General features: G+C 40.1%; 103 protein-coding genes, 8 tRNA genes and 2 pseudogenes (1 of these 113 running past the window's edge). 53 read left to right on the top strand and 60 right to left on the bottom strand.

The annotated features are described in order from the left end of the window. The 4 genes from PL9214_RS23225 to PL9214_RS23210 form a co-directional block, all read right to left on the bottom strand. Positions 1 to 292 carry the 5' portion of a hypothetical protein gene (locus PL9214_RS23225; RefSeq protein ID WP_072721370.1) on the bottom strand. It extends 32 nt beyond the left edge of the window, so the window shows 292 of its 324 coding nt (coding positions 1-292); it begins with the start codon at positions 290 to 292; its stop codon lies off the left edge, out of view. Positions 293 to 337: 45 nt separating this feature from the next. Next, entirely contained in the window at positions 338 to 544 is a 207-nt protein-coding gene (locus PL9214_RS23220) for a hypothetical protein (protein WP_072721368.1), read from the bottom strand. A gap of 51 nt (positions 545 to 595) precedes the next feature. After that, complete coding sequence (locus PL9214_RS23215) at positions 596 to 817, bottom strand: hypothetical protein (protein ID WP_139295140.1); 222 nt, start codon at positions 815 to 817, stop codon at positions 596 to 598. A 197-nt stretch (positions 818 to 1,014) separates the two neighbouring features. Beyond that, positions 1,015 to 1,323, bottom strand: a complete 309-nt coding sequence (locus PL9214_RS23210; protein WP_072721365.1) for a hypothetical protein — start codon at positions 1,321 to 1,323, stop codon at positions 1,015 to 1,017. Between the two features lie 660 nt (positions 1,324 to 1,983). On the opposite strand from PL9214_RS23210, the gene PL9214_RS23205 reads away from it, so the two are divergent. Further along, entirely contained in the window at positions 1,984 to 2,718 is a 735-nt protein-coding gene (locus PL9214_RS23205; RefSeq protein WP_072722308.1) for a peptidylprolyl isomerase, read from the top strand. Positions 2,719 to 2,791: 73 nt separating this feature from the next. Here PL9214_RS23205 and PL9214_RS23200 read toward each other — a convergent pair. Then, positions 2,792 to 2,878 (bottom strand) — tRNA-Ser (locus PL9214_RS23200). A gap of 85 nt (positions 2,879 to 2,963) precedes the next feature. On the opposite strand from PL9214_RS23200, the gene PL9214_RS23195 reads away from it, so the two are divergent. From PL9214_RS23195 to PL9214_RS23185, 3 genes are read left to right on the top strand one after another with little or no spacing between them, the layout of a single operon-like run. Next, positions 2,964 to 3,332 (top strand): 2Fe-2S iron-sulfur cluster-binding protein, encoded by a 369-nt coding sequence (locus PL9214_RS23195; RefSeq protein ID WP_072721363.1) that lies wholly within the window; start codon positions 2,964 to 2,966, stop codon positions 3,330 to 3,332. Next, a complete protein-coding gene (locus PL9214_RS23190; RefSeq protein WP_083580154.1) occupies positions 3,262 to 4,005 on the top strand; it encodes a thermonuclease family protein in 744 nt (247 codons plus the stop codon). Before PL9214_RS23195 ends, PL9214_RS23190 begins: the two co-directional genes overlap by 71 nt. A gap of 32 nt (positions 4,006 to 4,037) precedes the next feature. Then, entirely contained in the window at positions 4,038 to 4,859 is an 822-nt protein-coding gene (locus PL9214_RS23185; protein ID WP_072721361.1) for an inositol monophosphatase family protein, read from the top strand. 122 nt (positions 4,860 to 4,981) lie between these two features. On the opposite strand, the gene PL9214_RS23180 is transcribed toward PL9214_RS23185, so the two are convergent. The 5 genes from PL9214_RS23180 to PL9214_RS23160 all read right to left on the bottom strand — a co-directional run bounded on the left by PL9214_RS23180 (position 4,982) and on the right by PL9214_RS23160 (position 8,959). Then, the gene (locus tag PL9214_RS23180; protein WP_083580198.1) at positions 4,982 to 5,962 is read right to left on the bottom strand and encodes an AAA family ATPase; all 981 of its coding nucleotides are present in this window, start codon (positions 5,960 to 5,962) and stop codon (positions 4,982 to 4,984) included. A gap of 26 nt (positions 5,963 to 5,988) precedes the next feature. Next, complete coding sequence (gene pnuC, locus PL9214_RS23175) at positions 5,989 to 6,651, bottom strand: nicotinamide riboside transporter PnuC (protein WP_083580153.1); 663 nt, start codon at positions 6,649 to 6,651, stop codon at positions 5,989 to 5,991. 254 nt (positions 6,652 to 6,905) lie between these two features. After that, positions 6,906 to 7,190 carry a translation initiation factor gene (locus PL9214_RS23170; protein WP_072721358.1) on the bottom strand — a complete coding sequence of 95 codons (285 nt, stop codon included), beginning with the start codon at positions 7,188 to 7,190 and terminating at the stop codon, positions 6,906 to 6,908. Positions 7,191 to 7,253: 63 nt separating this feature from the next. Continuing rightward, positions 7,254 to 7,748, bottom strand: coding sequence for a hypothetical protein (locus PL9214_RS23165; protein ID WP_072721356.1), 495 nt, complete (start codon positions 7,746 to 7,748; stop codon positions 7,254 to 7,256). Positions 7,749 to 8,098: 350 nt separating this feature from the next. Next, positions 8,099 to 8,959 carry an SDR family oxidoreductase gene (locus PL9214_RS23160; RefSeq protein WP_072721355.1) on the bottom strand — a complete coding sequence of 287 codons (861 nt, stop codon included), beginning with the start codon at positions 8,957 to 8,959 and terminating at the stop codon, positions 8,099 to 8,101. A gap of 275 nt (positions 8,960 to 9,234) precedes the next feature. On the opposite strand from PL9214_RS23160, the gene PL9214_RS31540 reads away from it, so the two are divergent. Further along, positions 9,235 to 9,405 (top strand): hypothetical protein, encoded by a 171-nt coding sequence (locus tag PL9214_RS31540; protein ID WP_186440443.1) that lies wholly within the window; start codon positions 9,235 to 9,237, stop codon positions 9,403 to 9,405. 111 nt (positions 9,406 to 9,516) lie between these two features. Continuing rightward, positions 9,517 to 10,098 (top strand): Uma2 family endonuclease, encoded by a 582-nt coding sequence (locus PL9214_RS23155; RefSeq protein ID WP_072721354.1) that lies wholly within the window; start codon positions 9,517 to 9,519, stop codon positions 10,096 to 10,098. 23 nt (positions 10,099 to 10,121) lie between these two features. Here PL9214_RS23155 and PL9214_RS23150 read toward each other — a convergent pair whose 3' ends face one another. Both PL9214_RS23150 and PL9214_RS23145 read right to left on the bottom strand, forming a co-directional pair. Further along, positions 10,122 to 10,697 carry a tetratricopeptide repeat protein gene (locus tag PL9214_RS23150; RefSeq protein WP_083580152.1) on the bottom strand — a complete coding sequence of 192 codons (576 nt, stop codon included), beginning with the start codon at positions 10,695 to 10,697 and terminating at the stop codon, positions 10,122 to 10,124. Between the two features lie 152 nt (positions 10,698 to 10,849). Further along, positions 10,850 to 12,034: a 1-deoxy-D-xylulose-5-phosphate reductoisomerase gene (locus tag PL9214_RS23145; protein ID WP_072721352.1), complete on the bottom strand. Its 1,185-nt coding sequence runs from the start codon at positions 12,032 to 12,034 to the stop codon at positions 10,850 to 10,852. 173 nt (positions 12,035 to 12,207) lie between these two features. On the opposite strand from PL9214_RS23145, the gene PL9214_RS23140 reads away from it, so the two are divergent. After that, complete coding sequence (locus PL9214_RS23140; RefSeq protein WP_245824343.1) at positions 12,208 to 13,803, top strand: DUF2079 domain-containing protein; 1,596 nt, start codon at positions 12,208 to 12,210, stop codon at positions 13,801 to 13,803. 85 nt (positions 13,804 to 13,888) lie between these two features. Here the strand turns inward: PL9214_RS23140 and PL9214_RS23135 are convergent, their stop codons facing one another. From PL9214_RS23135 to PL9214_RS23125, 3 genes are read right to left on the bottom strand one after another with little or no spacing between them, the layout of a single operon-like run. Further along, on the bottom strand, positions 13,889 to 15,067 hold the full coding sequence (locus PL9214_RS23135) for a hybrid sensor histidine kinase/response regulator (RefSeq protein WP_072721349.1): 1,179 nt from the start codon (positions 15,065 to 15,067) through the stop codon (positions 13,889 to 13,891). Positions 15,068 to 15,081: 14 nt separating this feature from the next. Further along, positions 15,082 to 17,844, bottom strand: coding sequence for a hybrid sensor histidine kinase/response regulator (locus PL9214_RS23130; protein ID WP_072721348.1), 2,763 nt, complete (start codon positions 17,842 to 17,844; stop codon positions 15,082 to 15,084). A 38-nt stretch (positions 17,845 to 17,882) separates the two neighbouring features. Further along, complete coding sequence (locus tag PL9214_RS23125) at positions 17,883 to 19,916, bottom strand: GAF domain-containing protein (protein WP_072721346.1); 2,034 nt, start codon at positions 19,914 to 19,916, stop codon at positions 17,883 to 17,885. Between the two features lie 229 nt (positions 19,917 to 20,145). Here PL9214_RS23125 and PL9214_RS23120 point away from each other — a divergent pair, with 229 nt between their 5' ends. Continuing rightward, entirely contained in the window at positions 20,146 to 20,892 is a 747-nt protein-coding gene (locus PL9214_RS23120) for a pantothenate kinase (protein ID WP_072721344.1), read from the top strand. Here the strand turns inward: PL9214_RS23120 and PL9214_RS23115 are convergent. From PL9214_RS23115 to aat, 3 genes are all read right to left on the bottom strand, one after another. Continuing rightward, entirely contained in the window at positions 20,795 to 21,694 is a 900-nt protein-coding gene (locus tag PL9214_RS23115; RefSeq protein WP_072721343.1) for an alpha/beta fold hydrolase, read from the bottom strand. The two genes, PL9214_RS23120 and PL9214_RS23115, sit on opposite strands and share 98 nt — an antisense overlap. A 27-nt stretch (positions 21,695 to 21,721) precedes the next feature. Further along, a complete protein-coding gene (locus tag PL9214_RS23110) occupies positions 21,722 to 22,189 on the bottom strand; it encodes an NUDIX domain-containing protein (protein WP_072721341.1) in 468 nt (155 codons plus the stop codon). 377 nt (positions 22,190 to 22,566) lie between these two features. Continuing rightward, the gene (gene aat / locus PL9214_RS23105) at positions 22,567 to 23,142 is read right to left on the bottom strand and encodes a leucyl/phenylalanyl-tRNA--protein transferase (RefSeq protein ID WP_072721339.1); all 576 of its coding nucleotides are present in this window, start codon (positions 23,140 to 23,142) and stop codon (positions 22,567 to 22,569) included. Between the two features lie 55 nt (positions 23,143 to 23,197). On the opposite strand from aat, the gene PL9214_RS23100 reads away from it, so the two are divergent. Both PL9214_RS23100 and PL9214_RS23095 read left to right on the top strand, forming a co-directional pair. Beyond that, positions 23,198 to 23,617: a hypothetical protein gene (locus tag PL9214_RS23100; RefSeq protein WP_072721337.1), complete on the top strand. Its 420-nt coding sequence runs from the start codon at positions 23,198 to 23,200 to the stop codon at positions 23,615 to 23,617. A gap of 49 nt (positions 23,618 to 23,666) precedes the next feature. Further along, positions 23,667 to 23,993 (top strand): annotated as a pseudogene (locus tag PL9214_RS23095) (DUF8822 family protein); the annotation flags it as partial. 70 nt (positions 23,994 to 24,063) lie between these two features. On the opposite strand, the gene rpsN reads toward PL9214_RS23095, so the two are convergent. The 3 genes from rpsN to rseP are packed head-to-tail and all read right to left on the bottom strand — an operon-like array spanning position 24,064 to position 26,200. Continuing rightward, positions 24,064 to 24,366, bottom strand: a complete 303-nt coding sequence (rpsN, locus tag PL9214_RS23090; protein ID WP_072721335.1) for a 30S ribosomal protein S14 — start codon at positions 24,364 to 24,366, stop codon at positions 24,064 to 24,066. Positions 24,367 to 24,403: 37 nt separating this feature from the next. Then, positions 24,404 to 25,087, bottom strand: a complete 684-nt coding sequence (gene nth, locus PL9214_RS23085) for an endonuclease III (RefSeq protein WP_072721333.1) — start codon at positions 25,085 to 25,087, stop codon at positions 24,404 to 24,406. A gap of 9 nt (positions 25,088 to 25,096) precedes the next feature. Beyond that, complete coding sequence (gene rseP, locus PL9214_RS23080; protein ID WP_072721331.1) at positions 25,097 to 26,200, bottom strand: RIP metalloprotease RseP; 1,104 nt, start codon at positions 26,198 to 26,200, stop codon at positions 25,097 to 25,099. A 229-nt stretch (positions 26,201 to 26,429) separates the two neighbouring features. On the opposite strand from rseP, the gene gcvT reads away from it, so the two are divergent. Beyond that, positions 26,430 to 27,551, top strand: coding sequence for a glycine cleavage system aminomethyltransferase GcvT (gcvT, locus tag PL9214_RS23075; RefSeq protein WP_072721329.1), 1,122 nt, complete (start codon positions 26,430 to 26,432; stop codon positions 27,549 to 27,551). A 109-nt stretch (positions 27,552 to 27,660) separates the two neighbouring features. On the opposite strand, the gene mrdA is transcribed toward gcvT, so the two are convergent. After that, positions 27,661 to 29,502, bottom strand: coding sequence for a penicillin-binding protein 2 (gene mrdA / locus PL9214_RS23070; RefSeq protein WP_072721327.1), 1,842 nt, complete (start codon positions 29,500 to 29,502; stop codon positions 27,661 to 27,663). Between the two features lie 605 nt (positions 29,503 to 30,107). Here mrdA and cysE (PL9214_RS23065) point away from each other — a divergent pair. After that, positions 30,108 to 30,923, top strand: coding sequence for a serine O-acetyltransferase (cysE, locus tag PL9214_RS23065; protein ID WP_072721326.1), 816 nt, complete (start codon positions 30,108 to 30,110; stop codon positions 30,921 to 30,923). 202 nt (positions 30,924 to 31,125) lie between these two features. Here the strand turns inward: cysE (PL9214_RS23065) and PL9214_RS23060 are convergent, their stop codons facing one another. The 5 genes from PL9214_RS23060 to PL9214_RS23040 all read right to left on the bottom strand — a co-directional run bounded on the left by PL9214_RS23060 (position 31,126) and on the right by PL9214_RS23040 (position 39,199). Then, on the bottom strand, positions 31,126 to 35,391 hold the full coding sequence (locus tag PL9214_RS23060) for a response regulator (RefSeq protein ID WP_072721325.1): 4,266 nt from the start codon (positions 35,389 to 35,391) through the stop codon (positions 31,126 to 31,128). A 337-nt stretch (positions 35,392 to 35,728) separates the two neighbouring features. Then, on the bottom strand, positions 35,729 to 36,166 hold the full coding sequence (locus PL9214_RS23055; RefSeq protein WP_072721323.1) for a DUF4079 domain-containing protein: 438 nt from the start codon (positions 36,164 to 36,166) through the stop codon (positions 35,729 to 35,731). 283 nt (positions 36,167 to 36,449) lie between these two features. After that, positions 36,450 to 36,902: an SRPBCC family protein gene (locus PL9214_RS23050; RefSeq protein ID WP_072721321.1), complete on the bottom strand. Its 453-nt coding sequence runs from the start codon at positions 36,900 to 36,902 to the stop codon at positions 36,450 to 36,452. 122 nt (positions 36,903 to 37,024) lie between these two features. Then, positions 37,025 to 38,491: a 9,9'-di-cis-zeta-carotene desaturase gene (gene zds / locus PL9214_RS23045; RefSeq protein ID WP_072721320.1), complete on the bottom strand. Its 1,467-nt coding sequence runs from the start codon at positions 38,489 to 38,491 to the stop codon at positions 37,025 to 37,027. Between the two features lie 72 nt (positions 38,492 to 38,563). Further along, the gene (locus PL9214_RS23040; RefSeq protein ID WP_072721318.1) at positions 38,564 to 39,199 is read right to left on the bottom strand and encodes a TMEM165/GDT1 family protein; all 636 of its coding nucleotides are present in this window, start codon (positions 39,197 to 39,199) and stop codon (positions 38,564 to 38,566) included. Between the two features lie 529 nt (positions 39,200 to 39,728). Here PL9214_RS23040 and malQ point away from each other — a divergent pair. After that, positions 39,729 to 41,240 carry a 4-alpha-glucanotransferase gene (malQ, locus tag PL9214_RS23030; RefSeq protein WP_072721314.1) on the top strand — a complete coding sequence of 504 codons (1,512 nt, stop codon included), beginning with the start codon at positions 39,729 to 39,731 and terminating at the stop codon, positions 41,238 to 41,240. Positions 41,241 to 41,277: 37 nt separating this feature from the next. On the opposite strand, the gene PL9214_RS23025 is transcribed toward malQ, so the two are convergent. Both PL9214_RS23025 and PL9214_RS23020 read right to left on the bottom strand, forming a co-directional pair. Next, positions 41,278 to 42,180, bottom strand: coding sequence for a helix-turn-helix domain-containing protein (locus PL9214_RS23025; protein ID WP_072722304.1), 903 nt, complete (start codon positions 42,178 to 42,180; stop codon positions 41,278 to 41,280). Positions 42,181 to 42,186: 6 nt separating this feature from the next. Continuing rightward, a complete protein-coding gene (locus PL9214_RS23020; RefSeq protein ID WP_072721313.1) occupies positions 42,187 to 42,981 on the bottom strand; it encodes a pseudouridine synthase in 795 nt (264 codons plus the stop codon). A gap of 151 nt (positions 42,982 to 43,132) precedes the next feature. On the opposite strand from PL9214_RS23020, the gene PL9214_RS23015 reads away from it, so the two are divergent. Continuing rightward, a complete protein-coding gene (locus tag PL9214_RS23015) occupies positions 43,133 to 43,903 on the top strand; it encodes an LmeA family phospholipid-binding protein (protein WP_083580151.1) in 771 nt (256 codons plus the stop codon). Between the two features lie 71 nt (positions 43,904 to 43,974). On the opposite strand, the gene PL9214_RS23010 is transcribed toward PL9214_RS23015, so the two are convergent. The 4 genes from PL9214_RS23010 to PL9214_RS22995 form a co-directional block, all read right to left on the bottom strand. Then, the gene (locus PL9214_RS23010; protein WP_072721312.1) at positions 43,975 to 44,520 is read right to left on the bottom strand and encodes a DUF456 domain-containing protein; all 546 of its coding nucleotides are present in this window, start codon (positions 44,518 to 44,520) and stop codon (positions 43,975 to 43,977) included. Between the two features lie 31 nt (positions 44,521 to 44,551). Then, entirely contained in the window at positions 44,552 to 45,397 is an 846-nt protein-coding gene (locus tag PL9214_RS23005) for a M48 family metallopeptidase (protein WP_072721311.1), read from the bottom strand. 222 nt (positions 45,398 to 45,619) lie between these two features. After that, positions 45,620 to 46,585, bottom strand: coding sequence for a heme o synthase (locus PL9214_RS23000; RefSeq protein WP_072721310.1), 966 nt, complete (start codon positions 46,583 to 46,585; stop codon positions 45,620 to 45,622). 215 nt (positions 46,586 to 46,800) lie between these two features. Next, the gene (locus tag PL9214_RS22995; protein WP_072721309.1) at positions 46,801 to 47,739 is read right to left on the bottom strand and encodes a COX15/CtaA family protein; all 939 of its coding nucleotides are present in this window, start codon (positions 47,737 to 47,739) and stop codon (positions 46,801 to 46,803) included. 360 nt (positions 47,740 to 48,099) lie between these two features. Here PL9214_RS22995 and PL9214_RS22990 point away from each other — a divergent pair, with 360 nt between their 5' ends. The 9 genes from PL9214_RS22990 (at position 48,100) to PL9214_RS22950 (ending at position 60,800) form a co-directional block, all read left to right on the top strand. Then, complete coding sequence (locus PL9214_RS22990) at positions 48,100 to 49,080, top strand: cytochrome c oxidase subunit II (RefSeq protein ID WP_072721308.1); 981 nt, start codon at positions 48,100 to 48,102, stop codon at positions 49,078 to 49,080. A gap of 175 nt (positions 49,081 to 49,255) precedes the next feature. Continuing rightward, on the top strand, positions 49,256 to 51,028 hold the full coding sequence (gene ctaD / locus PL9214_RS22985) for a cytochrome c oxidase subunit I (RefSeq protein ID WP_072721307.1): 1,773 nt from the start codon (positions 49,256 to 49,258) through the stop codon (positions 51,026 to 51,028). A 78-nt stretch (positions 51,029 to 51,106) separates the two neighbouring features. After that, complete coding sequence (locus tag PL9214_RS22980) at positions 51,107 to 51,730, top strand: cytochrome c oxidase subunit 3 (protein WP_072721306.1); 624 nt, start codon at positions 51,107 to 51,109, stop codon at positions 51,728 to 51,730. 131 nt (positions 51,731 to 51,861) lie between these two features. Beyond that, entirely contained in the window at positions 51,862 to 53,166 is a 1,305-nt protein-coding gene (locus tag PL9214_RS22975) for a hypothetical protein (RefSeq protein WP_245824342.1), read from the top strand. Between the two features lie 302 nt (positions 53,167 to 53,468). After that, positions 53,469 to 58,319, top strand: coding sequence for a WD40 domain-containing protein (locus tag PL9214_RS22970; RefSeq protein WP_072721304.1), 4,851 nt, complete (start codon positions 53,469 to 53,471; stop codon positions 58,317 to 58,319). 47 nt (positions 58,320 to 58,366) lie between these two features. Then, a complete protein-coding gene (locus PL9214_RS22965) occupies positions 58,367 to 58,798 on the top strand; it encodes an NUDIX hydrolase (RefSeq protein WP_072721303.1) in 432 nt (143 codons plus the stop codon). Between the two features lie 141 nt (positions 58,799 to 58,939). After that, positions 58,940 to 59,548, top strand: coding sequence for a type IV pilin-like G/H family protein (locus tag PL9214_RS22960; RefSeq protein WP_072721302.1), 609 nt, complete (start codon positions 58,940 to 58,942; stop codon positions 59,546 to 59,548). 6 nt (positions 59,549 to 59,554) lie between these two features. Then, the gene (locus tag PL9214_RS22955) at positions 59,555 to 60,328 is read left to right on the top strand and encodes a sterol desaturase family protein (protein ID WP_072721301.1); all 774 of its coding nucleotides are present in this window, start codon (positions 59,555 to 59,557) and stop codon (positions 60,326 to 60,328) included. Further along, the gene (locus tag PL9214_RS22950; protein ID WP_072721299.1) at positions 60,318 to 60,800 is read left to right on the top strand and encodes a rhodanese-like domain-containing protein; all 483 of its coding nucleotides are present in this window, start codon (positions 60,318 to 60,320) and stop codon (positions 60,798 to 60,800) included. The genes PL9214_RS22955 and PL9214_RS22950 overlap by 11 nt, the downstream gene beginning before the upstream one ends. 19 nt (positions 60,801 to 60,819) lie before the next feature. On the opposite strand, the gene PL9214_RS22945 is transcribed toward PL9214_RS22950, so the two are convergent. From PL9214_RS22945 to cysE (PL9214_RS22905), 9 genes are all read right to left on the bottom strand, one after another. Continuing rightward, the gene (locus PL9214_RS22945) at positions 60,820 to 61,023 is read right to left on the bottom strand and encodes a hypothetical protein (RefSeq protein ID WP_072721298.1); all 204 of its coding nucleotides are present in this window, start codon (positions 61,021 to 61,023) and stop codon (positions 60,820 to 60,822) included. A 126-nt stretch (positions 61,024 to 61,149) separates the two neighbouring features. Beyond that, positions 61,150 to 61,476 carry a hypothetical protein gene (locus PL9214_RS22940; RefSeq protein WP_072721296.1) on the bottom strand — a complete coding sequence of 109 codons (327 nt, stop codon included), beginning with the start codon at positions 61,474 to 61,476 and terminating at the stop codon, positions 61,150 to 61,152. Between the two features lie 376 nt (positions 61,477 to 61,852). Continuing rightward, the gene (locus tag PL9214_RS22935; protein WP_072721294.1) at positions 61,853 to 63,439 is read right to left on the bottom strand and encodes a helix-turn-helix domain-containing protein; all 1,587 of its coding nucleotides are present in this window, start codon (positions 63,437 to 63,439) and stop codon (positions 61,853 to 61,855) included. A 509-nt stretch (positions 63,440 to 63,948) separates the two neighbouring features. Next, a complete protein-coding gene (gene fdxB, locus PL9214_RS22930) occupies positions 63,949 to 64,245 on the bottom strand; it encodes a ferredoxin III, nif-specific (RefSeq protein WP_072721292.1) in 297 nt (98 codons plus the stop codon). A gap of 278 nt (positions 64,246 to 64,523) precedes the next feature. Beyond that, positions 64,524 to 64,952, bottom strand: a complete 429-nt coding sequence (locus tag PL9214_RS22925) for an ArsC/Spx/MgsR family protein (RefSeq protein WP_072721290.1) — start codon at positions 64,950 to 64,952, stop codon at positions 64,524 to 64,526. Between the two features lie 172 nt (positions 64,953 to 65,124). Then, positions 65,125 to 65,328 carry a putative nitrogen fixation protein NifT gene (gene nifT, locus PL9214_RS22920; protein ID WP_072721289.1) on the bottom strand — a complete coding sequence of 68 codons (204 nt, stop codon included), beginning with the start codon at positions 65,326 to 65,328 and terminating at the stop codon, positions 65,125 to 65,127. Beyond that, a complete protein-coding gene (locus PL9214_RS22915) occupies positions 65,325 to 65,591 on the bottom strand; it encodes a nitrogen fixation protein NifZ (protein WP_072721287.1) in 267 nt (88 codons plus the stop codon). Before PL9214_RS22915 ends, nifT begins: the two co-directional genes overlap by 4 nt. Next, positions 65,591 to 66,712 carry a homocitrate synthase gene (nifV, locus tag PL9214_RS22910; protein ID WP_072721284.1) on the bottom strand — a complete coding sequence of 374 codons (1,122 nt, stop codon included), beginning with the start codon at positions 66,710 to 66,712 and terminating at the stop codon, positions 65,591 to 65,593. Before nifV ends, PL9214_RS22915 begins: the two co-directional genes overlap by 1 nt. Positions 66,713 to 67,045: 333 nt before the next feature. Further along, complete coding sequence (gene cysE, locus PL9214_RS22905; RefSeq protein ID WP_222425287.1) at positions 67,046 to 67,717, bottom strand: serine O-acetyltransferase; 672 nt, start codon at positions 67,715 to 67,717, stop codon at positions 67,046 to 67,048. A 980-nt stretch (positions 67,718 to 68,697) separates the two neighbouring features. Here cysE (PL9214_RS22905) and nifB point away from each other — a divergent pair. The 17 genes from nifB to PL9214_RS22820 all read left to right on the top strand — a co-directional run bounded on the left by nifB (position 68,698) and on the right by PL9214_RS22820 (position 83,610). Continuing rightward, entirely contained in the window at positions 68,698 to 70,173 is a 1,476-nt protein-coding gene (gene nifB / locus PL9214_RS22900; protein WP_072721282.1) for a nitrogenase cofactor biosynthesis protein NifB, read from the top strand. A gap of 41 nt (positions 70,174 to 70,214) precedes the next feature. Beyond that, complete coding sequence (gene nifS, locus PL9214_RS22895) at positions 70,215 to 71,420, top strand: cysteine desulfurase NifS (protein ID WP_072721280.1); 1,206 nt, start codon at positions 70,215 to 70,217, stop codon at positions 71,418 to 71,420. Positions 71,421 to 71,503: 83 nt separating this feature from the next. Further along, positions 71,504 to 72,385: a Fe-S cluster assembly protein NifU gene (gene nifU / locus PL9214_RS22890; RefSeq protein ID WP_072721278.1), complete on the top strand. Its 882-nt coding sequence runs from the start codon at positions 71,504 to 71,506 to the stop codon at positions 72,383 to 72,385. A 173-nt stretch (positions 72,386 to 72,558) separates the two neighbouring features. Further along, positions 72,559 to 73,437 (top strand): nitrogenase iron protein, encoded by an 879-nt coding sequence (gene nifH / locus PL9214_RS22885; protein WP_186440468.1) that lies wholly within the window; start codon positions 72,559 to 72,561, stop codon positions 73,435 to 73,437. 124 nt (positions 73,438 to 73,561) lie between these two features. Continuing rightward, positions 73,562 to 75,097: a nitrogenase molybdenum-iron protein alpha chain gene (nifD, locus tag PL9214_RS22880; protein ID WP_072721275.1), complete on the top strand. Its 1,536-nt coding sequence runs from the start codon at positions 73,562 to 73,564 to the stop codon at positions 75,095 to 75,097. Positions 75,098 to 75,193: 96 nt separating this feature from the next. Beyond that, a complete protein-coding gene (gene nifK, locus PL9214_RS22875; RefSeq protein ID WP_072721273.1) occupies positions 75,194 to 76,729 on the top strand; it encodes a nitrogenase molybdenum-iron protein subunit beta in 1,536 nt (511 codons plus the stop codon). A gap of 86 nt (positions 76,730 to 76,815) precedes the next feature. Beyond that, a complete protein-coding gene (locus PL9214_RS22870; protein WP_072721271.1) occupies positions 76,816 to 77,091 on the top strand; it encodes a Mo-dependent nitrogenase C-terminal domain-containing protein in 276 nt (91 codons plus the stop codon). Between the two features lie 72 nt (positions 77,092 to 77,163). After that, the gene (gene nifE, locus PL9214_RS22865) at positions 77,164 to 78,549 is read left to right on the top strand and encodes a nitrogenase iron-molybdenum cofactor biosynthesis protein NifE (protein ID WP_072721269.1); all 1,386 of its coding nucleotides are present in this window, start codon (positions 77,164 to 77,166) and stop codon (positions 78,547 to 78,549) included. Between the two features lie 45 nt (positions 78,550 to 78,594). Continuing rightward, positions 78,595 to 79,920 carry a nitrogenase iron-molybdenum cofactor biosynthesis protein NifN gene (gene nifN / locus PL9214_RS22860; protein ID WP_072721268.1) on the top strand — a complete coding sequence of 442 codons (1,326 nt, stop codon included), beginning with the start codon at positions 78,595 to 78,597 and terminating at the stop codon, positions 79,918 to 79,920. Positions 79,921 to 79,946: 26 nt separating this feature from the next. Further along, positions 79,947 to 80,348 carry a nitrogen fixation protein NifX gene (gene nifX, locus PL9214_RS22855; protein WP_072721266.1) on the top strand — a complete coding sequence of 134 codons (402 nt, stop codon included), beginning with the start codon at positions 79,947 to 79,949 and terminating at the stop codon, positions 80,346 to 80,348. A 156-nt stretch (positions 80,349 to 80,504) separates the two neighbouring features. Beyond that, entirely contained in the window at positions 80,505 to 80,963 is a 459-nt protein-coding gene (locus PL9214_RS22850) for a NifX-associated nitrogen fixation protein (RefSeq protein ID WP_072721265.1), read from the top strand. Between the two features lie 151 nt (positions 80,964 to 81,114). Continuing rightward, on the top strand, positions 81,115 to 81,327 hold the full coding sequence (locus PL9214_RS22845) for a CCE_0567 family metalloprotein (protein WP_072721263.1): 213 nt from the start codon (positions 81,115 to 81,117) through the stop codon (positions 81,325 to 81,327). A gap of 24 nt (positions 81,328 to 81,351) precedes the next feature. Beyond that, positions 81,352 to 81,669 (top strand): nitrogenase-stabilizing/protective protein NifW, encoded by a 318-nt coding sequence (nifW, locus tag PL9214_RS22840; RefSeq protein WP_072721262.1) that lies wholly within the window; start codon positions 81,352 to 81,354, stop codon positions 81,667 to 81,669. 11 nt (positions 81,670 to 81,680) lie between these two features. Next, the gene (locus tag PL9214_RS22835; protein WP_072721260.1) at positions 81,681 to 82,427 is read left to right on the top strand and encodes a HesA/MoeB/ThiF family protein; all 747 of its coding nucleotides are present in this window, start codon (positions 81,681 to 81,683) and stop codon (positions 82,425 to 82,427) included. Positions 82,428 to 82,460: 33 nt separating this feature from the next. After that, entirely contained in the window at positions 82,461 to 82,832 is a 372-nt protein-coding gene (locus tag PL9214_RS22830; protein WP_072721258.1) for a HesB/IscA family protein, read from the top strand. Positions 82,833 to 82,871: 39 nt separating this feature from the next. Next, the gene (locus PL9214_RS22825) at positions 82,872 to 83,174 is read left to right on the top strand and encodes a 2Fe-2S iron-sulfur cluster-binding protein (protein WP_072721257.1); all 303 of its coding nucleotides are present in this window, start codon (positions 82,872 to 82,874) and stop codon (positions 83,172 to 83,174) included. Positions 83,175 to 83,268: 94 nt separating this feature from the next. Continuing rightward, positions 83,269 to 83,610: a hypothetical protein gene (locus PL9214_RS22820; RefSeq protein WP_072721255.1), complete on the top strand. Its 342-nt coding sequence runs from the start codon at positions 83,269 to 83,271 to the stop codon at positions 83,608 to 83,610. A gap of 59 nt (positions 83,611 to 83,669) precedes the next feature. Here the strand turns inward: PL9214_RS22820 and PL9214_RS22815 are convergent, their stop codons facing one another. Then, positions 83,670 to 83,879: a TOBE domain-containing protein gene (locus PL9214_RS22815; RefSeq protein ID WP_072721254.1), complete on the bottom strand. Its 210-nt coding sequence runs from the start codon at positions 83,877 to 83,879 to the stop codon at positions 83,670 to 83,672. Between the two features lie 362 nt (positions 83,880 to 84,241). Here PL9214_RS22815 and modA point away from each other — a divergent pair, with 362 nt between their 5' ends. The 3 genes from modA to PL9214_RS22800 all read left to right on the top strand — a co-directional run bounded on the left by modA (position 84,242) and on the right by PL9214_RS22800 (position 88,062). Then, entirely contained in the window at positions 84,242 to 85,039 is a 798-nt protein-coding gene (modA, locus tag PL9214_RS22810; RefSeq protein WP_072721252.1) for a molybdate ABC transporter substrate-binding protein, read from the top strand. A gap of 18 nt (positions 85,040 to 85,057) precedes the next feature. Next, entirely contained in the window at positions 85,058 to 86,896 is a 1,839-nt protein-coding gene (modB, locus tag PL9214_RS22805) for a molybdate ABC transporter permease subunit (protein ID WP_072721251.1), read from the top strand. A 566-nt stretch (positions 86,897 to 87,462) separates the two neighbouring features. Then, complete coding sequence (locus tag PL9214_RS22800; RefSeq protein WP_072722301.1) at positions 87,463 to 88,062, top strand: CBS domain-containing protein; 600 nt, start codon at positions 87,463 to 87,465, stop codon at positions 88,060 to 88,062. A gap of 228 nt (positions 88,063 to 88,290) precedes the next feature. Here PL9214_RS22800 and PL9214_RS22795 read toward each other — a convergent pair whose 3' ends face one another. Genes PL9214_RS22795 through PL9214_RS22775 form a run of 5 tightly spaced genes read right to left on the bottom strand, consistent with a single transcriptional unit; the run spans position 88,291 to position 92,677 of the window. Next, positions 88,291 to 89,334: a sulfate/molybdate ABC transporter ATP-binding protein gene (locus PL9214_RS22795; protein ID WP_072721249.1), complete on the bottom strand. Its 1,044-nt coding sequence runs from the start codon at positions 89,332 to 89,334 to the stop codon at positions 88,291 to 88,293. 47 nt (positions 89,335 to 89,381) lie between these two features. Beyond that, on the bottom strand, positions 89,382 to 90,221 hold the full coding sequence (cysW, locus tag PL9214_RS22790; RefSeq protein WP_072721248.1) for a sulfate ABC transporter permease subunit CysW: 840 nt from the start codon (positions 90,219 to 90,221) through the stop codon (positions 89,382 to 89,384). Between the two features lie 51 nt (positions 90,222 to 90,272). Beyond that, the gene (cysT, locus tag PL9214_RS22785) at positions 90,273 to 91,145 is read right to left on the bottom strand and encodes a sulfate ABC transporter permease subunit CysT (RefSeq protein WP_072721246.1); all 873 of its coding nucleotides are present in this window, start codon (positions 91,143 to 91,145) and stop codon (positions 90,273 to 90,275) included. 32 nt (positions 91,146 to 91,177) lie between these two features. After that, positions 91,178 to 91,504 (bottom strand): NIL domain-containing protein, encoded by a 327-nt coding sequence (locus PL9214_RS22780; protein ID WP_083580148.1) that lies wholly within the window; start codon positions 91,502 to 91,504, stop codon positions 91,178 to 91,180. A 60-nt stretch (positions 91,505 to 91,564) separates the two neighbouring features. Next, complete coding sequence (locus tag PL9214_RS22775; RefSeq protein ID WP_072721244.1) at positions 91,565 to 92,677, bottom strand: sulfate ABC transporter substrate-binding protein; 1,113 nt, start codon at positions 92,675 to 92,677, stop codon at positions 91,565 to 91,567. A gap of 322 nt (positions 92,678 to 92,999) precedes the next feature. On the opposite strand from PL9214_RS22775, the gene PL9214_RS22770 reads away from it, so the two are divergent. From PL9214_RS22770 to PL9214_RS22755, 4 genes are all read left to right on the top strand, one after another. After that, on the top strand, positions 93,000 to 93,788 hold the full coding sequence (locus PL9214_RS22770) for a cyclic nucleotide-binding domain-containing protein (RefSeq protein WP_072721242.1): 789 nt from the start codon (positions 93,000 to 93,002) through the stop codon (positions 93,786 to 93,788). A 146-nt stretch (positions 93,789 to 93,934) separates the two neighbouring features. Then, the gene (locus PL9214_RS22765) at positions 93,935 to 94,933 is read left to right on the top strand and encodes a hypothetical protein (protein WP_072721241.1); all 999 of its coding nucleotides are present in this window, start codon (positions 93,935 to 93,937) and stop codon (positions 94,931 to 94,933) included. A gap of 44 nt (positions 94,934 to 94,977) precedes the next feature. Then, positions 94,978 to 95,562 (top strand): endonuclease dU, encoded by a 585-nt coding sequence (locus tag PL9214_RS22760; protein WP_072721239.1) that lies wholly within the window; start codon positions 94,978 to 94,980, stop codon positions 95,560 to 95,562. 179 nt (positions 95,563 to 95,741) lie between these two features. Continuing rightward, on the top strand, positions 95,742 to 99,854 hold the full coding sequence (locus PL9214_RS22755) for a diguanylate cyclase domain-containing protein (protein WP_072721238.1): 4,113 nt from the start codon (positions 95,742 to 95,744) through the stop codon (positions 99,852 to 99,854). A 19-nt stretch (positions 99,855 to 99,873) separates the two neighbouring features. Here PL9214_RS22755 and PL9214_RS22750 read toward each other — a convergent pair whose 3' ends face one another. Beyond that, positions 99,874 to 101,235 carry a serine/threonine protein kinase gene (locus PL9214_RS22750; RefSeq protein WP_072721236.1) on the bottom strand — a complete coding sequence of 454 codons (1,362 nt, stop codon included), beginning with the start codon at positions 101,233 to 101,235 and terminating at the stop codon, positions 99,874 to 99,876. Between the two features lie 90 nt (positions 101,236 to 101,325). On the opposite strand from PL9214_RS22750, the gene PL9214_RS22745 reads away from it, so the two are divergent. The 5 genes from PL9214_RS22745 (at position 101,326) to PL9214_RS32795 (ending at position 112,176) form a co-directional block, all read left to right on the top strand. Further along, complete coding sequence (locus PL9214_RS22745) at positions 101,326 to 101,481, top strand: PCP reductase family protein (RefSeq protein WP_042156555.1); 156 nt, start codon at positions 101,326 to 101,328, stop codon at positions 101,479 to 101,481. 14 nt (positions 101,482 to 101,495) lie between these two features. Beyond that, positions 101,496 to 102,245: an HAD family hydrolase gene (locus PL9214_RS22740; RefSeq protein ID WP_072721234.1), complete on the top strand. Its 750-nt coding sequence runs from the start codon at positions 101,496 to 101,498 to the stop codon at positions 102,243 to 102,245. 215 nt (positions 102,246 to 102,460) lie between these two features. After that, entirely contained in the window at positions 102,461 to 103,426 is a 966-nt protein-coding gene (locus PL9214_RS22735; RefSeq protein WP_072721232.1) for a DUF4347 domain-containing protein, read from the top strand. Then, the gene (locus PL9214_RS22730) at positions 103,326 to 111,260 is read left to right on the top strand and encodes a Calx-beta domain-containing protein (protein ID WP_186440441.1); all 7,935 of its coding nucleotides are present in this window, start codon (positions 103,326 to 103,328) and stop codon (positions 111,258 to 111,260) included. Before PL9214_RS22735 ends, PL9214_RS22730 begins: the two co-directional genes overlap by 101 nt. Further along, positions 111,163 to 112,176, top strand: a complete 1,014-nt coding sequence (locus PL9214_RS32795) for a calcium-binding protein (protein WP_072721228.1) — start codon at positions 111,163 to 111,165, stop codon at positions 112,174 to 112,176. Before PL9214_RS22730 ends, PL9214_RS32795 begins: the two co-directional genes overlap by 98 nt. A gap of 24 nt (positions 112,177 to 112,200) precedes the next feature. On the opposite strand, the gene PL9214_RS22720 is transcribed toward PL9214_RS32795, so the two are convergent. From PL9214_RS22720 to PL9214_RS31525, 11 genes are all read right to left on the bottom strand, one after another. Beyond that, entirely contained in the window at positions 112,201 to 112,629 is a 429-nt protein-coding gene (locus PL9214_RS22720) for a hypothetical protein (protein ID WP_072721227.1), read from the bottom strand. A gap of 152 nt (positions 112,630 to 112,781) precedes the next feature. Further along, positions 112,782 to 112,991, bottom strand: a complete 210-nt coding sequence (locus tag PL9214_RS32940; RefSeq protein ID WP_306341369.1) for a hypothetical protein — start codon at positions 112,989 to 112,991, stop codon at positions 112,782 to 112,784. Between the two features lie 355 nt (positions 112,992 to 113,346). Then, positions 113,347 to 114,081, bottom strand: a complete 735-nt coding sequence (locus tag PL9214_RS22710) for a hypothetical protein (RefSeq protein ID WP_072721225.1) — start codon at positions 114,079 to 114,081, stop codon at positions 113,347 to 113,349. 123 nt (positions 114,082 to 114,204) lie between these two features. Further along, entirely contained in the window at positions 114,205 to 114,405 is a 201-nt protein-coding gene (locus PL9214_RS22705) for a hypothetical protein (RefSeq protein WP_072721224.1), read from the bottom strand. A gap of 28 nt (positions 114,406 to 114,433) precedes the next feature. Then, positions 114,434 to 114,507 (bottom strand) — tRNA-Ala (locus tag PL9214_RS22700). 5 nt (positions 114,508 to 114,512) lie between these two features. Then, a tRNA-Arg gene (locus tag PL9214_RS22695) sits at positions 114,513 to 114,588 on the bottom strand. A gap of 14 nt (positions 114,589 to 114,602) precedes the next feature. After that, a tRNA-Lys gene (locus PL9214_RS22690) sits at positions 114,603 to 114,675 on the bottom strand. A gap of 82 nt (positions 114,676 to 114,757) precedes the next feature. Next, positions 114,758 to 114,835 (bottom strand) — tRNA-Ile (locus PL9214_RS31530). 1 nt (position 114,836) lies between these two features. Beyond that, positions 114,837 to 114,919 (bottom strand) — tRNA-Leu (locus tag PL9214_RS22685). Positions 114,920 to 114,961: 42 nt separating this feature from the next. Beyond that, positions 114,962 to 115,034: transfer RNA gene (locus tag PL9214_RS22680), tRNA-Gln, on the bottom strand. Position 115,035: 1 nt separating this feature from the next. Continuing rightward, positions 115,036 to 115,111: transfer RNA gene (locus PL9214_RS31525), tRNA-Gln, on the bottom strand. Between the two features lie 6 nt (positions 115,112 to 115,117). Between PL9214_RS31525 and PL9214_RS22675 the strand changes: the two are divergent. After that, a pseudogene (locus tag PL9214_RS22675) lies at positions 115,118 to 115,343 on the top strand (tetratricopeptide repeat protein); the annotation flags it as partial.

Genomic DNA, 115,343 nt, shown 5'->3' with positions numbered 1-115,343 from the left:
GAGCCTCAAAAGCATAGTTTTCTCCCGATCCAGAACGAACTTTTATCTTGACTTTATCAAAGCCTAGGTAGTAAACATCAACATCAGCTAGAGGATTTGTGCCCACAGCAATGGCTGTTCCTGTTCCTGTTGCTTTTGTCACTTTACCTTTATTTGTAACCTCAACATCTGTAATGGCTAACGTGCTTCCATTCTCGACTGATACAGAGGCATTGACTGCTAATAAAGCTCCTCCTAAAATTAACTCGTTTTCAGAAATCTTTTCAAAGTAGGATAAATCTGAAATCATCATAATTTTTTGTTTAAATTAATTGGATGTGACGGTTCCGCGATTAAGCTAACTGCTAGAAACTGAAATGGAAGCCGACCCCGAAATCGAGGATGAACTACTTTTAGAAGAGCCATCACGAGAAATTTTGACCATGACTGATTGACTAATTTTCCCTTGCTCGTCGCCAGAGGTACTGACCATACTTTGGACTTGCGCGATTATCTTTCCATCAGGGGAAGCTATTCTGTGGCTAAAAAATTTGGTGTGTTTCATATAGATTAATCTTTGATTGCATTTATTAAACCTGGGTTAAATCTCTATTCTTTAACTCACTGAAGCTATTGAACAGGCAGAAGCGATGGCACAAGTATTACTACCAGATGCTATAGAGGTAACTCTAGCATAACTGACAGCCAAGGAGCCATAAGGACGAGTGATTGCCAAATTATTAAAAACACCACCAGTATAGGTTGAACTACCAAAGGCGGCTGCCGAAAATCCAGAAATTGCTAAAGCACCACTACCATCTAAATAAATAGCAGTCATTTCTGGTATAGAGTCCAAATAATCGAGATCGGAAATTATCATATTTTTTTATCTTCTAACTTGATGACTTTTTAACAGAAGGGGAGCCTATCAAAATAATCTCTAAGAGTTAAGTAAAGGTGGACAACTCTTAGAGATTATTCTGCACTTTATATATTTAAGAATTGCCAAATAGACAACTCTTAAATTTAAAATGACTAGGGCGCTGCAAGAGCAATAACGCTGATGGATTGCTGGCTAGAAAAAGGAGTGACTACCTGAGAAAATGTGGTTTGTGTATTAGTAGAGGAACCAAAAGCTTGGTTGTCACCACCAATACTAGCTGAATTACCTGTAACGCCTGATGCGACTCCGTAAAGTCCTCCAACTAAGATACCAGATCCAGTAAGGCTGGTACCACTAATTTGGTAAGAGTTGTTAAACCCAAAAGTAGGGGTATACGAAAAAGTACCGCCAACGACATCTTGAGTAGCATCTTCCAAGTAGTTCAGATCAGAAATAATCATTGTCTTTCTCCGTTTTCAAGCGAGTTTATTTTGGTTTTTCTGTTACCTAATTTAGCTTGCTTCATGGTGTCTATGTTGCCATTTTGGCAGAATCTTTTTTCGGTAACTATTTTGTTTTTCTGTGATCAATTTATCAAAAGTAACAATGCTTGCCTTGCCATTTTGGCAGAATCTTTTTCTGTTTTGGCTGAAAAACTTTGTTTCCTTCGATGTTCTTAATATAGTCGGGCTTTTTCCACCTGTGTTGCCATTTTGGCAAATTAATTTTGGCGGGTGCGAAAACCTAGAAACTAGCCTAATCCCATATTATATAGAATCAAAAAAATCATGCTTTTTTACTTTCCCCCAAAAATCATGAGAATTTTATCTCTCAAACAAACTGCCATTTTGGCAACAACAATCTTGAGCACTGAGTTACAATCTGAATTTGATTGACTCGGCTTTAACAATTAGTAAAAATACTTAATCTGAAAGTTATTGAATTTTCAGATTTTTACCACATCAACTTATTTCCTTTAAAGGCAATGAGAAACATTACCCTGAATTCTAAGGATATTTTCGCTCAATGGACAAACAAAATTAACGTCAGCCAATTTAACGGTAATTTATAACAGTCTGCTCATGTTAAGTTAAAAAGAGTTGGGATTTCCACAAATGATTATGGTGCAACTTTCCAAGGATTTACTTGATAATGAAGAAATTATTAGCTTCCTGAAACAAAACCTAGAATTCAAGGAAGTTTATCAGAAAATATTGTCTCAAAAAGTTATTAATCAAGTTGCTGAGGAAAGAGGTATTATTGTGACGGCTGAAGAAATTCAAAACCAAGCTAACCAACAACGTTATGCCAAACGCTTAGAAAAAGCGGCGGATACCTTAGCTTGGTTAGCTGACCAAATGATCACATCCGATGACTGGGAAGCGGGAATTCGAGAACGTCTTTTAGCGCAAAAATTAGCAGAATCTTTATTTACTAAAGACGTTGAAAAATACTTTATTCAAAATCGCTTAAATTTTGAGCAAGTTTCCTTATATCAAATTATTGTTCCCTATGAACGCTTGGCTAGAGAGTTATTTTATCAGATAGAAGAAGAAGAAATTAGTTTCTATCATGCCGCCCATTTATATGATATTGAACCCGGACGTCGTGAACGCTGCGGATATGAAGGTCAACTCTATCGTTGGGGATTAAAAGCGGATTTTGCCGCTATTGTATTTGCTGCTACCCCTGGAGAAATATTAAGTCCTGTCAAAACTGACCAAGGTTATCATCTAATCTTAGTTGAAGAGTTTATTCAAGCTGAACTGACCATTGAACGAACTCAAGAGATTATTCAAAAACTGTTTAAAGATTGGTTAGCGAGTGAGTTAAATTATCGGCTTTATAATGCTTAAAATTTAGCTCTCCTGAATTCTGATACAAACAGAGACGCAGTTGATCAACAAGCTGCGTCTTTAGAATTTAAAACGGAGAGGGAGGGATTCGAACCCTCGTTAGAGTCACCCCTAAACGACATTTCCAGTGTCGCGCCTTCAACCGCTCGGCCACCTCTCCAGGGGGAAATATTTCGTTTTTACCCACAAAAATATATATTATCATAAGTTCTGGAAAGTCAACACTCTCTCAAAAAATTTTTTTTATGTCCCGTTCCCACCGAATAGAAATTCATTATCGCCAGACGGGTGAACGCTATTATGTCAATGTTCCCGAAGATCGCTATATTCTGCAAAGTGCCGAAAATCAGGGGGTAGATTTGCCCTTTTCCTGTCGCAATGGCGCCTGTACGACCTGTGCGGTGCGGGTGGTTTCTGGCCAGTTGCACCAGTCGGAAGCGTTGGGACTCACCCCAGAGTTACAGAAACAGGGGTATGCGTTATTGTGCGTCAGTTATCCCCGTTCAGATTTAGTTGTGGAAACCCAAGACGAGGATGAAGTATATGAACTTCAATTCGGCCGTTACTTTGGTAAAGGCAAAGTTAAAACCGGATTACCCTTGGACGAAGATTAATTTACTCAAATTGAGAAAATCTGAATATCAATTCAACTTCCTCAGCTTTTTTAACTGGGAAAGTCAAGGTAGGTTAATTGATTTCAGGTTTCCAGTAAAAGGGTATGGTGGACTATTATTGGGAATTTTGCTGTTTTTAACCAGTTGTTCTCAACCTGACCTTCCTAAAGGGATCTTTACTAAAGTTGAACGAGTGATTAGTGGTCAAAGTCTGGAAATTCTCGATAAAACGGGTAAAATTCCGGTGTTGCAACAAGTTCGGTTAGCAGGAATTACTGCACCTGACTTGAAACAAGACCCTTGGGGGGTTAATGCTAAACAATACTTAAAACAACTGTGTGAGGGTAAAAAAATTCTCCTAGAAGCAGATTTAAACAAGAAAGATCGCTATGGTCGCATCTCCGGCTATATTTGGTTAAATCAAACGTTGGTGAATGAAGAATTAGTGAAAAGTGGATTTGTCTTAGCAGAAATTTCATCCGTTTATCGCTCTGTTACCTCAAATTTTCAGACTCAGTATCGTCAACGGTTAAACTATGCTCAAGAATATGCTCGACTCATGGGAAATGGCATTTGGAACCCGGAAAAACCCATGCGTTTAACTCCAACTGAATTTCGACAACAACAACCCCAGAGTCATTCTAATAATCCTGAGTTGCTGAATATTAACTGAAACCGGAAACCTACAAACTAATCCTTAATAATATGAGTACAAACGAATTACAGTTTTTTTTAGATCTAGCGACTTTAGCGGCTCAGGCGGGGGGTGCAGTTTTAAAAACTTATTTAGGGAATTTAGAAGATATTCAAGAAAAAGGACGGTCTGGGGATTTAGTTACGGAAGCGGATAAAGCTTCGGAAGCCGCAATTTTATCGGTGTTAGAACGTTATGTCCCTGACCATGGCATTTTAACAGAAGAATCTGGAAAATTAGGAGATCTAACCAGTCCTTACCTGTGGGCTATTGATCCGTTAGATGGAACGACAAATTTTGCCCATCAATATCCGTTTTTTTCGGTTTCCATTGGGTTATTAATTGAGGGTATTCCTCAAGTGGGGGCAATCTATGATCCGTTTCATGATGAATTATTTCAAGCCGCCAAAGGATTAGGCGCAACTTGCAATAATCGTTTAATCCATGTTTCTAAAAGTGATACTTTAGCTAACAGTTTATTAGTCACTGGCTTTGCCTATGACCGTCGAGAAACGGCGGATAATAATTATGCGGAATTTGCCTATTTAACCCATTTAACTCAAGGGGTTCGTCGTAGTGGTGCGGCTTCAATTGATTTAGCTCATACCGCCTGTGGACGCTTAGATGGCTATTGGGAACGGGGTTTATCTCCTTGGGATATGGCGGCTGGAATTGTATTAGTAGAAGAAGCCGGAGGGAAAGTAACGGCTTATGATAGCAGTGCTTTTGAAATGCGTTCGGGTCGAATTTTAGCGACTAATGGTTATTTGCATGAACGTTTAAGTCAAGCGTTAGTAGAAACCCCACCGTTATCGAGTTGGAAGGATAAATAAGTTTGTAGGGGCGAGGTAACCTCGCCCCTACGCCTGAAATTGATTTCAAGGCTTTTAGCGCGATTTTTGACACTGATGGGGCGTGCCTTACCCCTACCCAAGGATTTAGTAAAATTAGTTCTTTACATCTTCAAAATGGGGAAGTTTGGTAATGTATTAATAATAGCGATCGCATCCGCTAAACGCTTCTGGGGAGAACCCCCAAGACTCACCCAAAATTTCCCCAGTTTTGTTAATTGTTCCCTAAACCATTGGTGCATTTCCATTCGCAAATGTTCACTTTCTCTCGTGCCATCTTGAACAAACTCAAAATCCGGTTCTGTGAGTAAATATAACGCATAATTTCGGTGCTGGGCTATTGTTTCTAATTCCAGGTTATAAAACCCTAAATATCGTCGATGCCAAATATGGGTTGCTAAAGGATCAGTATCACAAATAATCCGTTGATTAGCTTGTAAAGCCAGGGCATCTTCCATCAGAATTTGAGTTTGAGCAATGTGTAAAAATTCATGACTTTGCCATTGTTCAGACTGGGAAATATATTGCCGTCCTTCCCAATAGTTGCGACCATATTCAGGAACCCAAACGGTTTGATAATATTCAGCTAAAGCTTGAGCAAGGGTTGTGGTTCCACTTGATTCTACTCCTAACACACAAATGCGTTGAGCAAAATCAGCTTTTGCAGGGGGAGTTAACATTAACCAATGCCGGGCTAAATCTTCCCGCAATTGAGTTCCTGAAATCGAAAATTGTTGACGATCTAAATCAATTGTGATCGGAATAGCCCCCATTGCTTTCGCCCAAGGTTCACCATAAAGTTCTGAAGTAAAGGCAAAATCTGGCTGACGACCTTCTAACAATTCTAACGCTTTTAACGCCCAAGGTTCAGGAGCTTCGGGTAAATCATCTAATACTTCTATGACCTCAACATCGGGGTGCATTTGCCTAATCCAATTAGCTCTAATTGCGCCTGAAATTGTTTCATTGGGTTTATAACCGACTAAAACAACCAAATGATTAACTTGGGTTTTAGCACTCTGAATTAAATAATCATGTCCGAGATGAAATGGATAAAACTTGCCAACCGTGATTCCTAGGGTCATGATAGTTTTGATTTGAACAATAAGGGTTAAATTTTGGATTGAGATTGCTGTTTATAAAGCGCTTTAAAATGATATAATCCTGAAATTGCCATCCCTAAAAATACCGCATATAATCCACTGGTTAAGTATAATCCCCGTGAAGCATATAAGGGAACATAAATCACATCAACCGCAATCCATAAATACCAACTTTCCACATAGCGTTCCATTAAATACAGTTGAGCGATCGCACTTCCAACAGTTGTTAACGCATCCCAAAATGGTGCCGCTCCTTGAATGGCAATTAATACAGTTCGTAATCCCCAAACACTGGGAATAAATGCGATTGCACTAACAATAAACTGGGATTTCGGCAGATGACTAATGGGTTTTTCCGTTTGATGTTCTCCTCCTTTTAACCAAATTAAGATGCCTTGAATACTGGTAATCAAATAAAAGATTTGAATTCCTACATCTGCATAGAGTTTAACTTGATAAAATATTATCGCATAAGTCACAACTCCAACTAACCCAATCCACCAACCTAAAGGATTATTTCGTGCTAATAATCCCACACTCCAGGCGGAAGTGACAACCGCAACAGCTTCTAATAAACTAAGTTGCACGCTCCAAATCGGCTGTAAAGGTAAGATTAAAATTAATACTGTTCCGATAACAGCAAAAACAAGCATTATTCCATTTTTATTCATGGTTTTTTAGGGATCGGGATTAGTTCACAAACTGAGTCAAGTTCTTGAATCTAATTTGTAAACCATGATAATTTTATCAGAATTAATATTAATTCTTCATCCATAAAAAAAATCGTCCTAATTATTCATCAAACGGACGATTGTAAACCTTCGTAGAGATAATCTAGCCTGACTCAAGGTAACAAATGAGGGTAAATTTAATCCTCTATTTGAAGAAAGATTTACCCTTCACAGAAACCGCCGATCAAGCTTTACTAAGCCCAACGATTTTCCTCATCGGCGGGATCACCATAGGGATCTTCGCTGGCGGGACGAACATTGCCAAACTGTCCATATTGCCCATAATCGGCGGGATCACCGTAGGGATCTTCGCTGGCTGGGCGAACATTGCCAAATTGTCCAAATTGTCCCTGATCAGCCGGATCACCATAGGGATCTTCACTAGCGGGATAGACTCGCCGATTTTCATCGTCATTGTATTGCTGCTCATCGGGATTTAAGAAAGAGTCAGCCATTTTTCGTAAAAAACCATCAACCATGATTTTGTTCCTTTTTCTATGAATTGAATTGGCGAAAAAATTGTTAATGAAGCGATCGCTTTTTTAACGCGCAGAGGCAGGATTCTGGACAACATCATTGATATCTAAACCTGAAGTTCTGCCGTTATATCCCTTAAAATCTTCATAGGCACGGGCTTCTTCTTCAGGAACCTGAATTCCTTCCGGCGGAGGAGTAACCCAATGGGCTCGACCTTCTGCATCTCGATAATAAACACGACCATTTTTAGATAAATAATGTTTACCTTGTGGCCCGTTTTCTGGTCGATTTTTATGTTGGTTATAGATGTAGTAAAGAGCCGCCGCCCCGACTAAAATAGCCACTTTTTGACCATTAGATAATCCCGGTCTCGCTTGAGATTGTCGTGAAGGTGGAGGCGCAACAGTTCCCCCCCTGGTATCGTCCACCGGAGGCGGAGGACTATTATAACTTTGAGAACCGCCACAAGCATTTAAAAAGGGAACCATCAACAACCCAGACATTAATAACGCCATAGGTTGTGAAAATTTGTGACGTTTTGGGGGGGATAGTGTTTGCATTGCGCCTCCTATTTTTCAAGGGAAACAGGATAAAGGATAAAAACAGTTTTTTGATTGGTGCTGTTGTTAACTGTTTTAAAATTCAGGCTAAAAAATTTAAAACAAAAACAACCTTCTCTAACCAAACAGCCCAGAGTTTACGCGCTGTTTCTATTTTTTAATTTTGGATGAAATGATTCCCTTAAACATCTGACTATAGAAATAAAAGCAAAAACAATATTGAACCAGAAGGACTATATAGAACGGTGTGTACTCCTGTCAGCTAGATCAATCACAAAAACCCGGTAACGTTCACGAAACCGGGTCTTTAATGTTCACTGTCTTAGAAGAGATTGAAAACAAATCAATGCTTATCCATTGACCACTTCACCGCCGTTGGGATGCAGCACTTGTCCGGTCATATAAGAGGCATCTTTTGAAGCTAAAAATACATAACAGGGGGCAACTTCCGCCGGTTGACCGACCCGTTGCATGGGGACTTGTTGACCGAAGGTGGCGACTTTATCTTCAGGGAAAGTTGCCGGAATTAAAGGAGTCCAAATCGGGCCAGGAGCAACGGCATTCACCCGAATATTTTTCTCAACTAAATTTTGAGAAAGGGCGCGAGTAAAAGCAACAATAGCTCCTTTTGTTGAGGAATAATCGACTAAAGTGGGATTGCCTTGATAAGCTGTAACTGAGGTGGTATTGATAATAACGCTACCTGGATGCAGGTGATTAATGGCAGCTTTTGAAAGATAGAACATTGAAAAAATATTTGTGCGGAAGGTACGTTCTAACTGTTCTGCACTAATATCTTGGAAGTTTTCTTGAGGATGTTGTTCGGCTGCATTATTGACTAAAATATCCAGGTGTCCGAACTCTTCGGCGGTTTGTTTAACGGCTTCCCGACAGAAATCTTCATCCCCAATATCACCCTGAATTAATAAACAACGCCGACCTTCTTGTTCGACGAGTTTTTTTGTTTCTTCTGCGTCTTCTGTTTCGTTTAAATAAATAATAGCAACATCAGCACCTTCTTTAGCGTAGAGAACGGCAACAGACCGCCCAATTCCACTATCACCACCCGTAATTAAAGCGGCTTTATCTTTGAGTTTATTACTTCCTTGATAGTCGGGGTCAACTATTAAGGGAGCGGGATTCATTTCCGTTTGCAATCCAGGTTGTTGATTTTGATGCTGGGGGGGTCTTTCTTGTTGTTGAGTTGGCATAATTAGATTCTTCAAAGATGAGGTTTACACCAGAAATTAGAATTCTTTTCTCTGTTAAAAACAGTAGGAATTTTAACTGTGTTTCTTCCTCTGTCAGAAGTTATAAATTAATGTAAATTATAAAAATATAACGATTTTAACGATGAAATTGCTAAAATAGGAGTAGAACAAGCAATTGAAACCGATGAGGAGACAGCGACTATTTGGATAAATCAACAACTTGAAAAATTAGGAATCAATCTAAAAACTACCACTTAAACCATTTTAGAGTAGCAATGAAAGCAGTTAAAGTCATGGCAATCATTAATGATCAAGGACAACTAACCTTAGATCATCCTCTCCTAACAGATAAAAATAGTCGTGTAGAAGTTATTGTTCTAATTCCAGAACAGACAGATCTAAATGATAAATCTCAACAGGCGACAGACAGTAAAGAGGATGTCTAAACAACTCCTATAAATTGCTAAAATAGGAGTAGAACAAGGAATTGAAACCGATGAAGAGATAGCGACTATTTGGATCAATCAACAACTTAAACGATTAGGAGTCAACCTGCTATGATTGCTCAAACTGAGACAAAAACCTACACCCCTGAAGAATATTTAGAACTTGAAATTGCCTCAGAAACCCGCAATGAATATCGTAATGGAGAAATTATTCCGATGACTGGTGGAACACCCGACCATAACGAAATTGCAGGAAACCTTTACACTTTGCTCAAATTTGCCTTAAGAGGTCAATCTTATCGCATTTTTATCACGGATCAACGCCTTTGGATTCCAGAGGTTAGCCTCTATACTTATCCTGATGTGATGGTACTTCAAAAGCCCTTAGAACTGCAAACTGGACGCAAAGATACGGTATTAAATCCTTGCTTTATTGCGGAAGTTCTATCTAAATCGACCCAAAACTATGATCGCAGTGAAAAATTTGCTTCTTATCGCACCCTTCCCATTTTCCAAGAATATCTGCTCATCGATCAATATCGAATTCATGTCGAACATTATGTTAAAACTGCTGTCAATCAATGGATTTTTTCAGAATACGACGATCCCAATATTACCCTATCTTTTAGTAACTTTGAAACGCAAATTTTAATCGCCGATCTCTATGAAGATATCGACTTCAACAATCAATAATAAAAAAGGATAAAATTATGATTTTAACTCAAATGTTTAAGACGTTCAACAGCCTCTAAAGCTTTTAAATAGTAAGCTATATTTTCTGCGCCTTTAAATAAACTAGCTGCTTTCTCCAAATCACCAATAGCTTCTTGTATATTTCCGAGATCTCGATGGGTTAATCCTCGATTATAGTAGGCTTCAGCATTATTTTCATCATAATTTATTGCTTGATTATAACTAGATAAGGCTAACGAATCTTTTCCTAGTTTGCTTAAAATATTGCCTCGGTTATAATAAGCTGTAGGATTTTTGGGATCGATTTCAATCGCTTTGTCATAATCTTGGATGGCTTTTTCAAGATTCCCTAACTTCAAATAACAAACTCCTCGACTAATATAAGTTTCTGTACTATTCGGTTTAATTTTTAAAACCATATTAAAGTTTTCCATTGCTCCTTTATAGTCTCTTTTTCTTGTTTTATTTAATCCTTGATTATGAATTTCTTTGATATTATTTTTATCTAATGTTTGCATTTTTTCCTGTAAAACAAAATATTCTTCTGGAGTCAATGTTTCTATAATTTGTATGAGAGCATCAATGAGTTTATTATTCATAATATTTAAAACCTAAAAATGAGTTAAATTCCAAAAAACACCTAAATTCCTTTGTAGTAGGGGTGAGCAGCGGCTCACCCCTACAGTTTTTGGAACTCAGGCAATTTATAAAACGGATTCAGATTTAACCTAACTACCCCTTTACCTAAAACTTAAACCGCAACTTTTTGAGCGAGTTTTTCAGAAGCTACAATTACTTCTTGTCTTGCCCAACGATCTGCCTCTATAATATCTTCTAAAGTTGGATCTTGACGATTATTAATCCGATGGCGATCGCAAGTTAATTCAATCACACGAGGAATATCTAAAAACTCAATTTTTTCTTCTAAAAATAAAGCAACCGCCTGTTCATTAGCTGCATTTAAAACCGCAGGCATCGAACCCCCAGACCTTCCTGCCGCATAAGCTAAAGACATACAAGGATATTTTTTATCATCCGGTGCTTTAAAGGTTAAACTTCCCGCTTTTACTAAATCCAAACGTTCCCAATTTGTATAAATTCGTTCCGGCCAAGACATCGCATATAATATCGGTAAACGCATATCCGGCCACCCCAATTGCGCTAAAACGGAAGTATCTTGTAACTCAATTAATGAGTGAATAATACTTTGAGGATGAATCACAATTTCAATATCATTATAATCCAATCCAAATAAGAAATGGGCTTCAATGACTTCTAAGCCTTTATTCATCATTGTTGCTGAATCAACGGTGATTTTTTTGCCCATTGACCAGTTAGGATGGGTAATCGCATCCGCCACTTTCACGTCTTTTAATTTCTCTACAGGCCAATCTCGAAATGCACCCCCAGAAGCGGTTAAAATAATTTTCCTTAATCCTCCTTTAGGTACTCCTTGTAAACATTGAAAAATTGCTGAATGTTCGGAGTCGGCGGGTAATAATTTAACCCCATGTTTTTCGATTAAAGGATTGACAACCGGCCCTCCAGCAATTAAAGTTTCTTTATTAGCCAGGGCGATATCTTTTCCGGCTTCAATGGCGGCAATGGTGGGTAATAATCCCGCACAACCGACAATTCCGGTGACAACGGCTTCCGAGTCTCCATAACGAGCAACTTCGATGATTCCCTCCTCTCCCGCCAGCAAAATCGGCTGAGGATTGACATCGGCGATACGCGCTTTTAAATCGGGTAATTGGTCAGGATCTGAAATCGCAACAATTTGAGGGTGAAACGTGCGAATTTGTTGGGCTAACAGGTTGATATTGCGTCCGGCGGCGAGTCCGACAATCCGAAACTGTTCGGGAGATTCTGCTACAATGTCTAAGGTTTGAGTCCCGATGGAACCTGTAGAACCCAAAAGTGTAATTGCTTTCATCTTTTCTTAAGAAGTATTTGATATAACCATAGTACGATGCTTGATCCCCATTGCTGAACTCCGCTTCAAATCAAGTTTGAATCGCCGTCGATGAGTTAAAAGATTGAAGTTGTAATCAATATTCTACTGTTCAGAAGATTCACACTCAGGTAGACTAAATTTCGGTGTGAATCATGAATAAAATGCAAACCTACCCCGACCTTCCCGAACCTTCAACGTCAATTCAGACAAAGGGCTTATTTTCCCTTTCGATCTGGAAAATTATGGCGATTGGTACAATTATTCTGTTTTTGTATAGCAGTTTGCGTCATTTTTTATTTCAATCGACGGCTTATGATTTAGGAATTTATGATCAAATTATATACTTAATGAGCCAAGGAAGTCAACCTATTTCTTCCTTTTTAGGGTTCCATTTTTTAGGGGATCATGGGGCATTAGCCATTTATCCGTTAGTCTTTTTATACAAGCTATATCCAACGGTTTATTGGTTATTTTTAGTTCAGGCAATTTGCTTGGCTTCCGGGGCTGGAATTACTTGGAAATTAGCGCGTTCATCGGGATTAAATCAACAATTAGCGTTAGCGGTTGCCATTGCTTATTTACTGTATCCTGAAATTTTTAATATTAATTTATTTGATTTTCACCCTGATGTTTTAGCAGTTCCGGCAATTTTTGGGGCAATTTTAGCGGCTAAACAGAAAAAATTTATCTGGTTTATTCTAGCAATTCTTTGGATTTTAGCTTGTAAAGCGGTGTTTAGTTTAACCGTGATTGCTATTGGCTTTTGGTTAATCTTTTTTGAACAACGTCGTTTTTCTGGAATGATAGCCATTGCGTTAGGAATTGCTTGGTTTTTACTGGTGACTCAAGTTATGATTCCGTTTTATAGTGGTCAAGAAGCCGCCGGAGTCTCTCGCTATCCTTATTTAGGAAATTCAGTTTTAGAGGTTATTTTTAATACCCTTTTCAAACCTCAATTTGTTTTAGGAAAATTACTGTCTATCGAGACTTGGGTTTATTTCTTGGAATTTAGTATTGCAGTAATTTGGTGGTTAAACCCTCAAAAGTTTATCGCTTTAATTCCAGCCATTCCCACGTTATTACTGAATGTATTATCTATTGACCCCATGCAACGCAGTTTAATCTATCAATATTCCCTTCCGGCTTTACCTTTTTTATTCTTAGTAATGATTAGAACCTTAGCCGCAGAAAAGCCGGGACTGGGGAATAGTTTATGGAGTTTATGGAATAAATTTCAGAAGAATACCCCCCCTCAACCTCCCTTGTCCTCAGAGGAAATGAATATAAATTCTCCAACTTCTCACCCCCCTATAGCACAGGAGGAAGGTAAAAAGCCTTATTCTAATTTATTCACAATTCCCCATCAAAAACTCCCCCAATGGATTGTACTTTGGTCAAGTATAATCTTCTTATTATGGGGAGATCATACCCAAGTTTTAGGCTATTTTACTCGCATCGATAATTGGTCAGCCACCCGAAATGCCGTTACCCAAATCCAAACTAAAGGAGGCGTTTTAACTGATAACCGACTTGCACCCCATTTCACCCATCGAAAAACCATTAAATTACTCAATCAAGTGTCACCGGACTTTGATTTAAAAGAATTTGATTATGTGATTTTAAATTTACGCCATCCTTGGCCGGATACAAAAGATTTAGGGGAAAAATCTGTCACTCAATTGAAAGCAAAATCTAATTTTAAATTATCCTATGAAAAGGATGATGTGTTAGTGTTTAAGCGAATTTAATCGAATTACAAGAGGTAAAAAAAACTGGTTTTGGAGAACAATACCTTAAAGTCTTGTCCTCCATTTTACTTATTTCCTGCTATATTTATTCAGCCCAAACTGGAATTGTAAACCAAAAAGTTGCCCCTTGGTTAGGACTAGAAATTACCCCAATTTTACCGCCATGAGCGGTAATAATTTGCCGACACAGATATAAACCTAATCCTAACCCTTTAATTTTGCTGAGATGGTTTTCTCTTTGATAGAGGTCAAACAGAGTTTCAATATCTTCGCTATTAATTCCCACTCCATTATCAGAAACAGTACACCGAACGAAAGACGAATGATTTTCTGTTGAAATTACTTCGGCTGCAACCGTTAAAGTAATCCCTGGAGCATTATATTTAATCGCATTAGAGAATAAATGCTCAAATATTCGTAAAAGTTGATGAGAATCTGCTTTAATTAAAGGCAAATCTTGAGAAATATTACTTTTTAAGGAAGCCTGATTTTTGCTAATAATCGGTTGCCAATCTCCTACTAAAGTCTGAATGAAAGTATAGATAGAGAGCGGTTTACACTCTAAAGAAATCCCTTGAATTTCGATATCTGTTGTTTCCACTAAAGAATTAATCAAGGTTAATTGGCGATCGCAACTATTCACCATCCGTGCTATAATATCTCTAGGAACAATAATACCCGATGAATCTGACACTAAATTTTTGGTCAGTAAACTTTTTAATCCTTTCAAGATTATTGTCATCGGATTTTTTAAATCCTGGGATATGGCATGAATCAACAAGCTTAATTTAGATTCTATATTTTGACGGTGTTGAATTTCCTGTTTTAACTGTTCATTTTGTGCTTGTAGTTGTTTTTGTTGTTGACGAATCATCAATTGAGTTTTCACCCGAACTAACACTTCCTGAACATGAAAAGGTTTACTAATATAATCCACTCCCCCCACATCAAACGCTAACACTTTATCTAAAGGATCATTTAAAGCACTCAGAAATATAATGGGAATATCCTGATAATTAACAGACTCTTTCAGAAATTTTGCAACTTCATAACCATTCATTTCTGGCATCATAATATCTAATAAAATCAAATCAGGAAGAATCGCTTCTACCGCTTGAATAGCGCGTTTTCCATTCATGGCTTTGCGAACTTTATAGCCTTGTTCTAATAACATGGAAGATAACAAACGTAAATTATCGGGGGTATCATCCACGATTAAAATATCTACAGGTTGAGCATGAGAAGAATCAGAAGAATGAGTCATAACTTTAAAAAAAATTAAATTACAAGTTTTGTGATATCACTAATGGTATCTAATCGAAATTCATCTACTAATAATGTCAGAATTTCTGCTAGTTCTACTTGAGAATCAGGAATTTGTTGAATTAACTCACTAACCCAGCTATCATCTCCACTTACCGCCGCCTGATGCAATTGTTGAACCCATGCTAACGGCATTTTCTGAAAGATTTCTGGCGTTAAGGATTGAATTGAGTTGAGTGATGGGGAATCCTGGGGACTTTCGTTTTCATAGATATATTGAATTCCCAAATATTGAGCCATTTTATCAAACAATTCCGCCTCTTGAAAAGGTTTTCTGACAATATCATCACATCCGGCTTCCAAAATAATATGTTCTTCATCCTGTAACGCACTCGCAGTTAAAGCAATAATCACCGTATTTTTTCCTTGGTGTCTTTGTTTAATCTGACGAGTTGCTGTATATCCATCCATTACAGGCATTCGCATATCCATCCAAATTAACTGTGGTTGATATTGTTCCCAAACTTGAATCGCTTCTAACCCATTTCCAGCTTCAAAAACTTCAAATCCAACGGAATTTAATAACCGTTTGACTAATAACCGATTTTCAACAACTTCATCAACAACTAATATTTTATAGTCAGGTTGATTCGGTAATAAACCGATAACTTTCCCTAGAGTGTGCTGGTGTGAACTTTCAGAAAATTCTGCCTGAGTTGTTAATATTGTAAATTGAAAAATACTCCCTACCCCAAATTGACTACTAACGGTAATATCTCCTCCCATCATCTGCACAAACTTTCGACTAATTGCCAACCCTAACCCTGTGCCTTGTTGGGATTTTTGGCCTGATTCCGTTTGCACAAAAGCATCAAATAAATCCTGAAGCTCTTCGGGTTTAATTCCCATTCCAGTATCTTCTACTTCAAAACTTAGATACAGTTTATTGTTGCTGTTTTCTCCAGGTAAATGTTCCTGAAAGGGTAAAGGTTTCACCCGCAATATGACTTGACCTTTTTCTGTAAATTTAATCGCATTCCCCAATAAATTAATTAACACTTGACGTAATTTCTTCTCATCACTAATAATATACCGAGGAACCTCCTCGCCATATTGAACGATAAACTGAAGTCCCTGAGAAGTCACTCTAATTTTTAACATTCCTTCTAAGGTATCCAAGAATTGATAAAGATCAAAACTTTGTTCAGTTAATATAGTTTTTCCCGCTTCTATTTTGGATAAATCTAAAATATCGTTAATCAGTTCTAATAAATGTTCACCACTGCGATTAATAATCTTTAACTCTTGAGAACCTTGGGAAAAAGTGGGGTTACGCGACATCAATTGACTAAACCCTAAAATAGCATTTAATGGCGTTCTTAACTCATGACTCATATTCGCTAAAAAGGTACTTTTAGCACGATTAGCTGCATCTGCGGCTTGTTTCGCTTCTTCTAATTCATGGGTTCGTTCCGCAACTTTCTGCTCTAAACTTTTTGAATATTCTTCTAATTTATGATAAGATTGTTTTAACTGAATTCGCATTTGATTAAACGCTTGTGCTAACCGTCTTAATTCATAAATGGGTTTATGCTGAACAGGTGTTCCCCAATTTCCTTTAGATAACCCATCCGCCGCTTGACTGAGTTCAAAAATAGGTTGACTCACCCAACGACTGGTAATAATTCCTAAAATAATAGCCAGTCCTAACGCTCCTAAACATAATAAAATAGTAATACGGTTATTCTCATGGATATGTTCCATAAAATCCGATTCAGGAATCACCACAACAACGAACCAGTTTAAACCATACTGATCTTTGTAGGGAAGAACTTGTAGAAAATGTTTTTGTCCATTCCAAGTAAATTCTAATTGTTGTAATGTTTGAATTTGGTTAAATTGATGAAAATTTTGAATTAAATATTTCACCGTTGATTGAGTTAAACCATTAGAACTTTCAATCGCTTTTAAGGGTTTTGCGATTTGATTTTCTTCCGATTTAATATAGGGTTTTTCTTCCGTAGAAGTGGCTACTAATTGTCCTGAATCATCTACAATAAAAGTCTGAGCAGTAGGACTAATTTTAATATTATGTAAAAAATCGCTGATTAATTCTAATAGTAAATCAACCGCCATTAATCCTTTAAAATCACCCGTTTGATCATAAATAGGGGTAGCCAAAGTAATTCCTACATCCCCTCTGGAAAAGGTATAAACACCACTCCATTTTGTTTGGTTCGCTTGCATCGCTTGTTGATACCAAGGTCGAGTTTTAGCATCATAAAGATCAGTAGCAATCCGTTGAGTTCGATTTCCATTTTCATCTAATTGATAAATAGCTCGTTTGGGAAAATTTTCACTAATTAAGGCAAGAAATCCTTGAGAAGAATTGTGATTAACTAAAACAATTTCTCCTTGAGGATTAGCAAAATAAATCCCTTGAATAGATTTTAATAATTGAATTTGTTTAAAAAATCGTTGCTCTAAAAGTTGGGAGTTGTTTATATTTAAAATTCCCAGTTGCACCGCTTCTACATTAATTTGATTTAAAAAATAAGGTTTAGCTAAATAATTATCCAAACGTTCTTGAATCCGATTTGCAATTTCTTGTTGTAACTGCGTGACTAAATCATTAATTGCTTTTTGTCCATTCCGATAGGATAAATACCCCGTTAATCCAACAGCAACAATCATTTGAAGCAGAAACGGAATAATTAAAACTGTTCGTAATCTTAAGTTCCCGGATAGATGCCTGATAGAATGATTAAAAGGGTTCATGGTTAGCCCTCAAGGGAAATTGCCCTGATAATATCATGTTATTGGCAAGGAATCTCAATGATAAATTCTGTTCCTTGTCCTTCCTGACTCTTAAATTCTAACTTCCCGCCATGACCTTTAACAATCACTTGATAGCAGATAGCGAGTCCCATTCCTGTCCCTTGACCTACAGGTTTTGTTGTAAAAAAGGGATCAAAAATTCGAGATTTAATGTCATCGGGAATTCCTAAGCCATTATCCTGAATAATAATTTGGATAAAATCGGAGTTTTTATTAGCAATTTTAATCGTAATTTTTCCATCTTTCCCTCGCTCTTTAACGGCATAAATGGCATTATTTAAAATTTGAAAAAACACTTGATTAATTTGACCCGCAAAACAATTGATTTTAGGAATTTTTTCGTAGTGTTTCTGGACACTAATTTGATTCATTTTATGTTCTAATAAACTTAGACTGGTTTCTAACCCTTCTGTTAAATCAACAAATTTCCATTCCGATTCATCCAAATGGGCAAAATCTTTTAAACGATTAACAATGGAGCGAATTCGCACACTGCCTTGTTCCATAGAATCAATTAAATGGGGAAAGTCTTCTCGAATAAAATCTAATTCGATTTCTTCACTAATTTGACTGAAAAACTCTGCCATTTCAGGACTAAATTCTCGACATTGATTTAAAGCATTTACCAAATTATCAACATACCCTCTGGCATGGGAAATATTAGCATAAATAAAGTTATTAGGATTATTAATTTCATGGGCAACTCCCGCTACCATTTGACCTAAACTTGATAGCTTTTCACTTTGAATCAGTTGCATCTGGGCATTTTTGAGTTCTTCTAAGGTCGCTTGTAACTGTTGAGTTTGAAGTTTATATTGCCAAGCGGTTTCTTGAACTTTGGTATACAGTTGTGCTTGTTTAATAGCAATTGCTAATTGATCTGCAAGTTGTTGTAATCCTTCAATTTCCCAGGATTTCCAATACCGAGGATGACTACATTCATGAGCAATTAATAATCCCCAAAGTTGATTATTAGATTGATTTTGTTCAGTTTCTCCTCCCATTAATATCGGGACAACTAAATTCGCTCGGACTTGTAACGCAGCTAAAAAATTTACATGACAGGGATCTAAATCCGATTGATGAATATCATTAATTGCCCGAACTCGTCCATTTTTATAGAGGTTTCCATGTTGTTCAGGAAAACAATTATCTGTGATTTTATCCCCAAAAATTGACGGCCAAGGCACTCGATAATCCTCAACTTTAATTTCTCCTTGCCAACCGTCTATAAACTGATAAATTACGACTCGATCTGTATTCAAAACCTGCCGAACCCCTTGAACAGCCGTTTTTAAAATGGTATTTAATTCTAAACTACTGCGAATTTGATTAATCACTAACCGTAATAACGCTTCTTGTTCCGCTTTACAGCGAGTTTCTTGATATAATTGAGCATGATGAATGGCGATCGCTAAAGGAGATGCAATTCCATCTAACAGTTGAATTTCCCAATCTTGCCATTCCCGTTCTCGATCACATTGCTGAAGTCCAATAATCCCTTGAACTTCCCCTTGATAACGAACGGCAATGGCTAACATGGATTGAATTTCTAACTGATCAATTAAAGCTTTTGTTGTTTCTCCTAAACCCGGAAAGTCTTGAAATTTTGTCACCGCCAAAGGTTGCGATTGAGACAATAAAACCTGTAAATACAGATTATCATTGACGCTGAGTTTAATTCCCAGTTGACTCGAATATTCCCCCGAATTATATTCACCTCGCGTCATAAATTCCTGCTCAGAGTTAGATTCTTTGACTAAAATACTCACCCGACTACATTGAATAATTTGACCCAGTTGTTGACAGGCTGAACTTAAAACTTTATCTAAATCTAAGGTACTAATAATTTCTTTATTAATCTGATTGAGCAGATCATAAAATTGAATCTGATGTTTATCTATATCGTCTTCCAATAAGGCAATCGAAGCGGGTTTTTCAGATTCAAAATAGCTGAACATATAGTTTTTTGGCCATGAACAGTAAGGAGCATCTAAATGAAGTATAGACATAGGAATGTACCCCATAAAAATTAAATTTTGATTTCCAATTTTTTAAGTTAAAATGAAGAAAAAATATCAGGTTAAAGAGGTTGATATTAGGAGATTAATCATCCGGGTGATCATCAGATTTTCGTCTTCACCGGAAACAGATCAGGTTTGAAGATGCACCCTCAACCCCAAAGGTTGTGTAAAGATATCTTAAGATATTGTTACATAAAAAAACTATTTCTTAAGATAGATGCGTCAATTCTCTTCATCTTCGATAGTCAGTGAACAGCCTTGGTTTGGATTAATGCTGGGAAATTCCCGCCGACATTGGGCAAAACTAGCGGGTACAACCGTATTAGAAGCTTGGAATGAGGAAAATACGGATCAACCCCCTACCTTCACAGACAATCTGCCCTTACTGGTGGCCTCTGTGGTTTCCGAACCCACTCAATACGGGGCAACATCCCCCCTGGTGCGAGCGTTAACCTTGGCAGACGTTCCCCTCAACGGGATGTATTCAACTTTAGGTATTGATCGAGCCTTAGCCGTTTTCGGTGGCGGAACCTGCTATGGATGGCCAATTTTAGTTATTGATGCCGGAACAGCCCTGACTTTAACCGGAGCAGATGCCCATCAACGGTTAGTCGGAGGGGCTATTTTGCCCGGTTTAGGTCTGCAACAATCTTCCTTAGCCCAAAGAACGGCCACCTTACCGACGATTGAATTTTCCCAAAATCTACCCCAACGCTGGGCAACCGACACCCCAGAAGCCATTCAGAGTGGAATTATTTATACACTATTGGCGGGAATGCACGATTTTATCAAAGCTTGGCAAACAGAACATCCTAATAGTGCTGTTATTCTCACAGGAGGCGATCGCACCCTATTACACCGTTACTTTACCAAGCAGTTTCCTGATACGAAGACTCATCTGTTGGTTGATCCTCATCTAATATTTCGGGGGATGGCGGCTCTGAAAACTGAACATGGGTGGTAATAAACGTTCTAATCGATTGAGCAATCACTTCTGGCATTTGTACGGGTAAATTCGGTTGTCCGCCCTCAATAATTTGACATTGAGCCATCGGTGTAATTTCGGAATAAGTTTTACTGTGTTGATAAGCCATGGCAGTATCTTCATTTCCTTGTAAAACCAAAGTCGGCAACCTCAACTCATGGAGACGTTGATTCAGCATTTCCCCGTGAATTTCCGCCCACCGACGCTGATATAACAATTTATTCGCAACGGGCCACTGCAACATCATCTGCCTCTGGTTCAACTCAGCCTGAATTTTTTTTCCTTGTCCAAATAGAAACGCTAAGGGATAAATCAGTTTCAAAAACCAAATCAAGGGGGAAAAATTAGCCGCTAATTGCCGGATTCGTCCCCATTCTTTTTTATAGTTGGGAAATTCCACTCCCTCCGGGGCAATCACCACTAAGCCTTTCACAGCATCAGGATATTCTAAAGCATAACGAGTGGCAATCCAGGCGCCCAAACCGTGACCCACTAAACAAAATTCCTTCAGTTTCAGGGATTTAATTTGTTCGGCTAAACACTCCACTTCCAAACTAATAGAAGGGTGAATTTTCGTAAAAGATCGAGATTCTCCACATCCCAAAACATCCGGTGCAACACAATGATATTCAAGACTTAAGTGCTGCATCAACGGAATCCATTGACTACTATCCGCCCAAGACCCATGCAGAAAAATAATCGTAGGGCCATAGCCAGCTTCACGCCAGAAAATCTGGCCTTGGGGAATTTGAACCCGAAAATGATGGAATAATTGATACATCCTAATTATTAATACAGTGGACAAACCTTAAGCTAACGTCGTCAGACCGTTTAAATAGTCCTGAAGATGACGTTCACAGTCATGACTGAAATCCGTGGGGAGGGATGTGACATCAAAGGCTTTAACCTCCGTAATTTCATGGATGTCCTGAACTTGAAAGTTCCCTTGAACATCCGCTTCCACAACCACACAGATAGAATGAATTCGCGGATCTCGATCTGGCGACGAATATACACCCACTAAACGTCGAATTTTCACTAATTCTAACCCAGTTTCTTCAGTCAATTCCCGTTGAATTGTGGTTGAGATTTCTTCGCCCCAGTCTACCATCCCCCCAGGTAAAGCCCATTTGCCATTATCTCGACGTCGCACCAAAACAATTTGGCCATTAGGCAGAATGGGAATAATACTGGTTCCAGGGACGGGATGACGAAAAATAATCCCTAATACCGTTTGTCCAAAATTCCAAAACTGTTTCGCGCGTGATAAAACCAAAATGCCTTCCTTCTCCTCTGATTAGACAACTCTTAACCCTTTATACCTAGAGATCTTGACAGTTTTACATTCTTGGGACTTCGCCTCCTATCCGTATAATAAAGAAGGGGATTCAAACACCGCTATTCTTTCGCCTAGGGTTGGCAGAATTTCTCGGTTATGGCTTTCGGGTTTAACTGGGTAGTAGATGGCTTGAATGGGACTTTCAAGTATCCACCCCAAAGCTATGACAACCCACACCTATAAATTCTCTAAGATAGATAATTGTATTATTTTCTGGATATTTCCCCTATAGGGAAGGTTAATCTTGTTGGCTGCTTCAGCAGACGTTTTAATGGCTAGGACAACGGCTAGAACCATTAGGATATAAACTGAGCCTAAAAAGAACAAGGTTGAATAATAGCTTTTTTGAGAAGTTTTTTATAATCTTGATTCTTAATAATATAAGAGCCAAATCGTTCTAAATGGGGGTTATTCATTTGAGCATCAAATAAAATAAATTTTCTTTCAATTAAGCGTTCAACTAATTTAACCATTGCCACCTTAGAACCATCAGGAATATTAAAAAACATCGATTCTCCAATAAACGCTCCCCCAATTACAATGCCTAATATTCCTCCGGCTAACTCCCCTTCTTTCCATGTTTCAAAACTATAGGCAAACCCGGCTTGATTTAAAGCGTGATAAATTTGCTTTAATTCCGAGGATATCCACGTTTCTTCCCGATTAGCGCACCCTTCCACAACAGCGTTAAAATCTTGATTAATCGCAACCGTAAACCGATTTTGATTCAGAACCCGTTGCAAAGAACGCGGATAACGAAATTGTTCATTCAGGGGAATCAGTGCCCGTTCTCGACTAGAATACCATCCCAGGCTATCTTCCCCGTCATTTGCCATCAAAAAGTATCCTTGTGCATACCCTTGGATAATGGCGGTAACATCATATTGCATAGGTGACAAACTTTGCTATGATTTGAATACGATATTAACGGCTATTACCTCATCTATGCTAAATCTTAATTCATCCTTTATGTTGGAAAGTACCTTAACGAAACTCCTCAACAAAACGGAGAAAACTTGGGGCTATCTGCAAATCTATCAACGGGGGGAATTTTACTATCTCAGTATTCCCGGACATGGGGAAGATATTCTTAAATTTAAAGGAAATGATTCCACTTATTCTTATCAATTATATTGGTATAAACGTCCGAATCCTTCTGTCTTTGTCGAATCCAAAACTCAAAAAACCTATAGAAAAGAAACGAAAACTTATGATAAAGCCAAAAGCTTTCAAGTTTGTTTTAAACGAGAAGCGAATTCTATAGAGTCTGCCATTAATCGACTATTTGCTGAATTAGTTAAAACTAAAATTTCTGAAGAATACACCGGAAAAGACTCTCCTATTATCACCCTGGTTCAAGACTAGAATCCTTCAATTTTATCGTCAACTGTCAACTATCAACTTTCAAGCCTATATGAATGAACCCATTACCCCCATTACCTTACCCCCTAGTGAAAATCTGCAACAGGAAGGAGAATGGTTAAAACAAACCTTACACACTTGGTTAGATGAACAATTTATCCCCGAAGCCGTCAATGAAACCATAGCAGAACGCGCCGCTAAAATTTATATGCGTCAACGCATGGAAGGGGAAAATGATGTCGGTTCTTTAGTCATTGCGATTGTTACCGAAATGGAATCCTTTGATTTTTCAAAAAGCTTTTTTGGGGAATTTGCGATTGCTAATGCCGTTAGTGATTTGTTATTAGATAGTTTAGGAATTGAGCGCTGCTGTGGACGGGAACGATTCGTACACCAACCGTTATCAGGGCGAGAAGACCCCGCCCCAAAAACGGATGAGGAATAGTCTGTTACCAACTGGACTTGACAACGCCCGGTAATAACCCTTGGTGCGCCATTTCGCGGATGACGTTGCGAGATAATCCAAAATCCCGATAATAGCCTCTAGGACGTCCGGTTAACCAGCAACGGTTACGCACCCGGGTTTTAGAACTATTGCGAGGTAATTGTTGAATTTTGCGGTGAATTTCCATTTTTTCCAGTTGAGATTCTGCTTGCTCAAACTGTTCTTTTAGTTCAGCGCGTTTTTCAGCATATTTCTCTACTAATTTTTTGCGCTTTTTATCGCGCTCAATCATGCTTTTCTTAGCCATATTAAGGCTGTCTTCCTCCTAAATGATTATTTATGCTTTAGCCTAGACGTTTTTCTGCGTTGGGGACGGTTGCCCCTTGAACAGATGGGCATAAATCAGACAATTTACAATTATAACACGCTGGACTCCTCGCTGTACAGATAGCGCGACCGTGATAAATTAAGCGAATTGACCAATTTTCCCAGTCTTCTTGGGAAATCAACTCCATCAAATCCCGTTCTATCCGAATGGGGTCAGTATGGGTTGTCAGTCCTAACCGTTGACTTAGGCGTTTGACATGGGTATCCACCGTGACCCCCATATTAATCCCATAGCCATGGGCTAACACCACATTAGCCGTTTTTCGAGCCACTCCAGGGAGTTCTAACAACTGTTCCATCAGTTTTGGAGGTTGTCCCCCGTATTTTTCGGCTATCAGTTGACAGGCTGCTTTAATATGGCGAGCTTTATTGCGATAGAACCCCGTTGACCGGACTAAGGTTTCCAGTTCTGTCAGGTCGGCTTTCCCTAAACTTTCGGCGTCAGGAAATCGAGCAAATAAAGCTGGAGTCACTTGATTGACTCGTTCATCTGTACATTGGGCTGATAGAATTGTTGCCACTAATAATTGCACTGGAGTTTGATAATTTAAACTACAAGTTGCATCAGGATAGAGGCGTTTGAGTCGCAATAAAATTTCTAAAGCCCGTTGTTTTGTTCCCCGCTTTTTCTGAGTTACCATGTTGATTGTTTACTGGGGAAAGAGCGATCGCACCCAACTTAAATCGGCTAAATTAACGGTATCTCGAATAATCAAGAAAACCCCTAATCCCAACAACAGCATTAACCCCGTTTGCATCACACTTTCTTGGACTTTATCGGGTAAGGGTTTCCCGCGCAACGCTTCAATTAATAAAAAGGCTAATTGACCCCCATCTAAAGCCGGAAGGGGGAGAATATTAATGAACGCTAAGTTAATACTAATTAACGCTGCAAATTGAAACAAATTTCCCGCATCTGAACGGGCAATATCCGCCCCAATTGCCACAATTCCTACAGGGCCAGATAACTGTTCTGCGGTTTCACTAAAGTTACTAATCAGTTGACCAAAACCGGATACGGTTAAATTAATAATCCGTTGAAATTCCGTTGCTCCTTCGATAAACGCTTGAATAGGGTTTGCAGCCCGATGACGAACGACAGTTCCATTAGACGTTAACTGGACTCCAATGCGACCTTTCCCATCATTTCCCGGTTCAGGAACGACTTTGACAGATACAATTTGATCCTGTCGTTTAATCTCCATAGATAAGGGTTGATTCGGATTATTTTGAATCACATTAATTAAGGTTTTAATGGAAGTTTCCGAAGCCCCTAAATCCTGACCGTCTACAGCCAAAATAATATCTTTTGATTCAATTCCGGCTCGGTTAGCCGCAGAGTTGACATCTTGAGCGACTTCGGCAACTTTCACACCCGGTTCATAATTAAAACTCGGAACCCCAATAATCCCAATTTGAGTCACTAATAGAAAATAAGCAAAAATTAAATTAGCAATCACCCCCGCACTAATCACAATTGCCCGATCTAAAACGGGACGATTACTCAATAAATTGGGGTCATCTTTAGGAATGGTACTCTCAGGATCTTCATCAGGAAATCCTACATATCCTCCTAAGGGAAGACCTCGAATAGCGTACTCGGTTTCGGGGCCTTGATATTTCCACAATATCGGGCCAAAACCAATGGAAAACCGATTAACATGAATATTTTGGAAACGAGCGGCTAAAAAATGCCCCAATTCATGAACGACAATTAACACTGCAAGAACTGCGATCGCTGCCAATACTGACATGAATAAGTCCCGTAAAACGACATAAGAGCGGTTCTAACTATTCTAATATCAGTTGCTGAAGGTTGACCGCTTTGCACTGAGCTTGCTGAAGTATCGAAGTGTTGACCGTTGACATCCGGTTATTCAACAATCGGTTTTAACCGTATTATGATCAGACAGGAGTAATTCAACGATTGACCTCAAACCCCATCTTCAGTCAACACTCAACAGCTAACAGTCAATACCCTATATGACAATGACCCTTTCTCGTACTCCCCTGTATAACGTCTCAGTTGAACTCAATGGCCGTATGGTGCCTTTCGCCGGTTGGGAAATGGCGGTTCAGTTTACAGGAATTAACCGAGAACATGAAGCCGTCCGACAAACTGTAGGAATGTTCGATATTTCCCACATGGGTAAATTTATTCTGCGAGGAGAACATTTGATTGAAGCCTTACAGTCCCTTGTGCCATCAGATTTAAGCCGTTTACAACCGGGTGAAGCCCAATATAGCGCTTTGTTAAATGTTCAGGGAGGAATATTAGACGATATTATTTTTTATAACCAAGGCATCGATCCGATCACCAATGTCCCTCAAGGGTTAATGATTGTGAATGCAGCAACTCGCTCACGGGATAAAGCTTGGATTAGCGCTCATATTGAGGATCACGGGGTAACATTAGAGGATTTATCCAGAGATCAAGTTTTATTAGCGGTTCAGGGGCCACAAGCAGAAGCAGTATTACAACCCTTCGTTAACCATAATCTTTCTGACGTTAAATTTTTTGGTCATATTAGTACAACAATTTTAGGACAACCTGCTTTTATTGCCCGCACAGGATACACCGGAGAAGATGGATTTGAAATCATGGTTGATCCGGCTATGGGTGTGGAATTATGGCAAAATTTAGCCACAGCAGGTGTAATGCCTTGCGGTTTAGGGGCAAGAGATACCCTGCGTTTAGAAGCTGCAATGGCTTTATATGGGCAAGATATTGATTTAACTACAACCCCTTTAGAAGCAGGTTTAGGTTGGATTATTCATTGGGAAACCAAAGGAAAATTTATTGGTCGTCGAGCATTAGAACAACAAAAAACAGCCGGAGTCAAGCAAAAATTAGTCGGGTTAGAAATGCAAGGACGATATATTGCCCGTCATGGATATCCGGTTTTATGCAATGGAGAAAAAGTCGGAGAAATTACCAGTGGAACTTTATCTCCAACTTTAGGAAAAGCTATTTCAATGGCCTATGTTCCTACAGAATTATCCAAAATCGGTCAATCCTTAGACGTGGAAATTCGCGGTAAAACCCACCCCGCCGTTGTTGTTAAACGTCCTTTTTATCGTTCTCCTCATCGGATGAAGAAATAGGAGCAGGGGATGGGGGGACAAGGGGACAAGGGGACGGGGAAGGGAAAATCATTAACTTCTGACTCCGTGTTCCTGGGTCAATAGTCAACAGCCAACGGTCAATCCTTTGCTATGGAGTTGGAGGTTCCTCGGTATTTTGGGCGTTGACGGCTTCGGACACTGGTTTGCTTTTATTAAAATAAGTTTGGAAAATAGCTTTAGCCACAGGGGCAGCGGATTTAGACCCATAACCCCCATTTTCAACCACAACCGCGATCGCAATTTCAGGTTTGCTGGCAGGCCCAAAACCCACATACAGAGAGTGAGAGGTTTGTCCTAACACTTCTGACGTTCCAGTTTTACCCCCCGTTAAAGGAATTGAACCATCATTCATCACGGTGGCTGTTCCATACTCAACTACAGAAATCAAGCCTTCTTTGATCACCTGAACGGCTTCTGGCTTCATGCCAGTAGGCTCCGGTTTTGCTTTTGCCGTATGGGTTAATTCCTCTAACAAATGGGGTTTCACCCGATATCCCCCATTGGCGATGGAAGCCACCATGACTGCCAACTCTAATGGTGTTGCTAACACAGCACCTTGACCAATGGACATCGTAACAGTATCCCCTAAATACCAAGGTTCGCCATAGGTTTTTTCCTTATTCTCCGGGGTGGGAATAAATCCTTCTGACCCTTCTTGTAATCCTAAAAGGTCTAAACTGGTATTTCCAATGCCCAACCGTTTACCCCATTCAGCAATGGCTTCCGGGCCAACAGCCATCCCCAGTTGATAATAAAAGGTGTTACTACTGAAGGCTAGGGCATCTCGAAATCCAATCACCCCATAACCTCCACTATGTTCGTTAAAGGTAATCCCCCCAACCGTAATCGAACCATAGGTCTCCTGCATGGAATCAGGACTAAATTTCCCCGAACCCATCCCCGCCGCCGAGGACACAATTTTGAAGGTACTCCCCGGTGGATATCCTTGTAACGCTCGATTTAAAAAGGGATCATCCTGGTTTTGTAGTTCTTCCCATTGTTTTTGGCTAATGGGTTTTGTAAACATATTGGGATCAAATCGGGGGCTACTAGCCATCACCAAAATTTCTCCCGTTTTGGCATTTAAGGCAACGGCTGCTCCCCGTCGATCTCCGAGGGCCGCTTCTGCTGTTTTTTGTAACTCTAAATCGAGGGTTAATTTAACATTTTTTCCCCCTTTAGAGGGACGTTGACCTAATTCTCGTAATTCTTGGTTCAAACTATTCACTTCAATTAAGCGAGAACCCCAGACCCCAGAGAGGGCTTCATTGGCTCTGGCTTCAATCCCCAACTGTCCAACAATCATCCCCATCGGCCATTGTGGGTGTTTTTTTAACTCCTCAGCCGTTGCTTCACCAATATACCCCAAGACCTGTGAAGCTAAACTTCCTTCAGGATAATAACGGTTAGATTCTGTTCGGACTTCCAATCCGGGTAACTCGGCAGATTTTTCTCCTAACCAAACAAATGCCTCTGGTGTTAGAAACTGAGTAATTCTGACGGCAGCAGGGGACTGATACCCGACTTTTTGAATGGGGGCTAAAATATTTTCCGGGGTTATGTTCAGGACGGGACTGAGCATTGTGGCAATTTGTGACCATTGCTCAGGGGTTTGTTCCTTTGGCCAAACGTATAAGGCACGAGTTAAATGATTCGCCGCTAAGGGTTTATTGTTGCGATCTAAGATATAACCCCGATTAGAAGGAATAGGTATTAACCGAATTCGGTTTTCTTCGGCTCGTTCTCGGTTTTTCTGGCCATCGATGAGTTGCAATTGCACCAGACGAAAAGAATGCACACCCATGGCCAGGGTTGCTAATACCATCAATAACACCGCACGATATAAAGGACGAATCTGTCGTCTTTGATGATTCCGCAAAGGAATTGCGGTTTGATGAACATCCGTACCCCAAGAATAATTGCTCTCCATATCCCCAAATTTACTATGGTATAGACTGTTGGCTGTTGACGAAGGGTTGCTGTGCGGAGCTTACGCACCCCATACCCCGCTTCAAACCCCACCGGATTAGTTACCCAAGCACCAAGATAGTACGACTAATATTACGACTAAACTTATCCAATGGGGCAAGTGTAGACTACCGATTACATCAAGGGGAAATAAAACAACCCCCTGAGTGATCGATAGCACTGCCCAGATGATTACACTCATGAAGAATAACAGCATAATGGTCAGGGAAAAAAGGAATAATCAGTGAACTCAACCCGGAAAGCCGAATTTCAAAACCGGGAATTGCCCGTGAGTCGATACAAAATCTGATATAATTAGGTTTGATGTCTTGAACTTCAATACCATAAGCGATCATCCAAGCTAATCGGTAGAGGTTGAAAGATAAAGTTTTTGGATCTTGGGAACCTGGGTTCCTGCCTTGGGAGGGAATGTAAGTCCATAAAAACTACGGAGTTTTTATGGTATTTCCTGCTTGAGGGGGCAGCCCATCAGCAACCGTATAGCGGAAGTTTGGGGAGTTCACAAGGGGAAAAGTGGTTTGTATAATAAAAATGGGTTATTAATCGATGCTCAAGACCCTTCAAGATGACTTTCGTATTATCTTTGAGCGTGATCCTGCCGCTCGGAATTGGTTAGAAGTCCTATTTTGCTATCCAGGTCTTCAGGCTTTGGTCTTCCACCGCCTTGCCCATGGGTTGTATGTTTTGGGGCTGCCCTTTATTCCTCGTCTGATTTCCCACATCGCTCGATTTTTGACGGGAATTGAAATTCATCCCGGTGCTGTGATTGGCAAAGGGGTCTTCATTGATCATGGCATGGGGGTTGTGATTGGTGAGACGGCTATTTTAGGAGATTTTTGCCTAATTTATCAAGGCGTAACTTTAGGGGGAACCGGAAAGGAAAGTGGGAAACGTCATCCTACCCTGGGAGAAAATGTTGTCGTTGGAGCCGGAGCCAAAGTTTTAGGCAATATCCAACTGGGTAACAATGTTCGGATTGGGGCGGGATCGGTGGTACTGCGGGATGTTCCTTCTAATTGTACCGTTGTGGGTGTCCCCGGTCGCGTTGTCTATCGCTCTGGGGTTCGGATCGAACCTCTTGAACATGGCAGTCTTCCTGACTCAGAAGCGCAGGTGATTCGGATGTTAGTAGATCGGATTGAACTATTAGAACAGCAAGTACAAACACTGCAACAACAATCTTCTGCTGATCCTAATCAACTAGAAGCGGCTCTCAAATTAGAATACTCCCCTGATTCAAATCGGTTCATGTTTGGAGAACAGACAACTGATATTGATGGAGAATACTCGGTTTTGGCTGCAACCCATTGCCGTCTTAAAGATCGCACCATTCAAGAGTTTTTAGATGGTGCTGGAATTTAAAGTCTCTTCCCGACGCTCTTGTTATATAGCACTACGCATTACGGTTAGGACATTTTTAAATCCAGCAAACCCTTTCACTTCTTACTGCTTTGCACTGAGCGTGTCGAAGTGTTCCCTGTTCCCTTGCGCGTAGCCCTATAGCACTCTAGGCTAACGGACTGAAACCCTGCACTTTTGCTCAAACATCAGTGTGGGTAGTTTACTAACTACGGCTTAATTCCTCTTGCAAGGCAATTTTGACTTTCTCAAACTCGATTTCAATTTGGGCATAAATCGTTTCACTTTCACTTTGGGGTAAGAGATTTTGAGCTTGATTACAGTGACGAGCGAGGAGTTCTAATTTTTGACATTGTTCTGATAAGTTGAAAGCACCGAGAGTCCCACTAATGGACTTTAAAGAATGAGCCGCTGGTTGTAATTCCTGAGCATCCAGATTAGCAATTGCAACGGCGATCGCTTCTAACAATTCTGGGGCGGTATCAAAGTAAATCTCAATCACCTCTTCTAAAGCTTCTACTTCCCTTAAACCCTGTAACACTTTATGATCTAAAATTGTGTGGTCGGCAGTGATTAGGGTTAAAGGATAAGGGGAATTTAAAACCACATTTGATATTTTATAGTTGGTTATTTCTGAGTCTAAGGTAACGGCAAGTTCTTGAAGAGGTTGACATTTACTCAGAACTTGGATCAACTGTTCCATGCGAATTGGCTTACTAATATAGTCATCCATACCTGCATTAATACATTCATTGCGATCGCTTTCCATAGCATTTGCCGTTACCGCAATAATTCGAGGTCGCATCACTTGAGATTTTTGGGGATTTCCATATAATTTTTGAATCTGACGGGACGCTTCTAACCCATCCATTTCCGGCATTTGCATATCCATTAAAATCACATCATAAGGTTGGCGACGTAACGCCTCTAAGACTTCAAAACCATTTCCAGCGACGTCGGCCCGATATCCCATCCGTTGTAAAATTTGTAAGGCAACTTTTTGATTCACCAGATGATCTTCAGCTAATAAAATGCGTAAAGGTAACTTCTCTGCTAATAACGGAATATCCTGGGATGCTCGCAAAGTTCCTCGATTTCGACTATGTAAATAAGTTTGACTTTGGACATGAACCTCTAAAGGTTCGCCCCCTAAAATATTAATTAAAACGTTGTAAAGTTGGGATTGTTTAATCGGTTTATTTAAACAAGCCGCAATTTCAATCGATTTAGATTTCCCTAAGTTTTTCCCTCCCACAGACGTTAATAAAATTAAGGGTAAATTTTGACAGGAGGGTAATTGACGAATTTGTTTTGCTAAGGTTAATCCATCCATAGCTGCCATTTGCATTTCAATAATGGCAACATCAAACTGTTTGCGCTGTAAAAAGTCTAACGCTCTGGCTCCATTTTTAACAGTTTGGCTTGACATTCCCCAAGCTTGGGTTTGTAACTTTAACATCTGGCGACTACTGCTATTATCATCTACAATTAATAATCGTTTTCCGGCTAATTCATGCAGCGTTGACCATTCAGAAGATAAATTAGAACAGGACTGAGCCAAAACCGTAAAATAGAACGTTGAACCTTTACGAGTTTTTTTGATTTTTTCCGTTTTATTTTCCTCCTCATCTCCGCCTTCTCCATCTAATAAACAAAAGGAATCTAAAGATTGTTCTAGTTTAAAATTAGCCGGGGGATCTCCGGCTGTTGCGCCTTGACTTTCGACCCACATTTGCCCCCCCATAAGTTCAGCTAATCGTTTACTAATAGCTAATCCTAAACCTGTACCCCCATATTGACGATTAATTGAAGAATCTACTTGACTAAAGGACTGAAATAGACGTTCCATTCCGGTCGGAGAAATGCCAATTCCTGTATCCTGAACAGCCACTTTAATTTCATAATAAGAACAAGGAAGGGGATAACGAATTGAACTGTCTTGATGGGGGTATTGCTCTCCGTTAATCTCTTGCTCCGAGATGGAGTCATCCAGTTTTTCTGCGGTGACAGACACAACCACTTCTCCCGACTCCGTAAATTTCACCGCATTACTTAAAAGATTGACTAAAATTTGGCGTAATCTTGCCATATCCCCAATAATTTGATTAGGGGTACACGGATCAATTAAATAAACTAAATCGAGATTTTTACTCGCCGCCTTGGTTACTAATAAATCTAGGGATTCTTCAATACAAGTTCTTAAATTAAAGGGATGATTTTCTAAATCCAACTTTCCTGATTCAATTTTAGAAAAATCTAAAATATCATTAATTAAACATAATAACGCATCACTACTACTGCGAATTGTTTCTACAAAATCTTGCTGTATGGGGGTTAAGGGGGTATCCAAAAGTAATCCGGTCATCCCAATTACAGCATTCATCGGAGTCCGAATTTCATGACTCATAGTGGCTAAAAATTCACTTTTTGCTCGGGTTGCGGCTAAGGCTTGATCCCGTGCTTTTGCTAAAGCCGTTGCTGTTTCTTGACGTTCAATTTCACCCCCTATCCATTGAGCCATTAATTTTAATAAATCTCGATCCACCGCTTGAAAAGGGTCAGATAAGGGTTGAGAACTCCAAAAACAGAGGGTTCCATAAACCTCTCCTTCAACAATCACTGGAGTTCCCATATATGCTTCAATAGGGAAATTTTTATAAGCGGGACAAAAAGACAAACCAGAAAATTTAATAGATTCAAAATAAAGGGGTTGTTTTGATTGAATTGTAATTTTACAAAAGGTATCTTCTAATTTATAAATCTGTCCCTTTTGAATTGAATCATTGGGAGAAACAACGGCAATAATATGATAAACATAGTTTTTCTCTTCCGATAGTTCTAATGCGGAGGAAGGGTCAAGTGTTACCTGGGATAAAATACCATATTCTAAACCAAATTTAGTACAGCCTAATTCTAAAATTTGTTGCAGTCGTGTTTCAAAATTTAAGTCTTGACAAGACGTAATTTGATACAGGGATCGAATCGAGGCTTCACTGTCTTGAAGTTGTTGTTCTCGTTGTTTACGTTCACTAATATCACGAGATACCCCAATAATTTCCTGAACGCTTCCTGTGGTGGAATTACGAATAGCACTACTGGTGGTTTCAAACCAAATATAATCGCCGTTTTTATGACAAATTCGATATTCTATCGTGTAGATAACATTCTGTTGTAAAATAATTCGATAAGCTTTAACAATCACATCTAAATCATCAGGATAGATGAAATAGGGTAAGGCTTTTCCCACTAATTCTTCCGGTTCATATCCTAATAACGTCCGACAAGCGGGAGACGCATATAAAAAGACTCCTTCTGGAGAATGGCGGGTAATCATATCTGTAGAGTTTTCCGCCATGAGACGATAGCGCTGTTCACTTTCCTGTCCTTGAGATTGAGCATCTGCTAAAGCTTGTAACATTCCATTAATCGCCTCCGCCAAACTGGATAATTCATCCTCTCCATTAACATCAATTCTTAAGGCTAAATTCCCACTTTCCCCAATTTCATTAACCGCAGTATTGAGATCGGTTAGACGAGATAACACTAATTTTTCGATTAATAATAGGGTGATCCCTCCAAAAACTAACCCAACTACAAATAAAAATAACGTGAAATAAGCTAAGGTTGTTTGACCTTGTTTATAAATCGGACGATGAACTTTAACCCGTAAAAATAATTTCGGTTGACCATATAAATCCCCTACGGGAACCGATGCGATCGCCATTTCTGTATTCAAAGATTCCAGGCGAATGGCTTGGGTTGCAATAATGTCTTCCGTATAAGGTTGGGTTTGAGGAAATAATAAAAATCTATGATTTTCTGTGTCTTGAGTAATGGAGTCAACGGTTAAGGAGAGTTGAGTAATATCAGCTAATCGTTCAATTTCTGTTCCGGTCAAATACCGTCCTAAAATTAATATTCCTCGGCTTGGGCCCGATGCGGTACTGGTTAAAATCGGTCGGGCGACGACTAATAAAGGACTTTCAGGTAAAACAATAATACCTTGAATGGCAATGGGTGATAAATCGGATGGTTTGAGACTCGCTAAAAGGGGACTTTTTAAGGTAAGATGGGAAGATAGACTCGAGGGAATCGGTATTTCTTGGTGACGTTGCAAATCAAATCCTTTACTAAAAACAATTTCTCCTTGAGGATTGATTAAAATAAATAAATTCAGCCGCAGATCTGTAAAGGAGGTATCTACTAAGTTAGAAACCACATATTGATCGTTGTGAGCATCAATAAAGCGATAGGTATCATCCCATTTTGCTTGATCCTGAGCGATAATATCTAAACTATCTAAGTCATCATTAATCGCATTTAAAGCTCGCACTACATCCTGACGGACATACCGACTTTCCAGATGGCGGAAATCATGCACCAGCAACATCGATGCGGTAAGATACATAGCCACGATTAACCCAATCAGGGCTGCACCTATAATGAGCAGTGTTTTCTTTCGCAATTTCATGGCGGTGTGACCTTAGACGTGCTATTGAGCAATTAACGAGGTTGTATTTGCACCCATCCTCTAAAAACAGTGATTTTGGATCTAGGGAGATGTGGACATCAACAGTTACACCGGTTTAAAGGGTTTAACGGGAGTTCCACGGATAGAATTTCTATCTTTTATTGTATCTTGGCTTTTAGAGTCGATAGAAATGCTCTTAAAACCTGTCGGATCACTGTCTCTGTTCCGGTTCTGTACAGCAGTCAGGAGTAAAACCGTTAACCTCAAAACTGACAGTTAAGATCGAGTGTAGGGAATGAAGCCAGATCCAATGAGGTTACACAATAGCTGAATCAAATTAAGGTAAATATTTCTGGACAATCACCCACCCGGATAAAGAGACCGCAGTAAAGGCAAAAAATAAACCGATATTCAAACTAATATGAAGCGATCGCGCCCAAGGATTTTTAGGATTAATTTGGGTGGCACTCCACGCTGATCCTAACACTAAACTGACTACGATTAATCCAGCGGCTAAATGAATCGAATGGCCCAAACTTCCATAATATCCTAGGGTTCCGACTAAACCAATGGCCAGTAAAGCCAAAACTAAACACACCATCCCCCCACCCACAAAATAATGGAGGGTTCTCAGTCCCTTGGGTCGAGGTTGTTTACTGTGGCGTGAATACAGCATCCATCCCCCCGTCATCGCTAAGACGAAGTAAGCGAAGACCGAACATCCCATTGACCAAGCTGCTATTTTCCACAGCCACAAAAACGACGGTAAATTCATATAGCAATCCTATTTGATTTGTATCCAAAATTTGGGTTCAAAAAGGAACCGGGAACCGGGAACCGGGATAATACTTCTGGCTGTTTCATATCAGTTTTAAATTATTACAATCGATGTGGGATTGCTATATTGCCCCCGTAGGGTGATCTATCACAGTACACACACCTTTTATTAACAGTTATAAAGTAAAATGATTATTAATCTTATTAAAAAACTAGAAAATTAAAATCTGTTCCCTGTTCCCTGTTCCCTGTTCCCTGTTCCCTGTTCCCTCCTTTCAACATTAATTCAAAGTACCACTATAGGATTCTATAGCATAATCTCGAAACCGTTCTAAATCCTTTTGAATGGTAGACTCTACCACACCCCCCAAAAATAAATTATCCATGAGTTGGCCCAAAATTCCGGGTATCGCATAAGAAATCGTCAATTTAACAATACTACTCCCATGTCGATCATAAAATCGAATTGCACCTCGATTGGGTAAACCATCTACTGATTCCCATTGAATAATTTGATTGGGAATTTGTTTTAAAATTCGAGATAACCAACTAAATTCAAAATTACCCGTTGCTAATTTCCAGCGAGATAAATCAGGATTATCCTCTAAAATCGTAACTGAATCAATCCATTTCATCCAACGTGGCATTTGTTCCAAATCTGACCATAAATTCCAAGAGATATCAATGGGGACAGGAACTTCAACTTGAACACTATGTTCTAACCAATCAGCCATAATATTGAATCGGTGTAAAAATTATCTTTAGACTTAATATAGAAACCAAGTTTCTGAATCAGAAATCTTAAGTTTACCTGAGATAACGATGAGAAACCCGGTTTCTTTAACTTGATCAATTTTTAAACAACGGCAGGAGAACGTTTAAGAGGAGGAAAGCTACTTTCTAATATCGCTTTAGCCGCTTGTCGTCCCGAAATCGTTGCCCCTTCCATACTATCAATATAATCCTGTTGTGTGTAACTTCCCGCTAAAAAGAAATTAGCAACGGGAGTTTTTTGACTCGGACGATAGGCATCCATTCCCGGCCCTTCTCGATAGAGAGATTGAGCTAATTTAACGACACTATACCAAGTCATATTTAGTTCACGGGAACTGGGAAATAAATCCTGAACTTGTTTCAAAACGTGCTGGGCAATTTCTTCATTATTTTGTTTAATAAAGGGATCACCTGGAGTTAATACTAACTGCAATAAAGATCCCTGTCCTTCTCGATAATAATCCGCCGGACTCGATAAAGCTAAATCGGAAAAACAGGAGAAATCAGCATCGGCTGTATATAATAAATTATCGATCCCTGCTGCTTCTTTCAGTTGTTGACGTTTTTCAGGATCATTTAATTCCGTTACCCAGCCATCAAAACGCAGTTGAACAGTGGCAACAGGAACGGCTTCTAATTTATAAATCTTGTCAAATTCTGACCATTTTCGCCAAGCAGGAGGAATCATTTTTTGTACACCGGGAACATCCCCGGCACAAACATAAGCATCTGCAATAATGGTTTCTTCTGTTTCCCCTTTTGCCACTATCATTCCGGTGACATAGGTTTTCCCGTCAATTTCCTCAAATTGGAGTTCTCGAACTCGACGGCGAGTATGAATTTTTGCTCCCCGTTGTTCTAAATAATTGACAATAGGTTTATGCAAATATTCTGCCGGAGATCCTTCCAACATTCGCAGCACAGAGGCTTCTGTTTTTGCGGCAAAAAATTGAAAAATTGTTAACATACACCGAGCAGAAATATTCTCGGTATCGATAAATCCTAACGCATAAGCAATGGGGTTCCACATCCGTTTTAAACTACCTTCAGAACCCCCATGACTGCGAAACCAGTCGGCAAAACTCACCCGATCTAATTCGCGGATAATTTTCATCGCTCCTTCAAAGTCTACCAACCCGCGAACAATGGGGCTAGTTCCTAACGCAATAGCATTTTGCAGTTTATCAATTACTGAGAGTTGGGAGGTGGTAAAAAAGGCTTTTAACCCGTTAAAGGGCGCCCCGGTAATGAAGCGAAAGTCTAAACTTCCGGTCTGTCCCCCTCGGTTAATAAAAATGTGGGTATGGTCTTTTAACCGGAGGTTGTCAATGGCCCCCACCTTTCGCATCAGTTCAAATAAGTTATAGTAGCAGCCGAAAAAGACGTGCAACCCCATTTCAATATGGTTGCCATCGGGGTCTATCCAACTGCTCACTTTCCCCCCCACAAAGGGACGAGATTCAAAAATTTCAACGTCGTGTCCGGCATCTACGAGGTCTATTGCCGTAGCCATGCCTGCTAAACCTGCTCCTGCGATCGCAACCCGCATCTGTTAGACTGCCCTTTTCCTTAACCATTTGTTTACAGATTGTAACAAAAAGCGGGTACATTCAATCATTCCTTAAGCAGGAGTGCTTCGGACGCCTTCAAATAATGCGATCGCACTGAAAACCAGAAATAGACAACCGCCAATGGCTGTAATGGTGCGTTCTGATAATCTTCCGGCGATTAATTTCCCCCCTAATACTGCAATTGCCGCACAAATTGTATGTCCAACAATTCCGCCGAGGATCACTCCATAGGGATTATGAAAAGTGGCTAAGGCGATGGTCGCAATTTGAGTGCGATCGCCCCATTCGGCTGCAAAGGTTAATATAAAAGATTCTAATAAAGTTCCCCATTTAGTTTTTCCAATAACAAACTTCTGATCCGCTTTTTTGACGACTTCTAAGGCTTCTTCTTGTTCATCATTACTACCCGCTTCTGGAGCCATTTTACTGGCATCATATAAAAGTTTAAATCCGAACAAGGCAAACAAAATAATTTCGGCGTAGTGAATATAAATTGGCGGTAAGAACGAAAAGATTCGTCCCACAGCAACGGAAAGAACGGTCATGGTTGCTAATGCAGCGACTACCCCGGCAAACACGATTTTTCTATCATATTTTGATGATAAAATAACCGCAATAAAAAATGTTTTATCTCCAAGTTCTGAAATAGTAATCAGTAACAGAGTGGCAGTAAAAGCAGTTAGCATGATTTCAATCGAATGAAACAAAATTAATGAAAGCAGAGCATTAAACTTCCATTTTTTTATTTTACCATAAAACGGATTGATTTTTAAGCATTTTTATCGATTGAAATTTTGTTTTTTCATAAATGAATCATAATAAATTCATAATATTTTCATTTTCATATCATTACAAAAATATCTTTAAAATCTGATTTTTAAACAGCCTATTCTAGGATTAAGCTGGGACAATCCCAACTGAATCAGAAATCTCGGATTCAGGTCATTCACTGATAAATCTTGAATCCGGTAGAGGGGATTAATCCCTGTAAACGGAATTAAATCTTCAAAAAAGATAAAAATGAGGAGATTTCTACCTAAAGTCAGAAAAAATCTCACCTTTCGTTAATTTTCCGTCCCCTTGATAAAATTTATGGAACAGGATCTTCCTCTTAGTCGTAAGATCAAAAGATGGATATCAGATGTTGATTTGCTTTCCATCTGCAACTTCACTTGATCCCTTACCCATTGCGATTACCTTTTATCCTTAATTCTTATGGCATTTCCCCGTTCTAGCGGTATCTTGCTGCATCCAACATCCTTACCGAGCCCTTTTGGCGTGGGAGACATTGGCCCCGTCGCCTATCAATTTATTGATTTTCTCAAAAATAGTGCCCAACAATTGTGGCAAGTGTTACCCCTTGGCCCCACTGGATTTGGCAATTCTCCTTATTTATCCTATTCGGCTTTTGCTGGAAATCCCTTATTAATTAGTTTAGAACTCTTAAAAGAGGATGAATTATTAACCGACGAAGATTTAGCCAATCTCCCTAAATTTCCCCACCATATTGTTAATTTTGATGCGGTTAAACCCTTTAAAGATAAACTGTTTCAAAAAGCCTGTAAAGTTTTTAAAGAAAATGCCACCTCTGAACAAGAAAAAGAATTTAATCATTTTTGTTCCCGCAGCAACTATTGGTTAGATGATTATGCAATTTTCATTGCTCTCAAAGAAGCCTTGAATGGGGAAAGTTGGAATCAATGGGATGAAGATATTGCCCGACGAAAACAGGAAGCTTTACACAAATGGGGAGAAAAATTAGCTGAACCCATTTATTATCATAAATTCCTCCAGTTTCAATTCTTTAAACAATGGGGAAAACTCAAACAGTATGCGAACGAACAAGGCATACAACTATTTGGAGATTTAGCGATTTATGTCGCCCATGATAGCGCCGATGTTTGGTCACATCCTGAAATCTTTTCCTTAGATGGAGAAACTGGAGAAGCCTCATTAATGGCAGGTGTACCCCCGGATTATTTTAGTGCGACGGGTCAATTGTGGGGAAATCCCGTTTATAATTGGGAACGTTTACAACAAGAAGGATTCCATTGGTGGATACAACGAGTTGAATCTTTATTAGGCTATTTAGATTTAATTCGGATTGATCATTTTCGCGGTTTAGAATCCTATTGGGGGGTAGCTCAAGGAGAAACAACTGCTATTAATGGTCGCTGGATAGAGGCACCTGGAGATGCCTTTTTCAGCTTATTAAATGAGAAATTAGGCACATTACCCATTATTGCGGAAGATTTAGGAATCATTACCCCAGAAGTCGAAGCATTGCGCGATAAATATGGTTTCCCTGGAATGAAAATCCTACATTTTGCCTTTGATTCCGGGCCAGATAATCCCTATTTACCCTATAATTACAGTTCGGCGAATTGGGTCGTTTATACCGGAACCCATGATAACGATACAACCGTTGGTTGGTTTAACCGTCGTACCTTACAGGAACAAGCCAGAGTTACCCGCTATTTAGGCTGTACCTCCGACTATGGCATTCATTGGGATTTAATTCGGTTAGCCATGTCCTGTGTGGCAAATCAAGCCATTTTCCCCCTTCAGGATATTCTAGGCTTAGGTAGTGAAGCTAAAATGAATATGCCAGGAGAAGCTGAAGGCAACTGGGCGTGGCGTTTTCAACCGGGAATGTTAACCGAAGAAATCGCAGAACGCCTCAAATTTTTCACGGAAACCTACGGTCGTCAACCCCGGAATCAGTAATTAGCGTAGAGACGCGCCATGGCGCGTCTCTACTGATTTAAGATTTAGATAAATCTTCGACTTTGAAAACGGCTTCTTCTACACGACCGGGTTCGCCGAGACGTTTAGCTTCTCCATTATTGACCGTAACTAGAACACCTCCGGCGTTTCCAGCTACAACAACAACTTTATCTTTGGCTTTCCAACTCCGTTGAGTTCCCCCCTCTAACATCCCTTCAAATTCCGTTTTGCCATCAACTTCAATCAAAACCCAAGATTGATCTTTGACAACAATTCCGACTTCTACAGCCTTTTCATCTGTCGCTGTAACAGAGGGTTTTGTTTCGGATACTTTCTCAACAGGTTTTACCGTCGAGGTTGTTGTAGAAGGAGAAGCAGATACTAAACGACTGGTGGGTTGAGTCGGAGTTTGAACCATTGCCTGACGAAGTTGAGGATTAGTTTCCGTTGGATTTTTGCCAGTCTGTTCACCCGATACACCTGCAAAATTAGCGGTTTTATTGAGATAGGAAACCCCATTAATGGCACAAATAATTAAGAGGATATAAGTTAGGTAAAGATGGGTGGGTCTTAATTGAGGCAGGCTTAAGAAACTAAGTTTAGATTTTACTCCCATTTGCGGAGGTTCAGGAAGGAAAAAGTTCGCGAGTTCTTCTCCATTCAAACCCAAAGCATCAGCATAGCGACGAATTAAACCTTGAGTATAAACCGGTTCGGGTAGCTGCTCTATCCTACCTTCTTCTAAAGATTGTAATAAATGAGAACGAATTCGGGTGTAAGCCGCCACCATATCTAAAGATAAAGAATGAGCCAAACGAGTGTCGCGTAGTTGTTCTCCGATTTCTAATAATCTCTGAACCAATTCAGAGTCATAGGAATTAAACGTTTGGCGAGGATTTTTAGTGACTTTAAACGGTAAGACAAATAAATCAGTTTTCATAATCATTTACTCCTTGTTGTCTACAGGGTGAATGGGCACACTAACCAATGGTGAGGAAGTGGGATTTCGTAAAAACTCAATTTCAGATGCACTCAGAGCACGATACTGACCTTCAGGCAATGCAGGCTGTTCAGGGGGGTGGAGTTGAATTGAACCAATAGCAGTCCGGTGTAGTTTGACAACGGGATAGCCCAATTGCTCCGCCACTCGGCGAATTTGCCGATTTCTACCTTCGTATAAAATCACTTCTAATAACGCCTTATGGCCTGGAATTTGTTGGATACACCGGACTTGAGCAGGGAGGGTTTTTCTTCCTGCTAACATGACACCCTGACGCCAAGCCTGTAATGCTGAATCCGGTGGATTTCCAGCAACCCAGACTTGATAAGTTTTAGGAATAAAATGACGAGGATGAGTTAAACGAAATGTTAATTCTCCATCGTTGGTCAGCAATAATGCTCCTGTAGAATCTATATCCAACCGCCCAACCGGATGAATGCCTTCACCCACCCGCATTTTACGGGGAAGTAGATCCAAAACGGAAGGTCGTCCATTCGGGTCTAAACAAGTAGATACAACTCCTAAAGGTTTATTGAGCAGTAAATAGATGGGCACAGGTCGATAGGAAGGGTAAATGGGTTTCCCATCTACCTCAATATCATCATGGTTTGGATTGGCTTTTTGTCCCAGATGAGCAATATTGCCATTGACTCGCACCCGTCCTGCTTGGATCATTTCTTCCGCATGACGCCGCGAGGCAATACCCCATTGAGCCATAATTTTTTGTAGCCTTTCATCCATGCTGATTTGTGAACGTCGTAGACTGCTCTAAAGGTGATAAAACCACGCTCAATTGTGCCACAAGTCTAAAGACTATGTACAAATATTACAGTAATCCGCAATTAATCCTACTATTAATCTGAATTCGCTGTGAAATAATGGGGATGCAAGAATGGGAATCGCTATGGGATTGATGCAAGCGTCGCGTAAACCGTTGATTGGAACTCTACTGTCAACGGCAGTTCAGCTTTGGTTGCGATCGCAAGTTGACACCATTGATCGCTTAGAATTGAGTATCAAGGGGAGTAATCGTTCTTTACTATCAGGCCATATTCCTCAAGTCTCTGTCTCGGCTGAGAAGGCCATTTACCAAGGGCTACATCTAACTCAGGTACAGTTACAGGGTTCAGAAATTCGGTTTAACTTAGCTCAAGTGTTAAAAGGTCAATCTCTCCACCTCTTAGAGGCTTTTTTTGTCACCGGAAATCTTCAATTAAATGAATCTGATCTCAATGCCTCTCTAAAGTCCCCGATGTTGACAGAGGCATTAAACGAGTTTGTTTTGTCTTTGTTAAGATCCATGACGGGAAACCCAGTGATGGATTCCTGTGCTCTCCAATCAGAACAAGCTCACTCTTGGGTTAACTCGGTTCTACAGATTCAAGATACCCAAATGGCACTAGAAACCGATCATTTAGTTTTAACAGCCAAGCTGCTTTTCGACTCCGGTGAATTATTACCGTTTCAATTAAAAACCGGATTAGAACTTGCCAGTTCCCATGAACTCAGGTTTGTCCAACCTCAAGTTAAAATTCACACCCTGAATACGGAGTTTCAATTTAGTCATCATACCATTGATTTGGGATCAGATATTACAATTCAAGACTTAGTTTTATCCCCTGGCAAGCTTGAGATAAACGCAACGCTCAAAGTTAATCCCTAATTACCATAGCTGAAATTTCCGCATAGGCTCTACTCATTATTATTGCCCATTGCCCATTCCCCATTGCCTATTTACGGTTGCAATGTCGAAACTAACGGCCAAGTTGTCACCACAAAAATAATTACTGCAATAATTGATAACACCAGTTCAATAACATTGCCTAAAATTGAACCAATGAAAACCCCAATACTCGCTTTGAAAGATGGCTTAATTCGTTCACTGAATTTGAGATCCCGTTGATAGAGAAATTCCCCAATAAAAGCCCCTAAAATTGGCCCCAATAAAAGCCCCAAAATTGGCCCTCCCACAGGTAAAGCAGGTAATAGTCCTAATACTCCCAAGACTAATCCAATAATTGCCCCAAACTGTGCCCATTTACTCGCCCCGGACTGCTGAACACCCCAATAAGTGGCTAAATATTCAATAATTGTACTTAAAATTAAAATAACAAATATCGCCACCATCGGCCAAACAATGCCCGTGAATTGGGTCGCAATTCCCCACACTAAAATTGCCCCTAAAATTAAACTGGTTCCGGGTAATAAAGGCACAACGGTTCCAATTACCCCAACCACCATTACTGCAATTACAACCCAGTAAAGAATCCAATAATTCATATCTCTTCACCTGATCAAAATTTAAAGGACATCAGCGAGAACCCACAATTTGAGCAAAGCGTTCTTGTCCTTCATCTAAATTAGCCGGAATCCCATTAGGATAAGTTTCAGCAATTATAGCTTGGAGTCGTTCGACCCGATTACCGGGGTTAGGATGGGTGCTGAGAAATTCTGGGGGATTTCCCCCGGAACGAGCCGATGCTAAAATCTGCATTAATTCGACTAAACCCTTGGGGTTGTAACCCGCTTGAGTCATGAATTCAAACCCTAAGCGATCACTTTCTAATTCATCTTCACGACCATATCGCAGATTCACTAATTGATTCACCGCCTGAGCTAAAATCGCTGCATTTTGAGCATCCTGGGGGTTATCACTGGCTGTAATTCCCACCGCATTGACTAGCGCGACCCCTAACTGTTGTCGAGCTAGATGTTCGGAACCATGACGGGCAATGACATGGCCTACTTCATGGCCAAAGACCCCTGCGAGTTGTGCTTCTGAGTTCAGACGATTAAACAAAGCCAGAGTTATAAAGATTTGTCCCCCAGGTAAGGCAAAGGCGTTAATGGTTTTGGGATCACGCAACAGATGAAAATCAAAGGGATAGGATGCTTGCGATGCGGCTGATTGTTTCACCACCCGTAATCCCACTTCATCAACATAATTTTGTAAGGTGGGATCGGGATATAAACCCCCATATTGCTCAGCCAGTTGTCCTCTGGATTTGAGTCCTAAAACAACTTCTTGTCGCGGAGAAAGACTAACTCGTTGAACTTCCCCGGTGATGGGATTTTTTTCAACATTGGTGCAATAACTAACTAACCCAAATAGAGCAAATAAAATTCCGATAAACAGACGCAATAAAAGTCTTTGCACGGAAAAGATCTCAACACTTATCTGCGATAATAGCACATTTTAAAGGAATTTGCGTGCATAATTATCATTTTGAATAATAGAGATCAGTTGAATTATTGGTTACTAAAAAATATATCAAAAGATAGATATATTATTGATGAATTTAGTTTAATAAAGATTTGATTTAAGAAATTGAAAGCCCGCAGGGTGCGGGCAATTTCTAGTTTTAGGGGTTAGGGAATTTTACAGGAATCCTAAAGGCAAAGATTCACTGACCGCCATCACCATATTTTGGGTCACGGGTAAACTATCAACCACCATTCCGGCACACAACAGCATTAAATAGAGAATGGAATATTTAAACAATGAACGAGCCGTATTTCGTTCCGAGGGAGATTGTAATAATTGCCATGCTTTTTGTAAGAAAATACCGCCTAAAATTAAGGCGATCGCAGCATAAACAAAACCACTCGTATGCAAGGGATAAACCAACAATAAGGTAGAAGGAACCAAAATTAAGCTATAAATCCAGATTTGTTGAGCAGTAATTTCATCCCCTTCAATCACAGGTAACATCGGAACTCCGACTTCCTTATATTCATCTCGAATCATCATGGCTAACGCCCAAAAATGAGGCGGTGTCCATAGAAAAATAATGGCAAATAAAAGCCAAGCAGACCAACTTAAATCTCCCGTAACAGCAGCCCATCCCACTAATGGAGGAATTGCTCCAGCCGCCCCTCCAATCACAATATTTTGAACGCTATGACGTTTTAACCAATGGGTGTAGATCAGGACATAAAAAACAATTCCTGATAACGCTAATAACGCCGTTAACAAATTCGCAAAAACGGTGAGTAACGTAAAGGAAGCAATAGCAAGAGCGATGGCAAAAATCAAAGCATCTACGGGTTTAACCCGACCCGATGGAAGCGGACGCCAACGAGTCCGTTCCATAATGTAATCAATATCTCGGTCATACAAACAGTTAATGGTATTGGCAGAACCTGACGCTAAAGCCCCTCCGGTTAATGTTACCAATAACAATAATGGATCAACTTCTCCTTTGGCGGCTAACCACATTCCAGCAGCCGTTGTAATTAACAACAACAGAATAATCCTGGGTTTCGTCAGTTGATAATAACTTTGCACCACTTGTAAAACATTATCATGGTGTCGGGAGACGTTAGTTTGAATCACTTCTTGCATGAATTCTGACCTATAAAATTTGTTGACAGTTATCAGTTATCAGTTATTAGTTATCAGTTATCAGTTATTAGTTATCAGTTATCAGTCATTAGTGAAAAGTTGGCTGTTAATTGTTAATGGTGAATTTTTATTGAATATTCAGTAAAAATGATGACGAATAACGCTTAACTAACTCACTCTTAACTAATCACTTTTAACTAAAAACTGCTCACTGATTACTGTTGACTGATAACTGATAATTGTTGATCCCGTAGGGCTAGAGTGCTAAAACAGATGAGAGTTCCGAGGAGTGTAGCTCCCATTGCTTGATGGGCAACCGTGAGGGGTTCTACTTGTAAACGCAAGTAAAACGTTGCCACCCCTAAAAGAATTTGAGCCACTAAACAAGCTCCTGCCATATTGGCTAATTTTCTGAGTAGGGGATGCAAGGCAGATGTCCGCCAAGCGAAAATAACTAGAGTTAATGTGGCTAGGGTAGGAGGAACCACCCCAATAATATGGCTATTCATCACGGTACACAGTTGAGAAGACCCCAAACATTGATGTAAAGCCCATTGAGAACCGACTAACGCCCCTAAAATACTTTGGAAGTAAACTAAAATTGCTGCGGTCATACTGATCCCGGTTAGCTTTCCAACATTACCCGTACCTTGATAGGGTAAGAGAAGACAACCGATAACGAGCAAGGTTGAGAAAAACAATAAGGCGGTTCCTAAATGGGCGGTAACAATATCAAAACGCAACAATTCTGTCACCGTGAGTCCGCCTAAAACCCCTTGAAATACAATTAACGCTAAGGCAAACAGGGAAGCCCAAGGCAACCATGAAGGTAACTCCCGTCTGTACCACCCGGATAACCCCACAAGGGCGATTGTACCCAGTCCAATGCCAGCAGCATCAAGACGATGAAACCACTCCAAGAAGACTTGAAAATTCATCTGGGCTGCGGGGACAAACTCCCCATAACACAACGGCCAGTCAGGACAAGCCAGCCCAGCATTCATGACTCGCGTGGCACTCCCAACCGCCATTAGCAGTAACGTGGCAATACTCAGTTTCCAAAGTAAACGCCGGATTATATCCTGCGGCAGAGATCCGCTCTGTTGCGTCTCTACAGTTGATAAACTGGCATTGTTAAGGACAGTATTGGCCATGAGTTCTACCCATTTAACTTGAGATTGCAATTATTAAAACATGATGGTTGATTCTACCTATCTAAGTTAACGATGCAATCCCTAGATGAACAGACTTTTAGAAAGTTTTCTGATTTTAGGGGTGTCGGTTAACCATTGACTGTTGGCTATTCACCAAATTCTTAAGAAAATCTGTGAATCTGACTTCCTATCCTTCTAGGGATTTGTGATGTGCTTTACGGTAGAAGGAGGGTTTTAGACAGAAAATAAACCCTGGTGTTCAGGTTTCTCAACCACCTACTAAGATTAAACAAGCGTGTAAATGACAGCATCTTCCTATCCGATCTCTGTGTTGGAAATGCTTAATAAGGAGGACTAGGCGTGATCATTCCAAGTTCAATTTTGACTTTGCTGGTGGGGATCGGGATTACTCTCGTTAGTCTCTGGTATGGTCAAAACCATAATTTATTACCGGTTGCAGCCTCCGCAGAAGCGGCTGAAGTCGATGGATTATTTGACCTGATGATGACCATCAGCTTTGGGTTAGTGCTTCTCGTTGAAGGCGTGCTGCTGGTTTCTTTAATTAAATTTCGTCGCCAAAAAGATGACACCACCGATGCTGCACCCATTCACGGCAATATTCCCCTAGAAATTGTCTGGACAGCGATCCCGGCGGTTGTGGTGTTGGGGATTGGTATTTATAGTTTTGAAATCTATAACAACATGGGTGGCCTTGATCCGATGGCGATGTCCCAACATTCTATGCACGCCCACAGCAAAATGAATGGATCGGCGATGGCAGCCCCATTAATCGACGATCAACAACCCCCAGAATTTACCCAAATCGCCTTGGGAATTGGGGCATCTCCCGATAAAGAAGGGAAAGTCGCCGCTGTTAATGTGGATGTTACCGGGTTGCAGTTTGCCTGGATTTTTAACTACAAAGAGACAGGTATTACCTCTGGGGAACTTCATGTACCTGTGGGTCAAGAAGTGCAGTTAAACATGACCGCCCAAGATGTAATCCATGCCTTTTGGATTCCGCAATTGCGCTTAAAGCAAGATACAATCCCCGGTCGGATCACAGAACTGCGATTTACACCCACTAAGGTCGGAACCTATCCCGTTGTCTGTGCGGAGTTGTGTGGCGGTTATCATGGGGCGATGCGATCGCAAATGATTGTCGATACCCCGGAAGATTATGCCGCTTGGGTAGCTGAAAATGCTGTTGCCAGTGCAACCAACCTACAACAAGCCATTGCTGTCAATCCCGCAGAATTACCCGATGGTGAATTTCTAGCACCCTACGCCGATGAAATGGGCATCAATTCTGATGTAATCGGTCAAATTCATCATCAGTAATCAGGAGTAGGGGCGGGGTTCCCTCGCCCGTAATCAGTAATCAGTCGTTACACTCAGTTTTAATCAACAAAATCTTGATTTTATTGATTAGACTGATGGCTCTAACACTGATAACTGATTGAGACTCTTAACTCTTACACTGATAACTGATAACTGATAACTGATAACTGATAAAATGGCACAAGCACAACTAGATCTCACGGCTAATGTTCCGAAACCTCATCATGAGCAGGAACGACGTTGGCAAGATTTTTTTGGTTTTAGTCACGATCACAAAGTCATCGGGATTCAATATCTCGTGACGGCATTTTTCTTTTATTTAGTTGGGGGTGCTTTAGCAACGGCGGTTCGCACGGAACTAGCAACTCCCGATCCTGATTTTGTCAGTCCTGAACTCTACAACAGCTTATTTACGGTACACGGAACCGTAATGATCTTTTTGTGGATCGTTCCGGCGGGTGCAGGATTAGCCAACTATTTGATCCCCTTAATGATTGGGGCTAAAGACATGGCGTTTCCCCGGTTAAACGCTGTTGCCTTTTGGTTAATTCCTCCCGGCGGTACTTTGTTATTGGCAAGTTTCTTATTTGAATCTCCCAAAGCAGGCTGGACATCCTATCCGCCTCTGAGTTTATTGTCGGGTAAAGTTGGGGAAGAAATTTGGATTCTCAGCGTTTTATTGTTGGGAACTTCTTCGATTTTGGGGGGATTAAATTTCGCGGTGACGATTTTTAAAATGCGAATTCCAACTATGGGGCTCAACGATATGCCTCTATTGTGTTGGGCAATGATCGCCACCTCTGCTTTAATTCTTCTATCAACTCCGGTACTCGCCGCGGCGTTAATTCTCTTATCTTTTGATTTACTCGCGGGAACCAGTTTCTTTAACCCCACTGGGGGCGGTGATCCCGTTGTTTATCAGCACTTATTCTGGTTTTATTCCCATCCGGCGGTCTACATCATGGTTTTACCCTTTTTTGGGGTAATTTCTGATGTTCTGCCTGTTCATGCCCGCAAACCGATTTTTGGGTATCAAGCGATCGCCTATTCCAGTTTAGCCATTAGTTTTTTAGGCTTAATTGTTTGGGCGCACCATATGTTTACCAGTGGAACTCCGGGTTGGTTACGGATGTTCTTTATGATCACGACGATGATCATTGCTGTACCCACTGGAATCAAAGTGTTTGGCTGGTTAGCGACGATTTGGGGGGGTAAACTGCGTCTCAACAGTGCCATGCTGTTTGCGATGGGGTTTATTTCCACCTTCGTGATGGGCGGTGTCACCGGAATTATGGTGGCTTCGGTTCCCTTTGATATTCACGTTCACGATACCTATTTTGTCGTGGCGCACTTCCACTATGTTCTGTTTGGGGGTGCGGTGTTTGGGGTGTTTGCCGCAATTTATCATTGGTTCCCGAAAATGACGGGACGGATGATGAACGAACCGTGGGGAATTGTTCACTTTGTCCTCACGTTTGTGGGTACAAATATGACCTTTATGCCCATGCACGCTTTAGGATTACAAGGAATGCCCCGTCGGGTGGCGATGTATGACCCCCAATTCACAACGTTGAATCAGGTTTGTACCATTGGTAGTTATATTTTGGCTGTTTCGACTATTCCGTTCTTAATTAATGCGGCGTGGAGTTGGTTCAAAGGGCCAAAAGCTCCTGATAATCCTTGGGAAGCTTTAACCCTAGAATGGATGACATCTTCTCCTCCTCCGATTGAAAATTTCCTTGTTACTCCCGTTCTCAAAACTGGGCCCTATGACTACGGAAGTCGCAAAACCCTAGCCATTCGTCAACGGTTAAAACAAATGGCTGGAGCGCGTCCCAAAGAAGTCGGTGTTCCCATGTCTCAAGCCAAATCTTCTACAGTATTTACAGACGACCGTTCAACAACGGTTGTTGAACCCGAAAAAGACATTAATGATCCTAGTCATTAAACAACATCGGGAACTCGGAATCAATTTCTTCCCTGTTCCCTGTTCCCTGTTCCCTGTTCCCTTTTATTGAGTCAATTCATGCAAGGTTCAGCAATTAACGAGTCTCAAACCGTTCTTGGATACGAACAGGAGGCCACCGCCTCTGGACATGAACACGAAGAACACCCCGATTTACGAATGTTAGGGGTTGTTGTCTTCCTGATTGCAGAGAGTATGATCTTTTTAGGCTTATTCTCTGCTTATCTAATTTATCGAGCCATGTCTCCCGTTTGGCCCCCGGAAGGCACTGAACGAGAATTATTGCTTCCAGCGATTAACACGGTGGTTCTGATTTCGAGTAGTTTTGTTATGAACCAAGGAACTGCCGCTATTAAGAAAAATGATGTTGCGGGGTTGCGGAATTGGTTTATTGCTACGGCGATTATGGGGTTAACCTTCTTAGCTGGCCAAGCCTATGAATACAGTCAGTTAGCTTTTGGATTAACCACTAATTTATACGCCAGTTCTTTCTATGTGTTAACGGGGTTTCACGGGTTGCACGTTACCTTTGGAGTCTTGTTAATTTTAGCCGTTCTTTGGCGGGGACGCAAAGCCACTCATTACAGCAAACAATCCCATTTTGGCCCGGAAGCGGCGGAATTATATTGGCACTTTGTTGATGTGGTTTGGATTATTCTGTTTATTTTGTTGTATCTGTTGTAAATCTGATCCCAAATCAACGTTATCCTCAAACCCCCTCCGGGGTTTTTTTATTGTCAATTTGGGGTCACGATGAATATGATCAAGATTAATTCCCTGAAACCTTTGAAACCGAAAAGGATAATCTGGATATTGTGAAAGGTGAACTTTGTGAACGGGATGTTGAAGCGTTAACGGTTCATCATTGTTATATTCTCACCTTTCTGACAACCACTATAAAACTAACTAAGGAGACATCATTGATGAATAACGATCATTTAGAACAAGCTAAAAACAGAAAACAAGTCTTTGATAAGTTTCTTCAAATTGAACAAAAAGTCGGAGCAAATGCCGATAAACTTGCTTTTTTAGATCGGGGAATTGAACAATCTAAATATAAAAATAGTATTCCCAATTATTCTCAATCTTTAACACGAAAACCCTTACAATATACCTCCTATCCCGTTTTAGGTAACATTCCTTATATTGATGAACAAGGTTTAGATTTTCTCCATCCTCAAATTGAAGAAGCTTGTATTAGTTTAGGAAAATTTGAAGCGGGGGAACTGAAGACTATTTGGATGGGGAGAAATCCGCTCAAAACCGCACAATTTTGGAGTTCTACTAAAATTATTCCGGTTGTGAATACTTTAAGTAAAATTGATCAACTCTTTCCTCAAGGGGATATTAAAAACTTAGATTTGAAAGATGCCAAAAATATAACGGTTAAATTTCCCCTGGATTTAGCTATTCAAGATATTGTCAGCTATCAAGAAAACTTGGCAACGTCTAACTCCTTAGCAGCACTTTTTAAACGGTTTGAAACTCGTTCTAATTTGGAAGCCTGGTTTCAAAAAGTTACAGGAAATTCCACTTTGAAATTTCAAGGAGATTATGGAGAACAACCCACAATCCAAAATCCGATCATTTTTGATCGAACTACTCAAAATACCCTGATTAAAGCTGTTACAGACACTCCTAAAGGTGACAATTTGGTCTCAGCTTATGATCTAACTCGTTTGATTTCTTTGATAGGGTGGCACGCTTATCTTCCTGCGGAATGTCAACTTCCTAACCTGCAACAAAAAACATTAAATTCTTTGATTTTAGCCATGGGTCAAGATACGGCTCGTTATGTAGATGTTGCGTTAGAAACCTTGGGAATTCAAGAAGTGATTACGGCTCCAGTTATTCTTTCTAAAATGGGTTATGGAAATAGTGAAACTCGGCAAACTGTAGAAGCTTGTTATATGGCATTTGTACAGTTTATTGACCCGTTAGCTTTAGGTAACGGAAAATCGGCTCAATTTCGGACTTTAGCACTCACCTTAAGAGGGGTAATTCCCGTAGCTAATTTTAATGATTGCACCCCAGAAGCGTTGCAGTTAGATGCTCGGATGGCGGCAGAAGTCACAGAAATTATGCGTCGTGTTATTACAGAAGAATTAGATGCACTCTAATCAAACCCATCGGGAGTTAAAGGAGATGTCATTATTTCCCCTCACCCGTTAGAATAGAACAATCAAGACCACTGCATTCATGAACAAACTGAGATTGTAATTTTGGGTGCATTTCAGTTCCTGACTTGAAGAATCAATCGCTGTACTCAGTAAATAGGGATAAATAAACCTAAAAGAATCAATAATTTTAGGGTGTAAGGATCTACAAGAAAAGGGTTAGGTCATTTACAGAACTTAAACTTCCCTATTTAAAGACTGAGTATAGTCATGATCATGATGAGGAAGAAAAAAACCCAAAATTTATGCAAGAAATACAACAAATAAATCAAAATTCTTTAAAAACTTTAAATCGTATTTTTGAAAGATTTAATGATGATTTTTCTTTGATTTTAGCTCACTGCAATCATGGGATTGTTAAAGAAATAATTATTAAACAATTGCAACATCAACATCCTAACTTAATTAAATCTGTGGTTTTAGATTCCGAGGTTATTAATGTTTATAACGCTTTAGTACAAGTCATTGACGCAGAACCAATACCACCTCAAGGTTTAATTGTATCCGGTTTAGAATCTAACGAACAACTGGATCTTTTGATTAAAATCATGAACCAAATGCGCGAGGAATTTCGTCGTCAATTTCGCTGTCCTTTAGTCTTTTGGGTAACGGATTCTCTGTTACACACTTTAATTCGGTTAGCTCCTGATTTTTATAGTTGGTCAACAGCACTTAAGTTTGAAATTAGTACAGAAGATCTATTAAATTTTATTCAAGAAACCGCAGATCAAGTTTCTGCTAAAGTGTTAGATAGTGGTGCGGGTATTTTTTTAAATAATTCTTATTTTAATTTAGAGTTAGGTTCTCCATTAAGATTGGAATTAGAAGCCGCTTATCAAGAATTACAGAAACGGGGAGAACCTTTAAATATTGAATTAGAAGCAAGTTTAGAATTTGTATTGGGTCGAGTTTCTGAGCATTCTGATCAAGTCGCCTTAAAACATTATGAACGCAGTTTAGAACTTTGGCAACAAACTAATAATTTAATTCGTTATGGTCAATTATTATTTTATATTGGCTTTTGGTGGCACAGCTATGGCATTTTACATCGAGCCGAAAAAGAATATGCTTATGAGCAAGCTAATTCTTATTATACTCAATCTATTCAAACCTTTAAACGGGCAAATCGTTGGGATTTAGTGGCTAAATTTATTAATGCTTTAGCGGATGTATTATTCGGATTAAAAAAATGGCAAGAATTAGAAACCGTAGCCAAAGAATCTATTTATTATAACCGCATCTATACTTATCCTTTTCGAGAAGCACGAGGATATCATTTTTTAGCAGAAGTATCTCTGGCTAAAAGTTGTTGGCAGGAAGCCAAAAATTTAGCTGAGAAAGCACAAAATTTATTAGTTCAAACCGCCTCTAATTATCATCCTCAAACCTCGGATGAACAGTTGATTTTAGATTGGGAAACCTGCTATCATCAGGGATGGTATTTGGTAGCTCTAGCGCAAGCCAATCAAAAATTAAAGCAATCTCAAGATGCCATTAAAATCCTAGAAAAAGCTCAAGCTCGAACCAAACCCCAATATGACCCCGACCTTTATATTCAGATTTTACAACTATTACATGATTTGTATTTTGAAAAAGGGGAATATTTAAAAGCCTATGAAATTAAACAAAAACGTCGGGAAATTGAGCAACAATTCAGATTAAGAGCTTTTATCGGAGCCGGACGACTCGGACATATTCAAACCATTAGTAATCCCGGTTTACCTCCTATGAAAAACGAAAAAATTATTAATCCTGAAATTACCGCATCGGGTCGTTTATCAGTTGTGAATTGGTTATATGAACGGATTAGCCGAAATGATTGTAAACTAACGGTGATTTATGGACAGTCTGGAGTAGGTAAAAGTTCAATTTTACAAGCCGGTTTTATTCCAGAGTTGCGGAAAGCGTCTTTGGATACTCGTCGTTTTATTCCGGTTTTACTGCAAGTTTATACTAATTTGAATCAAGACTTTTCTCGTGCTTTCACCAAAGGCATTAGAGAGGTTAAAAATATTGACTTAGATTCCTCAGAACTGAATAGTCAAGCCGTAATATTGGAACAAATTAGAAGTTTAGTTAATCAAAACTTTTGGGTGGTGATTATTTTTGATCAGTTTGAGGAATTTTTCTTTGCTTGTAAAGATCAACAACAACGACAAAGCTGTTACCAATTTATTAAAGAGTGTTTAGATATTCCTTATGTTAAAGTTGTTTTATCTTTGCGAGAAGACTATATCCAATATTTATTAGAATGTACTCGTCAAGGATATTTAGAAATTATTGGAAATAATATTTTAGATCGAAATATTCTGGCTTATATTGGCAATTTTACACGGGAAGAAGCTAAATCGGTGATTCAAAGTTTAACCGAAAGAACACAATTTGTCCTCGAGCCTGCATTAATTGAGGAATTAGTAGAAGATTTAGCGGAAGACTCAGGAGATATTCGACCCATAGAATTACAAGTAGTGGGTTCTCAACTTCAAACGCAAAGAATTACCACCTTAAAACAATATCAACAAGCGGGACGAAAACAAAAGTTAGTTGAAGATTATTTAGATGAGGTAATTCGAGATTGTGGTTCAACGAATAAAAGTTTAGCTGAGTTAGTGCTTTATTTATTAACCGATGAAAATAATACTCGTCCTTTAAAAACCCGTGCAGATTTAGTCAGAGAAATTAAAGAACTAGCAAACCATTTTGAAAATATTAATGAAAACTTAGATACGGTTCTCAAGATTTTTGTTTTGTCAGGTTTAGTCTTTATTTTACCAGAAATTCCTGCTGAACGATATCAACTGGTACATGATTATTTAGTCAGTTTAATTCGTCAAAATCGCAGTTTAGTTATTTTAGAAGAATTAGATATAGAGCGGAAAAAACGCAAACAAGCGGAAGCCAAAAATAAAGAACTCTGGCAATTGTTTATTCGTTCAATTATTATTGGCAGTGGCATGGCACTTTTATTTACTCTCGCATTAGGGTTTTGGAGAATTTCTGAAGGCAAAAATAAACAAGTTAATTTAGCGTTAGAAAATACTAAATATACGGCTTTAACAACCGAAAATAACCAGCTTGAAGCCTTATTAACTTTAGTCACCGCCGGAAAGCTTTTATCCCCCCAAAGACCTAAATCTGCCATTGAACAAGAAACCCAGAGTAAATTAAGTCTTGCTGTTCAAGTCATTCAAGAGCAAAATATTTTAGATGGACACCAAAAAAATAGTGTTTTAAGTGTTAGTATTAGTCCTGATAATCAATTGATTGCTTCTGCGAGTGATGATCAAACCATTAAAATATGGACTCCTAAAGGTAAATTGATTAAAACTTTAGAAGGGCATCAAAAATCTGTTTGGTTTGTTACCTTTAGTCCCAATAGCCAAATCATTGCCTCTGCCAGTAAGGATAATACCATAAAACTATGGACAAAAAATGGAATTCTAATTAGAACATTACAAGGACATACTGATGAAGTCAAATGGGTTAGTTTTAGTCCCGATGGTCAACAAATTGCCTCTGCTAGTAAAGATAAAACGGTTAAAATTTGGAGTTTAGACGGTCGCCTCCTTCAAACGTTAAACGGACATCAAAAACCTGTTTTGAGTGTTGTTTTTAGTCCCAATGGTCAACTAATTGCTTCATCGAGTGAAGATGGCATCATTAATCTTTGGACTCGTCAGGGAAAACTTATTCAAACAATTAAGGCTCATTCTAAACCGATTTGGAGCATTAGTTTTAGTCCAGATAGTCAAATTATAGCATCTGCTAGTGATGGTAAAACCGTTAAATTATGGAATCGTGACGGTCAATTAATTAGAACTTTAGAAGGACATCAACAGGCTGTTAATAGTGTGGCTTTTAGTCAAGATAGTCGTTTAATTGCAACGGGAAGTACCGATGAAATGATTAAAATCTGGACAAAAGAAGGCTCATTGATTTCTAGCCTTCAAGGACACAAAGATAGTATTAATCAAGTCAGTTTTTCTAAGCAGGAAGAAAGGTTATTTTCTGCTAGTAAAGATGGTACTGTCAGAATCTGGAATTTAAAAGCATTACCTAAAATTATCCAATTGAAGGACTATAAAATTTATAGCAGTAGTTTTTCTCATCAAAATAGTAACTTAGTGGCTTCTCCTGGTCGGGATTTACGCATAAAAGATGATACTAAAGATGATGTTGTTGTCTTATGGACTTTAAATGGAGAGGTACAGAAAACTTTCAGGGGTCATCAAAATACTGTTAATAATGTTAGTTTTAGTCCTGATGGTAAAAGCATTGCATCCGCTAGTCAGGATAAAACAGTTAGAATTTGGAACATAGATAGTGAAAAATTTATAACTCTCCCTCATCAGTCACCTGTTTGGAGTGTGGTTTTTAGTCCTGATAGTCAGTTAATTGCAACGGCTAGTGATGACCAGAGTATTAAGATTTGGGATATTCACGGAACTTTAAAACAAACGTTTAAAGGTCATCAAGGCGCAATTAATGACTTAAGTTTTAGTCCCGATAGTCAAATTTTGGCTTCAGCCAGTGAAGATAAAACTGTGAAATTATGGAATGTTAATCAGAAAAATTTGATTCCGCCGTTAACAGGTGCACAAATTCGATTTAATTCTGTGAGTTTTAGTCCCGATGGTCAATGGATTGCAGCCTCTAAAGATGGAGAATCGATTGCCATTTGGAAAAAGCAAAATTCGGCGTGGAAACCTTTACAAACTTCTGTTGTTTTAGGAAAACATTGGAAACCAATTTATGAAGTTAATTTTAGTCCTAATAGTAAAATTTTAGCTTCTGCTAGTGCAGATGGTACAATTAAGCTTTGGGATGTTAATGGAAGTTTAATTACGACTTTAAAGCCAAGTTTAGAACCTATTTTATCCGTTAATTTTAGCCCGGATGGTCAAACATTAGTAGGACTTCAAAAATCTGAACCTAGTCGAATTAGTATTTGGAAAATTGATACTAATCAAATCAATCAAGACACTGATAGCTTGCTAACTCAGGCTTGTATTCAGCTTAAAGATTATTTAGAAACAAACCCTAATATTAGTGGCAGAAATAAAAAGATTTGTGATGAGTTTAAGAGTTCTCCTTGAAAAACTGGATTTTATCGGCTATTTTTGAGTAAACTCTTTCTTCCGCTATGTCTAAATCAAGTAAAATTCGAGTTTTAGCACTAGGATTGATTCAAAATGGCGATCGCATTTTTGTTTCCCAAGGCTATGATCCCATTAAAAAACAAACCTTCTATCGAGCATTAGGAGGAGGGGTTGATTTTGGAGAATTGAGCCTTGATGCCTTAAAACGAGAATTTCAAGAAGAAATTCAAGCGGAATTAACAAATATTCACTATTTAGGATGTTTAGAAAATATTTTTGTGTATGATAAAAAGAGTCAACATGAATTTATTCAACTGTATCGATGTGATTTTGTTGATGTCAAATTTTATCAACTGGAAGAACTAGAATTTGTGGAAAAGAAACGTAAGAAAAAAGCGTTATGGGTTCCTTTAGAAGATTTTAAGTCAGGAAAATTAGTTTTATTTCCCGAACAGTTTTTACAATATTGTGAGTAAGAATTACTGCAAGGTAAATCGTAATTATCTAATATTTACACTTGAAATGTAAAGTTTTGTACAAAGTTGCAGAGATTGTCAAAATTTCCCTGACCATTTGCTAGAGTCAACAGGAAATAGACTATTAAGGGAGACGAAACTATGCAACTTAAATCCAAACCCTCTAAATCTGCACCCTTAACCACTTCTGAAGAAAAAATACTAGAAAATTCAACTGTAACGTCCCGTCAAAAAACTCTAAAGTTTGCCTTATTTTTGATGAAATGGCTTGTCTTTGGTTCATTGACGGGAATTTTAGCAATTTTAGCCTTAATTACCTTGGCGGTGATGATAACACCCGTTAGCAATTGTGCCAATACAGCTAAAAGCAGTGAAGCCAAACAATATTTAGGTTCTATTAATAAAGGACAACAAGCTTTTTTTGCTGAAAATAGTCGCTTTTCTAATCAGATTGAGCCTTTGGGAATAGGCATTAAAACCCAAACAAATTCCTATCAATATTCAGTTCGCACTACTAAAAATGCAGCCTTTAGCTATGCTCAACCTCTTCCTGAAGCGAAAGGTATCAGTGGCTACATAGGTGCTGTTTTTTTAATTTCTCCTCCTTCCAAAACCAATCATTCTGATTTAGGGACAACCCAATCAATTATTTGTCGAGTTCCTCCCAACGAACGTCAACTTGTCCCAGAACCGATCTTAAAAAATGGGATTCCTACCTGTGTTGAACCTTCAGTTAATATTAATAAATAAAGCTTTATGTTAATCCTTGAGCTTTTAAAGGGGTTACTGATTCTGGGTCTGATTTTTATTCCCCTAGAACAGTTGTTTTATTTGCACCGTCAACGAATTTTTAGACCCGGTTGGTTAACAGATCTCACCTATTTTTTTATCGGTCATTTTGTGGGAAAAGTAGGATTGTCTTTGAGCTTAGGAATAGGAACTATTTTAGTTACTCCTTTATTACATCTCAAATGGCAAGAGACAATTTCGGCTCAACCCATTGTATTCCAACTGATAGAAGCAATTGTGATTGCAGATTTAGGGTATTATTTTGCTCACCGATTGTTACATACGGTTCCTGAGTTGTGGAAATTTCATGCTGTACATCATAGTATTGAATCCATTGACTGGTTAGCAACGGTGCGAGTCCATCCAGTAGATCAAATATTTACCAAATTTTTCCAAGTAATCCCTTTAGTTATTTTAGGGTTTAGTGCTGAAACTTGGGGAATTTATGCCTTATTTTCGGTCGTGGTTGCATTTTATATTCATGCCAATATCCGCTTAAAAATTGCAGGATTAAAATGGATAATTGCAACTCCTCAATTTCATCATTGGCATCATATTCAAGAAGCAGAAATGGAAACCAGAAATTTAGCAGCACAATTACCCTTGATTGACTGGCTATTTGGAACTCTGTATTTTTCTCCATCTAAAATTCCTAATTCCTATGGAATTAAACAATCAATTCCGAGGGGATATTTAGGACAGTTAATTTATCCGTTTCGGAGATATGACTATGAATCCTAATTTTAACATTAAGACGAATAAACGCTGGTTTTATCCTTTAGTTCTGATATTAATGGTTCTAGGAGTGGGTATGATTTCATTAACGTTGATTGCCAAAATGAACCATTTAGATGTTGTGACTTTTGTAAAAAGCTTCAATACCCCTGAAGTAACGGTAGAAGAACTGAGCCAAAAAGATTTGAAATCTGTGATTTTTATTGATGTGCGATCGCCTGAAGAATATGAAGAGGATCATATTCCTAATAGTATTTTAGTTCCGATCACTGAAATTGAACAGGGAAAAGGAATTGAAAAAATCCAAGAAATTGCTAAAACCTATAGCATTTCTCCTGTCGAGAAACCAACTTTAATCCTTTATTGTCAATTAGGCCCCCGTTCTATTAAAGCCTATCAAAAATTAGAAAAAACTGGATTAAATTTAGTGGTTTTGCAAGGAGGAATGACCGCTTGGCGTAAACATTTTAAACTCTAATTTTTGTGTGGCTTCTATATTAATCAACTACTCTTAACCATCCCCGATGTAACCGAGTAATAATTTCACTAATTTGTTGACACTCTTTTAAGCCTAAAACTTGGTCAGAAAAAATTAAAGACGTTAATCCTTGTTGGTCAGCGCGAGTAATTTGACCTGTGGCGTAAATTTTGTTAACAATACGCTGAATCTCAGTAGATGTACCTAATGATACTTTATTCATCCTTCCCTCTTCAAGCAAATGCTTATTAGTACACCCTTCTAATTCCCTATCAGGACAATTTTGATGTGGGTTTACCTTTGAGGGGTAAAATTAGAGGGGTGCAGAGTCCAAGGATGAAAATTTTCGTTAGGATTGCTCCGCCGAAACGTAAGTTGCTAATCCTCTAAATTTGAGTCCCAGGATGATATCATTTAGCTCAGAACCCAAATAGTTTCCTGTTTGAGTAATGGCATTAATGAAGTAGAATCCATCTAAATCCGTTGCTGTTTCTGCCCAATTGTTAATATCAAAAGAGCTAATTTTATTAAATTCTGATACAGGTTTAGCGTTTTGTTCATCGGGTAATACATACAGATGATCACCTGATTTTTCAACAATAGTTACGCCCCTGACTTTACGGATTTTCGTTAGGGAAACAGGTTGTAATGGGTTGTATCCTTGAATAATTTTCATGTCAACCTCTCCTCTGGGTTGATGATTTAGATGGAAGGTTTGGGTGCGACTAGGATGAGAATGATCTTGATATCATTACTATCTCTATTAAAGTCGGTTCTCACCGGGGAGATTATTCCAGTTATTTTCGCGTCCCCAAAGTCTGTCCTCGATTAAGGGGAAAGACGGATTCTATTATGTAACGGATGTGACAATTCAACAAGTGGTTTCACGGCCAACGTTATTATTCGTAAAATTTCCGGGTTTAAATTTTATTTATTCAAATAAAAAAACCTTCTCTGGAACAGGGAAGGGAGAGGGGAATTTTGAAGCCAGAAAGGAGTTTAACGGAATTTAGAAAGAGAATATGGAATAGGCTTTCAATCCCATCAACGCTTTAATGATTTTTGTTTAAGCCTAATACTTTTCGTAAGAGGGTTTGATCTGAAAATTTTGCGGATAAACGACCGTTCTCTAAATCGCGAATCCAACTTTGGCTCTTACCTGTGATTCTCGCCAACTCCCTCTGACTCATCCCTTGCTGTTTACGAGCCGTAACAATTTGTTCAGGTAAAAGATTCATCTCCGGCTTTAACTTAATTTTTCGGGTCTGAGTCCCTCGTTGTTGCTGTTTTGGGGTTTTCATTCGTTGTTCCCAATCTACCGGAAGTTCAAACCATAAAATCCGGGCATTCATCAATAAATTCCATTTACCGCGAGGACTAGCATCAGTAATTCGGGTTTCATTACTTCCATCCTGAATCCAAAAATCTAGGGCGGCATCAGCATCATCGGGAAGTTCGCCTAACTTTGCCCATAACGGTTGAATTTCAGGGGGATAAGTCACTGAATCAAAAACGGGTTTTAATCCATAATGATTTAAACATTCTAAATCTCTTTCAAAGGTTCGTAAAAGCCGCTTGCGCTCTTCTCGTCTTTGGGAAGCAAAGGTTAATTTCTCTTCTCCGTAAGCAACTCGCATTAATTTGGGGACAGTAATCCGTTGTTCTTTGCCCATTTTGGTTTTAAATAACAGCCACAGCATCATCCGAACAGCCCCTTCATGTTGTTGCCAAATACTCATCACAATACTTAAAAGGGATTGGGGTAGAATGCCATATTGATAAAAGGCAGTTTGTTCTTTACAACCTTGTTGGTTTAAAAAATATTTTGCCCAAATTCCAGCTTTGATTTTGAAGGTTAAACCCACTAAATATTTACATCCCATCTCATCTTCTTGAAAATGATGTTGAACTTCAGTGAGATGCCATAAGGGACTATTGACAATTAAAAATTTATTCACTTTTCCTTGCTTTGGCCAGTTAATAGACCCGGTAATAAAACAAGGTTGTTCCGCAATTTTACGAATCAGGGAAAGTTTAGTGGCTTTGCTGAGATCTTTCCGTTTATCTAACTCTAAATATTCTTCAATTTGGCGATCGCTAATGATAAACTCTTCTTCCCAAGGCTTTTCTAACGCGGTTGCATGAGCCGCATAAATTAAGTGCATACAAGCGGCTCGAATATCGAAAGACTGAATCCCAGTTAGTGCGAGTTCTCCGATAGAATGATCACTCATTCGTAACGTAATCATTCCCCGTCCGCCATTGACTCGTCGTTCATAATAAGGCTCCCCAACCTCATCAAATTTCCAATCCAAGGATTGTCGCTGTGTTAATAAGTTACACAATTCCCACATCACCATAGAAGAGGCAAACGGATGATTTTTCCCATTCGCAAATAAAGATGGGCTAGTTACTGGTCTGAGTTCTGCTTTATATCTCCCTTTTTTCGATTCAGAGGGTAGAGGACAAGAAATTGGACACAACATTAAACATTGAGGTTCAGAATAATAGCCTTCGCAATTATTACAAAGGTTGGGATCGATCCAATAATGATTGTCCTTGATTTGAACTGCACCCGTTGGGCAAACAGGGCGACAGGTATCACAAGCCAGACAATGACCAGGGATTTTATAAGCCATAAACCAATCTGAAATATTTGGGTTTTGGGATATGAGATCAAACTCGGAATTTTTTTTCTTGCTGGAACAGTTAAGCAAAAAAACGCTATTTATGATTTTTAGTAAAGTAACAATATTATTTGATAATTTGTGTTCATGGTAAGCATTTTTACGCTTTTCTATAGGGGGCTGCTGACGAAGATTGAAACAACAGCCCCCAGTGGGATGATCAGATTGATTGCAAGAACGTTGATGAATACTGTTTCTGGAGAAAATTCAGCCTATTTTCAGTTAATCATTTATTCTTTGTATATAGAAAAATTTAAGCTCAAATTCTCTTGATCAAGGTCGATATAAAAAAGTGCGTTGTTGGGAATTCAGCACCTATTTTTAGGGCTAAAGTGCAACAACAAGTTGTTATCACAATTCTAGTGTTGAACTGCTGATTTTATTGTAGGGGTTTCCCAACCCCTACAATTTTTTGTCAAAAATCATACATAGATTTTTAGCAATCTGATTCTTCTTCCTCCTTAGTTTTGCTCGTAAGCACTATGAGTGTGACATTGTTTAGGACAAGCCCGTGAACAAGCTTCACAGCCAATACAGTTATCAATATTAACAATCGTCATCACTTTACGTTCAAATTCTTCGTCTTCCTCGTCCTCCACAAATTCTCCTTCCTCATTCAGTGCTTGTAGTCCTAGAACATCTTGACCACAAACCTTTAAGCATCTGCCACAACCTAAGCATTTTGCATAATTAATGGCAGTAATAAATTGAGGCGTCCAGGTTTTACCCCCGCGTGTTAATCCTGTTAATGTTGCCATAATGATTCCTCAGATTCCCAATAGATAAAGGGTTGAATTGTTTAAATACTGCTCAACTCAAACTATAGATTTATTTTAACTCACTTTTTTAAAAAAGTAAAGAGATTTTTGATAAAAATTATAGAGAAATCTAATTTTAGTTTTAGAAAAATTGGAATCACAATTTGTAGGGGTTGGGTTGCCCAACCCTCTAGGGTTATGGATTGGGAAAACTCAACCCCTAGCTGAAAGATTTAGAATTGCGATGGGCTCCGCCCAGCCGAAGGCTATCGCTTCAATTACTGAGAAGATTGACAAGTTTTTTCAGTATGACTACGGGGACAGGTTTCTAAGTTTGTTATCGTTTTAGCAATGGGGGTCAAACCCAGCCAAACATCAATTTTTTCAGGATTAAACCCAACAGAAAATATATCACCTACCTGCATCAAAGGGCGACGAATTAACAAGGGGTCAGCTAACATTAATTCTAGGGCTGTTATTTCATCCAATTCATCCAGTATTACGTCTCCCGACTTAATCGCAGGCGCACTCAAATTAAACCACTCACTGACAGGTAAACTCCCGAAAAACGGGCGCAAACCTTCCACAGTCCAAGGCGTTGTTAAAAGATTACGCGCCTCAACTTGATGACCGGCTGCTACTAACAAAGTTTTCTGTTTCGTATTATTAATACAACCCGGTTTTTCATAGAAAATGATATGAACCATTGTGATTGATATTGCCTCCTCTTCAATTTATTTTCAACTTTGTATAACAACCTGTAGGGATTGGGTTACTCAACCTTCTAGGAATCTGGGTTGGATTACCCAACCCCTACAATCAAAAATTAAAACAATTTAATCCCTGTTTTTAAGGAATTAAAATTCCGTTTGCACCTGTTTAATTTAGGCGCTTGGCTTCAACAGTTTGAGGGAGTTTTAACGGTTCTTGTGAATTAGAAATTTCCAACTCCCAACCATTGGCTAAGGTTAAAATTTTCCCCGATGATTCAACACGTTCACTGACAACTTCTTCTTCTAAGTCTTTCTTAGCAACATAAACCATTAAATGCCCATTTGTATGACGACGCAACATGACTTTCATGAAACTTCTTCAACCTCTTCTAATTCTTTTTTTTTGCAACCAACAATAAACCCTCTTTCTAAAAAATGCACAGCATAAATATAAGAGGTTTGTAAATAAGTTCCAATCCCAACGACATAACCAATTTCACCTTTTTTGGCAAGGGTTGCGCCGATATCCTGACCGGGAAAAGTGCCATCATTCCGAATTAATTTGCGAGTTCGGACTTTTTGGTTAATTTCAAAGACAGGGGGACAATTTAACTCCAGTTCATCTAACTGCATTAAGCACTCCTCCGTTCTGTTGCTAAATTCACTAATTCCTGTACAGTTAAATCCCGTTTCACTTGTACAGAAAAATTTCTAACCTGTTCTAAAATCCCTTGGGTTTCATCGGAATTAAGATAAATCCCATGATTTTCTAGAACATCAAACAGTAGATGTCGTCCTGAATGTTTACCGATCGCTAACCGTCGTTCTCCGCCAACTTCTTGAGGTGCAAACGGTTCATAGGTAAAGGGATTTTTGAGAACCCCATGAGCATGAATTCCAGCTTCATGAGCAAAGGCATTTTTACCAACGATCGCTTTCCAAGGAGGAACAACACCGCCCGATGCTTTTTCAACAAATTGTGAGAGTTCTTGGAAATGGTGAGTATCGATTCCTAAGTCAAGATTATACACTTGTTTAAGTGCCATAACGACTTCTTCTAATGCCGCATTACCCGATCTTTCACCTAATCCATTTACAGTTGTATTCACAGAAGTTGCACCCGCAATTACTCCGGCGATCGCATTAGCGGTTGCCATCCCTAAATCATTATGGGTGTGCATTTCCACAGGAATTTCTAATAGTGAAACCAGTTCACTAACCTTTCTGTGAGTGCCAAAGGGATCTAAGATTCCAACAGTATCACAGAATCGAAACCGTGAAGCGCCTAATTCTTCTGAATAAAGGGCAACATCTAGGAGAAAATTTTCATCCGCTCGTGAAGAATCTTCTCCCCCAATAGATACATATAACCCTTGATCAACCGCAAAGCTAACAGTATCTCGAAGTTGAGCTAAAACTCGTCGCCATTGCCCTTGAAATTTAGCATCAATTTGAATGTTTGAAACCGGAATTGAAATATGAACCCGCTTCAAACCACAAGCAATTGATGCTTCAATATCACTTATAACTGCACGGTTCCAGCCTAGAATTTGAGCATTTAAACCTAAGCTTAAAATCCGAGCGATCGCTTTTTGTTCTTCCAGCCCCATAGCAGGAATTCCCACTTCTAATTCTTGGACTCCCATCATATCCAAAAGCAAAGCGATCAGGATTTTTTCTTCTAGGGTAAAGGCAACACCCGCCGCTTGTTCACCATCTCGGAGTGTGGTGTCATTAATAATAACTTGATTCATATTAATTCTGCTCCTCATGGTCATTTAGATTTTAGATTTTAGACTTTAGATTTTGGATTTACTCGGTCGGAAAGGATGAAGCTTTTTGCTCGAAAAATCCTCACCCGATACTAACTTCGATTCGGGTACAATCTCGATTAAATGTGCGTCGGCTTTGGAGAAGATTTCGGCTTTTTAATGGGAAGCTCAAGATCATTCATGATTTTTGCAACCATCCGTTCATAGATGAACGCCCAAAACAGTAGATAAGCGGCTGAACAAGCAACACTAATCATAATCAATAGCTCCTTAATCGTTGACGGTTTTCTTTAGGGCGAGGTGAGACACAAGCCACTAGGGAATGGGAAATTTTGAAAGTGGAACAGGCATCTTGCCTGTGGGAGCAAACTGCTGAACTTGCTGTTCTAATTTCTCAATCCGCACTATAAGGGAACGAATGGCAGCAGCTTCTGGGTCGGGTAAGATCCCATGTTCCAAAGGGCAGCCTTTACCGGGTTTAGAAACAATTCGTCCAGGGACACCCACAACAGTACAGTCCGCCGGAACGTTTTGTAACACAATTGAGCCCGCACCAATGCGAACCTGATCCCCAATGTGAAGATTGCCTAAAATTTTTGCCCCTGCACCGACCACAACCTGATTGCCTAAAGTGGGGTGGCGTTTACCCGTTTCTTTCCCCGTCCCCCCCAAAGTTACACCTTGGTAAATCAGGACATTCTCTCCAATGATTGCGGTTTCACCAATGACAACCCCCAAACCATGATCAATAAAAGCTCCTTTACCAATGACCGCACCGGGGTGAATTTCAATTCCGGTTAAAAATCGAGCAATATGGGAAATGAACCGGGGAAGAAAAGGAACTTGGTATTGATGCAAACTGTGGGCTAGGCGATATAAACACAGAGCGTGAAAACCCGGATAACAAAATAGCACTTCTAATCTGCTCTCGGCGGCGGGGTCACGTTCAAAAATAATTTGGAAATCAGCCCATAGGGTTGTTAACAGATTTTCAGAACCAGGTTCTTTTGCTATCAAGTTTGTTTCTGATTTCGGATTACTGTTAACGGCTGATTTCCGGGCTCCCTGGGTCTGCAAAGGAAGGAGTGGGAACACTTTCTCAGGAGGTAAACGAGTTAGAAGTTGCAGCATTGGTGGAGGAGAGAGCGGAAGCAATACCATTTGTTTTCCTGCTTATAGCAGATGCTCTTTGCCATAATCAGCCCTAATCCCCAGGTTGAAATTACTATAATTTATTAAGTTTGTACTCAAGTGTTTTAAACCCAGTGAAATCAGGCTAAAAAAAATCTTTTGGGGATAGGGGTGCTAGTATTTTTCGGGTTAGGGGTGAGTATTTTTTTAGGGGGGCTTGAGTATTTTTTTGTACTCATTGAAAGCCTTTCTATAGTTAGGGTTCAGCTATTTTAGCTTGAGTAGTTTTACATTGATAAGCTGACATAATCAGAGCGATAAGAGATTAAGCAAATATAAAATTTTTGTTACGATAACTACCATTTGAAAAATCAAAGTGATAACTTAGATACAAAATTAATAGTCTTCAGAAATGTTGGGATAGTTATCCAACTATTTCAGCTTAATTGAGTAGTTTTTGAGTACAAACTTCCGACTCAAAAAAAGGGGGTGTAAATGTCCTCAAAGCTACTCCTAGATTGGGTTTGGGTGTGAGTAGGGAGAATTCCAGTCCCTAATGCCAAAAATACTCATCCCCCCCCTAAAAAATACTCGTACCCCATACCCAAAATATTTTTTCGATCCTGATATAGAGGGGCTTTGAAGCCTTGAGTAGAATTCCAATTATTTCAATAAATCTGAACTGGGGGAACAACTCAAACCCCTAAAACGGTGGCTGCTATAAATCCAATAACGTCAGGCACTTAAGTCCACGACTCAGAAGGCAACCTTAGCTTCTTGACCGATAAGTGTTCTTACGTCGATTAATCAGTTCGTTATTAGACTTACGGATTTCGATGTCACCTACTACAGAACTTCTCTCGAAACTAGAAGCGAAAGCGCAACCCGATGCCCTTCCCACATCCCAAAAGTCCGGCTCCTGTGGTTGCAGTTCATCTTCTTCTGAAACGACCGTAGACGAAAAAATCCAACAGCGCATCGCCAAGCATCCCTGCTATAGCGAAGAAGCACACCATCATTACGCTAGAATGCACGTTGCTGTTGCTCCAGCTTGCAATATTCAATGTAACTACTGCAACCGCAAATATGACTGTGCGAACGAAAGCCGCCCTGGTGTTGTTAGTGAACTGCTGACCCCCGAAGAAGCCGCCCATAAGGTGCTGGTAATTGCGGGAAAAATTCCCCAAATGACAGTTTTAGGCATTGCTGGCCCTGGCGATCCCTTGGCAAACCCGAAGCACACCTTCCGCACTTTTGAACTCATTGCCGAAAAAGCCCCGGATATTAAGCTATGTCTGTCAACCAATGGCTTAATGTTACCTGACTATATTGATCAAATTAAACAACTGAATATTGATCATGTAACTCTAACCATTAATATGGTTGACCCAGAAATTGGGGTTAAAATTTATCCTTGGATTCGTTATAATCGCAAACGCTATACAGGCATTGAAGCCGCCAAAATTCTGCACGAACGGCAGATGGAAAGCTTAGAAGCCTTAAAAGCAGCAGATATTCTCTGTAAAGTTAATTCTGTTATGATTCCGGGGATTAATGATCAACATCTCCCCGAAGTTAACCGAGTGATTCGGGAAAAAGGAGCCTTTCTCCATAATATTATGCCCCTGATTTCCGCACCCGAACATGGCACTTACTTTGGTTTAAATGGTCAACGAGGGCCAACCCCTAAAGAACTGAAGGCAGTTCAAGATCAATGTTCCGGCAACATGAAGATGATGCGCCATTGTCGCCAGTGTCGCGCTGATGCCGTTGGACTTTTAGGGGAAGACCGCAGCCAGGAATTTACCAAAGACAAATTCCTAGACATGACACCCGAATATAATTTAGAAACACGGCAAGAAGTCCATGCAGCCATTGATCAAGTTCAAGCCGAACAAAGAACAGTCAAAACTGCAAAAGCCCACAAGAAAGTTGCCAATTCTCCTAAAATTTTAGTTGCTATTGCCACCAAAGGCGGTGGTTTAGTGAATCAACACTTCGGTCATGCCAGAGAATTCATGATTTATGAAGTGGATGCCAACGAAGCTAAATTTGTCGGACACCGTAAAGTTGAACAATATTGTCATGGAGGCTATGGCGAGGAAGATTCTCTCGACAATATTTTAAAAATGTTAGAAGGTTGCACGGCGGTTCTGGTTTCTAAGATTGGTCACTGTCCTCAAGAACAATTGAAACAAGCCGGAATTGAAGCGATAGAAGTCTACGATGTGATTGAAAAAGCAGTCACAGAATATTACCACAAATGGTTTTCTCTGCAAGTTTGTAGCGATTCTATCTTAGCCAATCCGTAATTTCTTAACTTCCATCAGCCGCCCTTTATTGGAGTCGTCTCATGTCTGTTATTTATCTTGATAACAATGCCACCACCCAGGTAGATCCCTTAGTTGCTGAGGCAATGCTACCCTTCCTGACACAATATTATGGCAACCCGTCTTCAATGCACACCTTCGGCGGACAAGTGGGTAAAGCCATTAAACAAGCCAGAGAACAAGTTGCTGCTTTATTAGGAGCAGAACCGACCGAAATCGTTTTTACCAGTTGTGGGACAGAAGGAAATAACACCGCAATTCGCGCCGCCTTAGCCACAAATCCCAACAAAAAACATATTATTACGACTGAAGTTGAACACGCTGCAATTTTAAGTCAGTGCAGACAATTAGAAAGTCAAGGTTATCAAGTTACCTATCTTTCAGTTAATCGTCAAGGACAATTAGACTTAGATGAATTAGAAGCTAGTTTAACGGGTGGTACGGCAGTTGTTTCGATTATGTATGCGAATAACGAAACAGGCGTTGTTTTTCCCATTGAACAAATTGGGCAAATTGTTAAAGCTAAAGGCGCAATCTTTCATGTGGATGCGGTGCAAGCCGTTGGTAAAATTCCCCTAGATCTAAAAAATAGCACCATCGATTTACTCACCTTATCGGGTCACAAACTACACGCACCGAAAGGAATTGGGGTTTTGTATGTACGAAAAGGGGTACGTTTCCGGCCGTTATTGTTAGGGGGACACCAAGAACGGGGACGACGGGGGGGTACGGAAAATGTACCCGGAATTATTGCCCTCGGTAAAGCCAGCGAATTAGCATTAGTTCATTTGGCAGATGTGAAAAAAGAACAGCAATTGCGCGATCGCTTAGAACAAGGTTTACTCGCAAAAATTCCCAATTGTGAAGTCAATGGTCATCCGATTCAACGCTTACCTAATACCAGCAATATCGGGTTTAAATATATTGAAGGTGAAGCAATTTTACTCTCCCTCAATCAATACGGAATCTGCGCTTCTTCGGGTTCTGCTTGCACCTCTGGTTCCTTAGAACCCTCCCATGTTTTAAGAGCATTAGGTCTACCGTATTCTGTCTTACATGGTTCGATTCGCTTCTCTCTTTCTCGATATACAACAGATGAAGAAATTGACACCGTATTAAAGGTAATGCCAGAAATTGTAGAACGGTTAAGAGCATTATCTCCCTTCAAGAGTGACGAAGAAGCCTGGTTAAAAGAACAAGAAAAAGCAATTGCTACTGCCCAAAGTTAAAGACAGGCAATAGGCAATAGGCAACCGTCAACTGTCAACTGTCAACTGATAACTGATAACTGATAACTGATAACTGAATTCTTATGTGGGACTATACAGAAAAAGTCATGGATCTCTTCTATAATCCCCAACATCAGGGAACCATAGAAGATTGCAACGAACCTGGATTAAAAATTGTCACTGGAGAAGTTGGAAGCATTGCTTGTGGAGATGCCCTCAGACTCCATCTCAAAATTGATGAACAGACCGATAAAATTTTAGACGCTCGGTTTCAAACCTTTGGTTGTGCTAGTGCGATCGCTTCTTCTTCCGCCTTAACCGAAATCATCATTGGCATGACCGTTGATCAAGCGTTAAACCTCACAAACCGTGAAATTGCTGAATATCTCGGAGGTTTACCCGAAGAAAAAATGCACTGTTCGGTCATGGGACAAGAAGCCTTAGAAGCGGCGATTTTCTCCTACAAAGGCATCCCTCTGGCTAACCATGAAGAAGATGAAAGTGCTATGGTGTGCCGCTGTTTCGGAATCAGCGAAACCCGAATTAAAAAGGTGATTCATGAAAACAAACTCACCGATGCCGAACAGGTGACAAATTACATTAAAGCGGGGGGCGGATGTACGTCTTGTCTGGCCGACATTGATGATTTAATTGCTGCGGTTTGGCAAAACCCTGATTTTGAAGTTCCAGTTACCCCAGAAATCAGCCCTCAACCCCTCCTGACGAATTTACAAAAAATCACCTTAATTCAACAGGTGATAGATACCGAAATTAAACCTTTCCTCGCTTTGGATGGCGGTGATGTCGCCCTATACGACGTTGAGGGAGACAAAGTAAAAGTCATTCTGCAAGGAGCTTGTGGTTCCTGTTCCAGCAGCTTAGTCACCTTAAAAGTTGCCATTGAAGGCAAATTGCGAGAACGGGTACTACCCACCTTAATCGTTGAAGCCGTTAACCCTTATTAAGTCTAAAAGCCATGAGTTATCCATCGAAAGGGCGATCGCCGCCGGGTGACGTTCCTTATATCCAAAACAGAATCCCTAGCTTGGTTTGCAGTTGACAAGAACCCACCTACAAACCACTCGATCCAAACAAACCTTTTAACTAATCCTACAGAGAGACTATCATGAGCGACAAAATCAGACAAATCGCATTCTACGGTAAAGGCGGTATCGGTAAATCCACCACCTCCCAAAACACGATCGCAGCGTTAGCAGAAATGAAAAAGCGGATCATGATCGTGGGTTGTGACCCCAAAGCAGACTCGACCCGCTTAATGCTGCACAGCAAAGCCCAAACCACAATTCTGCATCTAGCAGCCGAACGCGGCGCCGTTGAAGACCTGGAACTGGATGAAGTGTTGTTAACTGGATGGGGTGGTGTCCGTTGCGTGGAATCGGGTGGCCCAGAACCTGGTGTCGGTTGCGCTGGACGGGGAATTATTACCGCCATTAACTTCCTTGAAGAAAATGGCGCCTATGAAGATTTAGATTATGTCAGCTATGACGTATTAGGGGACGTTGTATGCGGTGGTTTCGCCATGCCCATTCGGGAAGGCAAAGCCCAAGAAATTTACATTGTTACCTCCGGTGAAATGATGGCAATGTATGCTGCCAATAACATTTCTCGCGGGATTCTCAAATACGCTCACTCCGGTGGTGTCCGCCTCGGTGGTTTAATCTGCAACAGCCGTAAAGTTGATAAAGAAATCGAACTGATTGAAGCCCTGGCTGATAAACTCGGCACACAAATGATCCACTTTGTTCCTCGTGATAATGTGGTGCAACACGCTGAACTGCGTCGGATGACAGTGATCGAATATAGCTCTGATCACCCTCAAGCCGATGAATACCGGGCTTTAGCGAAGAAAATTGACGAAAATACTAAACTCACCATTCCTACTCCCTTATCGATGGATGAGTTAGAAGAATTACTGGTCGAGTTTGGTATTTTGGGCGACGACAAAGAATACGAGCATCTCGTTGGCAAAACTGCCAAAGAAGTTGCAGCCGTCTAACAGCAAGCAACAGGAAACAGGAAACAGGAAACTTTGGATTAGCCGTTGATATCTCCCTCCTATCTCCTCCTGTTTCCTACCTCCTAACAGCAATTTATTCTCTACTCTCTAATACTGAAATCCTATGACACCTCCAGAAACCATTACCTATCCAGAAACCACCACTGAAGCCACAACTGAGGCAACGGTTGATGTAGAGACGCGCCATGGCACGTCTGTACCAATTGATACAAAAGCACTGATTCAAGAAGTCCTAGATTCCTATCCCGAAAAAAGCCGTAAAAAACGGGAAAAACACCTCAATGTCTATGAAGAAGGTAAATCGGATTGTGGTGTGAAGTCCAATATCAAATCTCTTCCAGGTGTGATGACCACTAGAGGCTGCGCCTACGCCGGATCGAAAGGGGTGGTCTGGGGGCCGATCAAAGACATGATCCATATTAGTCATGGCCCTGTTGGTTGCGGTTATTACTCTTGGTCAGGTCGTCGCAACTACTACATCGGGACAACGGGTATCGACACCTTTGGCACGATGCAATTTACCTCAGATTTCCAAGAACGGGATATCGTCTTCGGGGGTGACAAAAAACTTTCCAAGCTGATTGATGAACTCGAAGAACTCTTCCCCTTAAATCGAGGGATTAGTATTCAATCTGAATGCCCCATCGGGTTAATTGGGGATGATATTGAAGCCGTCGCCCGTACAAAATCGAAACAAACAGGCAAAACTGTTGTTCCTGTGCGCTGCGAAGGATTCCGGGGTGTATCTCAATCCCTCGGACACCATATCGCCAATGACACCATCCGCGACTGGGTATTCCCGAAAGCCGATAAAGCCAAAAAAGAAGGAACCATCAGCTTTGAACCTGGCCCTTATGATGTGGCAATTATTGGGGACTATAACATCGGGGGTGATGCTTGGTCGAGCCGGATTTTATTAGAAGAAATTGGCTTGCGGGTTGTGGCTCAGTGGTCTGGAGATGGCACACTGCAAGAAATGATGCTCACCCCTCAAGTGAAGCTGAATCTGATTCACTGCTATCGGTCAATGAACTATATCAGCCGTCACATGGAGGAAGCTTACGGAATCCCCTGGTTAGAATATAACTTCTTTGGCCCTACGGAAATTGCTGCCTCCTTACGAGCCATTGCCGCTAAATTTGACGAAACCATCCAAGCGAAAGCAGAAGAAGTTATTGCTCGTTATCAAGCCCAAGCGGATGCCATTATTGAGAAATTCGGCCCCCGTCTGCAAGGGAAGAAAGTGGCTCTCATGGTCGGAGGCTTACGTCCTCGCCACGTTGTTCCTGCCTTCAAAGATCTGGGGATGGAAATTATCTCTACGGGTTATGAGTTTGGTCATAATGACGACTACAAACGCACCACCCACTATGTCGAAGGTGGCACACTCATTTATGACGACGTAACAGGTTATGAATTTGAGGAATTTGTTAAAGCCTTAAAACCTGACCTCGTAGCCTCTGGAATTAAAGAAAAATATGTCTTCCAGAAAATGGCACTGCCTTTCCGCCAAATGCACTCCTGGGATTATTCCGGCCCCTATCACGGTTATGACGGTTTCGCGATCTTCGCCCGTGACATGGACTTAGCCCTCAATAGCCCCACCTGGGATTTAGTCAAAGCCCCTTGGAAGAAATAAAAGTGGAACAGGCATCTTGCCTGTCACTAGATAAGTTAATAAAAAGAACAGGCATCTCGCCTGTTCCACCACCTCAACAATTAGTGGAGAAAGACAATGGCTCAGAATGTAGAGAATATTAAAGATCACGCAACGCTGTTCCAAGAACAAGAATATCAGGAACTTTTCACCAATAAGAAAGAATTTGAAGGTGGACACGACCCGGATGAAGTCGCCCGGATTGCTGAGTGGACAAAAACCTGGGAATATCGGGATAAAAACTTTGCCCGTGAAGCCTTAACCGTCAACCCCGCGAAAGCTTGCCAACCGTTAGGCGCGATTTTAGCCGCCGTAGGTTTCGAGTCTACCCTTCCCTTCGTTCACGGTTCTCAAGGGTGTGTGGCTTACTTCCGCACCCACTTCACTCGCCACTTTAAAGAACCCTTCTCGGCGGTTTCCTCTTCCATGACCGAAGATGCTGCCGTGTTTGGTGGACTCAACAACATGATTGATGGGTTGGCGAATGCCTACGCCCTATATAAACCTAAAATGATTGCCCTCTGTACGACTTGTATGGCAGAGGTAATTGGGGATGACTTGGGGGCGTTTATTTCCAACTCCAAGGAAGCGGGTTCTGTGCCTAAAGACTTCCCGGTTCCTTATGCCCATACTCCTAGCTTTGTCGGTTCCCATATCACGGGTTACGACAATATGATGAAGGGGATTCTGTCTAACTTAACCGCAGGTCAGAAGAAAGAAACCACCAATGGCAAAGTTAACTTAATCCCTGGTTTTGAAACCTATATTGGCAACCTGCGGGAAGTTAAACGGATGGCGTCTTTAATGGGGGCAAATTATACCCTGTTGGCGGATAATTCTGATTATCTCGACTCGCCCAATGATGGGGAATATCGGATGTATCAAGGGGGAACCAAATTAGACGATGCAGCCGATGCTATTAATGCAGAAGCAACGATCGCATTACAAGCTTATTCCACCTCAAAAACACGGGATTATATTGCTAAAGAATGGGGACAAAAAACCTCCGTTTCCCGTCCTGTTGGAATTCGGGGAACCGATGAATTCTTGATGGCTTTATCTGAACTGACGGGTAATCCTATCCCCCAAGAATTGGAACTTGAACGGGGACGGGCAGTAGACGCGATTACAGATTCTCAATCTTGGATTCATGGTAAACGCATTGCCCTGTATGGTGATCCTGATTTAGTTTATGGTTTAGTTAGCTTCTTGCTGGAGTTAGGGGCTGAACCAGTGCATATTGTGGTTAGCAACAGCAACCCAGAATTTGAAGCTGAGTTAAAAGCGTTGTTAGATTCCAGTCCCTATGGTCAAGAAGCGACGATCTGGGGGGGTAAAGATTTATGGCATATGCGTTCACTCCTCTTCACCGAACCCGTTGATTTGCTGATTGGCAACTCCTACGGAAAATATCTGTGGCGTGATACTAAAACCCCCTTCGTCCGCATTGGCTATCCGATCTTTGATCGTCATCACTTGCATCGGTATGCTACTTTTGGATACCAAGGTACGATCAACCTCTTAAATTGGATTGTCAATACCCTCCTTGACGAACTCGATCGCAACACAATTATCCCTTCCAAAACTGATATCTCTTACGACTTGATTCGTTAAGGGTCACTGTTCACTGTACAGACGCGCCATGGCGCGTCTCTACTAACACTTAACAGTCAACAGCTTCTCACTCTGGACTTCCTGCTATGATTACTTTCTCCCTTCATAAGAAGCTGGATATCCTCTGGCCGTTGCGTCAATGGATAGATGGATTAGAAATTCACGATCGCAACTTCGCCCACCTGATCTGTCAACTTATCCCCGGTCAATGTCCCTTTGAACGAAACATCACGTTATTAGTTGGATGGACGTTACACATTCCTCCCCTGTGTAAGTTCAACCCTTTATACGATGAATTAATTGCCCTGCGGTTCCGCGCCCTCACCTACCTCGCTGATGTTTGTGGCGAACAAGCCAGTTAAAGATTGAGGCAGGGAATCAATGAAACCTCTGCCTTTTGCGATCACAGACAACCGACAACACACCCCTGTCCTATGAAACTCACAAGCGCGAAAATTGCTGAATTGCTGGCGGAAAAGGCTTGCGAACACAATCACAAAAAAGATGGCGACAAGAAGAATAAAGCGTGTAAGCAACAAGCCCAACCCGGTGCTGCCCAAGGGGGTTGTGCCTTTGATGGTGCCAGTATTGCCCTGGTTCCGATTACCGATGTTGCCCATTTAGTACATGGCCCCATTGCCTGTGCTGGGAACGCCTGGGGCAGTCGTGGCAGTTTGTCTTCCGGTTCCAAGCTTTACAAAATTGGCTTTACCACTGATTTAAGTGAAAATGATGTCATTTTTGGGGGTGAGAAAAAGCTTTATAAAGCCATTTTGGAAATTAAAAACCGTTATCAACCCGCAGCAGTTTTTGTTTATTCCACTTGTGTAACAGCCTTAATTGGCGATGACTTAGATGCGGTTTGTGAGGCGGCGAGTACAAAAGTTGGAATTCCTGTGATTCCCGTTCAGTCTCCGGGTTTTGTTGGGAGTAAAAACTTAGGAAATCGGATTGGGGGAGAAACTTTACTAGACTATGTTGTCGGTACAGCCGAACCAGATTATACCACGCCCTACGATATTAATTTAATCGGGGAATACAATATTGCTGGGGAAATGTGGGGCGTTCTTCCCTTATTTGAAAAGTTAGGAATTCGGGTTCTGGCTAAAATTACAGGGGATAGTCGTTACCAAGAAATCTGTACAGCCCATCGAGCCAAACTCAACGTCATGATTTGTTCAAAGGCGTTGATTAATATGGCGAGAAAAATGGAAGAAAAATATGGGATTCCCTATTTGGAAGAATCCTTTTATGGCATTGATGACATGAATCGCTGTTTGCGAAACATTGCTCAAAAAATTGGGGACGCAGACTTACAAGAGCGCACCGAACAATTAATTGCTGAGGAAACTGCCAAGTTAGATGAACAACTGGCGACCTATCGAGCTCGTTTAAAAGGAAAACGAGTAGTTCTGTACACAGGAGGGGTTAAAAGTTGGTCGATTATTTCCGCCGCTAAAGATTTAGGAATGGAAGTTGTCGCCACCAGCACGAAAAAAAGTACAGAAGAAGATAAGGCAAAAATCAAAGATTTGCTGGGCAAAGATGGCATCATGTTGGAAAAAGGAAATGCGGCTGAATTACTGAAAGTAATTGACAAAACAAAAGCAGATATGTTAATTGCAGGGGGACGAAATCAATACACTGCTTTAAAAGCCAAAATTCCCTTTTTAGATATTAACCAAGAACGCCATCATCCCTATTCCGGTTATGTCGGAATGGTGGAAATGGCAAGGGAATTAGACGAAGCTTTATATAGCCCTATTTGGGAACAAATTCGTCAACCCGCCCCTTGGGAATTACGAATAGCTGATGACTAATGACTGATAACTGATAACTGATAACTGATAACTGATAACTGTATTATGGCTACTGTAATCTCCCCTAAAAAACCAGTTGCGGTTAATCCGCTTAAACAATCTCAGCCTTTGGGTGCAGCGTTGGCATTCTTAGGTTTAAAAGGAACAATGCCTTTGTTGCATGGTTCCCAAGGTTGTACCGCCTTTGCTAAAGTTTTGCTGGTGCGACATTTCCGAGAAGCGATTCCGTTAAGTACAACGGCAATGACGGAAGTAAGTACAATTTTAGGCGGAGAAGAAAATGTTGAAATTGCCATTTTAACGCTCTTAGAAAAGGCAAAACCAGAAATTATCGGACTCTGTACAACTGGGTTAACAGAAACACGGGGAGATGATATGGAGGGTATCCTCAGAACCGTGAAACAAGAACATCCTGAATTAAAAGATTTTCCGATTATTTTTGTTTCAACACCTGATTTTAAGGGAGCATTACAAGATGGTTATGCAGCTACAGTAGAAAGTATTATTCGAGAAATTCCGGTAGCTGGAGAAACTCAAAAAAATCAAGTAACGCTATTAGTAAGTTCTGCTTTTACGCCGGGAGATGTTGAGGAAATTAAAGAAATTGTTACTGCTTTTGGATTTGATGCGATCGCTGTTCCTGACCTCTCCACATCTTTAGACGGTCACTTATCAGATGGAGGCTATACCGCAACGACAACGGGGGGGACAACTTTAACGAATTTAAAGCGTATTGGTTCCTCGAATTTTACCCTGGCTTTGGGAGAAAGTATGCGGGTGGTGGCGGAGATTTTACATCAACGTTTTGGTACTGAATATCAGGTATTTCCTCGGCTTACTGGATTAAAAGCGGTTGATGAATTTTTAATGAAATTATCTCAGTTGAGTTCATCTCCGGTTCCTGAAAAATATTGTCGTCAACGTCGCCAATTACAGGATGCCATGTTAGACACTCACTTCTATTTTGGTCGGAAGCGAGTTTGTTTAGCCCTTGAACCGGATTTACTGTATTCAACGAGTGTTTTTTTACAGGAAATGGGGGCAGAAATTCAAGCGGCAATTACCACAACTCAATCCCCTTTACTTGACAAAATTCCCGTTGAATCTGTTATAATTGGAGACTTAGAAGACCTAGAAAATTTAGCGATCGCTTCTGATTTATTAATCTCCAATTCTAATGCTAAAGGCGTGAGTGAAAAACTACACATTCCCCTTTATCGGCTAGGAATTCCCATCTTTGATCGCTTAGGAAATGGTTACTTTTCAACCGTAGGTTATCGGGGAAGTAAAGAATTTTTATTCAATTTAGGGAATCTGCTTCTGGAACAGGAAGAAAATAGCCATCATTCGTTGGGGTTTGATTCCCCCTAACTTCTTACTCAACACAGGAGAAAACCATGAAAATTGCCTTTGCTACGAATGATTCCGTTCATATTAATGCTCATTTTGGTTGGGCAAAACAACTGGAAGTTTATGAGGTTTCCACAGAAGGATATGAATTTGTTAATACTTTAACCTTTGATGGCGACCTCAAAGAGGATGGTAATGAGGATAAATTAGTTCCTAAATTAGAAGCTTTATCGGATTGTACAATTGTTTATGTTTCTGCGATCGGAGGCAGTGCCGCAGCGCGATTAATTCGCAAAAAAGTTACACCCGTAAAAGCTAGAAGTGAAGAAGATTTAATTACCGATATCCTCAATAAATTAGTCCAAACTTTAAAGGGTAATCCTCCCCCTTGGTTGCGAAAAGCACTCCAGCAAAAGGAAAAAACGTTTGAGGATTTCGAGGAGGAATAATTAGACATTAAGCTTTTTTGAGGGATGAAAAATAACGGTAGGGGTTGGGTTATCCAACCCAGATCCCTAGAGGGTTGGGCAATCTAACCCCTACCCTAAAATAGAACAACCTCGACTTGACTTGCAATATCCAACACAACACAGGAGAAAATAACAATGACAACAGAAACCATCATATCCATCACAAACACTCCATTTTTGAAAGAATTAGTTCGCCAAATTCGGGCTCAAGATAGTATGGGCGTTTATCGGAGTTGGTCAGATGAATTAATTCTGAAACCCTTAATTTTAACGAAAGAACAAAAACGTAAAATTTCTGTAGAAGGGGATGTAGAACCCATCACCCAATTAAGAATTACTGCGTTTTATCGGGCGATCGCAACTTTAGTAGAACAAGAAACTGGATTATTATGCCAAGTTGTGATTAACTTAAGCCATGAAGGATTCGGTTGGGCATTAATTTTTTCCGGTCATCTTTTAGTCGTTTCTAAAACCCTCAGAGATGCTCAACGTTTTGGCTATGAATCTATGGAAAAATTAGCAGCAGAAGGCGAAAAACTGACGAAATCTGCTGTTGAATTAGCGACTAAATATCGAGAAGTCACTAACGCTTGAAATCAGTGTTCAGTTATCAGTTATCAGTCATCAGTGAAGGTTGATAAGTTTTTGAAGAAAAACCCAATACAACAAACTATTTCATGACATTTGATAACTGGTAACTGATAACTGGTAACTGATAACTGTTAACTGATAACTGGTAACTGACATGGTTCAAGTTGATTTAACCCTTGACGAATTAAAGACAAAAATTAAGCGTCTTAATAGTCAAGGTGGACAATTAAAAATGGAACTCCATGATTTAGCTGAAGGATTGCCAACGGATTTCGAGAATATTATGGAAGTTGCGGGCAGAACCTATCAACTTTATCGAGAGTTAGACGAACTCAAAAAGCAGCTAAAAGCACGGGAATCTCAATAGAAACTATTTCACCCAAAACCAATCATGACCCAAGCCTTATCTGACTTTAAAAAGTTAATGGATGCGGAAGAATATTTCCAGTTCTTCCAACTCCCCTTTGACGAGCAAATTGTCAATGTTAACCGTCTTCATATCTTGAAGAAATTCTCTCAATTAGTGGCTAAAATTGATGCAGCTTTTCCCGATATCGAACCTGAAGAAAAACTCAATCAGTATCGTGAAGCACTGCAACAAGCCTACAACGTATTTTTAACTTCAACCGCAGTGGAGGAAAAACTCTTCAAGGTTTTCAACGAAAAGCCCAAAAATGTAGTTTTACTCTCAGAAATTGAGTCAGATTAAGGAGGATTGAAATGTTCAGCCTAACACCCACTGAGTTAGAACGTTATCAACGCCAAATCATGCTTCCCGGTTTTGGGGAAGAAGCCCAAAATAAACTTCGTACCAGCACTGTTTTAGTGACAGGTGTGGGAGGGTTAGGAGGAACAGCAGCCCTTTATTTAGCAGTTGCAGGAATTGGACGGTTAATATTAGTTCGAGGTGGTAATTTACGCCGAGATGACATGAACCGCCAAGTTCTGATGACAGAAGATTGGGTGGGGAAACCTCGAATTGAGAAAGCGAAAGAAAGCCTGGCTGCAATTAACCCGGATGTGGAAATTGAGGCTATTCCTGAATATGTAACGGCATCTAATGTTGATTCGTTAGTGTTACAAGCTGATATCACCTTAGACTGTGCCCATAACTTTGTAGAACGGGATTTATTAAATGCAGCTTGTGTCCGTTGGCAAAAACCTATGGTGGAAGCAGCCATGAACGGAATGGAAGCGTATTTAACAACAATTATTCCCGGTAAAACGCCTTGCTTATCTTGTTTATTTCCTGAAAAACCGGAATGGGATAAACGGGGTTTTGGGGTGTTAGGTGCGGTTTCTGGAACCTTAGCTTGTTTAACTGCATTAGAAGCAATTAAGGTGATTACAGGGCTTGGACAACCCTTATTTTCTCACCTGTTAATGATGGATTTAGGGACTTTGAATTTCTCTAAACTTCATACCTATCATGATCGCCATTGTCCGGTTTGTGGCACACAAAAATAGTTGATCTATTGATTCAATTTAGGAGATTTGACCATGATTAATTTAACGGAGAAAGCGGCATTCAGGCTTCGGGCTTTTCTAAGAGCAAAAGGCTCTTCAGATGAAACTGCTACTCGTAGAGGTGTAAGGCTTTCTGTTGCTGATGGGGGATGTAGCGGTTATGAATATAAAATGGATATTACCAGTCAACCTCACTCTGATGATTTGGTAATTGAAGAGGATTCTGTACTATTTTATATTGACCTGAAGAGTTCCCCTTTATTAGAAGGATTAGAGATTGATTTCATTGATGGTTTAATGGAGTCTGGATTTAAGTTTTCTAATCCGAATGCTTCTGGTAGTTGTGGCTGTGGCAAATCTTTCAAAGCTGGGGATTGTACCCCTGCTGCGGTTCCTTGCAGTTAATTTTTTGGTACTTCTACATACATTATAAGGTGTAAAAACATGGGAACAACTTATCAAGTTCGCTTACAAAGCAAAAAGTATGGATTGGATACTGTGATTGATGTCGATGAGGATACTTATATTCTTAAAGCTGCTGAGGAGAACGGAATAGAATTACCTTTCTCTTGTTCTGCGGGTTCCTGTTCGAGTTGTGTGGGAAAAGTCATTGAAGGGGAAATTGATCAATCTGAACAAAATTTTCTGGATGATGAACAAATAGAAAAAGGATTTGTTCTCCTTTGTGTTGCATATCCTCGTTCAAATTGTACCATTCGTACCCATCAGGAAGCGTATTTAGTCTAAGTTTGTAGGGGTTGGGTTGCCCAACCCTCTAGGGGATCTGGGTTAAAAAACTCAACCCCTACAATCTCAAATTACTCTCAATCTCTAACTTCCCATGATTAGTCAAGAGCTAATTACCCAAGAATTTATTCAAGTTGTGAAGCGTGAATATCCTAACACCGGACAACTTTTGGATAACTGTTATGTTAAAGTTCTCGATTTTTCAGTGAAACGGCTAGAAAAACGATTCTACTACGTTGCAGTTTATTGCCCTAAAACTTTAATTTCTGAATTGCGATCGCAATCCCATTTGTTCAAAGAAATTGCTGAAAATATGGGATTAATGGATGTTGTTTTTATTAAATCTAATAACCTACTCCGAGATCCGCTTTCTAAAATTAAACAAGATTATCCTCGGTTATGGTTAGAACTCCATTCAGTTATCTCCCCTTTCTAAAGTCCGTTGAAAAGCCCCCGTTTTCAGGGAGCTTTGAGGACTATTTAAAGTCTTAACCTTTATTCAATACCCACGATCACGTCAGTTGATTTGATGAGGGCATAAACTTCTGTTCCATCTGTAAGCCCTAAACTTTCAGCCGAGGATTTTGTAATAATAGAGACGATTTCGACTCCCGGTGAAATCTCAATTACAACTTCCGTATTCACTGCCCCGACTGTCAATTGTTTGACAGTTCCTTTGAGAGAATTACGAGCACTAATTTTCATGGGTATAACCTCTTGAGTCTAAATATTGTATTAATCTGAAGTAAGTGTTCAACAGTAAAGTTAATATCCTTATGTTAAAGTTTCGTGTTCCTATCTGGATACTAGCTTTTAGGACTTTTCGTTTATTGATGATGATCTCTTACTCGATTATAATTCTACAATAACACCTCGTTTTTGCCAATCTATATATTTTTATTTAAAAGGTATTTTAAATAAAAAAAACAAACAAGATATAAAATTGTATTGGTTTATACATCTTTTGATTAAAATCAATATACTATAATCAATTGTAGAATTAAAAACGGCTTTCAAAATCTCAGTTTTTATTCTTCAAATCCAGCAGTTTCTAATATTTTACTAAAATGAAAAAAAGACGGCTTGTAACGTTTCTAGCCACAATTTTAATGACGTTAATCCTAACGATGGGGATTCGAGTCATTAACCAAACGCCTCTGTTAGCTCAAACGAACTCTAGCTTACTCGTATCGGCGGCGGCTAGTTTAAAAGAAGCCCTAGAAGAAATTAAGCCCGCGTATCAGCAAATTCACTCCAAGGTTGCTGTTAACTATAATTTTGGGGCTTCGGGAACATTGCAACAACAAATTGAAAATGGTGCACCTGCGGATATCTTTTTCTCAGCCGCTAAAAAACAGATGGATGCTTTACAGGAAAAAAATCTGATTATTCCCGAAACTCGGCGTAATGTTTTGACCAACAACCTGGTCTTAATTGTTCCCAAAAATTCCACAGGTATTACCAGTTTTAGAAATTTAACCGATGCTAAAATTAAGCGAATTGCTGTAGGTGAACCGAGAAGTGTACCCGCCGGACAATATGCTGAAGAAGTGTTTAAAAATTTAGGCATTTTAGACGCGATTAAACCTAAACTGGTTTTAGGCAATAATGTGCGAAATGTTTTGGCGGCGGTAGAAAGTGGGAATGCTGATGCCGGGGTTGTTTATACAACGGATGCTAAACTTTCAAATCAAGTCAAAATTGTAGCAACTGCACCTGCCAATCTCCATTCCCCAATTGTTTATCCAGTTGCAGTTTTAAAAAGTAGTAAAGATCCAGCCTCGGCTAAAGAATATGTGCAGTTTTTAGCGAGCGATCGCGGCATGAAAATCTTTCAAAAATACGGATTTAGCAAAGCTAGTTAAAGTGATTTACTTAAACCCATGTCTTTAGATCTTTCTCCCCTCTGGATTTCCCTTAAAACCGCTTCAATTGCTACATTCATTACCTTCTTTTTAGGCATCCTGGCGGCTTATTGGATGTTGAACTATCGGGGAAAAGGGAAATCAATTATAGAGGGGGTTTTTATTTCCCCTTTAATTTTACCGCCTACCGTTGTGGGTTTTTTATTACTATTATTCTGTGGTAAAAACGGCCCCCTCGGACAACTATTATCGCCCTTTAATATCAACTTGGTTTTTACTTGGTATGCCGCCGTAATTGCCGCAACGGTTGTGGCGTTTCCCTTAATGTACAAAACCGCATTGGGGGCCTTTAAACAAATTGATCGCACCCTTTTACAAGTTGCTAGAACTTTAGGCGGTTCTGAAATTACTATTTTTTGGCGAATTGCTTTACCCTTGGCTTTACCCGGTATTCTAGCTGCAACCATTTTGGCATTTTGTCGGGCATTAGGGGAATTTGGCGCCACCTTAATGATTGCGGGGAATATTCCAGGGGAAACTCAAACGATTCCGATGGCGATTTATTTCGCAGTGGAAGCAGGGGCGATGAAAGAAGCTTGGATTTGGGTGTTAGTGATTCTCACCGTTTCTTTCTCAGCCATTACAGTTGTTAACCTGTGGGAAAATGGAACGAAAAAGAAAGGGATAGGGCCCTATTCTAACCCATCTTTCCAAAGGTCGGATTTCAGATCAGAGCTTGATCACGAATTTATGATCTCTTCCCTGATTTCCGATTCCTCAACACCTCCCTATTTATCGATTAATATTCAGAAGAAATTACCAGGTTTTGAGTTAGAAGTTGCTTTTAATAGTGATGATCGTCCTTTAGGATTGTTGGGGGGATCGGGTGCAGGAAAAAGCATGGTTTTGCGGTGTATTGCGGGGATAGAAACACCGGATCGAGGTCAAATTATTTTGAATGGACAGGTTTTATTTGATTCTGAAAACGGAATTAATTTACCCCCCTGTGAGCGCCGGGTGGGTTTTTTATTTCAAAACTATGCTTTATTTCCCCATTGGACAGTGGCTCAAAATATTGCCTTTGGCTTACCCAAAGGAATGTCTAAAAATAAAATTCAGGCTGCTGTTGGAACCTTGTTAGCTCAGGTTCATTTAGAAGCATTAGGAAATCGTTATCCTCGCCAACTATCGGGGGGTCAACAACAGCGAGTTGCATTAGCCAGAGCTTTAGCAAGTCAACCGGAAATATTATTATTAGATGAACCGTTTTCTGCCCTAGATACCTATTTACGAAGTCAACTCGAACATCAATTAATTTCTCTGTTATCTTTTTATCGAGGAGTTACATTATTTGTTACTCATAATTTAGAGGAGGCTTATCGAATTTGTGAGAATCTTTTAGTCATGGATCAGGGAAAAGCGATCGCATTTGATATTAAACAAAACATTTTTGAGCATCCTCCTAATTTTCGCACGGCTCAACTCACTGAATGTAAAAACTTTTCTCGAGCAATTAGCCACGATTTTCAAACTATAGAAGCGTTAGATTGGGGGTGTAGGTTACGAGTAATTGAACCCATTCAAGAACCTCTAGCTTATGTGGGAATTCGTGCCCATCAATTAAGTTTTCCTACAGATCCAAGTTTAGACAATACTTTTCCCTGTTGGTTAGCTAATACCAATGAAACCCAACATCGGATCACGTTATATCTTAAGTTAGCTTCTCCACCGGAGAATTTGGAAGATTATCATTTACAAGCTGAAGTTTTTAAAGAAAAATGGGCAACTTTAAAAGATCGTCCTTTTCCTTGGTTGGTGCAGTTACATTCTTTACGGTTATTTTTAATGTCGGAATAAAGAAGTTTAATCTCTAACAAGGGGTTAAAAGAATGTAGAGATTTTATCCATAAAATTCTCTGATAAAATATTAAGATTTAGTTGGGGACAGATCCGCGTGTCTACCTTTAGGTTTAATTGAATTTACTTCAGTATTGTTCCAATTTTTTATTTTAGTAAAGTAAGGGAGATTTATGAAAATAATTGAAATTCTATTGTTTTTATTTATTGATGCTTTTTTAATGATTATTTCACAATTTAAGGCTTGTTTCTTAGGAGTTTTAATGATACTCTGTTTTTAAAGTTAAAGTGTTGCCTTAAATGCTTGACATAAATTTTTATCTGAAAGAAAAATCGACTTTTTTTCAACCTGGCTATTAATATCAAGCTTCCTCAGTATTTCAGAAAAAATGATCCAATCAGACTTAAGAAATAATCCCAATCCAAGGCTAGTTGGATGGGGATTATTGTGAGATTCCTAATCAATCTGATTGAATCGAAGTCAAGTTTGTTCTCAAATTGAGAACCGTTTATTGCAGCTACTCATAACTCCTAAATTTGGCTTAGAACAACCCAAGGAGGAAATTATGAAAGCCAAGGATATTATGACACAAGAAGTCGCCATAATTCGAGGTTCTGCAACCGTAGCCGAAGCTGTTCGACTGATGCGCTTAAAAGAAGTTCGGGCACTGATTGTTGAAGCTCGTCATCCAGAAGATGCCTATGGCATTGTCACGGAAACGGATATTATTGCTAAAGTCGTGGCTTACGGAAAAGACCCCAAACAGGTGCGAGTTTACGAAATTATGAGTAAACCTTGTATTGTGGTCAATCCTGATCTGAATCTGGAATATGTAGCCCGCTTATTTGCCAATACAGGAATTTGGCGAGCTCCGGTTATTCAAGGGGAATTATTGGGGATTATTTCAGTCACCGATATTTTAATGCAAGGTGATTTCCTGGAAAATCCTAAATTAGCCTATCTCCAACAAAAGCTTCAGGAAGCCATCTCGAATGCTCGTTCTATTTCCGCCACCTCTGGTAATGATTCTAAAGCTGCGGCTGAAGCGTGGGAGTTGGTAGATGAAATTGAAGCCGAAGCGGGTTTTTATGGAGCTTTAAAAGCAGAAAAAACCGCTAAGGAACTCTTTTTTGAACGGGAATCTCAGCCGGTTTCTATCAGCTAAACAATTGGGGTCAATGACATAACCAGAATCCATGTCCAGCCATTGAGATTCGGTGATTTCATGTTAGGGCTAGATTTTTCTGGCTTCTTCCTCTGACCCCCTCTTTTTGTTTGAATAGTGATCGCACTCCAGTTATTTGGGTTCATAAATCAGTGCGATCACCCAATTCAATATTCATTCTTTAACGTTATTTGCTTGCTATATAATCATTATCATCTATAGCAGTCCTTATGCTTGTTGAAGTCCCGCTAGTAGAATTTCGCAGGTTTCACCGTTATATCCTCGTTTCGGTTCCACAAAAACTTCATCGCCCGCTTGAAGTTGTAGTTTGGTAAACTGTTCTTTCGTTAAATGGGCAACAATTTGACGCTCATCAGCTAAGATTAAATCCACTTGAATATCCCATCCTAAATGAGTGATCCGTTTAACTAAAGCTGGAGACCTCAAATCTAAGTGATTGGTGATGTGAAGTTCAAGATCATGGGGACGAATAAAAATATTAGAAGTAGTAGGAGCCACTAAGCCCACATCTTGGAAAAGGGAAGCATGACTGGGTAATACATTAACAGTTCCGATAAATTGCATCACAAAAGGTGTCGCTGGTTGATCATAAATTTCTGAGGGGGTTCCCACCTGTTCTATTTTGCCTTGATTCATGACAACAATTTCATCGGCTACCGCCATTGCTTCTTCTTGGTCATGGGTCACAAAAACGCTAGTGACATGAACTTCATCATGCAATTGTCGTAACCAACTCCGCAATTCTAAGCGCACTTTGGCATCTAAGGCTCCAAAGGGTTCATCAAGTAATAAAACCTCGGGTTGAACCGCTAAAGCACGAGCTAAAGCTACCCGTTGACGTTGACCCCCAGACAGTTGAGATGGATAACGATTTCCTAATCCGGTTAACTGAATTAATTCTAACAATTCTTCAACTCTGGCTTTAACTTTTTGCCGAGGATGTTTGCGAATTTCTAAACCAAAAGCGATATTTTGGCGAACAGTCAGATGTTTAAACAGGGCATAATGTTGGAATACAAATCCAATATTTCGCTTTCTGACATCTAAATGGGTGGTATCGTTACCATTGATAATAATTTGTCCACTGTTGGGGGGTTCTAATCCGGCGATCGCTCTTAATAAAGTTGACTTTCCCGAACCCGAAGGCCCTAGTAAGGCAACTAATGTTCCATCTTTAATTTCCAAGTTGATATCGTCTAAAGCTTGAAAATTACCGAACACTTGAGAAACGTTTTTAATGATAATACTCATAGCACCTCAAAATAAAAAAAGTGAAATTTTAATTGTGATAAAACAGGTTAACGACGACTGGTTTTTCTCTCTAAGATTTCTTTGAGAACTAAAGTGACTAAGGCGAGTAGCGCTAAAATGGTGGCGGCACCAAAGGCGGCTTCGGTTTGATAATTTTTGTAGGCTTGTTCCACAAAGGTTGGTAAGGTTAAAGTTCGACCTGCAATTAATCCAGAAACAACGGCGACTGCTCCAAATTCACCCATAGCTCTAGCATTGGTTAATAGAACACCATAAAGTAAACCCCATTTAATATTGGGAAGGGTCACACGCCAAAAGATTTGGAAATCTTGAGCTCCTAAAGTTCGGGCGGCTTCTTCCTGTTCTGAACCCACTTCTTCTAAAACAGGAATCACTTCTCTAGCGACAAAAGGTAAAGAAACAAATAGCGTAGCCAGTACCATTCCGGGGAGAGAAAATAATACTTTAATATCAGCATTTTGTAACGCTGCACCAAACCAACCATTACGACCATATAACAGCACAATCATTAACCCGGCTACCACGGGAGAAATGGCAAAGGGTAGGTCAATAATACTGATTAATAAGGTACGACCCGGAAATTGATTTCGAGCAATCACCCAAGCGGCACAGAGTCCAAATAAAGTATTAAGAGGAACAACAATCAATGCAATGATTAAAGTCAGTTGCATTGCGCTTTGAAAATCGCGGGTATTGATGGCGGTGATAAACTCTTGGGTTCCTTTATGAAAGGCTTCATAAAAAACGGCTATTGCTGGAATAAATAAAACCAAAGCCAGATAGAGTAAAGCAATGCCAATTAAAAGCCATTGAACCCAAGGGAGAGGATGAGAACTATCAGGTTTGATGGATGAACGGGATAACATAAAGAGTAAATCATCAATGAATATTAGACAAGAATCATCAGGGAAAAAATCTTAACTTTTGAGAGAATAACGACGTCCCCAATGTTGCAGTGTATTAATTAACACTAATAAGAACAATGAAATGATCAATAAAACTGCACCAACGACGGTTGCACCGACATAATCATATTGTTCTAAGCGTTGAAAGACTAAAATAGGGGCAATTAAATCTTTAAAGGGAATACTCGAAGAAATAATCACCACTGAACCGTATTCTCCTACTGCACGGGAAAAACCGAGGGCAATTCCGGTTAGAATAGGAGGCATTAAGGGGGGGAGTAAAACTCTTAAAAAGGTTTGAAATTGAGATGCACCTAATGACCAAGCTGCTTCTTCTGTTTCTCGTTCCATTTCTTGCATAACAGGTTGTAAAGTTCGCACCACGAAAGGCAACGAAATAAACAACATGGCAACGAAAACCCCTAAACGGGTGAAGGCAATTTTAATCCCAAAGGGGGCAAAAAATTGTCCGATCCACCCTTTATCGCTATAAACCGTTGCTAAAACTAAACCCGCAACGGAAGTCGGTAAAGCAAAGGGTAAATCAACGGCAGCATCGATTAATTTTTTCCCTGGAAATTGATAACGAACTAACACCCAAGCGATTAAAGTCCCCATCAGTCCATTCATTGCCCCTGCGGCTAATGCCGTTACAAAGCTAACGTTATAAGCCGAAATAGCAACGGGACTAAAGGCAATATTCCAGAATTCCTGGGGAGATACCATTAGGGATTGTCTAATTAATGCTGTAAAGGGCAGAATTAACATGACAATCAGATAGAAAAAGGTAAAAACCCACGGAAAAGAAAACCGCCTCCAAAGTTTTTTTAAGGCGTTATTGAAAGCGGGTTTTTGAGTGTTAAACTGGGCTACAGGAATCCTCATAAATACTTAATACTCTACAAATACTTGACTATTTACCAGCCATCTACTTCTGTTTTTGAGTCTTGCCAAACTTCAACATCGAGATCAGAAAGATAAATCATGGCACTATCGATTTGTTGGGGGGTTCCTTTCAGGACTAAATCAAACCAACCATCTTCCCGGGCATTCTGACCTAAAATGGCTCCCCTAATATTCACTTCTAAACCGTAATTAGAAGCTAGACGAGAAATCACGGGTTCTTGATGGTATTCTTTAGGAATTCTGACTCGAATTCGAGAAATAAATTGATACTTTTCTCTGGCAGTAAACACAGATAAATTAGTATCATCGGACTCGAATTTTGTTGAATTTAAAGACATCTTATTCTCCTTAAATCAAGAAGTATAGAGTGATACAGGGGAGCAAAATTGTGCCATTTTCTATTTAGATTGAGCGATTTTAGATTGCATTTGATCAAAAAATGCTCCATCCGCAAAAAATTGAGTATCTACCTGTTTCCAGCCACCTAAATCTTGAACAGTAAACAGTTTTTCGACTTTAGGAAATTGGCTGGCAAATTCCGCTTCAACGGTTGGTTCAACGGGTCGAAATCCGACTTTGGCAAACTCTCGTTGTGCTTCAGGTGTAAATAAGAATTTGGTAAAGGCTTCTGCCACTGCGCGGGTTCCATGTTTGTCTACATTGGCATCAACCACAGCCACAGGATTATCAATCGAAATGTTATAATCCGTCGGCACAATATAAGGTTGTTTATCTCCTTTTTGAGATGCTAAAATCACTTCATTTTCATAATTAATTAAGACATTCCCTTGACCTTGTTTGTAGAACACATCACTGGCTTCACGAGCATCTTTCGGCAGAACAGGAACACGACTAAACACAGTTTCAAGAAAGCTTTGAGCTTCTGATTCCGTTCCTCCGGCTTGGGTAACACTACCCCACAAAGCCAGAACGTTCCACTTGGCTCCACCGGAAGTTTTGGGGTTGGCGGTAATCACTTGAATATCATCACGGGTCAAATCAGACCATCCCTTGACACCCAGATTGGCATCCCGAAGAACCAAAGCTGCAACGGATTTATGCACGATGGAATCATTGGGCAGTTCTTTTTCCCAACCCGGTTGGATGAGTCCGGCTTTCTCGATTTTGGCGGTATCTCCAGCTAAAGCTAAAGCCACCACATCGGCATCAAGTCCATCAATCACGGCACGGGTTTGGGAGCCAGAGCCGCCATAACTTTGTTCAAACTCTACAGTCTGCCCGGTTTGAGCTTTCCACTGCTCTACGAACTTGGGAATGATGTTTTCATAGGCAGTTTTAGTGACAGCGTAGGATACGAGGGTGAGTTTAATCGGTTTATTCGATTGAGCTTGGGGTGTTGCTGGATTATTGGCAGTGTTAGGAGATGAATTAGTGGCGGTGTTGGGTGAAGAGCAAGCAACCACCATCGTGTTGAGTGCCAATCCAGTAAGGACACAACCAAAGAATTTAGCAGAGGAACGTTTTGGGGACAACGATGAACGGATTTGCATTATCATACTCCTGAGATTAGGCTGGAATTCATTTACACAGCCTTTCATTTTTGACTGTACTCGAATTCTATAGTAAGTCGGTTTGAATTTCAATACATTTACATTACAATAATTAAAAAATTGAATTTATCAGTCAATGCGTTTGCCATGTCAAGATAAATAGTAGGTTGATCCAGTGGTGCAATCGGAGGATGTCTAATCAGCCCTCTTGGTGTGATGTTCAACCCCGAAATACTGTGGAAGAAACTGCACACCCAGCATTGCTACCCCTAGGCCAGATATAGGTGATCAATCCGGTGAAGTCGCAGTAAGAAAGGACAATATGGCAGCACAAGCACCTTCAGCAGCAATCGAGTTAGCAAAACTTTTGATTGAGAGTAACTACCTCTTCAAAGACTTAGAGATTAAATGGTTGGCTCAATATCTTCCTCCAGACCTCACGGTAGAAAAGCTTTATTCCAACCGTCCTGTGTATACGGCTTTTCGTCCTCATATTTTTTTAGATGTTCTCTACATTATTATTAGTGGCGGGCCAATTATTATCCGCAGTACCCCCCTAGACCGGATTATTACCATTAGCTATCCGGGGGGATGTTTCGGGATGAGAAATCTCCCGTTTAGTTTTGGTCTGATGAGTCGAGCATTTCCCAGCTTAGTAGAAGCTTACAAAACCACCGATGTGATTAAGCTTCCCCTCGATACCCTCAAAGCCATTTATGAAAATAGCGAAGTCGTGCGGGAGCGTTATGATAAATTCTTTGAACTGCGGGAAAAATTTCAGTATCATTTACTCAATTGCAGTTCCTATCCGCCTCAAGCTGTTGCTGCTTTATTAAGAGGCTTAGTTTATCAAGAACGCAGTTTAGGAAATCAACCTCATTCTGATGGCGTTTATACGTTTGATTTACCCATTGATGTGATTGCCCGTTCCTGTCAATTAAACCACCGCACTGTTGAACAAGTCCTCAAAGGAATGCAAAAAGTGAAATTAATTGAAGCAGCTAAATCTAATGATGCTTCAGAAGACACCATTCGAGTCATTGACCCCGAAGGACTCAAAGAAACTTATAGTGCGACCCGTGATAAAGTCTCCTGGTGGCCGTTGAAGTAATTTTAAAAGTTCCTTTCGTGACTATTGCACCGTCAACGGTCAACGGACAACACTGCTGTTGGATTTCAACAAAATAGTTGCACAGCGATTGATGAGTGATAGTATCATTGAAATGCTTGAACCGTTACCCCAAAAGAGGTTTAGCTATGTCACCCCAAGATCAAAGCCGACGGGAACTTGCGAAAAGCGGTGATCCTAAAGCGATCGCAGACGCAATTAACCATTCCTTGAAAGCCAAAGGAATCAATGCCGATGTCATGCGGGATAACGGCTATCTCCATGTCATGCTCGAAGGCGATCAAGTTCCTAACCATCAAAAAGAGTTAGTGAACTTTGTCCGCAATGGCATGGATCGCCTCGGCGTTGAAACAATTTACACGATTAAAGTATATGGACGTCAGTTTGGAGATGATTTACCTTTTTGGGAAGAAGAAATTGTTCTAAGAACTCCACCCCCTCCCTCTATTCATTCAGTGGATGATGTCCATTTAGATGAATCTTCTGTTCCCCTAGTGGATGACGAAGATGTAGAGGAAGATTATGAGATTGATGACGAAATTATCGGCGATAACGATATCGTTGATGAAGAAGATTACCTGCCTCCAGGGAATCGTAATCCAGTATCAGATTATAATCCTGAAGAGGATGATGATCCCGATGATGATGATGATCACGATCAAACGACGCGAGAGGTGGAACCCAATCAGCCAAAAAGTAAGGTTTTGCTGTTAGGTTTGTTAGGTGGGTTAGGACTTTTGGTGATCTTGGCCGGATTACATTTGACTGGAATTTTCCGCCTTCCCTTCCTCCCGTCCGCTTCTTCCCCGTCTTCAGAGTCTGCACCCTCTAACACATCCTCTGCACCCACCCCATCGGCTTCCCCAAAACCGGGTACACCTCCAGCAACACCGGCTGATCCGTTTGCAGAAGCAGTTAAAACAGCGACTAATGCAGCAAATTTAGCACAAACCGCTCAAACCAAAGCGGATTGGACAAAAGTGGCAACGGCCTGGCAACAAGCCAGTGAATTGATGAAGAAAGTTCCCAAATCTCATCCGAAGTTTACCGTTGCTGAAGATAGAGCCGTTCAATACGCAAATAATCAAAAAGTGGCACAACAAAAAGCTGCCGTTGCTCCGAATTAAAATACAGTTTACAGTTTCTAGTTGAACTGTATTTTAATTCAGATATGCAATTAGAATCTCTGTTGAAACTCAACCGTGTGATTCGGGTGATTGGGTTTGATGATGCCCCTTTTCAACGGGGAATTGATCAAACTGTTTATATTGCCGGAGTTGTTTGTGGAGGAACTCGCTTTGAAGGTATGGTTTGGGGACAAGTCAAACAAGATGGTTGGGATGCAACGGATCAAATTTGTCAGCTATTAATTAATAAAAAATTTTTACCTCAATTACATTTAGTTTTAATTGATGGGATTGGATTTGGCGGATTCAATTTAATTGATTTACCTGAATTAGCTGATCGTTTACAAAAACCCTGTGTTACTGTCATGCGACATTATCCTAATTTTAATAAAATTGAACAGGCAATTTATCATTTATCCGAACCTGAAAAACGACTTCACTATTTAAAAAAAGCTGGAACAATCTACACTTATCCCCCTTTTTTCTTTCAAGTTTGTGGGGAAAATCCTGATATTATTGGGTTCGCTTTATCTCGGATAACAGATTGCGGAAATGTCCCAGAAGCATTACGATTAGCGCACTTGATTGGAGCCGCTATTATTCGGAGCCAAAGTGGTAGTCAAGCTTGATTTCTGTAGGGTTAAACCCTTAAGAAATTTTAAATTTTCAATAAACAATTGTAAATTTTTGATAAAGTTATGATTCCTTTTGATCGCATTTTCAATGAAACCGATCCAAAAGCAAGTTAGGTAGTCAATAATACAGATATTAATCTTCTGCTATTCCCATGCTCTTTGGTCATCTACCAATGTCTGCAATTGCTTTAGAGCAAACCCTGAATCAAATCATGGCAATTACGCAACAAATTCACCGACCTCTGGAATTAGGTGATATTTTAGATGTGACGGTCAAAGGAATTAGGGAAATACTGGGATGTGATCGGGCTTTGATTTATCGTTTTTTACCCGAAGGCGATGCCGTCATAGCAGAAGAATCCATTAGCTCTGAAACCTTACCGATTATCGGACAACTGATCTACGATCCCTGTTTTCAAGCCAAATGGGTAGACCTCTATCGCCAAGGACAGATTAGCTTCATTGAAGATACCGCAGCTAAACCCCTTGCACCCTGTTACAAACAGCTTTTACAACGATTAAAAATCGCTGCTAATCTCGTTGTCCCGATTTTACTCCCCCCATCCCCTGTAGAGACGCGCCATGGCGCGTCTGTACCAGCGTCCTCAACTTTACCCAATCTCTGGGGGTTATTGATTGTTCATCAATGTGACAGTCCCCGTCACTGGAAACCCTTAGAAATTCAATTTCTGCAACAAGTGGCGATTCATGTAGCCATCGCTGTCCAATGCCGAGAACCGAATCAACCTATCCGCGAATTCCATCAATGGCAACAACAGACTCTACAATCCCCCTCCCGTAGAGACGCGCCAAAAGCCTACGGCATGGCTGAGCCCAGGCGCGTCTCTACAGAAGAATGTGGCTGTTGCCATTCGGTTGATGAATCTCTACTTAAATCTTCTACCCCTCCGGTATCAATATCGGATTTAAGGGGATGGGATCGACTTCAAACCCCAATCTGGATTTTTGATATTGAGAATTTACAAATGTGGTGGGCAAACAAAGCCGCCCTTCATATCTGGAATGCAACCAATCGAGAGGAATTACTTCAGCGAAATTTTAAGGATGTTTCTGAAGCAACTCGCATTCGTTTAAACGCTTATTTACAACAATTTCAACACCAAGAAACTGTTACCGAAACCTGGACATTTTATCCTGAAGGAAAACCGATTTCTGTTCGTTGTACTTGTTCAGGAATTGAAATTGAAACAGGTCGAATGGCGATGTTAGTGGAAGGGATAACGGAGGTCGCCAATGAAAATACCCCTGAAACGTTGCGATCAATAGAAGTCCTGCATCATACAAGTGTAATGATTTCCCTCTACACCCTGAATGGGGTGCCCTTAATGCAAAATCCCGCCGCCTTGCATTGTTATGGGGATACCCTACATCCAAATAGGGCTGACGATAATATGTTTGTCCGCCACTTTGTTGATCCCAATATTGGAGAAACCGCAAGATTAACCGCCCAATCTGGTGCAGTTTTTAGCATTGAAACTCAAGTTTATACTTTAAATGGGATTCGTTGGCATGGGTTAGATGTGCGTTGTACCCGTGATCCGGTAACGGGTCATCCTATGCTGCTGGTGAATGAAAAAGATATTACTGAAAAACAAGCTTCTTTAATTGAACGTCAGCGTGTTGAACAAGAATTACGCTGGAAAGAAGCGTTATTACGCTCAATGACAGATACCTCTAACTTGGCTTTTTTTGTTGTTGATAATCGCACGGATAATATTCTTTATTTTAACCATCGTTTTTGTGAAATTTGGGGAATTGAACACTTAGAACGTCAAATATTAGAAGGGGTGTTAAAAAATAATGATATTATTCCCCCTTGTATTCGTTTAATAGCTGATGTTCATGCTTTTGCTGAGTCTTGTAAACCCTTACAATCAGAGGATAATCGAACAGTAATAGAAGATGAAATTGCCTTTTCGGATGGACGCACGATTCGCCGTTTTTCTAGCCAAATTCGAGATCAGAGCGATCACTATTTTGGACGGTTATATATTTTTGAGGATATTAGCGATCGCATTGCGGCTCAAAAGGCTTTAAAAGTCAGTGAAGACCGTTGGCAATATGCCTTAGAAGGCAATGGAGATGGGGTATGGGACTGGGAACCCCAAACCCATCAAGTCTTTTTCTCCCGGCGGTGGAAAGAAATGTTGGGATTTGCAGAAGATGAAATTGGCAACACCCTAGAAGAATGGGAAAACCGGGTTCATCCTGATGATATCGAAGCGGTTTATCGCAAAATTAACCAACATTTTCAAGGAGAAACTGAACAATATATCAGTGAACATCGGGTTTTGTGTAAAGACGGAAGCTATAAATGGATACTCGATCGCGGTCAAATTCTCAGCCGTAGCTCCCTAAAGTCCCTTCCCCTACGCATGATTGGAACCCATACCGATATTACAGAACGCAAAGCCATGGAGGAAACCCTGCGAGAACGGGAAACTCGTTTATCCTTAGCGTTAGAAGCGGCGCGGATGGGAACCTGGGACTGGAATATCCTCACGAATGAGATTCTCTACTCCGAGCAACTCCGGCTCATGTTTGGTTTATCTGGCCCTTATGATCGCAGCTATGAAGCCTTTTTAGAGATTGTGCATCCAGAGGATCGACGGTTGGTGGATCAGTCGGTGCGTTGTGCGTTGTCAGAAACAGATGATTATCATGTCGAGTTTCGGATTATTTTGGCCGAAGGAGCCGTTCATTGGATCTGTAATAAAGGACAAGTTTACTATAACGAATCCGGTCAAGCCATCCGTATGATCGGCGTAGCGATGGATATTACGGCTCAGAAACGCTCAGAAATTGACCTGCGGGAAAGCGAAGAACGCTATCGGTCTGTGATTGCCGCCATGGGTGAAGGGATTGTTCTCCAGCAAACCGATGGTCAGATCGTCGCCTGTAATCAAAGTGCAGAACGGATTTTAGGGTTAAGTTCTGATCAGATGATGGGCCGCACTTCCATTGATTCACGCTGGTGGGCGATTCAACATGATGGTTCTCCCTTTCCTGGAGAAAACCATCCCTCGATGGTGACGTTACGCACCGGAGAACCCCAATTTGATGTGATTATGGGAGTTCATAAACCCGATGGAGATTTGACTTGGATTTCGATTAATTCCCAACCTTTATTTCATTCCCATCAGCCTCAAGCCTATGCGGTTGTTACCTCCTTTTCAGATATTACTATTCGCAAACAAGCCGAAGAAGCCTTAAAACAACAGGCTGAACGGGAACGGATGATTTATACGATCACCCAACGAATTCGTCAGTCTTTGGATTTAGATGAAATTCTACAAACCACTGTTGCTGAGGTACGGCAGTTTTTACAAGCAGATCGGGTGATCATTTATCGGTTTAATTCTGATTGGAGTGGTGTAGTAGTTAAGGAGTCTGTGGAACCAGGTTGGAAATCGATTTTGAATCTGGAAATTACAGATACCTATTTTGTGCAGAATCAGAACAAATCCTATGAACAACACACAATCAAAGCGACTGCCGATATCTATACCGCAAACCTGCATTCCTGTCATTTGGAGCTATTAGAACAGTTACAAGTTCGAGCAAAATTAGTAGTTCCGATTGTACAAAATCAGGGTTTATGGGGGTTATTAGTTGCCCATCATTGCAGTGGGCCGAGGGAATGGTATTCCTTAGAGATTGAACTTTTGAAGCAATTAGCTGTTCAATTTGCGATCGCCATTTATCAATCGGAACTTCATCAACAATTGCAATTCGCTAACCAACAATTACAAAACTTAGCGATGGTGGATCAACTCACCAAAATTGCTAATCGTCGCTGTTTTGATGAGATCTTAAATCAAGAATGGCATCGTTTAATCCGAGAACAACGTCCCCTTTCTTTACTGCTTTGTGATATTGATTATTTTAAACAATATAATGATACCTACGGACATTCTCAAGGGGATATTTGTTTACAACAAGTAGCTCAAGCACTTCAGCAAGCCGTTCAGCGTTCTATTGATTTAGTTGCCCGATATGGAGGAGAAGAATTTGTAGTCATTTTACCCCATACGGATCAAGAAGGTGCGTTACAAGTCGCTGAGAAAATTCAAGAGGCAATTCAACAGTTTAACCAGCCTCATCGGGCTTCTGCTGTAAGTCAACGGGTAACGATGAGTATTGGAATTTGTACCCTAATTCCGACTTTAGATCGGGTTCCTTTGGATTTAATTAATGCCGCAGATGAGGCACTTTATCAAGCCAAAACCCAAGGACGAAATCGAGCCGTTAGCCGTATATTATAGGTGATAATTTAGGGTTAAATCAATTTTTTCTCCCCTTGATTTTTTGCAGAAAATCAGAGATCTCAGCCACCAGCCATTCTTGTTCCTGTTCTTCTAATAAAGAACCAAATTGATGTTTGATAATCCCTTCATATAATACACAATTTATTACAGGTTTTGAGTTGATTCTAGTTCCTGTATCATGAATCAAAATTTGATCTAAATCTGTTATCTTTCCTTGTGATATCCAATTTTTAAAAAATAACTTTTTGTGGACTATAAAATTTTTTTGATCAATTTTTATCAGAGTTTTGCTGAATGAAATCCAGAGAAGATAGTAAATTAAAACAGCACCTATTATTACAAAAATAATAAAAGGTGAGAATAGAATTACAATGTTATTAGATAACGCTGGAAAGAGGAGTGTTACATTCCAAAAAATAGTAAAAAACCATAAAAATAGATCATCACTCTGAAACCCCCTGGGGGGAATATCAACTACTAAGCTTCGGGATGTTTTTTGGATTTTAACTCGACTTCCTTTCGGCTTTTTATGATGAACCTGAATCCCAGAAGCATTAGAAGACGCTATGGTAGAATTATTTTTGAGCGCATTTAAAGCTGAGTTTGCAGACTGAAATCGATCTTCTAATATGGGTTCCAACATTCTCTCTAACCAGTCAGCAAATTCCGGTGAGATGTTGACAGTAGAACGAAAATTAATTTCCATTCGCTTTTGAGGAAGTTCATCCGGGGAACGATGGGTTAATAAATACAATAAAGTTCCGCCTAAACTATATAAATCTGATGCAGGATAGGCTTTTCCCCGCAACTGTTCCGGCGGCATATATCCAATAGTTCCAACAAAGGTTCCACTAACAGACATGGTGTTGCGGTAAACATCTTGAACGGAACCAAAATCGACTAGAAAGACGGTTCTATCCGCTTGTCGGATAATATTTTGCGGTTTAATATCCCGATGGATAATAGGCGGGTTAAGTTGATGTAAATAGATAAGAATTTCTAAAATTTCAACCGCAATTTGCTTGATTTCAGCTTCAGTTGAATGCCAACCTTTTTCAAGCCAAGCATTTAAAGACTCTCCAGAAACTAATTCTCGAATTAAATAAAATTCTCGGTCTTCATCGGTATCAAGGTGAAAATAATCCAGATATTTAGGAATTCCGGGATGATTCAAATAAGCGAGAACTTTAGCTTCTCGTTCAAACAATTCTAAGATTTTCCAGTCTTTGCTTTGTCGTAAGGAAACTGATTTCACCGCAACTCGTTGGTAATTGGTGAGATCTTCAGCTTCATAGGTAATTCCCATTCCGCCTTCGCCCAAAGCGGTAACGATGCGATAGCGTTGAGCAATTATATCATTGGGTTGGTGTAGAGTCATATTCTTCTGTTGAACCCTTTATTTGTCTATTATGTCTCAAGTAGCAGTATTATAGATAAGTGTAATTATCCTCTCTCTTAATTGATCATTATGGAATGGACAACAGAAGCCGAAACTCGTTTGAAAGAAATCCCCTTTTTTGTACGTCCGGCGGCTCGAAAAAAGATTGAAAAATTCGCTCAGGAATTAGGGGTTACTCAAATTACTGTTGAAGTTTATGAGCAAGCTAAACAAAAATTTAATTAATAGGAAACAAGAAAATGGGAAAATTACAAGCGTTAATTTTTGATGTGGATGGAACCTTAGCGGATACAGAACGTGATGGTCATCGCATCGCCTTTAATCAAGCTTTTCATGAGGTCGGTCTTCCTTGGAATTGGTCAATTGATTTATATGGTAAATTATTGGCAATTGGGGGAGGGAAAGAGCGTATTCGTTATTATATTGAACAATATGAACCGGAGTTTTTATCAACGGAAAACTTAGATGATTTAATTGTAAATTTGCATCAGTTAAAAAATCAATATTATCGAAAATTATTAGATCAAGGTTTAATTCCTTTACGTCCTGGGGTACAACGGTTAATTCAAGAAGCAAAAGAAAAGGAAATCAGGTTAGCGATCGCAACAACCAGTGCCTTACCCAATGTTTTAGCGTTATTAGAAAATACAGCTATTCATCCAGACTGGTTTGAAATTATTGCGGCTGGAGATATTGTTCCCGCTAAAAAACCCGCCCCAGATATTTATTTTTATGTCTTAGAAAAATTAGGATTAAATTCAGCAAATTGTTTAGTATTTGAAGATTCTCATCATGGATTTTTAGCATCAAAACAAGCCGGATTAAAAACAATAATTACTGTCAATGATTATACAAAAAATCAAGATTTTACTGATGCCATATTAGTCGTTAATCATTTAGGTGAACTTGAGCAACCGTTTACAGTATTAGCGGGAGATATTTCTGAAAAAAGTTATTTAGATTTAACATTAATTAAATCTATCTTTTAAAGTTAAACAAACGAAAGCGTTTGATTTTAGCTTGTTAACAATCTCATCAAATACAACCGTTTCTATTTGATAAGTTTGACAAAATAAAATCTTAACAAAAATTTACAATTAACACTTGATTTCCCTGACCTCTGCTTTTAACCTTAATACCAAACAATAAATTTTTACCTATTTTTGAATATATCAAAATAGAATAAGTTGAGGAAAAGGAAAGTATGAATGCTCAGTCTGGAAAAACTCTGATTGTCGTTGATTCTAGCGTTGAAAACTATCAAAGCTTAGTTGAAACGTTACCCTCGAATGCTGAAGTGATGATTCTGGATGCGACCCAGGATGGAATTGAGCAAATTACAAACGCCTTATCGCAACACAGCAATATTGACAGCATCCAAATCGTTTCTCATGGCGCAGACGGACTGTTGCAATTAGGAACAACAACCTTAACCTCTGAAGCGCTAAATATTTATACTCAATCTTTAAGCAAATGGGGAGAAAGTCTAACCCCCAATGGAGATATTTTATTATTAGGATGTAATGTCGCTGCTTCGGAAACAGGCAAAGCTTTTGTACAACAATTAAGTCAAGTTACCCAAGCAGATATTGCTGCCTCCGATGACCTGACTGGTAATATAAACCTGGGGGGAGATTGGTTATTAGAATATGCGACGGGGTTAATTAACGCGCCCCTAGCTTTTCAAATTGAAGCGATGAACGCTTATCAAAGTGTATTAGCAAACTTTTCTGTCAGTAACGCTGTTGAATTAACCAATGCTTTAAATCAAGCCCGGAATAACTTTGAACCGGATCAAATTACTATAACGGGTAATATTAACGGATTTTTTAATTCGTTTAATCTCGATCTTCAGGATAACGAACCTCTCTCAATTATTGGGAACGGTAACACAATTGATGGGGGGAACAGTGCTCAAATCTTCACCATTGTTAATGGAAAAATTGTTCTCTCTAATCTAATTTTGCAAAATGGTTTAGCCAAGGGAGGGGATGGAATTACTGGCGGTGGCGGTGGTTTGGGGGCGGGAGGTGCGTTGTATGTCCAAGGCGGGAACGTCACCGTTGAGAATGTCACCTTTACTAATAACCAAGCTAAAGGCGGAAATTCTTTCGACGGGGCGGGACGGGGCGGAAGCGATGGAAATGTTGGCGCAGGCGNCTACCGTTAATACGGTTGGCACAAATTACGGTGGAAATTCTGCCTCAACAGATAATGCTGATGTATACGGAAGTACAGGGACTCTTACCCTTCCCACACTCAATATTTTTAGCTTAACAAACCCTTCAGAGCCTCTTACAAATGGCTCTTTCCAATTGATACTTGATCAAGCTTTTTCTAACGATATTACTGTTAATTATAATATTACGGGAACGGCAACCCAGGACACAGATTATACAATTCCCGAAAGCATCACAATTCCGGCGGGTCAAACTGTTGCTCAAATTCCCGTTACAATACAAGATGATACCCACTTTGACCCCAATGAAACGATTATTTTGACCCTAGCAACCGGGAATCAAAATTTTTATAATATTGGGGTTTCTAATAGTGCAGAATTAACCATTGAAGATAACGAACCCGAAGTTAGTATTACTGCCGGAACTACCCCTACAGAAGAAAATGAAACGGCTGGAACCTTTAATCTTAACTTGAGTAAACCTGCTCCCGATGGTGGGCTTGCTATTGGCTACACAATCACGGGAACAGCTACCTCTAAAGATGATTATACGGCTACTTTAAACGGTACAGAACTTCCTACGGATTTTATTATTATTCCTGCCGGAGAAACCAGTGCTGAGATTAATATTAAACCTGTTGACGATAGCTTAATAGAAGCAGAAGAAAATTTAAAAATTAGTTTAATTGAACCTACCGATTTAGAAGGTTATGCTGTTCAAGATAGTCAAGGAGAAGCCACATTATCGATTACAGATAATGAAAAACAGCCTATTGTTAAATTAGGGAAAATCGGCAACCCTTCAGAAACGGGGCCAACATCAGGAAGTTTTAGTATCTTTTTAGCTGATCCCGATACTGGAAAATTATTAGAAAATCCTCCCCTCAAAAGTGACGGACAACCGTTAGGATTAGAGGTTTTCTATGAAATTAGTGGAACAGCCAAAAATGGCTCTGATTATTCTCCCTTATTATCTTCTTCTATTACCATTCCCCCTGGAAAAACCAGTGCGGCTCTCCCTTTAGAAACCCTAGATGATCTGATTGATGAAAACAATGAAACGGTTAAAATCACCCTCAAAAATGACAAGCCAGATGGGGCTATTTATACCATTGATACCACACCGATAGAACACAGTATTACTGATAATGATACGGTAGGAATTACCGCTTCTGCTATCAATGGTTCAACTCACGAACAGGGAGGAGAAGCGAGTTTTACCGTTAGACTGAATAGCCAACCGGAACAACCTGTTACCTTTAATTTTACCAGTTCTGATACCACAGAAGCTGAACTTCAAACTCCATCTATTACCTTTAATAGTAGTAACTGGAATCAAACCCAAACGGTTAAAGCGAAAGGGGTGGATGATACTCAACGAGATGGCGATATTACCTATAATATCAAAACGAATATTAGCAGCGATGATCCAAACTATAGTGCACTGAAATTAGAGGATATTACGGCGACTAATATTGATGATGAAACTGAAAATGTTTTAATTTCTCAGTCCGATGGGAGTACAGAAGTCAGCGAAGCGGGAATAACAGATAGTTTCCAAGTCGTTCTTACGGGTTTTCCCATTGATAATGTGGTTGTTAATGTTACCCCAGATTCACAAATTGATCTCGGTAATGGACTGGGAAAACCCATTGCTTTAAATTTTACCCCGGAAAATGCCAGTACACCTCAAATCGTGACGGTTAAAGCCGTTGATGATGACGTTGTAGAAGGTAAACAGATTAGTAATATTAGCTATATTGCTAATAGTAATGATCCGCTTTATGTTGGGTTAAAAGGGAATGTCAATGTCGCAATAACGGATAACGATAATCCGACGGTTAAAATTAAACCCGTGGGAAATGGTAGCGAACAAAGCTTGATTCCTGGTGTATTTCAGGTGCTATTAGATCATCCTGCACCCAATGAAGGATTAACCGTTAATTATACCGTTTCTGGAGTCGCAAATCCGGGGGGAGATTATACAATTGTTGGGTTAAATACGATTAATAAATCCGGTTCAGTTTACATTCCACCGGGAGAAACAGGAGTGAATTTAAACGTTACCCCAATTCAAGATTTAATTACTGAACTAGGAGGAGAAACGGTCAGTATTAAATTAGAAACGGGGTCAGGATATGAAATCGGAACTGTTGATCCCGTCAGCGTCCTGATCACCGATGATGATGTACCAGGTGTGCGTGTTCTCGAAACCGGAAACGGGACTCAAGTTGTTGAACAAAATCCAACTCCACCCAATTTTAATAAAACAGATACTTATCAAGTTTCTCTTACCAGTTCTCCGGCTATTGGTGAAACAGTTACCATTAAACCCAAGTACGATAGTAATCATTTACAACTGCTTGATGCTGGGAAAAATCCTATTACTGAACTTAATTTTGATGCGACGAATTGGAACCAAGCTCAAACCATTACTGTTGTTGGTGTAGATGATCATAAAGCCGGAACCCTAGAACAACTCATCACCCAAAGTTCTAGTAGTACCGATGGAACTTCTGCTTATAATAATGGGGAAGAAATTAATGGTAAACCCCTTCCTACTGTCAATGTTGCTATCAGTGAACCCACCTATAATTCTAGTGAAATTGCAGATGGATTAGCCTTACTTTTGGATCAGATCGCCGAAAGTTTGAAGCAAATGTTGAAAGATACCAGTATTCCGATTATTGGTTCTCTCAGTGGTACTGAACCCGCCTTTATTGACACCTTAAAAAATAATATTATTAATGAAATCAAAAAAACAGCTAATCTCACTCAAGACAAGTTACAAACCTTATTAACGGATAAATTAAAAGCGGTTTTTCCCGATGTTCAGGTAATTTCCGATGCTCTTCCCCAAGAAATTTCCTTTGATATTGATCTGGGAAATAGTTATAATACAACCGCTAATTTATCTCAAGATTTTGGTTTACCCGCCTTGGGTTTAGAAGTCGATGGTCAAGCCAAAACAAATTTTCAATATGATCTCAACTTAAAGTTTGGTTATAATCAAGATTATGGCTTCTATGTTGACACGGATAAAACCAAACTTACCGCCGATGCGTTAGTCGGTTTAGATGATAATTTTAACGCTCAAGCTAACTTGGGTTTCCTAGCATTAAATGTCGCTAATGGAGCCGAAGATAAAGTTAACGGTGGAACTCAAAAAACCCAAGCAGAATTTAAAGCTGACTTGGGATTAGAAGATATTGATCTGAATGCAGAAGGCGATTTAGTTGAGGATTCTGGGGATGGAAACCGACTCACTTTAAAAGAATTAAAAGGGTTTAACCAACTTCGGAAAACCAATCAAGCCAGTCTGGAAGATTTGTTTAATATTAATATTGATGCTAACGCTAAAGTCGGGTTAAAAGCGAATACCAGTTTTCTAGGAAATGCAGCAATTCCTTCTTTTAATTTTGAGTTAGTCGGACAATTTGATGCTCTAAAAGTAGACGGTTTTCAAGTCACTGGCCCCCAAACGCCACAAATTAGTTTTCAGAATGTTAACATTGATTTAGGGAGCTTTGTTAGTAACTTTGCTAAACCGATTTTAGAGCAAGTTGATCAAGTTTTAGAACCCTTCCGTCCTTTGGTAGATGTTCTTATTAAAGATACTCAATTATTATCAAAATTAGGATTAGCGGGATTCTTTGATAAGAAATGGCCGATTCCGAATGGAGGGGATGGTCAAGTTTCCACCTTAGAACTTGCGGATGTCATCTTAAAGCTTTTAGGGAATGAACTTCCTCCCAGCGTTTTCAAATTTTTAGATACTTATGTCAAGATTGATAACTTTGTCCAACAAGTTAATAGCTTACCCGCAGACCAAAAAATCTTAATTCCTTTGGGGAATTTTACCTTACCTAAATTAGAGGATTTGAGTCATCTTAGTTCTAGTGAAGTGAATCAAATTAGCCAAAGTAGCACTAGCCTTAAAGATGATTTTGACCAGATATTAAAGACAACAACCGATAGTACAAAACAAAAAGCAGCCGAATTTCTCAAAGGATTAACAACCGATCTTTCTTTACCCAGTCTTGACGATGTTCTCGCCATTCAACAAAATGTCAATCTTCTCAAAGACGAACTCGAAAATATCTCAAAAACCACAACGGATACAGCCAAGCAGGAAGCGATTAAATTTCTCCAAGATTTCGCTGACCGCTTACCCTTATCAAAATTTGCCAATTTCAGCAAAATTAATTTAAGCGAGATTAAGCAACAAGCAACTGACGTTAAAACCGAACTGGATAAGATTATCCAAAATCCCGGAAATTCTAGTCAAAAATCCATCACTGAATTTACTAAAAGTTTCACCTATGGAGATGGAAGTAATCAATCTTTATTTGATATTCCCCTGCTGAAAGATCCGATTAAGGCGACTGCTTTATTATTAGGTCAAGATGTTCCTTTATTTACCTTTGATGTTCCTGAAGTTGCGTTTAATGTAGGAGTCCGAAAAACCTTCCCCATTTATGGCCCGATTCGTGGTTTATTAGAAGGTAAATTTGGCGCAGCCGCCGATTTTGCAATGGGTATGGATACCTTCGGTTTGCGTCAGTGGAAAGCCAAAGATTTTGCCGCCAATCAAGCCTACCGTATCCTAGATGGATTCTATATTAGTGATCGTGAAAATGCAGATGGTACGGGTGCTGATGTTCCCGAAGTTAAACTCAATGCTACAATTGCAGCCGGAGCCGGTTTAGATCTTTTAGCTGTTTCTGGTTATCTCAAAGGCGGAATTGAAGGATTATTTAACTTAGATTTAGTAGACCAAGGTGAAGCCAATAAAACCGATGATGGTCGCATTCATGCAGTTTCGGAAATTGCTCCCCGTCTTGATGATTTTTTAAGTTTATTAGGAGAAATTAACGCTTTTCTGGGAGCCGAAGTTAATCTCTTTGGTGAGACTGTATATGATGAACATTTTGCCACCTTTAATTTAGCGAAATTTAAAATCGGTAATAGCAGTATTGGAAAAGTACAGGATGGTTATATTGCGGGAGCAACTGTTTTCCTGGATGCTAATTTTAATGGAATTCAAGATTATGCTGACCTCAATCATAACGGAATTCGAGATTTTGAGGATCTCAATAATAATGGAATTCGAGATACCTATTCAGTCCCCGATCTTGATACAGGAGCAACCATTGAACTTCTCGAACCCTTCAGTGAACCTTTTAGCGAACCCAGTACCTTTACCAGTCCAGATGGTAGCTACAATCTCAATATTTTAGATAATTTCGATAAGAATGGCAACGGCATTATTGATGCTGATGAAGGTCGAGTTATTGTTATCAATGGAGTTGATACATCAACATTCCTTGACCAAAGTATTCCTCTAATCACCGTACCCACAGCCAAAATTGCATCCCCCCTAACATCCATTGCTACAAAACTGATAACGCCTGATTTTGAAACGGCTAAAACTGAAGTTAAAGAGGCTTTTAGTCTCCCCTCAAATTTGGATGTATTCGCAGATATTCCCACTGATGTAGAGATAGGAGTTTTAGCGTTAAAGGTACAACTTCAAAACCTAATTATCACCGCCACACAGACCCTTTCACAAACACCTTTTGTCGGTTTAACAGTTGATTCCGCCGAAGTAAAAGACCAGGCGGGTTTACTCTACCTTGACAGCAATAATAATAACCAGTTTGATACAGGAGAACCTGAAGTTATTAGCGATCGCCTTAATGGTGGAATTCGCTTTTTAGATCTCGATGGTAATCAACAATTAGATAGTGAAGAACCTTCCTCTTCTATGACAATGGGAGAAATTGCTAAGGAAATCTTCCAAAGTGTTGCAACCCTAATTGAGCAGGGAAATACACCGAATTTGAGTGATAAAACCGTTGTCAAGAATTTACTTGAAAATGCAATTACAACTTTAACGAACCAAGATCCAAAACTCAATCTCAATGGTGATATTTTAACTCAAACTGTTCAAGAAATTATTGATAACAATAAAATTATTGATAGTATTCTGAATAATAGTTCTGGATTTTTGGATCAAGCCAATGCTCGGAAGCAAATGCTTCAATCTTGGGTTTTCTTTGATGCTAATGATAATGGAATTCAAGACGCTAACGAACCCTTTGCCTATAAGGCTAGTGATGGTACTTATGAGCTAAATATTCCTGTTGATCAATTTGATAAAAATGGTAACGGTCGCCTTGATCCAAATGAAGGAAAAAATGTTGAAATTGAAGCCTTTAAATCCGTTGAATTAGCAACAGGTTACTCCCAATTGGTTAGTAATCCCTTGGCGACTTTAGTTCGATTATTAGCTGAACCCGTTAATCCCGAAGCAGCACAAACCCAAGTTAAAACGGCTTTAGGACTTCCTAATGTTAATCTTTATGAATTTGATGCCCTTAAAGAAATCGCTAATGGCAATCAAGAGGGGTTAATTGTATTTAGCCAACAAGCTAAAATTTATAATACCTTAGTGCAACTCTCTGCGTTTTTGAGTAGTTCTTCAGCCGGAGGGATGAGTACCGCATCTGATCAAATTTTAGACGAAATTATCAAAAAAATTAATCAACCCAATGGCACATTAAATGTCAGCGATGCCAATCAAATACAAGGAATCATTAAAGCGATTAAACCTGATATTACAACTAATCTAGCCACAGGTGTTGCTAATATTATCGTTGCTGGAAATATTCGCATTGATCAAGTTATTTCAGATCCAAATATCGATTTAGTTCAAAAATCAATTCAAATCGCTAAAATTCAGCAGGTCGTTCAAGGAAAAACGGCAACCGATTTGCAAAAAGTAGGAACCGGAAGTCTATCTATAGAACAAGCGATTGCCGATCATACAGGTGAAGCTTTAACAACCCAAATTCAAGCTGCAACGGCTCAAGATCCGACTTTCCAACTGGATATATTAAATAACACTCCTGAAGCGAATGCTGACAATAATATAACGACTTTAGAAGATACTCCCATAGTTATTAATGTGCTAGAAAATGATCAAGATGAGGATAGTAATGACACACTGAAAGTAACAACTGTTGGCAGTTTAGAAACGAATGAAGCCGGACAAATTACAGCAATTCTTCCTGAAAGTAGTCAAGGTGGAACCTTAGAAGTTAGCACCGATGGTCAAACCATTACTTATACTCCTGCTCTTAATTATTTTGGTGAAGATAGCTTCTTTTATTTAACAACGGATAGTAAAGGCAATGTTGCCAATGCAGAAGTTAAAATTAATGTTCAATCTGTTAACGATAGTCCTATACGGATAGGGGAAATTCCTGATCAGATTGATATTCAACAAAACCAACCCTTTAATCTGAATCTCTCGACTTACTTTAGTGATCCTGATGGTGATGTTTTAACGTTCTCAGCACCAGAACTTCCGAATAACTTAAGTCTTAATCCAGCAACGGGCCTAATTAGTGGTATTCCTACTATTAATACTGTTAGTCCATTTGTTATCACTGTTACAGCTAGTGATCCTAGTGGAGCGAGTATTAGTGATCAGTTTAACTTAAGTGTTAAAGCTATTCCTCAACCAACGCCTCAGCCAACTGTTGAACCCACCCCTGTACCAACACCAGCACCGACTGTTGTACCAACACCTACACCAACACCTGTACCAACACCTACACCAACACCTGTACCAACACCTGTATCAACACCTGTACCAACGCCTGTACCAACTGTTGAACCTACCCCTGTACCGACTGTTGAACCTACCCCTGTACCAACTGTTGAACCTACCCNCACCAACACCAGAACCAACACCAACACCGGAGCCAACTGTTGCACCAACACCAGAACCAACACCAACACCGGAGCCAACTGTTGAACCTACCCCAGAACCAACACCAGCACCAACTGTTGCACCCTCTGAAACTTCTTCAGACAACACGGGTGACAAGGTATTTAATATCTATGACCCCACTGACTTAATTAAACCGATCACTTTTCCGAACTTACAACCCAATCAAAATCTCTTAAACTCCTCTGTCGTAACTGATCGAGACGATACAATTATTGGCGGTCAGGATGACAATCAAATTGCAAGTGGTTCAGGAAATGACCGAACTTTTGGGAGCTTGGGGAATGATACAATTTCAGGCGATAGTGACAATGACTGGATTAACGGCAACCAGGATAACGATCTTATTAATGGTGCGGATGGCAAGGATGAAGTTTTCGGTGGACGCAATGACGACCAAGTGCGGGGAGGTAGTGAAGACGATAGTGGGTTTGGGGGTTTGGGAGCCGATTTAATCGAGGGTAATGAGGGTAACGACATCCTCTATGGCAACCCAGATAACGATACAATTTCCGGCAACTCCGATCAAGATTTCATCTGGGGTGGTAAAGGAAATGATTTACTCGATGGTAACTCTGGTGATGATATTCTCTTTGGAGACAATGGAGAAGATACCCTCGATGGTGGAGAAGGAAATGACCAACTCATCGGCGGAAACGATAATGACCTACTCGTAGGAGCCGAAGGTGCAGATACCCTCACGGGTGGGGAAGGAAGCGATCGCTTTGTCCTCGTCTCTGGATATGGCCCTGATATGATTACTGACTTTACCCAGGGTCAAGATCTGATTGTTCTCGATGGGGGTTTGAGCTTTGAGCAACTGAGTCTAACCTCGGTAATGGGTACGACTCAAATTCAGGTGAATGGAATACTTCTGGCAACCCTCAATAACGTTGATGGGACTTTGCTAACTTCAGAGGACTTTACGACTTCTATTTTCTAAAAGTTGAAAGAGTTGTCATCCGTATCAACCCAATCGGAAATCCCTTTTAGCAATCGCACTGGTATGATAACTACCATCAGCCGTTGTCCAATCCACCCTCCAGTAATCACCCCGATCTTGAAACTGGTGTAGCTCACCGCCCCCTAATTTGAGAGCTTGTCGCAGTCGTTTTTTGCCTCGTTTCAGTGAGTTAAGTTTCTCGTTTTTTTGACCAACTAACTCATAGAGCGATCGCATTTCTGGAGTAATACCCTTAAACTGTAATTCCTTCGTTGGAATCAATTGTTTGAGAGCAGATTGCAAGGTTTCAGCAATCTCCGGGTCAGCCCGACGATCAACCTCCTCAAACCAACAGAAATTACCATTCCAACGAGCGATAATTTGTTCAAAGGCAATCTCTTCTTTCACCAAATGTACAGGTACAGGTTTGACCGTTTTAAACCGTTGTTGCATATCCGCTTCATTAACTGGATAAGCCAGCCAAGTTTGACGTTGTAAGGGATCTCAGCACCCATACCTTTAAAATGTTTTGAGTTCCATTATAAACCCACTACTGCGAAGAAAAACAAGGTGCGCTCAGTATTACCATCACGCACCTTTCTCTCTCACTTATCCTTCCGCACAGGTAATGGCGTGTCCAAAATCTCCAGCAGCAAATCCAGACGAGAAGGGCGCGTCAGAAGCGGCACCAGATTGGGCAAGCTGTAGTAATCTCCCGCAAAGGTGAACGTTTCTACAGGTGCTTGCTGCGCCTTCAGTTGGTTCTCAAGCCAGTTGCAGTAACCCCCGACTCGGACAATTACGACGTTTGGCATGATGGCAAACTCTCGGCAGTAAGTCTTATAAACCTCTCCGAATTAAGGAGTTGCGTTCTCACCTTCGTCTGTCACAATAATGATTTGATCCACGATTAGGCGTTTCTTCCGCATCGCCTCCAGCGCACAGCCAATACTGGTGCTACCCCCTGCTTTGATGTGCTGGAATGCTCGTTCCCAGTCGGTCAATTCCTTACCCTGCGCGTTCACCGGATAAGGGATATCGTCAAAAGCGTAGACAAACAGATCGGCTTGGGTAATGCCAGGTTGAACCTGTAGTAACTTGAACTCAAATCAAGTGCCTTTTCCATTTGGCGAGTATGTAAGCTTTTGAGGTTAGGGCACGAAGTGAACGTTATGATTGAGAAAGTTGATTACGAATAAATCGAAGTTCCTTTTTGCTACATTGCTGTTTCCGAGTGGCATACATTCTGCGACCATTCATCCATCTCCCATTACCACAAAAGATTTCACCGTCTAGCACATCGATAACGGTTTGTGTGGGTGGAGGTGGGACTTCCTCAAAGGTAATTAGATACCAAATTCCGTGAAGTTGGTGATATTCATGATATTCATCCAGTTTCACCACATCCGGTCGCCAGGAATTCCATCTCTTGCGAGGTTGGTTTGCAGACGCACACAGAATTCCAGTTTCTGGATGCACATAAAATTTGTCTGTGTAATGGCTGTCTAAGCGATGAGGAATGGAAAAACGCCGATGGGTTCTTTTGCTGTAAGGTATGCCATCAATCAGTTCAACGTGCCGCTCAACGAATTCCCATAGATGAGTCAGAACGTGCTGCCCTGCCATGGTTTTAGTATCTAATTGCTGGCACAATTTACTGTAAACTTCATTCCAGGGTTGCCCAACGTGCGATCGCAAAAACCGCCGCAGTGGCCCTAGCTGATCAGAGAGATGCTTCGATTTATTTCTAGGTTTAATCAGGTAAGGACTGAGTAATCCATCCTGACTAGCTTCCTCGGTGAGTTTATATAATTGCTTCTTAAAACCTTTCAATTTTTTGAGGCTAATTCGCATTCCACCACGAGGACGTTCAATGACAACTTCGCTCAAACGATGTTCGCTCATATTGCAGGGAACAGGGAATAAAGAATAGAGAGAAAAAGACTTCATCACCGTTTGTTTCGGTGCATTAGCCTTTATAAAACACCGTTCTGGCGACTGTTAAACTTGCGGTTATGTCCATATACTTTAACCGTAAACAGCTTCAGGACGGATGATTAAATCACCACTGGGACGGTGATCAACTACATAAGTAGAAAGTCGATTTCCATCAACATCTAAATATCTTGAAACTCGTTCTTTCACTGCTGTATCACTCATCCCTTGAGTAATTTCCAGTTGGGTTTCTGATAGGTCGAGCGATCGCCCTTCAAATCGAATATGTACCATTTTTATTACCTCTTACTTGATTAAAAAGTGGATTCTGGTCGGAGTTGAACCGACATCTTTCTGTTTGCAAGACAGATGCTTTCCCAGTTAAGCTACAGACCCCTATTTGGCAGGAGTGGTAGGGGTCGAACCTACACAAATCGATTTAGAAGATCGATACCCTTTCCATTAGGCGACACTCCCACAGTGATTGAACATGGGTCGCCAGAGATTTGAACTCTGACCCGTCTGCTTAAAAGGCAGCTACTCTAACCGTTAAGCTAACGACCCGAATTGTCTAAGTTGTAGGATTTTTCAGCTTATCGTTGATTTAGCATACTAAAGTGCTTTTTATTTGTTACTTTTAGAAATTTGGTACACCGAGCAGGACTCAAACCTGCTAATAACGCACTTATCGGGTGCGCGCGTCGATCACTTCCGCCTTCGGTGCTTGGTACTCCTGACAGGAGTTGAACCTGAACCTGCAACGCATCGCTTCTAAGGCGATCGCCTCTGACCATTGGGCTACAGGAGTGAGAAATGGGAGGAATACAGAAGACGACTGTTTACCTCCCAACTGCCCCGCCAGGGTTTGAACCTGGAATCTCTGCTTTCAAAGAGCAGGATGTTGCCAATTACACCACAGGGCATTGGATGCAGGAGTTGGGGTCGAACCAACCTCTCTCTGATTCAGAGTCAGAGCGACTTGCCAATTGTCCATCCTGCAATAANATTGTTTGAAGGCGATCACCCATATGTGGCGACCAGCTTAAATAATTTAGCTCATCTCTATCAAAGTCAAGGCAGGCTCAATGAGGCTGAACCTTTATACCTACAAGCTTTAACAGTGCAACAACGATTGTTTGAAGGCGATCACCCAGATGTGGCGACCAGCTTAAATAATTTAGCTCATCTCTATCAAAGTCAAGGCAGGCTCAATGAGGCTGAACCTTTATACC

It is taken from the genome of Planktothrix tepida PCC 9214 (genome assembly GCF_900009145.1).
Taxonomy (GTDB): Bacteria; Cyanobacteriota; Cyanobacteriia; order Cyanobacteriales; family Microcoleaceae; genus Planktothrix; species Planktothrix tepida.
This window is presented reverse-complemented; position numbering and strand designations above follow the sequence as displayed.

Coding starts and splice junctions, on each gene's coding strand:
- PL9214_RS22935 (WP_072721294.1), bottom strand. CDS start 63,439: ATGGCTTATAAAATCCCTGGTCATTGTCTGGCTTGTGATACCTGTCGC.
- PL9214_RS23145 (WP_072721352.1), bottom strand. CDS start 12,034: ATGAAAGCAATTACACTTTTGGGTTCTACAGGTTCCATCGGGACTCAA.
- PL9214_RS22995 (WP_072721309.1), bottom strand. CDS start 47,739: ATGGCCAATACTGTCCTTAACAATGCCAGTTTATCAACTGTAGAGACG.
- PL9214_RS22925 (WP_072721290.1), bottom strand. CDS start 64,952: ATGGTTCATATCATTTTCTATGAAAAACCGGGTTGTATTAATAATACG.
- PL9214_RS22710 (WP_072721225.1), bottom strand. CDS start 114,081: ATGAGCGAACATCGTTTGAGCGAAGTTGTCATTGAACGTCCTCGTGGT.
- nifW (WP_072721262.1), top strand. CDS start 81,352: ATGACCCAAGCCTTATCTGACTTTAAAAAGTTAATGGATGCGGAAGAA.
- PL9214_RS22800 (WP_072722301.1), top strand. CDS start 87,463: ATGAAAGCCAAGGATATTATGACACAAGAAGTCGCCATAATTCGAGGT.
- PL9214_RS32940 (WP_306341369.1), bottom strand. CDS start 112,991: ATGCCAAACGTCGTAATTGTCCGAGTCGGGGGTTACTGCAACTGGCTT.
- aat (WP_072721339.1), bottom strand. CDS start 23,142: ATGCAATATGATGTTACCGCCATTATCCAAGGGTATGCACAAGGATAC.
- PL9214_RS22815 (WP_072721254.1), bottom strand. CDS start 83,879: ATGAAAATTAGTGCTCGTAATTCTCTCAAAGGAACTGTCAAACAATTG.
- PL9214_RS22915 (WP_072721287.1), bottom strand. CDS start 65,591: ATGCAGTTAGATGAACTGGAGTTAAATTGTCCCCCTGTCTTTGAAATT.
- PL9214_RS22845 (WP_072721263.1), top strand. CDS start 81,115: ATGGTTCAAGTTGATTTAACCCTTGACGAATTAAAGACAAAAATTAAG.
- PL9214_RS22835 (WP_072721260.1), top strand. CDS start 81,681: ATGTTCAGCCTAACACCCACTGAGTTAGAACGTTATCAACGCCAAATC.
- PL9214_RS23165 (WP_072721356.1), bottom strand. CDS start 7,748: ATGCAAACACTATCCCCCCCAAAACGTCACAAATTTTCACAACCTATG.
- ctaD (WP_072721307.1), top strand. CDS start 49,256: ATGGCACAAGCACAACTAGATCTCACGGCTAATGTTCCGAAACCTCAT.
- PL9214_RS23215 (WP_139295140.1), bottom strand. CDS start 817: ATGACTGCTATTTATTTAGATGGTAGTGGTGCTTTAGCAATTTCTGGA.
- PL9214_RS22820 (WP_072721255.1), top strand. CDS start 83,269: ATGATTAGTCAAGAGCTAATTACCCAAGAATTTATTCAAGTTGTGAAG.
- nifD (WP_072721275.1), top strand. CDS start 73,562: ATGACACCTCCAGAAACCATTACCTATCCAGAAACCACCACTGAAGCC.
- PL9214_RS22740 (WP_072721234.1), top strand. CDS start 101,496: ATGGGAAAATTACAAGCGTTAATTTTTGATGTGGATGGAACCTTAGCG.
- PL9214_RS22750 (WP_072721236.1), bottom strand. CDS start 101,235: ATGACTCTACACCAACCCAATGATATAATTGCTCAACGCTATCGCATC.
- PL9214_RS22965 (WP_072721303.1), top strand. CDS start 58,367: ATGTCTAAATCAAGTAAAATTCGAGTTTTAGCACTAGGATTGATTCAA.
- PL9214_RS22960 (WP_072721302.1), top strand. CDS start 58,940: ATGCAACTTAAATCCAAACCCTCTAAATCTGCACCCTTAACCACTTCT.
- nifE (WP_072721269.1), top strand. CDS start 77,164: ATGAAACTCACAAGCGCGAAAATTGCTGAATTGCTGGCGGAAAAGGCT.
- PL9214_RS22765 (WP_072721241.1), top strand. CDS start 93,935: ATGTCACCCCAAGATCAAAGCCGACGGGAACTTGCGAAAAGCGGTGAT.
- PL9214_RS22705 (WP_072721224.1), bottom strand. CDS start 114,405: ATGGTACATATTCGATTTGAAGGGCGATCGCTCGACCTATCAGAAACC.
- PL9214_RS23120 (WP_072721344.1), top strand. CDS start 20,146: ATGCGTCAATTCTCTTCATCTTCGATAGTCAGTGAACAGCCTTGGTTT.
- PL9214_RS22980 (WP_072721306.1), top strand. CDS start 51,107: ATGCAAGGTTCAGCAATTAACGAGTCTCAAACCGTTCTTGGATACGAA.
- PL9214_RS22955 (WP_072721301.1), top strand. CDS start 59,555: ATGTTAATCCTTGAGCTTTTAAAGGGGTTACTGATTCTGGGTCTGATT.
- PL9214_RS23115 (WP_072721343.1), bottom strand. CDS start 21,694: ATGTATCAATTATTCCATCATTTTCGGGTTCAAATTCCCCAAGGCCAG.
- PL9214_RS23050 (WP_072721321.1), bottom strand. CDS start 36,902: ATGGCTGATTGGTTAGAACATAGTGTTCAAGTTGAAGTTCCTGTCCCC.
- nifK (WP_072721273.1), top strand. CDS start 75,194: ATGGCTCAGAATGTAGAGAATATTAAAGATCACGCAACGCTGTTCCAA.
- PL9214_RS23040 (WP_072721318.1), bottom strand. CDS start 39,199: ATGCTAACTGCTTTTACTGCCACTCTGTTACTGATTACTATTTCAGAA.
- PL9214_RS23185 (WP_072721361.1), top strand. CDS start 4,038: ATGAGTACAAACGAATTACAGTTTTTTTTAGATCTAGCGACTTTAGCG.
- PL9214_RS23170 (WP_072721358.1), bottom strand. CDS start 7,190: ATGGTTGATGGTTTTTTACGAAAAATGGCTGACTCTTTCTTAAATCCC.
- PL9214_RS23025 (WP_072722304.1), bottom strand. CDS start 42,180: ATGAAAACTGATTTATTTGTCTTACCGTTTAAAGTCACTAAAAATCCT.
- PL9214_RS23210 (WP_072721365.1), bottom strand. CDS start 1,323: ATGATTATTTCTGATCTGAACTACTTGGAAGATGCTACTCAAGATGTC.
- PL9214_RS22770 (WP_072721242.1), top strand. CDS start 93,000: ATGGCAGCACAAGCACCTTCAGCAGCAATCGAGTTAGCAAAACTTTTG.
- PL9214_RS22780 (WP_083580148.1), bottom strand. CDS start 91,504: ATGTCTTTAAATTCAACAAAATTCGAGTCCGATGATACTAATTTATCT.
- PL9214_RS22945 (WP_072721298.1), bottom strand. CDS start 61,023: ATGAATAAAGTATCATTAGGTACATCTACTGAGATTCAGCGTATTGTT.
- pnuC (WP_083580153.1), bottom strand. CDS start 6,651: ATGAATAAAAATGGAATAATGCTTGTTTTTGCTGTTATCGGAACAGTA.
- PL9214_RS22850 (WP_072721265.1), top strand. CDS start 80,505: ATGACAACAGAAACCATCATATCCATCACAAACACTCCATTTTTGAAA.
- PL9214_RS23150 (WP_083580152.1), bottom strand. CDS start 10,697: ATGAATAATAAACTCATTGATGCTCTCATACAAATTATAGAAACATTG.
- nifV (WP_072721284.1), bottom strand. CDS start 66,712: ATGAATCAAGTTATTATTAATGACACCACACTCCGAGATGGTGAACAA.
- PL9214_RS23125 (WP_072721346.1), bottom strand. CDS start 19,916: ATGTCTATACTTCATTTAGATGCTCCTTACTGTTCATGGCCAAAAAAC.
- PL9214_RS23010 (WP_072721312.1), bottom strand. CDS start 44,520: ATGAATTATTGGATTCTTTACTGGGTTGTAATTGCAGTAATGGTGGTT.
- PL9214_RS23160 (WP_072721355.1), bottom strand. CDS start 8,959: ATGCCAACTCAACAACAAGAAAGACCCCCCCAGCATCAAAATCAACAA.
- PL9214_RS23135 (WP_072721349.1), bottom strand. CDS start 15,067: ATGACTCATTCTTCTGATTCTTCTCATGCTCAACCTGTAGATATTTTA.
- nifS (WP_072721280.1), top strand. CDS start 70,215: ATGTCTGTTATTTATCTTGATAACAATGCCACCACCCAGGTAGATCCC.
- cysE (WP_072721326.1), top strand. CDS start 30,108: ATGCTCAAGACCCTTCAAGATGACTTTCGTATTATCTTTGAGCGTGAT.
- PL9214_RS22760 (WP_072721239.1), top strand. CDS start 94,978: ATGCAATTAGAATCTCTGTTGAAACTCAACCGTGTGATTCGGGTGATT.
- PL9214_RS22940 (WP_072721296.1), bottom strand. CDS start 61,476: ATGAAAATTATTCAAGGATACAACCCATTACAACCTGTTTCCCTAACG.
- PL9214_RS23060 (WP_072721325.1), bottom strand. CDS start 35,391: ATGAAATTGCGAAAGAAAACACTGCTCATTATAGGTGCAGCCCTGATT.
- PL9214_RS22870 (WP_072721271.1), top strand. CDS start 76,816: ATGATTACTTTCTCCCTTCATAAGAAGCTGGATATCCTCTGGCCGTTG.
- PL9214_RS23190 (WP_083580154.1), top strand. CDS start 3,262: ATGAACTTCAATTCGGCCGTTACTTTGGTAAAGGCAAAGTTAAAACCG.
- PL9214_RS23100 (WP_072721337.1), top strand. CDS start 23,198: ATGCTAAATCTTAATTCATCCTTTATGTTGGAAAGTACCTTAACGAAA.
- PL9214_RS22745 (WP_042156555.1), top strand. CDS start 101,326: ATGGAATGGACAACAGAAGCCGAAACTCGTTTGAAAGAAATCCCCTTT.
- PL9214_RS22830 (WP_072721258.1), top strand. CDS start 82,461: ATGATTAATTTAACGGAGAAAGCGGCATTCAGGCTTCGGGCTTTTCTA.
- gcvT (WP_072721329.1), top strand. CDS start 26,430: ATGACAATGACCCTTTCTCGTACTCCCCTGTATAACGTCTCAGTTGAA.
- PL9214_RS31540 (WP_186440443.1), top strand. CDS start 9,235: ATGAAAGCAGTTAAAGTCATGGCAATCATTAATGATCAAGGACAACTA.
- PL9214_RS22775 (WP_072721244.1), bottom strand. CDS start 92,677: ATGCAAATCCGTTCATCGTTGTCCCCAAAACGTTCCTCTGCTAAATTC.
- PL9214_RS22720 (WP_072721227.1), bottom strand. CDS start 112,629: ATGCAACAACGGTTTAAAACGGTCAAACCTGTACCTGTACATTTGGTG.
- nifN (WP_072721268.1), top strand. CDS start 78,595: ATGGCTACTGTAATCTCCCCTAAAAAACCAGTTGCGGTTAATCCGCTT.
- PL9214_RS22825 (WP_072721257.1), top strand. CDS start 82,872: ATGGGAACAACTTATCAAGTTCGCTTACAAAGCAAAAAGTATGGATTG.
- modA (WP_072721252.1), top strand. CDS start 84,242: ATGAAAAAAAGACGGCTTGTAACGTTTCTAGCCACAATTTTAATGACG.
- PL9214_RS23015 (WP_083580151.1), top strand. CDS start 43,133: ATGGGAATCGCTATGGGATTGATGCAAGCGTCGCGTAAACCGTTGATT.
- PL9214_RS23140 (WP_245824343.1), top strand. CDS start 12,208: ATGAATAAAATGCAAACCTACCCCGACCTTCCCGAACCTTCAACGTCA.
- modB (WP_072721251.1), top strand. CDS start 85,058: ATGTCTTTAGATCTTTCTCCCCTCTGGATTTCCCTTAAAACCGCTTCA.
- nifX (WP_072721266.1), top strand. CDS start 79,947: ATGAAAATTGCCTTTGCTACGAATGATTCCGTTCATATTAATGCTCAT.
- nth (WP_072721333.1), bottom strand. CDS start 25,087: ATGGTAACTCAGAAAAAGCGGGGAACAAAACAACGGGCTTTAGAAATT.
- PL9214_RS23220 (WP_072721368.1), bottom strand. CDS start 544: ATGAAACACACCAAATTTTTTAGCCACAGAATAGCTTCCCCTGATGGA.
- PL9214_RS23180 (WP_083580198.1), bottom strand. CDS start 5,962: ATGACCCTAGGAATCACGGTTGGCAAGTTTTATCCATTTCATCTCGGA.
- rseP (WP_072721331.1), bottom strand. CDS start 26,200: ATGTCAGTATTGGCAGCGATCGCAGTTCTTGCAGTGTTAATTGTCGTT.
- PL9214_RS22970 (WP_072721304.1), top strand. CDS start 53,469: ATGCAAGAAATACAACAAATAAATCAAAATTCTTTAAAAACTTTAAAT.
- PL9214_RS23205 (WP_072722308.1), top strand. CDS start 1,984: ATGGTGCAACTTTCCAAGGATTTACTTGATAATGAAGAAATTATTAGC.
- nifU (WP_072721278.1), top strand. CDS start 71,504: ATGTGGGACTATACAGAAAAAGTCATGGATCTCTTCTATAATCCCCAA.
- PL9214_RS22795 (WP_072721249.1), bottom strand. CDS start 89,334: ATGAGTATTATCATTAAAAACGTTTCTCAAGTGTTCGGTAATTTTCAA.
- malQ (WP_072721314.1), top strand. CDS start 39,729: ATGGCATTTCCCCGTTCTAGCGGTATCTTGCTGCATCCAACATCCTTA.
- PL9214_RS23130 (WP_072721348.1), bottom strand. CDS start 17,844: ATGAACCCTTTTAATCATTCTATCAGGCATCTATCCGGGAACTTAAGA.
- cysT (WP_072721246.1), bottom strand. CDS start 91,145: ATGAGGATTCCTGTAGCCCAGTTTAACACTCAAAAACCCGCTTTCAAT.
- PL9214_RS23055 (WP_072721323.1), bottom strand. CDS start 36,166: ATGAATTTACCGTCGTTTTTGTGGCTGTGGAAAATAGCAGCTTGGTCA.
- PL9214_RS23155 (WP_072721354.1), top strand. CDS start 9,517: ATGATTGCTCAAACTGAGACAAAAACCTACACCCCTGAAGAATATTTA.
- nifB (WP_072721282.1), top strand. CDS start 68,698: ATGTCACCTACTACAGAACTTCTCTCGAAACTAGAAGCGAAAGCGCAA.
- rpsN (WP_072721335.1), bottom strand. CDS start 24,366: ATGGCTAAGAAAAGCATGATTGAGCGCGATAAAAAGCGCAAAAAATTA.
- PL9214_RS23020 (WP_072721313.1), bottom strand. CDS start 42,981: ATGGATGAAAGGCTACAAAAAATTATGGCTCAATGGGGTATTGCCTCG.
- PL9214_RS22755 (WP_072721238.1), top strand. CDS start 95,742: ATGTCTGCAATTGCTTTAGAGCAAACCCTGAATCAAATCATGGCAATT.
- PL9214_RS22950 (WP_072721299.1), top strand. CDS start 60,318: ATGAATCCTAATTTTAACATTAAGACGAATAAACGCTGGTTTTATCCT.
- zds (WP_072721320.1), bottom strand. CDS start 38,491: ATGCGGGTTGCGATCGCAGGAGCAGGTTTAGCAGGCATGGCTACGGCA.
- PL9214_RS23000 (WP_072721310.1), bottom strand. CDS start 46,585: ATGCAAGAAGTGATTCAAACTAACGTCTCCCGACACCATGATAATGTT.
- nifT (WP_072721289.1), bottom strand. CDS start 65,328: ATGAAAGTCATGTTGCGTCGTCATACAAATGGGCATTTAATGGTTTAT.
- PL9214_RS23195 (WP_072721363.1), top strand. CDS start 2,964: ATGTCCCGTTCCCACCGAATAGAAATTCATTATCGCCAGACGGGTGAA.
- fdxB (WP_072721292.1), bottom strand. CDS start 64,245: ATGGCAACATTAACAGGATTAACACGCGGGGGTAAAACCTGGACGCCT.
- cysW (WP_072721248.1), bottom strand. CDS start 90,221: ATGTTATCCCGTTCATCCATCAAACCTGATAGTTCTCATCCTCTCCCT.
- mrdA (WP_072721327.1), bottom strand. CDS start 29,502: ATGGAGAGCAATTATTCTTGGGGTACGGATGTTCATCAAACCGCAATT.